Annotated in this window: 100 protein-coding genes, 6 pseudogenes and 2 riboswitches (2 of these 108 running past the window's edge); of the genes and pseudogenes, 49 read left to right on the top strand and 57 right to left on the bottom strand. The window is 72.5% G+C overall.

Annotated features, from left to right (window positions below; genetic code table 11):
• Positions 1 to 424: the end of a lipid-transfer protein gene (locus DRB89_RS30055; RefSeq protein WP_112451418.1), read on the top strand. Its footprint begins 764 nt before the window's first position; 424 of the gene's 1,188 nt are visible here — the last part of the coding sequence; its start codon lies beyond the left edge, outside the window; the stop codon is at positions 422 to 424.
• A gap of 83 nt (positions 425 to 507) precedes the next feature.
• Here DRB89_RS30055 and DRB89_RS30050 read toward each other — a convergent pair whose 3' ends face one another.
• The gene (locus DRB89_RS30050; RefSeq protein ID WP_112463489.1) at positions 508 to 1,608 is read right to left on the bottom strand and encodes an amidohydrolase family protein; all 1,101 of its coding nucleotides are present in this window, start codon (positions 1,606 to 1,608) and stop codon (positions 508 to 510) included.
• A 183-nt stretch (positions 1,609 to 1,791) separates the two neighbouring features.
• Between DRB89_RS30050 and DRB89_RS30045 the strand changes: the two genes are divergently transcribed.
• Positions 1,792 to 3,096 carry a cytochrome P450 gene (locus DRB89_RS30045; protein WP_239516391.1) on the top strand — a complete coding sequence of 435 codons (1,305 nt, stop codon included), beginning with the start codon at positions 1,792 to 1,794 and terminating at the stop codon, positions 3,094 to 3,096.
• 109 nt (positions 3,097 to 3,205) lie between these two features.
• On the opposite strand, the gene DRB89_RS30040 is transcribed toward DRB89_RS30045, so the two are convergent.
• Positions 3,206 to 3,565, bottom strand: coding sequence for a DNA-binding response regulator (locus DRB89_RS30040; protein ID WP_275432089.1), 360 nt, complete (start codon positions 3,563 to 3,565; stop codon positions 3,206 to 3,208).
• A 308-nt stretch (positions 3,566 to 3,873) separates the two neighbouring features.
• Here DRB89_RS30040 and DRB89_RS30035 point away from each other — a divergent pair, with 308 nt between their 5' ends.
• Genes DRB89_RS30035 through DRB89_RS30025 form a run of 3 tightly spaced genes read left to right on the top strand, consistent with a single transcriptional unit; the run spans position 3,874 to position 6,829 of the window.
• On the top strand, positions 3,874 to 4,746 hold the full coding sequence (locus DRB89_RS30035) for a MaoC/PaaZ C-terminal domain-containing protein (RefSeq protein ID WP_112451421.1): 873 nt from the start codon (positions 3,874 to 3,876) through the stop codon (positions 4,744 to 4,746).
• A gap of 37 nt (positions 4,747 to 4,783) precedes the next feature.
• Positions 4,784 to 5,860: a Zn-dependent alcohol dehydrogenase gene (locus tag DRB89_RS30030; RefSeq protein ID WP_112451422.1), complete on the top strand. Its 1,077-nt coding sequence runs from the start codon at positions 4,784 to 4,786 to the stop codon at positions 5,858 to 5,860.
• A gap of 24 nt (positions 5,861 to 5,884) precedes the next feature.
• The gene (locus tag DRB89_RS30025; protein WP_112451423.1) at positions 5,885 to 6,829 is read left to right on the top strand and encodes a 3-oxoacyl-ACP reductase; all 945 of its coding nucleotides are present in this window, start codon (positions 5,885 to 5,887) and stop codon (positions 6,827 to 6,829) included.
• A 207-nt stretch (positions 6,830 to 7,036) separates the two neighbouring features.
• Here DRB89_RS30025 and DRB89_RS30020 read toward each other — a convergent pair whose 3' ends face one another.
• From DRB89_RS30020 to DRB89_RS30005, 4 genes are all read right to left on the bottom strand, one after another.
• A complete protein-coding gene (locus tag DRB89_RS30020; RefSeq protein WP_112451514.1) occupies positions 7,037 to 8,557 on the bottom strand; it encodes a cobyric acid synthase in 1,521 nt (506 codons plus the stop codon).
• Positions 8,554 to 9,519, bottom strand: coding sequence for a cobalamin biosynthesis protein (locus tag DRB89_RS30015; RefSeq protein WP_112463488.1), 966 nt, complete (start codon positions 9,517 to 9,519; stop codon positions 8,554 to 8,556). Before DRB89_RS30015 ends, DRB89_RS30020 begins: the two co-directional genes overlap by 4 nt.
• Positions 9,520 to 9,577: 58 nt before the next feature.
• Positions 9,578 to 9,668, bottom strand: a riboswitch (cobalamin riboswitch).
• 232 nt (positions 9,669 to 9,900) lie between these two features.
• Positions 9,901 to 10,122, bottom strand: coding sequence for a hypothetical protein (locus tag DRB89_RS30010; RefSeq protein WP_112451512.1), 222 nt, complete (start codon positions 10,120 to 10,122; stop codon positions 9,901 to 9,903).
• A 28-nt stretch (positions 10,123 to 10,150) separates the two neighbouring features.
• Positions 10,151 to 11,422, bottom strand: coding sequence for an inorganic phosphate transporter (locus DRB89_RS30005; protein ID WP_112451511.1), 1,272 nt, complete (start codon positions 11,420 to 11,422; stop codon positions 10,151 to 10,153).
• Between the two features lie 388 nt (positions 11,423 to 11,810).
• Here DRB89_RS30005 and DRB89_RS30000 point away from each other — a divergent pair, with 388 nt between their 5' ends.
• Complete coding sequence (locus tag DRB89_RS30000; protein WP_112453926.1) at positions 11,811 to 12,953, top strand: alpha/beta fold hydrolase; 1,143 nt, start codon at positions 11,811 to 11,813, stop codon at positions 12,951 to 12,953.
• A gap of 285 nt (positions 12,954 to 13,238) precedes the next feature.
• On the top strand, positions 13,239 to 14,636 hold the full coding sequence (locus tag DRB89_RS29995; RefSeq protein ID WP_112453924.1) for a hypothetical protein: 1,398 nt from the start codon (positions 13,239 to 13,241) through the stop codon (positions 14,634 to 14,636).
• A 36-nt stretch (positions 14,637 to 14,672) separates the two neighbouring features.
• On the opposite strand, the gene DRB89_RS29990 is transcribed toward DRB89_RS29995, so the two are convergent.
• Positions 14,673 to 15,068, bottom strand: coding sequence for a VOC family protein (locus DRB89_RS29990; RefSeq protein ID WP_112453922.1), 396 nt, complete (start codon positions 15,066 to 15,068; stop codon positions 14,673 to 14,675).
• A 70-nt stretch (positions 15,069 to 15,138) separates the two neighbouring features.
• Positions 15,139 to 16,029 carry a neutral zinc metallopeptidase gene (locus DRB89_RS29985; RefSeq protein WP_112451510.1) on the bottom strand — a complete coding sequence of 297 codons (891 nt, stop codon included), beginning with the start codon at positions 16,027 to 16,029 and terminating at the stop codon, positions 15,139 to 15,141.
• A gap of 271 nt (positions 16,030 to 16,300) precedes the next feature.
• Between DRB89_RS29985 and DRB89_RS29980 the strand changes: the two genes are divergently transcribed.
• The 7 genes and pseudogenes from DRB89_RS29980 (at position 16,301) to DRB89_RS29950 (ending at position 23,883) form a co-directional block, all read left to right on the top strand.
• A complete protein-coding gene (locus DRB89_RS29980; protein ID WP_112451509.1) occupies positions 16,301 to 17,899 on the top strand; it encodes an ABC-F family ATP-binding cassette domain-containing protein in 1,599 nt (532 codons plus the stop codon).
• A gap of 384 nt (positions 17,900 to 18,283) precedes the next feature.
• Positions 18,284 to 18,505, top strand: a complete 222-nt coding sequence (locus tag DRB89_RS29975) for a helix-turn-helix domain-containing protein (RefSeq protein ID WP_204357858.1) — start codon at positions 18,284 to 18,286, stop codon at positions 18,503 to 18,505.
• A 171-nt stretch (positions 18,506 to 18,676) separates the two neighbouring features.
• A complete protein-coding gene (locus DRB89_RS29970; RefSeq protein ID WP_112463487.1) occupies positions 18,677 to 19,456 on the top strand; it encodes an enoyl-CoA hydratase/isomerase family protein in 780 nt (259 codons plus the stop codon).
• A gap of 120 nt (positions 19,457 to 19,576) precedes the next feature.
• Positions 19,577 to 20,011 carry an Asp23/Gls24 family envelope stress response protein gene (locus tag DRB89_RS29965; protein ID WP_112452826.1) on the top strand — a complete coding sequence of 145 codons (435 nt, stop codon included), beginning with the start codon at positions 19,577 to 19,579 and terminating at the stop codon, positions 20,009 to 20,011.
• 10 nt (positions 20,012 to 20,021) lie between these two features.
• Positions 20,022 to 20,207 (top strand): annotated as a pseudogene (locus DRB89_RS45050) (hypothetical protein); the annotation flags it as partial.
• A 44-nt stretch (positions 20,208 to 20,251) separates the two neighbouring features.
• Positions 20,252 to 21,040: a helix-turn-helix domain-containing protein gene (locus DRB89_RS29955; protein WP_112463486.1), complete on the top strand. Its 789-nt coding sequence runs from the start codon at positions 20,252 to 20,254 to the stop codon at positions 21,038 to 21,040.
• The gene (locus DRB89_RS29950) at positions 21,037 to 23,883 is read left to right on the top strand and encodes a SpoIIE family protein phosphatase (protein ID WP_112451338.1); all 2,847 of its coding nucleotides are present in this window, start codon (positions 21,037 to 21,039) and stop codon (positions 23,881 to 23,883) included. Before DRB89_RS29955 ends, DRB89_RS29950 begins: the two co-directional genes overlap by 4 nt.
• Positions 23,884 to 23,918: 35 nt before the next feature.
• Here the strand turns inward: DRB89_RS29950 and DRB89_RS29945 are convergent, their stop codons facing one another.
• The 4 genes and pseudogenes from DRB89_RS29945 to DRB89_RS29930 form a co-directional block, all read right to left on the bottom strand.
• Positions 23,919 to 24,500, bottom strand: a complete 582-nt coding sequence (locus tag DRB89_RS29945; RefSeq protein ID WP_112451337.1) for a GNAT family protein — start codon at positions 24,498 to 24,500, stop codon at positions 23,919 to 23,921.
• Positions 24,501 to 24,547: 47 nt separating this feature from the next.
• The gene (locus DRB89_RS29940; RefSeq protein WP_112451336.1) at positions 24,548 to 26,608 is read right to left on the bottom strand and encodes a SpoIIE family protein phosphatase; all 2,061 of its coding nucleotides are present in this window, start codon (positions 26,606 to 26,608) and stop codon (positions 24,548 to 24,550) included.
• Between the two features lie 130 nt (positions 26,609 to 26,738).
• Positions 26,739 to 28,886, bottom strand: a complete 2,148-nt coding sequence (gene recQ, locus DRB89_RS29935) for a DNA helicase RecQ (RefSeq protein ID WP_112451335.1) — start codon at positions 28,884 to 28,886, stop codon at positions 26,739 to 26,741.
• A gap of 89 nt (positions 28,887 to 28,975) precedes the next feature.
• Positions 28,976 to 30,328: pseudogene (locus tag DRB89_RS29930) on the bottom strand (MFS transporter); the annotation flags it as partial.
• Here DRB89_RS29930 and DRB89_RS29925 point away from each other — a divergent pair.
• A complete protein-coding gene (locus DRB89_RS29925) occupies positions 30,316 to 31,029 on the top strand; it encodes a 4'-phosphopantetheinyl transferase superfamily protein (RefSeq protein WP_239516390.1) in 714 nt (237 codons plus the stop codon). The pseudogene DRB89_RS29930 and the gene DRB89_RS29925 overlap by 13 nt on opposite strands.
• A gap of 43 nt (positions 31,030 to 31,072) precedes the next feature.
• Here the strand turns inward: DRB89_RS29925 and DRB89_RS29920 are convergent, their stop codons facing one another.
• Both DRB89_RS29920 and DRB89_RS29915 read right to left on the bottom strand, forming a co-directional pair.
• The gene (locus DRB89_RS29920) at positions 31,073 to 32,494 is read right to left on the bottom strand and encodes an NAD(P)/FAD-dependent oxidoreductase (protein ID WP_112451333.1); all 1,422 of its coding nucleotides are present in this window, start codon (positions 32,492 to 32,494) and stop codon (positions 31,073 to 31,075) included.
• Between the two features lie 109 nt (positions 32,495 to 32,603).
• A complete protein-coding gene (locus DRB89_RS29915) occupies positions 32,604 to 33,428 on the bottom strand; it encodes an inositol monophosphatase family protein (RefSeq protein WP_112451332.1) in 825 nt (274 codons plus the stop codon).
• Between the two features lie 293 nt (positions 33,429 to 33,721).
• Here DRB89_RS29915 and DRB89_RS29910 point away from each other — a divergent pair, with 293 nt between their 5' ends.
• From DRB89_RS29910 to DRB89_RS29885, 5 genes are all read left to right on the top strand, one after another.
• On the top strand, positions 33,722 to 34,051 hold the full coding sequence (locus DRB89_RS29910) for a hypothetical protein (RefSeq protein WP_239516389.1): 330 nt from the start codon (positions 33,722 to 33,724) through the stop codon (positions 34,049 to 34,051).
• Between the two features lie 104 nt (positions 34,052 to 34,155).
• Positions 34,156 to 35,517 (top strand): FAD-dependent oxidoreductase, encoded by a 1,362-nt coding sequence (locus tag DRB89_RS29905; RefSeq protein WP_112463485.1) that lies wholly within the window; start codon positions 34,156 to 34,158, stop codon positions 35,515 to 35,517.
• Between the two features lie 134 nt (positions 35,518 to 35,651).
• Entirely contained in the window at positions 35,652 to 36,353 is a 702-nt protein-coding gene (locus DRB89_RS29900; RefSeq protein WP_275432069.1) for an NAD(P)-binding domain-containing protein, read from the top strand.
• A 283-nt stretch (positions 36,354 to 36,636) separates the two neighbouring features.
• The gene (locus DRB89_RS29890) at positions 36,637 to 37,302 is read left to right on the top strand and encodes a molybdopterin-dependent oxidoreductase (RefSeq protein ID WP_112453272.1); all 666 of its coding nucleotides are present in this window, start codon (positions 36,637 to 36,639) and stop codon (positions 37,300 to 37,302) included.
• Positions 37,286 to 37,990, top strand: a complete 705-nt coding sequence (locus DRB89_RS29885) for a cytochrome b/b6 domain-containing protein (RefSeq protein WP_112447684.1) — start codon at positions 37,286 to 37,288, stop codon at positions 37,988 to 37,990. The genes DRB89_RS29890 and DRB89_RS29885 overlap by 17 nt, the downstream gene beginning before the upstream one ends.
• On the opposite strand, the gene DRB89_RS29880 is transcribed toward DRB89_RS29885, so the two are convergent.
• Entirely contained in the window at positions 37,953 to 38,426 is a 474-nt protein-coding gene (locus DRB89_RS29880) for a MarR family transcriptional regulator (RefSeq protein WP_112447685.1), read from the bottom strand. The two genes, DRB89_RS29885 and DRB89_RS29880, sit on opposite strands and share 38 nt — an antisense overlap.
• A gap of 128 nt (positions 38,427 to 38,554) precedes the next feature.
• Between DRB89_RS29880 and DRB89_RS29875 the strand changes: the two genes are divergently transcribed.
• Positions 38,555 to 38,965, top strand: a complete 411-nt coding sequence (locus DRB89_RS29875) for an organic hydroperoxide resistance protein (protein ID WP_112447686.1) — start codon at positions 38,555 to 38,557, stop codon at positions 38,963 to 38,965.
• A 42-nt stretch (positions 38,966 to 39,007) separates the two neighbouring features.
• Here the strand turns inward: DRB89_RS29875 and alc are convergent, their stop codons facing one another.
• A complete protein-coding gene (gene alc, locus DRB89_RS29870) occupies positions 39,008 to 40,147 on the bottom strand; it encodes an allantoicase (protein WP_112447687.1) in 1,140 nt (379 codons plus the stop codon).
• A gap of 274 nt (positions 40,148 to 40,421) precedes the next feature.
• Between alc and DRB89_RS43840 the strand changes: the two genes are divergently transcribed.
• Both DRB89_RS43840 and DRB89_RS29860 read left to right on the top strand, forming a co-directional pair.
• The gene (locus DRB89_RS43840) at positions 40,422 to 41,378 is read left to right on the top strand and encodes a hypothetical protein (RefSeq protein WP_204357666.1); all 957 of its coding nucleotides are present in this window, start codon (positions 40,422 to 40,424) and stop codon (positions 41,376 to 41,378) included.
• An 87-nt stretch (positions 41,379 to 41,465) separates the two neighbouring features.
• The gene (locus DRB89_RS29860) at positions 41,466 to 42,056 is read left to right on the top strand and encodes a hypothetical protein (protein WP_112447688.1); all 591 of its coding nucleotides are present in this window, start codon (positions 41,466 to 41,468) and stop codon (positions 42,054 to 42,056) included.
• A gap of 71 nt (positions 42,057 to 42,127) precedes the next feature.
• On the opposite strand, the gene DRB89_RS29855 is transcribed toward DRB89_RS29860, so the two are convergent.
• Positions 42,128 to 42,892 (bottom strand): dienelactone hydrolase family protein, encoded by a 765-nt coding sequence (locus DRB89_RS29855; RefSeq protein ID WP_112447689.1) that lies wholly within the window; start codon positions 42,890 to 42,892, stop codon positions 42,128 to 42,130.
• 113 nt (positions 42,893 to 43,005) lie between these two features.
• Here DRB89_RS29855 and DRB89_RS29850 point away from each other — a divergent pair, with 113 nt between their 5' ends.
• Positions 43,006 to 44,199 carry a cytochrome P450 gene (locus tag DRB89_RS29850; protein ID WP_112447690.1) on the top strand — a complete coding sequence of 398 codons (1,194 nt, stop codon included), beginning with the start codon at positions 43,006 to 43,008 and terminating at the stop codon, positions 44,197 to 44,199.
• A 38-nt stretch (positions 44,200 to 44,237) separates the two neighbouring features.
• Here the strand turns inward: DRB89_RS29850 and DRB89_RS29845 are convergent, their stop codons facing one another.
• Positions 44,238 to 44,615, bottom strand: coding sequence for a VOC family protein (locus DRB89_RS29845; protein WP_112447691.1), 378 nt, complete (start codon positions 44,613 to 44,615; stop codon positions 44,238 to 44,240).
• Between the two features lie 142 nt (positions 44,616 to 44,757).
• On the opposite strand from DRB89_RS29845, the gene DRB89_RS29840 reads away from it, so the two are divergent.
• The gene (locus DRB89_RS29840; RefSeq protein WP_112447692.1) at positions 44,758 to 45,312 is read left to right on the top strand and encodes a hypothetical protein; all 555 of its coding nucleotides are present in this window, start codon (positions 44,758 to 44,760) and stop codon (positions 45,310 to 45,312) included.
• A 16-nt stretch (positions 45,313 to 45,328) separates the two neighbouring features.
• Here DRB89_RS29840 and DRB89_RS29835 read toward each other — a convergent pair whose 3' ends face one another.
• Positions 45,329 to 45,913 carry a YdeI/OmpD-associated family protein gene (locus DRB89_RS29835; protein ID WP_112447693.1) on the bottom strand — a complete coding sequence of 195 codons (585 nt, stop codon included), beginning with the start codon at positions 45,911 to 45,913 and terminating at the stop codon, positions 45,329 to 45,331.
• 116 nt (positions 45,914 to 46,029) lie between these two features.
• Here DRB89_RS29835 and DRB89_RS29830 point away from each other — a divergent pair, with 116 nt between their 5' ends.
• Positions 46,030 to 46,386, top strand: a complete 357-nt coding sequence (locus DRB89_RS29830; RefSeq protein ID WP_112447694.1) for a hypothetical protein — start codon at positions 46,030 to 46,032, stop codon at positions 46,384 to 46,386.
• A gap of 104 nt (positions 46,387 to 46,490) precedes the next feature.
• Here DRB89_RS29830 and DRB89_RS29825 read toward each other — a convergent pair whose 3' ends face one another.
• Entirely contained in the window at positions 46,491 to 46,676 is a 186-nt protein-coding gene (locus tag DRB89_RS29825) for a DUF6381 family protein (RefSeq protein ID WP_162689005.1), read from the bottom strand.
• A 150-nt stretch (positions 46,677 to 46,826) separates the two neighbouring features.
• Positions 46,827 to 47,255 (bottom strand): annotated as a pseudogene (locus DRB89_RS46080) (HPP family protein); the annotation flags it as partial.
• A 6-nt stretch (positions 47,256 to 47,261) separates the two neighbouring features.
• Here DRB89_RS46080 and cynS point away from each other — a divergent pair.
• Positions 47,262 to 47,732, top strand: a complete 471-nt coding sequence (gene cynS / locus DRB89_RS29815; RefSeq protein WP_112451366.1) for a cyanase — start codon at positions 47,262 to 47,264, stop codon at positions 47,730 to 47,732.
• Between the two features lie 8 nt (positions 47,733 to 47,740).
• Here cynS and DRB89_RS29810 read toward each other — a convergent pair whose 3' ends face one another.
• Positions 47,741 to 48,151, bottom strand: coding sequence for a hypothetical protein (locus DRB89_RS29810; protein WP_112451367.1), 411 nt, complete (start codon positions 48,149 to 48,151; stop codon positions 47,741 to 47,743).
• A 183-nt stretch (positions 48,152 to 48,334) separates the two neighbouring features.
• On the opposite strand from DRB89_RS29810, the gene DRB89_RS29805 reads away from it, so the two are divergent.
• Complete coding sequence (locus DRB89_RS29805) at positions 48,335 to 48,769, top strand: adenylyltransferase/cytidyltransferase family protein (protein WP_112451368.1); 435 nt, start codon at positions 48,335 to 48,337, stop codon at positions 48,767 to 48,769.
• 52 nt (positions 48,770 to 48,821) lie between these two features.
• Positions 48,822 to 49,436: an RraA family protein gene (locus DRB89_RS29800; protein ID WP_239516388.1), complete on the top strand. Its 615-nt coding sequence runs from the start codon at positions 48,822 to 48,824 to the stop codon at positions 49,434 to 49,436.
• A gap of 112 nt (positions 49,437 to 49,548) precedes the next feature.
• Here the strand turns inward: DRB89_RS29800 and DRB89_RS29795 are convergent, their stop codons facing one another.
• The 10 genes from DRB89_RS29795 to DRB89_RS29750 all read right to left on the bottom strand — a co-directional run bounded on the left by DRB89_RS29795 (position 49,549) and on the right by DRB89_RS29750 (position 59,341).
• Positions 49,549 to 50,961, bottom strand: a complete 1,413-nt coding sequence (locus DRB89_RS29795) for an ammonium transporter (protein ID WP_162688783.1) — start codon at positions 50,959 to 50,961, stop codon at positions 49,549 to 49,551.
• Positions 50,962 to 50,969: 8 nt separating this feature from the next.
• Positions 50,970 to 52,361: an ammonium transporter gene (locus tag DRB89_RS29790; RefSeq protein ID WP_112451370.1), complete on the bottom strand. Its 1,392-nt coding sequence runs from the start codon at positions 52,359 to 52,361 to the stop codon at positions 50,970 to 50,972.
• A 75-nt stretch (positions 52,362 to 52,436) separates the two neighbouring features.
• Positions 52,437 to 53,402, bottom strand: coding sequence for an urease accessory protein UreD (locus tag DRB89_RS29785; protein WP_239516885.1), 966 nt, complete (start codon positions 53,400 to 53,402; stop codon positions 52,437 to 52,439).
• A 71-nt stretch (positions 53,403 to 53,473) separates the two neighbouring features.
• Positions 53,474 to 54,097, bottom strand: a complete 624-nt coding sequence (ureG, locus tag DRB89_RS29780) for an urease accessory protein UreG (protein WP_112451371.1) — start codon at positions 54,095 to 54,097, stop codon at positions 53,474 to 53,476.
• Between the two features lie 43 nt (positions 54,098 to 54,140).
• Positions 54,141 to 54,857, bottom strand: coding sequence for an urease accessory UreF family protein (locus DRB89_RS29775; protein WP_112451372.1), 717 nt, complete (start codon positions 54,855 to 54,857; stop codon positions 54,141 to 54,143).
• Positions 54,854 to 56,578 carry an urease subunit alpha gene (ureC, locus tag DRB89_RS29770; protein ID WP_112451373.1) on the bottom strand — a complete coding sequence of 575 codons (1,725 nt, stop codon included), beginning with the start codon at positions 56,576 to 56,578 and terminating at the stop codon, positions 54,854 to 54,856. Before ureC ends, DRB89_RS29775 begins: the two co-directional genes overlap by 4 nt.
• The gene (locus DRB89_RS29765; protein WP_112451374.1) at positions 56,579 to 57,082 is read right to left on the bottom strand and encodes an urease subunit beta; all 504 of its coding nucleotides are present in this window, start codon (positions 57,080 to 57,082) and stop codon (positions 56,579 to 56,581) included.
• Between the two features lie 23 nt (positions 57,083 to 57,105).
• Positions 57,106 to 57,972: a hypothetical protein gene (locus DRB89_RS29760; protein WP_112451375.1), complete on the bottom strand. Its 867-nt coding sequence runs from the start codon at positions 57,970 to 57,972 to the stop codon at positions 57,106 to 57,108.
• A gap of 3 nt (positions 57,973 to 57,975) precedes the next feature.
• A complete protein-coding gene (locus DRB89_RS29755; protein WP_112451376.1) occupies positions 57,976 to 58,281 on the bottom strand; it encodes an urease subunit gamma in 306 nt (101 codons plus the stop codon).
• A gap of 163 nt (positions 58,282 to 58,444) precedes the next feature.
• On the bottom strand, positions 58,445 to 59,341 hold the full coding sequence (locus tag DRB89_RS29750; RefSeq protein WP_275432088.1) for an urea transporter: 897 nt from the start codon (positions 59,339 to 59,341) through the stop codon (positions 58,445 to 58,447).
• Positions 59,342 to 59,754: 413 nt separating this feature from the next.
• On the opposite strand from DRB89_RS29750, the gene DRB89_RS29745 reads away from it, so the two are divergent.
• The 4 genes and pseudogenes from DRB89_RS29745 to DRB89_RS29735 all read left to right on the top strand — a co-directional run bounded on the left by DRB89_RS29745 (position 59,755) and on the right by DRB89_RS29735 (position 63,445).
• A complete protein-coding gene (locus DRB89_RS29745) occupies positions 59,755 to 60,717 on the top strand; it encodes a tellurite resistance/C4-dicarboxylate transporter family protein (RefSeq protein WP_112451378.1) in 963 nt (320 codons plus the stop codon).
• Between the two features lie 77 nt (positions 60,718 to 60,794).
• Positions 60,795 to 60,914: pseudogene (locus DRB89_RS45040) on the top strand (2-C-methyl-D-erythritol 2,4-cyclodiphosphate synthase); the annotation flags it as partial.
• Between the two features lie 129 nt (positions 60,915 to 61,043).
• Positions 61,044 to 62,708 (top strand): annotated as a pseudogene (locus tag DRB89_RS29740) (glycosyltransferase 87 family protein); the annotation flags it as partial.
• Positions 62,709 to 62,794: 86 nt separating this feature from the next.
• Positions 62,795 to 63,445 (top strand): hypothetical protein, encoded by a 651-nt coding sequence (locus tag DRB89_RS29735; protein WP_112450814.1) that lies wholly within the window; start codon positions 62,795 to 62,797, stop codon positions 63,443 to 63,445.
• 105 nt (positions 63,446 to 63,550) lie between these two features.
• On the opposite strand, the gene DRB89_RS29730 is transcribed toward DRB89_RS29735, so the two are convergent.
• Complete coding sequence (locus DRB89_RS29730) at positions 63,551 to 64,276, bottom strand: SLATT domain-containing protein (RefSeq protein ID WP_204357826.1); 726 nt, start codon at positions 64,274 to 64,276, stop codon at positions 63,551 to 63,553.
• 277 nt (positions 64,277 to 64,553) lie between these two features.
• Here DRB89_RS29730 and DRB89_RS29725 point away from each other — a divergent pair, with 277 nt between their 5' ends.
• The 7 genes from DRB89_RS29725 (at position 64,554) to DRB89_RS29695 (ending at position 70,910) form a co-directional block, all read left to right on the top strand.
• Positions 64,554 to 64,898 carry a YbaB/EbfC family nucleoid-associated protein gene (locus tag DRB89_RS29725; RefSeq protein ID WP_112450812.1) on the top strand — a complete coding sequence of 115 codons (345 nt, stop codon included), beginning with the start codon at positions 64,554 to 64,556 and terminating at the stop codon, positions 64,896 to 64,898.
• A gap of 89 nt (positions 64,899 to 64,987) precedes the next feature.
• Positions 64,988 to 65,587, top strand: a complete 600-nt coding sequence (recR, locus tag DRB89_RS29720) for a recombination mediator RecR (RefSeq protein ID WP_112450811.1) — start codon at positions 64,988 to 64,990, stop codon at positions 65,585 to 65,587.
• A complete protein-coding gene (locus DRB89_RS29715; protein ID WP_112450810.1) occupies positions 65,580 to 66,227 on the top strand; it encodes a DUF5063 domain-containing protein in 648 nt (215 codons plus the stop codon). The genes recR and DRB89_RS29715 overlap by 8 nt, the downstream gene beginning before the upstream one ends.
• 123 nt (positions 66,228 to 66,350) lie before the next feature.
• Positions 66,351 to 67,628, top strand: a complete 1,278-nt coding sequence (locus DRB89_RS29710) for an aspartate kinase (RefSeq protein WP_112450809.1) — start codon at positions 66,351 to 66,353, stop codon at positions 67,626 to 67,628.
• Positions 67,625 to 68,713 carry an aspartate-semialdehyde dehydrogenase gene (locus tag DRB89_RS29705; RefSeq protein WP_112450808.1) on the top strand — a complete coding sequence of 363 codons (1,089 nt, stop codon included), beginning with the start codon at positions 67,625 to 67,627 and terminating at the stop codon, positions 68,711 to 68,713. Before DRB89_RS29710 ends, DRB89_RS29705 begins: the two co-directional genes overlap by 4 nt.
• Positions 68,714 to 68,961: 248 nt before the next feature.
• Positions 68,962 to 69,600, top strand: a complete 639-nt coding sequence (locus tag DRB89_RS29700) for a SigE family RNA polymerase sigma factor (RefSeq protein WP_239516884.1) — start codon at positions 68,962 to 68,964, stop codon at positions 69,598 to 69,600.
• Positions 69,597 to 70,910, top strand: coding sequence for a hypothetical protein (locus DRB89_RS29695; RefSeq protein WP_112450807.1), 1,314 nt, complete (start codon positions 69,597 to 69,599; stop codon positions 70,908 to 70,910). Before DRB89_RS29700 ends, DRB89_RS29695 begins: the two co-directional genes overlap by 4 nt.
• A gap of 97 nt (positions 70,911 to 71,007) precedes the next feature.
• Here DRB89_RS29695 and DRB89_RS29690 read toward each other — a convergent pair whose 3' ends face one another.
• Both DRB89_RS29690 and DRB89_RS29685 read right to left on the bottom strand, forming a co-directional pair.
• Positions 71,008 to 71,826 (bottom strand): SURF1 family protein, encoded by an 819-nt coding sequence (locus DRB89_RS29690; protein ID WP_112450806.1) that lies wholly within the window; start codon positions 71,824 to 71,826, stop codon positions 71,008 to 71,010.
• Positions 71,827 to 71,908: 82 nt separating this feature from the next.
• A complete protein-coding gene (locus DRB89_RS29685) occupies positions 71,909 to 73,735 on the bottom strand; it encodes a prolyl oligopeptidase family serine peptidase (RefSeq protein ID WP_112450805.1) in 1,827 nt (608 codons plus the stop codon).
• Positions 73,736 to 73,884: 149 nt separating this feature from the next.
• Here DRB89_RS29685 and DRB89_RS29680 point away from each other — a divergent pair.
• The 4 genes and pseudogenes from DRB89_RS29680 to DRB89_RS29660 form a co-directional block, all read left to right on the top strand.
• Positions 73,885 to 74,445: pseudogene (locus tag DRB89_RS29680) on the top strand (transposase); the annotation flags it as partial.
• Positions 74,446 to 74,743: 298 nt separating this feature from the next.
• Entirely contained in the window at positions 74,744 to 75,772 is a 1,029-nt protein-coding gene (locus DRB89_RS29670) for a hypothetical protein (RefSeq protein ID WP_112463897.1), read from the top strand.
• 26 nt (positions 75,773 to 75,798) lie between these two features.
• A complete protein-coding gene (locus DRB89_RS29665; RefSeq protein WP_112451364.1) occupies positions 75,799 to 76,902 on the top strand; it encodes an LOG family protein in 1,104 nt (367 codons plus the stop codon).
• Positions 76,903 to 76,989: 87 nt separating this feature from the next.
• The gene (locus tag DRB89_RS29660; protein WP_112451363.1) at positions 76,990 to 77,889 is read left to right on the top strand and encodes a DMT family transporter; all 900 of its coding nucleotides are present in this window, start codon (positions 76,990 to 76,992) and stop codon (positions 77,887 to 77,889) included.
• A 54-nt stretch (positions 77,890 to 77,943) separates the two neighbouring features.
• On the opposite strand, the gene DRB89_RS29655 is transcribed toward DRB89_RS29660, so the two are convergent.
• The 9 genes from DRB89_RS29655 to rpsB all read right to left on the bottom strand — a co-directional run bounded on the left by DRB89_RS29655 (position 77,944) and on the right by rpsB (position 87,886).
• Positions 77,944 to 78,975, bottom strand: a complete 1,032-nt coding sequence (locus DRB89_RS29655; RefSeq protein ID WP_204357849.1) for an ABC transporter ATP-binding protein — start codon at positions 78,973 to 78,975, stop codon at positions 77,944 to 77,946.
• Entirely contained in the window at positions 78,975 to 80,591 is a 1,617-nt protein-coding gene (locus DRB89_RS29650; protein ID WP_112453869.1) for an iron ABC transporter permease, read from the bottom strand. The genes DRB89_RS29655 and DRB89_RS29650 overlap by 1 nt, the downstream gene beginning before the upstream one ends.
• A gap of 77 nt (positions 80,592 to 80,668) precedes the next feature.
• Entirely contained in the window at positions 80,669 to 81,769 is a 1,101-nt protein-coding gene (locus DRB89_RS29645; protein ID WP_112451362.1) for a thiamine ABC transporter substrate-binding protein, read from the bottom strand.
• A gap of 84 nt (positions 81,770 to 81,853) precedes the next feature.
• Positions 81,854 to 81,962, bottom strand: a riboswitch (TPP riboswitch).
• Positions 81,963 to 82,021: 59 nt separating this feature from the next.
• Entirely contained in the window at positions 82,022 to 83,134 is a 1,113-nt protein-coding gene (gene rlmN, locus DRB89_RS29640) for a 23S rRNA (adenine(2503)-C(2))-methyltransferase RlmN (RefSeq protein ID WP_112451361.1), read from the bottom strand.
• 156 nt (positions 83,135 to 83,290) lie between these two features.
• On the bottom strand, positions 83,291 to 84,370 hold the full coding sequence (locus DRB89_RS29635; protein WP_112451360.1) for a phosphatidate cytidylyltransferase: 1,080 nt from the start codon (positions 84,368 to 84,370) through the stop codon (positions 83,291 to 83,293).
• Entirely contained in the window at positions 84,370 to 84,927 is a 558-nt protein-coding gene (frr, locus tag DRB89_RS29630) for a ribosome recycling factor (RefSeq protein ID WP_112453867.1), read from the bottom strand. The genes DRB89_RS29635 and frr overlap by 1 nt, the downstream gene beginning before the upstream one ends.
• 100 nt (positions 84,928 to 85,027) lie before the next feature.
• Positions 85,028 to 85,807, bottom strand: coding sequence for a UMP kinase (pyrH, locus tag DRB89_RS29625; protein ID WP_112453865.1), 780 nt, complete (start codon positions 85,805 to 85,807; stop codon positions 85,028 to 85,030).
• A gap of 162 nt (positions 85,808 to 85,969) precedes the next feature.
• Positions 85,970 to 86,806: a translation elongation factor Ts gene (gene tsf, locus DRB89_RS29620; protein ID WP_112451359.1), complete on the bottom strand. Its 837-nt coding sequence runs from the start codon at positions 86,804 to 86,806 to the stop codon at positions 85,970 to 85,972.
• 135 nt (positions 86,807 to 86,941) lie between these two features.
• Entirely contained in the window at positions 86,942 to 87,886 is a 945-nt protein-coding gene (rpsB, locus tag DRB89_RS29615; protein ID WP_112453863.1) for a 30S ribosomal protein S2, read from the bottom strand.
• A 562-nt stretch (positions 87,887 to 88,448) separates the two neighbouring features.
• Between rpsB and DRB89_RS29610 the strand changes: the two genes are divergently transcribed.
• Positions 88,449 to 90,677, top strand: coding sequence for a germacradienol/geosmin synthase (locus tag DRB89_RS29610; RefSeq protein ID WP_112451340.1), 2,229 nt, complete (start codon positions 88,449 to 88,451; stop codon positions 90,675 to 90,677).
• A 35-nt stretch (positions 90,678 to 90,712) separates the two neighbouring features.
• Here the strand turns inward: DRB89_RS29610 and DRB89_RS29605 are convergent, their stop codons facing one another.
• The 6 genes from DRB89_RS29605 to DRB89_RS29580 all read right to left on the bottom strand — a co-directional run bounded on the left by DRB89_RS29605 (position 90,713) and on the right by DRB89_RS29580 (position 99,095).
• Positions 90,713 to 91,957, bottom strand: a complete 1,245-nt coding sequence (locus tag DRB89_RS29605) for a GNAT family N-acetyltransferase (RefSeq protein ID WP_112451341.1) — start codon at positions 91,955 to 91,957, stop codon at positions 90,713 to 90,715.
• 147 nt (positions 91,958 to 92,104) lie between these two features.
• Positions 92,105 to 93,268 carry an XdhC/CoxI family protein gene (locus DRB89_RS29600; RefSeq protein WP_112451342.1) on the bottom strand — a complete coding sequence of 388 codons (1,164 nt, stop codon included), beginning with the start codon at positions 93,266 to 93,268 and terminating at the stop codon, positions 92,105 to 92,107.
• A gap of 83 nt (positions 93,269 to 93,351) precedes the next feature.
• Positions 93,352 to 94,815: an NCS2 family permease gene (locus DRB89_RS29595; protein WP_112451343.1), complete on the bottom strand. Its 1,464-nt coding sequence runs from the start codon at positions 94,813 to 94,815 to the stop codon at positions 93,352 to 93,354.
• A gap of 364 nt (positions 94,816 to 95,179) precedes the next feature.
• Positions 95,180 to 97,585: a molybdopterin cofactor-binding domain-containing protein gene (locus DRB89_RS29590; protein ID WP_112451344.1), complete on the bottom strand. Its 2,406-nt coding sequence runs from the start codon at positions 97,583 to 97,585 to the stop codon at positions 95,180 to 95,182.
• A gap of 2 nt (positions 97,586 to 97,587) precedes the next feature.
• On the bottom strand, positions 97,588 to 98,196 hold the full coding sequence (locus DRB89_RS29585; RefSeq protein ID WP_112451345.1) for a (2Fe-2S)-binding protein: 609 nt from the start codon (positions 98,194 to 98,196) through the stop codon (positions 97,588 to 97,590).
• A gap of 2 nt (positions 98,197 to 98,198) precedes the next feature.
• Positions 98,199 to 99,095, bottom strand: coding sequence for a xanthine dehydrogenase family protein subunit M (locus DRB89_RS29580; RefSeq protein WP_112451346.1), 897 nt, complete (start codon positions 99,093 to 99,095; stop codon positions 98,199 to 98,201).
• Positions 99,096 to 99,349: 254 nt separating this feature from the next.
• Between DRB89_RS29580 and DRB89_RS29575 the strand changes: the two genes are divergently transcribed.
• Positions 99,350 to 101,029: a PucR family transcriptional regulator ligand-binding domain-containing protein gene (locus DRB89_RS29575; RefSeq protein WP_112451347.1), complete on the top strand. Its 1,680-nt coding sequence runs from the start codon at positions 99,350 to 99,352 to the stop codon at positions 101,027 to 101,029.
• Positions 101,030 to 101,228: 199 nt separating this feature from the next.
• Positions 101,229 to 102,011 carry a hypothetical protein gene (locus DRB89_RS29570; RefSeq protein ID WP_112463483.1) on the top strand — a complete coding sequence of 261 codons (783 nt, stop codon included), beginning with the start codon at positions 101,229 to 101,231 and terminating at the stop codon, positions 102,009 to 102,011.
• A gap of 303 nt (positions 102,012 to 102,314) precedes the next feature.
• On the opposite strand, the gene DRB89_RS29565 is transcribed toward DRB89_RS29570, so the two are convergent.
• The 7 genes from DRB89_RS29565 to DRB89_RS29535 all read right to left on the bottom strand — a co-directional run bounded on the left by DRB89_RS29565 (position 102,315) and on the right by DRB89_RS29535 (position 110,331).
• Positions 102,315 to 104,249 (bottom strand): beta-galactosidase, encoded by a 1,935-nt coding sequence (locus tag DRB89_RS29565; RefSeq protein WP_112451299.1) that lies wholly within the window; start codon positions 104,247 to 104,249, stop codon positions 102,315 to 102,317.
• Positions 104,246 to 105,283 carry an alcohol dehydrogenase catalytic domain-containing protein gene (locus tag DRB89_RS29560; RefSeq protein ID WP_112451298.1) on the bottom strand — a complete coding sequence of 346 codons (1,038 nt, stop codon included), beginning with the start codon at positions 105,281 to 105,283 and terminating at the stop codon, positions 104,246 to 104,248. The genes DRB89_RS29565 and DRB89_RS29560 overlap by 4 nt, the downstream gene beginning before the upstream one ends.
• Positions 105,280 to 106,266, bottom strand: a complete 987-nt coding sequence (locus DRB89_RS29555; protein ID WP_239516386.1) for an inositol monophosphatase family protein — start codon at positions 106,264 to 106,266, stop codon at positions 105,280 to 105,282. The genes DRB89_RS29560 and DRB89_RS29555 overlap by 4 nt, the downstream gene beginning before the upstream one ends.
• Complete coding sequence (locus DRB89_RS29550) at positions 106,263 to 107,531, bottom strand: aspartate aminotransferase family protein (RefSeq protein ID WP_112451297.1); 1,269 nt, start codon at positions 107,529 to 107,531, stop codon at positions 106,263 to 106,265. The genes DRB89_RS29555 and DRB89_RS29550 overlap by 4 nt, the downstream gene beginning before the upstream one ends.
• Before the next feature lie 236 nt (positions 107,532 to 107,767).
• Positions 107,768 to 108,412 carry a GPP34 family phosphoprotein gene (locus tag DRB89_RS29545; RefSeq protein WP_162688782.1) on the bottom strand — a complete coding sequence of 215 codons (645 nt, stop codon included), beginning with the start codon at positions 108,410 to 108,412 and terminating at the stop codon, positions 107,768 to 107,770.
• Positions 108,409 to 109,011: an HAD family phosphatase gene (locus tag DRB89_RS29540; RefSeq protein ID WP_112451295.1), complete on the bottom strand. Its 603-nt coding sequence runs from the start codon at positions 109,009 to 109,011 to the stop codon at positions 108,409 to 108,411. The genes DRB89_RS29545 and DRB89_RS29540 overlap by 4 nt, the downstream gene beginning before the upstream one ends.
• A gap of 63 nt (positions 109,012 to 109,074) precedes the next feature.
• Positions 109,075 to 110,331 carry an MFS transporter gene (locus DRB89_RS29535; protein WP_112451294.1) on the bottom strand — a complete coding sequence of 419 codons (1,257 nt, stop codon included), beginning with the start codon at positions 110,329 to 110,331 and terminating at the stop codon, positions 109,075 to 109,077.
• A gap of 168 nt (positions 110,332 to 110,499) precedes the next feature.
• On the opposite strand from DRB89_RS29535, the gene DRB89_RS29530 reads away from it, so the two are divergent.
• On the top strand, positions 110,500 to 111,267 hold the full coding sequence (locus tag DRB89_RS29530) for a DeoR/GlpR family DNA-binding transcription regulator (RefSeq protein ID WP_112451293.1): 768 nt from the start codon (positions 110,500 to 110,502) through the stop codon (positions 111,265 to 111,267).
• A gap of 427 nt (positions 111,268 to 111,694) precedes the next feature.
• Positions 111,695 to 112,712, top strand: the 5' portion of a protein-coding gene (locus DRB89_RS29525; protein WP_162688781.1) for a helix-turn-helix transcriptional regulator. It continues 239 nt past the right edge of the window; only the first 1,018 of its 1,257 coding nucleotides appear in the window; it begins with the start codon at positions 111,695 to 111,697; its stop codon lies off the right edge, out of view.

Below are 112,712 nucleotides of genomic sequence, written 5' to 3'. Positions count from 1 at the left end.
CTCCTTCGCGTCGGGCTCGTGCATCGACGTGGTCGGCAAGCCGATGACGGCGGCGGCGGGGCGGCAGGTCTTCGAGGCGTCCGGGCTCGGGATCGAGGACGTGGACGTGATCGAGCTGCACGACTGCTTCTCGATCAACGAGCTGCTGACGTACGAGGCGCTGGGGATGTGCGAGGCGGGTGGCTCGGGGCCGCTGGTGGAGTCGGGCGCGACGACGTACGGCGGGCGGTGGGTGGTGAACCCGTCGGGGGGCCTGATCTCGAAGGGCCACCCGCTGGGGGCGACGGGGCTCGCGCAGGCGGCGGAGCTGGTGTGGCAGCTGCGGGGCCTGGCGGGGGCCCGGCAGGTGTCCGGAGCCCGGGTCGGCCTGGCGCACAACATCGGCCTGGGCGGCGCGGCGGTGGTCACCCTCCTCCGCAAGTAGCCCGGCCGGCTGGTGAACTCCCGACCGGGCCCGGCCCGACCCGGCCCGGCCCGGTCCCGCGGGTGCGGGGCTGAAGGGTCGCCTCAAACTCCCCCAGCTACCGCTGGGAGGTGCCCCCTGGCGGGGCTGGGTTGTGCCGGGGCGGCTTCGGCCGAGGGGGCCGACAGGCCTGGCATCAGACGGAGCGCGTTGTCGCGGTTGATCGCGCGGTGGTGGGCCGGGGTGAGGGCCGGGTCCGCGGCCAGGGCCGGGAGGGCGATGTCCGTGACCATCGCCGACGGGCACGCCGGCCAGTCGCTGCCGAAGAGGAGCTGGGACGGCGGGACCGTCGCGAGGAGCGTGCCCGCCGGGGACATGGGCCCCGCCGTGTCGTAGTGGAAGCGCCGCATGTGGTCCCGGACCATCGCCGGATCGACCGGCGGGCTGAACGCCCCCGCGAAGGCCTCCACCCGCGTCGCGATGTGCGGCAGGAAGCCGCCCGCGTGCGGCAGGATCACCGACAGGTTCGGGAAGCGGTCGAGCGTCCGCTTGTGGATCATGTTCACGGCGGCCCGCGTCGTGTCCAGCAGGAAGTCGCACAGGAAGTTCGGGATGCCCGGGACGTTCGCGGCGCCGCCCGGACCGCCCGCGCCGCCCGGACCGCCCGCACCGCCCGGACCGCCCGGCGCGCCCCCCGGGAGGTTGTGCGGGTGGGTGTCCACCACCGCCGAGCGCTCGTCCAGTTCCGCGAAGAGCGGATCGTACGAGGGATCGCCCAGGTAGACCCCGCCGTAGTTCGCCGTCACGTTCACCCCGACCGCGCCGAGCTCGTCCAGGCCGTGGCGCAGCGCCCAGGACGCGACCTCGGGGTCGTCCAGGAAGAGCGGCACGTGGAACGCGAACCGGCCCGGGTGCGCGCTCACCACCTCGGTCGCCGCCCGCAGGGTCACGGTGGTGGCCTCCCGCAGCTGCGCGGAGGTCTCGTAGCGCGCCGGCAGCATCGGCTTGAGGACGGCGGTGGCGATCCCCGCCCGGTCCATCACGTCCAGCGCGGACGCGGCGTCCCAGCGCGCCCACGGCGGCAGCGCCTTCGGGTTCACCAGCCCCTGCCGTTCGGCCCACTCCAGCCACTGCGGGGCACAGAAGTGGTGGTGGACGTCGATCCTGGCGCGGCTGCCGTCGTCAGGCGGCGTGGTTTCCGGCATGGAGGCACCGTAGGGGAGCCTCGCGCGGGTCCCCGCGGGACGGGCCCGGGACCCGGCCGATCCGCTCAGGCGGGCGTACTTTCGGGCCCGAACGGGGTAATCGGAGGGTCATCGGAGTTACCGGGCCGGTGCCCCACGGGAGGAGCTCGCTGGAAGTTCGAGCCCCATGAGAGGTCTGAACACGTGACGACCGAACCCGCAGTGGCCGTGAGTGACGGCCTCCCCGTCGACGAAGCCGTCGCGGCCGTGTCCACGGGCACGCCGGAGTACCGTACGTGCCCCCATCCGGTCTACCGGTCGCTGCGCGAGCAGGCCCCCGTCTGCGAGCTGACGACCCGGCACGGCGTCCCGACGTACCTGATCACCCGGTACGACGACGCCCGGCTCGCCCTCTCCGATCCGCGCATCGGCAAGGACATGCACCAGGGCCTCGACATCTACCACGCGGTCTTCGGGAACACCTGCGACGCCCTCGACGACAACCTGCTCTTCGCCGACCCCCCTCGGCACACCCGGCTGCGGCACATCGCCCACGAGGCCTTCACCCCGCGCCACGTCAAACTGCTGCGCCCGCGCATCGAGGAGATCGCCGGCGAGCTGCTGGCGAAGTGCCCGACGGACACCCCCGTCGACCTGATGACTTCCTTCGCGCTGCCGCTGCCCGTCATGGTCATCTGCGAGCTGCTGGGCATCGTCGGCGACGAGCGCACGGACGTCCTGAAGTGGTTCGGCCAGGTGACGCGCTCCCGGTTCAGCAAGGACATGGCCGACGACCTGGCCGCCGCCGAGCACTGGCTGCGCGGCTATTTCGGCGGCCTCGTCACCCGCAAGCGCGCGGAGCCCTCGGACGACTTCCTCAGCGTGCTGATCGAGACGCAGCACGCCGAGGGCGCCCTGACCGACGACGAGCTCGTGTCGATGATGTGGGTCCTGCTCTTCGCCGGGCACAAGACCACCACCTACCAGATCGGCAACGCGGTCTTCGCCCTGCTCTCGCACCCCGACCAGCTGGCGCTCGTCAAGGAGGACCGGTCGCTGCTGCCGCAGGCGATCGAGGAGCTCGTCCGGTTCGAGGGCTCCGTGGAGACCTCCACGTTCCGCTACGCGCTGGAGGACCTGGAGATCGGGGGAGTGGCCATCCCCCGGGGCGCCCTCGTGCAGATCGCGATCACCTCGGCCAACCGCGACCCGGAGAAGTTCCCCTCGCCGGACACCCTGGACGTGACGCGGAAGGGGCTGCAGAGCACCCACCTCGGGTTCGGCCACGGGGCGCACTACTGCCTCGGCGCCCCGCTGGCCCGCATGGAGCTGGAGACCGCCCTGACGGCCCTGCTCGACCGCTTCCCCGACATGGTCCTGGCGACGCCGGCGACGGGCGAGGAGGAGTGGCTCAAGGGGCCGTTCCCGGCCTTCCGCGGGCTGGAGCGGCTCCCGGTCGCGCTGGACCCCTCGCGGACCGTCGACGACTGGACCAAGCCCAGCCCCTGAGCACCCCCCGCTCGCTCGCGCGCCCGCCCCGCCGATCCGTCCGGACCGGCGGGGCGGGCGTACGTGTGCGCTGAGGGGCCCCGAGGTGGCCTGAGGTGACCTGAAGGGCTCAGGGGGCGTCCAGCGCCGGGTCCGTCACCGACTCCCCGCGGGAGGCGCGGCGCACGGACTCCGCGAGGTCCTCGACCGGGCCGTCGCGCAGGACCAGGCCCGCCCCGCCCGCCGCGGCCACCGCCCGCGCCAGTCCGGGGTGCGCCGAGCCCGTCAGGACCAGGATCCGGCATTCCGGATCGTCCGCGAGGAGCTCGGGTACGCGCTCCACCGACTCGGTGAGCGCCACCGCCGGGCGGGCCATCGCCGAAGCGACCACCTCGATGTCCGGCTGGAGGCCCAGGAGGAGGGCCAGGGAGGGGTTCGGCGGGTCCAGGAGCACCCGCAGGGATCGGACAGGGCGCTGGGAAACGGGCATCTCGTCCACCCGCCAAGAGTAGGGGCGGGGTGTCCGGTCTCCGGGCAACACGCACCGCAAGAAGAAGAACTGACAGTTCGTCAGGAGTCTTCCCGGGAGTCTTCCCAACTGCTGGGGGGTGCGTTATACATTCCTTCACCGGCAACCTAGAACGCGTTCTAGACGAACGCGTCCCGGGCAGCCGGTCCCGCATACGACCTCGGTGCGGCCGACGGTGCGGACGGCCGCGCCGAGGTCTTCCAAAGGCCCCAGTTTTCAGAAGACGGTGTTCCGAAGACGGTGTTTCCAAGACAGGGAGCAGCACGCCCATGCCGATCGATGCCGCCAAGGCCCTCGCCGCAGAACCCCGCCAGGGGAACATCGCCTGGGACCACAAGGACATCCAGCTCTACCACCTCGGACTCGGCGCAGGGACCTCCCCGAACAACCCCGGGGCAGCCACCGACCCCGACGAGCTGCGCTACACCCTGGAGTCCAAGCTCCACGTGCTGCCCAGCTTCGCGACGGTCGCCGGCGCCGGCATGGCCATGATGGGCGGCCTCGCGGCCCCCGGCATCGAGGTCAACCTCGCCATGGTCCTGCACGGCGGACAGTCCATCGAGCTGCACCGGCCCATCCCCGTCAAGGGCGAGGCCACCTCCTCCGCGAAGGTCGCCGCCGTCTACGACAAGGGCAAGGCGGCCGTGGTCGTCCTGCGCACCGAGGTCGCGGACGCCGACGGGCCGCTGTGGACCTCCGACGCGCAGATCTTCGTACGCGGTGAAGGCGGCTTCGGCGGCGACCGCGGCCCCTCCGTGAAGACCGAGCAGCCCGAGCGGGCGCCCGACCGGACCGAGGAGCGGAAGATCCGCGAGGAGCAGGCGCTGCTGTACCGCCTCTCCGGTGACTGGAACCCGCTGCACGCCGACCCGGAGTTCGCCAAGCTGGCCGGCTTCGACCAGCCGATCCTGCACGGCCTGTGCTCGTACGGGATGACCCTGAAGACCGTGGTCGACACCCTCCTCGACGGGGACGTCTCCCGCGTCCGCGCCTACCGCACGCGCTTCGCCGGGATCGTCTTCCCCGGCGAGACCCTGCGCATCCGGATGTGGCAGGAGCCCGGCCGCGTCCTCGTCACGGTGACCGCCGCCGACCGCGACGACGCCCCGGTCCTCGCCGACACCGTCGTCGAACACGCCTAATCCGTCAGACAGCCAGGCAGACAGAAGGAGCCGCACCGTGCGCGCAGCACTCCAGAGCGAGATAGGCCAGGACAAGCTCGAGGTCGTCGAGGACATGGAGGCCGTGGGATTCGGCCCCGGCAAGGTCAAGATCCGCATCAAGGCCACCGGCCTGTGCCACTCCGACCTCTCCGCGATGAGCGGGGTCCTGCCGCAGCCCGCCCCCTTCATCCCGGGCCACGAGGGCTCCGGCGTCATCACCGACGTCGGCGACGGCGTCACCAGCCACAAGATCGGTGACCGGGTCCTGGTCTGCTGGCTGCCGCCGTGCGGCCACTGTCCCTCCTGCCGGCGCGGCCAGGGCCACCTGTGCCTGGAGGCCTTCGGCAACGTCGCCACCCCCAACTTCCAGCGCGGCGCCAACAGCATCTTCGGCTTCGCCGGAACCGGCACCTTCGCCGAGGAGATGGTCGTCCCGGCGGGCTGCGCCGTACCGATCCCCGACGACGTGCCCTTCGACATCGCCGCCCTGATCGGCTGCGGCGTGACCACCGGCCTGGGAGCCGCCATCAACACCGCCAAGGTGGAGGCCGGCTCCTCGGTCGCCGTCATCGGCTGCGGCGGCGTCGGCATCTCCGTCATCCAGGGCGCCAAGGTCCAGGGCGCGGCCCAGATCATCGCCGTGGACCCGGTCGCCTCCCGGCGCGAGGCCGCGCTGCGCTTCGGCGCCACCGAGGCGGTCTCCCCGGAGGCCTTCGCCGACGCCAAGAACCGGATCACCGCGGGCGAGGGCTTCGACTACGTCTTCGAGGTGGTCGGCAAGTCCCAGACCACGCAGACCGCGTACGAGATGACCCGCCGCGGCGGCTCCGTCGTCGTGGTCGGCGCCGGCGCGCTCGACGACAACTACTCGATCAACATGTTCTCCCTCTTCTTCGACGAGAAGAAGATCCTGCCGTCCATGTACGGCGGCGGGGACGTGCTCCGCTCCTACGAGCGCACGATCGGGCTGTGGCGGGCCGGCCGGGTGGACCTGGCGGGCCTGATCACGCACCGCGTGCAGCTCGCCGAGATCAACGACGCGCTCGACCAGATGCGCACGGGCGTCGCCCTGCGCACCTGCATCGAACTCTGACCCGTTTCGAGAGGAACCGTACGGATGTCACTGCCACTTGAGGGACTCTCCGCCATCGTCACCGGGGCCGGCCGGGGCCTGGGCCGGGCCGAGGCGATCGAGCTCGCCCGGCTCGGTGCGAGCGTGGTCGTCAACGACTTCGGCCAGGCCGGCCGCGACGGCTCCGGGGAGGCTTCGGCCGCCCCGGCGGAGGAGGTCGCCGCGGAGATCCGCGCGGCCGGCGGGCAGGCGGTGGCGCACCTCGGCGACGTGGCCGACTTCGAGCAGGCGCGCGAGCTGGTCGAGCTGGCGGTGAACAGCTTCGGCAAGCTCGACATCCTGGTCAACAACGCGGGCATCCTGCGCGACCGGATGGTCTTCTCGATGTCGGAGGCGGAGTGGGACTCGGTCATCCGGGTCCACCTCAAGGGCCACTTCAACACCACCCATTTCGCCTCCGTGCACTGGCGCGAGCGCTCCAAGGCGGCGGGCGGCCCGGTCTACGGCCGGATCGTCAACACCTCCTCGGAGGCCTTCCTCGGCGGTTCGGCGGGCCAGCCCAACTACGCGGCGGCCAAGGGCGGCATCGTGGGCCTGACCACCTCGACCGCCCTGGCGCTCGGCAAGTACGGGGTCACGGCCAACGCCATCTGCCCGCGGGCCCGTACCCGGATGACGGAGGACGTCTTCGCGGGCTTCCAGGTCCCGGAGGAGGGCAAGCTCGACGCGCTCGCCCCCGAGCACGTCGCCCCGCTGGTCGGCTACCTGGCCTCCCCGGCCTCGGCGAAGGCCAACGGGCAGCTGTTCGTCGTCCACGGCGGCATCGTGGTCGTGATGGAGCGCCCCAAGGTGGCGGCGAAGTTCGACACCGCCAAGGAGTCCTTCTCCTACGAGGAGCTCGACGGGCTCCTCACCGCGCACTACGAGTCCCGCCCCGCGGGCGAGACCTTCGCGGCCACCGAGGTGCTGGGCCTCAAGCACGACGGCTGACCGGCAGCGGGCGGCACGGTGGGGCGGCGGGTCCTGGGACCCGCCGCCCCACCCGTGTTCCCGGGCGGCCGTTCCCGGGCGGTCAGCCCAGCGGGGCCTGCTGGAGGGGGACGCGGGGCCCCCTGGGGCTCCGCCCCGAACCCCGCGCCTCGAGCGCCGGCGGGGCTGGACATCGGGTCGGGGACGGCCCCCGCGGGGACGGGGGCGTCACGGGGCGCCCGGAGGGAGGAAGGGGAGGCCCGAGGGGGCTCCGGTCTCGATCAGGCGGAGCAGGGCGTCCGTGTCCGCGTGCTCCTCGACCAGGTCGCCGAGCAGGTCCAGCTGCTCCTCCCGCAGGGTGGCGAAGGAGGTGTCCGGCGCGGGCACGAACCGGCGGCCGGCCGCGGCGGCGACCTCGCGCAGGAACGCCCGGCGGAAGCCGTCCGACTCCAGCGAGCCGTGCCAGTGCGTGCCCCACACCGAACCGACCCGGCACCCGTCCAGGAAGGGGGTCCCGCCCAGGACCTCGGCGACCCCGTGGTGGATCTCGTACCCCTCCACGGGCTCGCCCAGCGCCGAGCCGACCGGCCGCGCCAGGGTCTTCTCCCGCTCGAAGCGCACGCGTACGGGCAGCAGGCCGAGCCCCGGCACGGAGCCGGCCTTCGACTCGACCTCGTCCTCGATGTGCTCGCCGAGCACCTGGAACCCGCCGCAGATGCCCAGCACCGGCCGCCCCTCCGCGGCCCGCCGGGCCAGCGCGTCCGCCAGCCCGCGCTCGCGCAGCCAGGCGAGGGCCTTCACCGTGCCCCGGGTGCCCGGCACGACGACGAGGTCCGCGTCGACCAGTTCCTCGGCGCGGTCCACGAACCGCACGACCACTCCCGGCTCCGCCGCGAGCGCGTCGACGTCCGTGAAGTTCGACATCAGCGGCACCGCGCACACCGCGACCCGCAGCACGTCCTCGCCCACGGGCGGGGCGACCACGGATTCCCGTACCGCGCCCCGCAGAGAGACCCGCAGGCCGTCCTCCTCGTCGATGCCCAGCCCGTGCTGGAAGGGCAGCACCCCGTACGTCGCCCGCCCGGTCAGGCCCCGCAGCATCTCCATGCCCGGTTCCAGCAGGGTGACGTCGCCGCGGAACTTGTTGACCATGTACCCCGCGATCAGCGACTGGTCCTCGGGCGACAGCAGCGCGGTCGTGCCGAAGAACGACGCGAAGACCCCGCCGCGGTCGATGTCGCCGACCACGACCACAGGGAACCGCGCGGCCCGCGCGATGCCCATGTTCACGATGTCGGTCCGGCGCAGGTTGATCTCGGCCGGGCTGCCCGCCCCCTCGCAGATCACGGCGTCATACGTGCCCCGCAACTGCTCCAGGCAGTCCGTGACGATGCCGAGCAGCTGCTCCTGGCGCCCCCCGTGGTAGCCGCGGGCGCTCATCTCGCCCACCGGCTTGCCCAGCAGCACCACCTGGCTGCTGCGGTCGCTGCCGGGCTTGAGCAGTACCGGGTTCATCAGCGCGGTCGGCTCCACGCGGGCGGCCTGGGCCTGCATGGCCTGCGCGCGCCCGATCTCGGCGCCCTCCCTCGTCACGAAGGAGTTCAGCGACATGTTCTGCGCCTTGAAGGGGGCCACCTTCACCCCGCTGCGCGCCAGCCAGCGGCAGATGCCCGCCGTGACCACGCTCTTGCCCGCGTCGGACGTCGTACCGGCGACGAGGAGCCCCCCGCCGCGCTTCGCGCCGCTCATGCGCGCCCCTTTCCTGTACGGGAGATGCCGGCGGCCAGGGTCCGGGCGGCCACACAGGCCCCCAGCGCCACCCACGTCACCTGGCGCGACAGCCGCACCGCGCGTTCGATGTCCGCGACCTCCACGGGCCGCCCGGTCCCGCCGTTCAGCACGGCCCGGTGTTCTACCCGGCCCGCGTACGCCAGGGTCCCGCCCAGCCGTACGCCGAGCGCCCCGGCGAAGGAGGACTCCACGGGCCCGGCGTTCGGGCTCGGGTGCTTGGCCGCGTCCGCGCGCCAGGCCCGTACGGCTCCCCGCCGGTCGGGACCGGCCAGGACGGCGGCCAGCGCCGTCAGCCGGGCGCCCGGCCAGCCCGCGACGTCGTCGAGCCGGGCCGAGGCCCAGCCGTAGCGCAGGTGGCGGGGCGACTTGTGGCCGACCATCGCGTCCAGGGTGTTCACGGCGCGGAAGGCCAGCAGCCCGGGGACGCCGGCGACGGCGCCCCACACCAGGGCCCCGACCACCGCGTCGGAGGTGTTCTCGGCGACCGACTCGACGACCGCGCGGGCCATCTGCTGCTCGTCCAGGGCCTGCGGGTCGCGTCCGCACAGGTGGGGCAGCCGGGCCCGGGCCGCCTCGGTGTTCCCGGCGGCGAGCGCGCCGCCGATGGCGCGGGCCTCCCGGCCCAGCGAGGTGCCGCCCACGACGGCCCAGGTGGCGGCGGCGGTGAGGGCGACGCGGGCGGCGGCGGGCCGGGAGCGCACGGCGCGGGCGCCCAGCGCGCCGATCGCGGCCGCGCCCCCGGCGCACACCAGGGTGTGCAGGGCGCCCCGCGCGCGGTCGTCGCGCCACAGGGCGCGTTCGACCGCGGCGGCGGCTCGTCCGAAGGCGGCCACGGGATGCCCTCGGCGCGGATCCCCGAGGATCCGGTCGCCGATCAGGCCGGCCGTGGCGCCGTACGCGAAGACGCGGTCGGCACGCATGGTGGCAGGTATGTCCTCACTCAGGGTCCGCGCCCTGGTTCGACGTGTCCGGCGGCGAGAGTTCCTGGCTCCCGGTCGCGCTCGGCCCGAGGCCCGAGTGCTCCGGTGACAGTGGCGGGACCGCGCCGGATTCGCACCGGACTTCCTCTCCATGCCGCCGTGATGGCTCGGGCAGTCCACCACGCAGCGCGAATGCCCGTCAACTCGCCGTTGACCTGCGGCGGGGCGGCGGGGGAAGCGGCGCCGGGCACGTGAAAGCTCCCCCCGGGACGAACCCGGAGGGAGCCTTCACACGAACCTTGACGTGAACCTTCACACGAACCTGCACACGTACCTGACCACGAACCCGCACACCGGCCTTCGCAGGCCGTGCCCGGTGCCTCAGGCGACGATCAGGTAGATCCCGTAGGCCACGGCCGCCGCGCAGAGCGCGAAGCAGGCGTACGCACCGCTGCGGGCCAGGGTGGCGGCGCCTCCCTGCTCGGTGGCGGCCTCGTGCTTGGAGAGCCCCATCAGACCCAGGGTGAACAGGGTCACGAGGGCGACGGTGGCGGAGAGGCTGACTCCGAAGACGGAGCCGAGTGCTTCCCAGTCGATCTTCATACCGCTGAATCCTCTGTCGTTCTCGGGGTCAGAGCGCCGCGGCCGGGGCCGCGGGGGTCGTCGTCGCGGCCGGGATGGTGGCCTTGAGTTCCTCGTCCGTCACCGCGGCGGTGCTGCCGGCGGTGGCGGCGGCGGTCGGCGGGACGGTGACCGCCGCGATCGCGGTGGTGACGACGCCCGCCTCCTCGGCGCCGGCGGGCGACACCTCGTTGACGTTGGTGTGGTCGACGACCTGGCGGCGGGAGATGAACCAGATGGCGACGCAGGAGCCGACCAGGAAGACCGTGACGGCGGCGACGCCGATGTCCCCGGCCCGCATGACCAGCTCGGCACCGGCCGCGACCAGCGCGGCGGCCGGCAGGGTCAGGCCCCAGGCCATGAACATCCGGGAGGCGGTGGACCAGCGGACCACGCCGCCCTTGCGCCCCAGACCCGAGCCCATGACGGCGCCGGAGCAGGCGTGGGTGGTGGAGAGGGAGAAGCCGAGCGAGGAGGAGGCCAGGATGACGCTGGCGGCCGAGGTCTGGGCGGCGAAGCCCTGCTGCGGCTGCAGGTCGGTCAGGCCGCTGCCCATGGTGCGGATGATGCGCCAGCCGCCCAGGTAGGTGCCCATCGCGATGGCCAGGCCGGCGGAGACGATGACCCACACCGGCGGGTTGGAGCCGGGGGCGATGGCGCCGCCGGCGACGAGCGCCAGGGTGATGATGCCCATCGTCTTCTGCGCGTCGTTGGTGCCGTGCGCGAGCGAGACGAGACCGGCGGAAGCGATCTGCCCGGAGCGGTAGCCCTTGGCCGAGGTCTTCTCGCCCATGCCCTTGCCGACCTTGTACGTGACCTTCGTGGCCAGGTACGCGGCCATGCCGGCGACGAGCGGAGCGGCGATCGCGGGGATCAGCACCTTGGTGACGACGACGCTGCCGTTGACCGCTCCCATGCCGGCGGAGGCGACCGCTGCGCCGATCAGGCCGCCCATCAGGGCGTGGGAGGAACTGGAGGGCAGTCCGACCAGCCAGGTGACGAGGTTCCAGAGGATCGCGCCGACCAGTGCGGCGAAGATGACCTCCGGCTGGATGCCTTCCTCGTTGACGAGTCCCTTGGAGATCGTCTTGGCGACCTCCACGGACATGAACGCGCCGACGAGGTTGAGCACGGCGGACATGGCCACCGCGGTCTTGGGCTTGAGGGCGCCGGTCGAGATGGTGGTGGCCATCGCGTTGGCCGTGTCGTGAAAACCGTTCGTGAAATCGAACACGAGAGCGGTGATGATCACGATCCCGAGGAGAAGCGTTATGTGCTCCATTTACCCAGGCTTCTGTTTGACGTCAGTGGTTCGTGGACCGTAGGCAACCTGGATGAACGGAAGGTGAACTGGCAGGGGCGGCGCGGTGTATCACTCCGACACCGGATCGGGACCTTCGTCCCGGTATCGGAGTTGATATGTCGATTAACGCATGTCACGGCAGGGTGCCCGCACTCCCGCCGGTGGGACTTCCGGTACGCCGCCCCGTGCGGGCGGGGCTCCGGAAGAGACCCAGATCACGCCCCCGGGCCGTCCCGAGGGGCTCCGGCCCGGCCGCCTCCGGATCGTCGCGCGCGGATGCGCGGGGAGCGGCCGGCGCCGCGCGCGTCCTCGGCCGGAACGATCTCCTCCGGTGGCCCGCCGCCGCATCCGCCTCGACACTGGAGCGGTGCGCACCGCTACAGCGACGGCAGCGGCCGTCACCACGACCTTGCTCGGCGCCGGCGCGGCAGCCCTCACCGCCGCCGCCCTGGCGGGCCGCTGCGCCGCCGACGCGGCCCTGCGGACCGAGCCGGGCCGCCCGCTCCCCGGCAGCCCCCTGCTCAGCGTCCACTCCACCGCCGCCGGACGGGTCGAGCTGACCCGCTCCCTGACCTCCCTGCGCCCCGGCACCTACGGGCTCACCGGGCCCGGGGTGCACGCCGTGGTCGGGCCCGTCCTCCCGGACGCTCCGCACGGGCCCGACACCGTGGTGCGCCGGCTCGTCGCCGTCACCCACGGCAGCCTCGACCCCGGCACCCGCGTCACCCTCACCCCCCAGGTCCACCTGGGGAACCCCGGCTCCGCCCTCGGGCTGGACCACGCCGACGTGGACGTCCCCGGCGAGCTCGGGGCACTGCCCGCCTGGTTCGTCCCCGCGGCCCGGGACACCTGGGTGATCACCGTCCACGGGCTCGGCGCCACCCGGGAGCACCCGATGGTGGTCATGCCCTTCCTCCACCGCCACCGGCTGCCCGTCCTGGACCTCGCCTACCGCGGAGACCTCGGCGCCCCCGCCTCCCCGGACGGCCTCGGCCACCTCGGCGAGTCCGAATGGCGCGACCTCGACGCGGCCATCCGCTACGCCCTGCGCTACGGAGCCCGCCGCGTCGTCCTGCACGGCTGGTCCACCGGCGCCACCATGGCCCTGCACGCGGCCGAGCGCTCGGCGCTGGCCTCTCGGATCGCCGGGCTGGTCCTCGACTCGCCCGTGCTGGACTGGCACGCCACCCTGCGCGCGCTGGCCGCCGCGCGCCGCACCCCGGCCCCGCTGCTCCCCTTCGCCGTCAAGGCCGCGGAGGGGCGCGCGGGCCTGCGCGCCGACCGCCGGGCCCCGGGCGCGGATCCGGCCGCGCTGAAGATCCCCGTGCTGGTCTTCCACGGCCCCGACGACGCGCTCGCCCCCTGGGAGCCCTCCCGCCGGCTCGCCGCCGCCCGCCCCGACCTGGTGACCCTGCGGACCGTTCCCGGAGCCGCGCACGGGGCGATGTGGAACGCCGACCCGGCCGGATACGAGGAGGCCCTGCGCCGCTTCCTGACCCCTCTCATGTAGGGCGCCGTACGCGCACCGGGTGACGGACCGTCCGGCAACCGCCCGGCAACCGCCCGGCAACGTCCGTCAAACGACCGGAGCGGGTGGGTCGCAGGGGGCGTGATGGGTGGTTTGTTGCGGTCTGTCCACCCGGCCTCTTGTGGCAATGGCCGGTTCCGTTTGGGCTTTCGGCCGGTGACGGGCGAGACTGCTCACGTGACGTCCCGAAAGCCTGATGAGCAGTTGGCTCGCGACTCCAGACTCCGCCTCGTCTCACCGCGGTCCGTTGTCACGGCCCGCAAGGCGGTGACCGACCGGCGAACCCGGACCACCCCCAGGCCTCCGGCGGGTACCCCCGCCACGGCCGACCTCGCGAACAGGGCCCGCGCCTCGCTCGCCGACGCCGTACGGCTCGCCCGCTGGGCCGAGCTCAACCTCGGCGCCGGAGACGGCGGCAGGCCCGCCCCGACGGGCGCACTGCCCGCCGACGACGTCGAACGCGCCGCCGCACAGCTGCGCCTGACGCCGGGCCAGATCCGGGTCGGCTGGGACCGCGCCCGGCTCTCGGGGCTGGTCGAGGTGCACGGCGGCCATGCCCGCCCCGGCTGGCGCCTGCGCGCCTGGGACCGGGACGACACCGCCGTGCTGCGCGGCTGGGTCGCCCTCTTCGACGCCTGGTCGCTGGTCCACCCCGCCCCCGCCGACATCGCCCCCGCGGCCGTCGCCGAGGTCGTCGAGGCCATGCCCCAGCTGCTCTCCCTGCTCCAGCTCTCGGCCGGTCCCGTGACCGTCCCCGACCTGCTGGACCTGCTCGGGCAGCGTGTCGACGAACTGCGCGACGAGCGGTGCGAAGTCCCGTACGAGGCCACCGCGAACCCGGCGGCCGCCGGCGGGGCCGATCCGGGGCAGGCCGACCCCGCGCCGGCCGACTCCGTGCCTGCCGACTCCGTGCCTGCCGACCCCGCGCCGGCCGCGCCCCCCGTGCCGCTCGCCCGGCTGCTGCGCTGGGCGCTCGGCGGACTCGCCGCCGTCGACGCCGTCACCCTCGGCCCCGCCCGGGCCGCGCTCACCCCGCTCGGGAGCTGGGCCGTCTGGGTCAAGCTGGAGCAGATCTGCGTCGCCGCGCAGAGCCCGGCCGGGAACATCGAGCAGTCCGCCGCCGCCATGCTCCACGGCTGCGCCCGGCTCACCCCGGGCCCGGCCCGCGCCGAGTACCAGGCCTGGCTGGCCGCCCGGCCCGTCGGCCACGCCGTCTCCGAGCTGCTGCACGCGGCCCGCGGCGAGGACGCCCTGCTGCGCGGGCTCGCCTTCGAGGCGCTGCGCGTGGTGGGGGCCCCCGCCGAGCCCGACGTCCGCGCGGCCACCCGCGAGCCGACGCTGCGCCCCTACGCCCTGCTCTGGCTCGCCGTGCACGACGGCGTCGACCCCGACGAGGCGCAGGACGTGCTCACCGCCGAGGAGCAGACCTGGCTCTGGGTGGACACGGCGGCGGCCATCGCCGACCACGGCGAGGCCGACCTGCTCGCCCGCCACCTCGACTCGGCCGTGCGGACCACGGTCCCGCGGCTGCTGGACGAGGTCCGGGCGGTCGGCCATCCCCGCACCGTGCAGGTGCTGGTCGCGCTGGCGGCCGCGCACCCCGACCCGGCCCTGGCCAAAGCCGTCCGCCGGGCCGCCTTCCAGGTGCACACCGGCGGCGCGTAGCGCCCGGGGGAGACGTACGGGCGTGCGCGCCGCGGGTCAGACCTGCGGCGCGTACGTACCGAAGCTCCACACGTTGCCCCCGGCGTCACGGGCCATGTAGTCCCGCGAGCCGTAGTCCTGGTCGGCCGGCTCCATCAGGATCTCCACGCCGTGCTCGACGGCCCGCCGGTGGTGGGCGTCCACGTCGTCGACGACGACGTAGACCCCGGCCGGGCCCGCCGCCTCCATGGCCTTGTCGAAGGCGCCGCCGCGGCCCTTGCTGCCGAGCATGACCATGCCGTTCCCGTAGGACAGCTCCGCGTGCGTCACGGACCCGTCCTCCCCTTCGTACGCCGCGACCTGGGTGAAGCCGAAGGCCTCGGTCAGCTGCTGGATGGCGGCCTTGGCGTCGGTGTAGAGCAGTGTCGGACAGATGGACGGAACGCCTGCCATGGCGATCACTCCCTCGTGAGCCGTGCGTGGACGGAGATCCGCGTCACAGCATGGCAGGCGCCGGGGGAAGTCAGCGGAAGGTGTTGCACTGGGCCATGTCGCCCGTGCGGTAGCCCTGGTAGAACCACTGCTGGCGCTGCTCGGCGCTGCCGTGCGTCCAGGACTCCGGGGTCACCCGGCCCTGGAACTTCTCCTGGATCCGGTCGTCGCCCACCGCGGCGGCCGCGTCCAGGCCGTCCTTGATGTCCTGGTCGGTCAGGCTGGTGATCAGCGGCTTGCCGGTGGACTCGTCCGGGGTCTTCGTCGCGTTGTGCGCCCACACCCCGGCGTAGCAGTCGGCCTGCAGCTCGACGCGTACGGCGTTGCTGTTCGCGCCCTGCCGGCCGTCCTGGGCCTTCTGCAGGGTGCCCGTCAGGTTCTGGATGTGGTGCCCGTACTCGTGGGCCACCACGTACGCCTGGGCGAAGGGGCCGCCGCTCGCGCCGAACTTGGTGCGCAGCTCGTTGAAGAAGCCGAGGTCCAGATAGACCTGCCGGTCGCCGGGGCAGTAGAACGGGCCGACCGCGGAGGTGGCCGCGCCGCAGGCGGTGCCCACCTTCCCGGTGAAGAACACGGTCTGGGCCGGGCTGTACTGGGCGCCGCGGCGGGCGAACTCCTGCTTCCAGAAGTCCTGGGTGCTGTTGATCACCGCCACCAGCCGGCAGTCCTCGCGCGCGTTCGCGTCCTGCCCGGTCTTGCAGGTCTGCTGCACCTGGGCCGCGGAATTCGAGCTCGACGCGGGCTCCGGACTTCCGTCGGACAGGCCCAGCTGCTCGGGACCCACCCCGAAGAGCAGGCCCATGACGAGGGCGATGAAACCCACGATGCCGCCGCCGATCGTGGCCCGCCCGCCCGGGATGCGGCTGCCGCGCACATCCTTGACCTCGGAAGTGTCCAGATTGGCGTTGTCGTCGAACTGCATCCCGCACCGCCCTCCAATCGTGAGGCAAGGGGGCTCGTGTCCGCGTCCGCCCCTGCGGCGAGTATCAACCCGTTCATCCTGATACGCCCTTCGGCCGGGCGGCGCGGCCCCTGGGCCGAACGGGGGACACGGGGCGGGGCGGACGGCCCGGAAAGTAGTTGCGCAGCCCCGGTAGAATGACTCCCATGGCAAATCTCCTCGCGGATTAGCGGCGTCGAAGCATCGCGTCCTGCCCCCCTTCCGCCGTCCCGACCCGCCCTGGAGTATTTCCGTGATCACCGCCACCGGCATCGAGCTGCGCGCCGGCGCCCGCATCCTCATCGAGAACGCTTCCTTCCGCATCGCCAAGGGCGACCGGATCGGCCTCGTCGGCCGCAACGGAGCCGGCAAGACCACCCTCACCAAGTGCCTCGCGGGCGAGGGAACGCCGGCCGGCGGCAGCATCGCCCGCTCGGGCGAGGTCGGCTACCTCCCGCAGGACCCCCGCACCGGCGACCTCGACGTCCTGGCCAGCGACCGGATCCTCTCCGCGCGCGGCCTCGACGTCCTGCTCAAGAAGATGCGGATGAACGAGGAGCGCATCTCCTCCGGCGCCGGCGCCACCCGCGAGAAGGCGCTGCGCCAGTACGAGCGCCAGGAGACCGAGTTCCTCACCAAGGGCGGTTACGCCGCCGAGTCCGAGGCCGCGACCATCTCGGCCGCCCTCGGCCTGCCCGACCGGGTGCTCGGCCAGCCGCTGCACACCCTCTCCGGCGGTCAGCGCCGCCGCGTCGAGCTCGCCCGGATCCTCTTCTCGGACGCCGACACCCTGCTCCTCGACGAGCCGACCAACCACCTCGACGCCGACTCGATCGTGTGGCTGCGCGACTACCTGAAGAACTACCGCGGCGGCTTCATCGTGATCTCCCACGACGTCGACCTGGTCGAGACGGTCGTCAACAAGGTCTTCTACCTGGACGCCAACCGCGCCCAGATCGACGTCTACAACATGGGCTGGAAGCTCTACCAGCAGCAGCGCGAGGCCGACGAGAAGCGCCGCAAGCGCGAGCGCCAGAACGCGGAGAAGAAGGCCGCGGCGCTGAACTCGCAGGCCGACAAGATGCGCGCCAAGGCCACCAAGACGGTCGCCGCGCAGAACATGGCCAAGCGCGCCGACCGGCTGCTCGCCGGCCTGGACGCCGTCCGGGTCTCCGACAAGGTCGCCAAGCTGCGCTTCCCGGACCCGGCGCCCTGCGGCAAGACCCCGCTGACCGCCGAGGGCCTGTCGAAGTCCTACGGCTCGCTGGAGATCTTCACCGACGTCGACCTGGCCATCGACAAGGGCTCCCGCGTCGTCATCCTCGGCCTCAACGGCGCCGGCAAGACCACGCTGCTGCGCCTGCTCTCGGGCACCGAGAAGCCCGACACCGGCACGGTCGTCCCCGGCCACGGCCTCAAGCTCGGCTACTACGCCCAGGAGCACGAGACCCTGGACCCGGAGCGGAGCGTCCTGGAGAACATGCGCTCCTCGGCGCCGGACCTGGACCTGGTCGCCGTACGCAAGACGCTCGGCTCCTTCCTCTTCTCCGGCGACGACGTGGACAAGCCGGCCGGCGTCCTGTCCGGCGGCGAGAAGACCCGCCTCGCCCTGGCCACCCTGGTCGTCTCCTCGGCGAACGTGCTGCTGCTCGACGAGCCCACGAACAACCTCGACCCGGCGAGCCGCGAGGAGATCCTGGGCGCGCTGCGGACGTACAAGGGCGCCGTCATCCTCGTCACGCACGACGAGGGCGCCGTCGAGGCGCTGGAGCCGGAGCGGATCATCTTGCTCCCGGACGGCGTCGAGGACCTGTGGGGCCCGGACTACCGGGACCTCGTGTCGCTCGCCTGAGCCGCTCGGGACTCCGCTCGTCTCCCGCTTCCCCGTCCGCGCCGGGGTGATCCAGTTCCTTATGGATCATTCGGCTCAGGCGTGATCCATCATCTGAGTGAGACGGTCTCGTACCGCCCCGCGCTCGACAACGGCCCCGGCCGCACCCTCACGGATGCGAGACCGGGGTCTTTTGTTTTCCCGGTCCGGCCCCTGACCTGGTGATTCATCCGGAGGGCGCAGAAATGTGACGGAGGTCATGCAGCGGAAGAGAAGATTCCGTTCTGCTCGTGTGTCCACCGCGCGAGAAATGCCGTCGTACCGACCTTGCTGAATGGGTGGCCAGGAAGGCGGGGAGGGGTGATCATGAGAAGTCCAGAGCGCACTTCCCATGAGGAGGCACGGGTGGCCGAAACTCTGAAGAAGGGCAGCCGGGTAACCGGCGCCGCGCGCGACAAGCTCGCGGCAGACCTGAAGAAGCAGTACGACTCCGGTGCGAGTATCCGGGCGCTGGCCGAATCTACCGGCCGGTCCTACGGATTCGTCCATCGGATGCTCAGCGAGTCCGGAGTCACGCTGCGTGGTCGCGGTGGCGCGACGCGCGGCAAGAAGGCGGCTACGGCCTGACCATCGGTTCCGTTTGGTTCCAAGGGTTTTTCCGTATTCAGCTTCACGGTTCCAGCTCCACCGTCCTTCGGTGACCCCCGGTCGGCTCCATGGCCGGCCGGGTGGTTACTGTGCAGTCACTTAGGCCGAGATCACGGCCGACCGACCGCACAACCCACCGGAGGCATACAGATGGCTCTGCTCGACAAGGACGGCGTACGGCTCACCGTCGACGAGACGGTCGCCACGGTGACATTGACCAATCCGGCCAAGCGAAACGCTCAATCCCCCGCGCTCTGGCGGGCGTTGACGGAGGCCGGACGGTCGTTGCCGGGCACCGTCCGGGTCGTCGTGCTGCGCGGCGAAGGCAAGTCCTTCTCCGCAGGGCTCGACCGGCAGGCATTCACCCCCGAAGGCTTCGAGGGCGAGCCGTCCTTCCTTGACCTGGCGCGCGGTTCGCAGGAACTGCTCGACTCCACCATCGCCGAGTACCAGGAGGCATTCACCTGGTGGCGGCGCAACGACATCATCTCCGTGGCCGCGGTTCAGGGGCACGCGATCGGTGCCGGATTCCAGCTTGCCCTCGCGTGCGATCTGCGCGTCGTCGCGGACGACGTGCAGTTCGCCATGCGCGAGACCGGGCTGGGCCTGGTCCCCGACCTCGGGGGCACCCAGCCGCTGACCTCGCTGGTCGGCTATGCCCGCGCGCTCGAGATCTGCGCGACGGGCCGCTTCGTGCACGCCGAGGAGGCCGAGCGGGTGGGTCTCGCGAACCTGGTCGTCCCGGCCGGGGAACTCGACGCGGCGGTCCAGGACCTCACCACGGCGCTGCTGGCTCCGCCGCGGGACGCGGTGATCCAGGTCAAGGCGCTGCTCCGGGACGCGGGCTCGCGCACGTACGACGACCCGCGCGCGGCGGAGCGCGCGGCCCAGGCCCGCCGCCTCCGCGACCTGGCAGGCCTCTCGGACTAGGCGCATCCCCGCCGGGGCTCGGTCGGGTGGGTGACGGGGCCGCGTGGGGGCGGGAGCCGCGCGGTGGGGCGGTCGCCGCCTTACCGTGGTCGGGAGCCCACCCGCGCGAAGGGACCCGACATGACCGAATCCGCTTCCGGCGGCGCCGCCGCCAAGCCTCCCGGCGACCGGGGCCGGACGAGCATCGCCGACGGGGTGGTCGAGAAGATCGCCGGCCTGGCCGCCCGCGAGGTCGTCGGAGTCCACGCCATGGGCAGTGGCAGCGGCCTGTCCCGTACCTTCGGCGCCGTCCGCGACCGCGTCCCCGGCGGGTCCAAGTCCGCCGTCAGCCGGGGCGTGAAGGCGGAGGTCGGCGAGGTGCAGACCGCCCTCGATCTGGAGATCGTCGTGGACTACGGCGTGTCGATCCGCGACGTCGCCCGGGCCGTCCGTGAGAACGTCGTCTCGGCGGTGGAGCGGATGACCGGCCTGGAGGTCGTCGAGGTCAACATCGCGGTCAGCGACGTGAAGCTGCCCGACGAGGACGACGAGGAGCCGGAGTCCCGACTGCAGTAGAGGAGCCCGCATGAGCATGGCGGTCGTCGGCCTGGTGGCCGGCATGGCACTGGGGTTCGCCGGCTACTTCGGCGGATTCGGGGCCTTCCTGCTGGTGGCGGCGCTCGGCGCCATCGGCTTCGTCGTCGGGCGGTTCCTCGACGGAGACCTGGAACCCGGCGACTTCTTCCGCCCCCGGGATCGCGACCGCCCCCGCCCTCGCCCTTATACACACCTGACGCTTCGGACGACCCGTCGGTCGTGTATCGGAGCCGGGCCCTGGCCCGCCCCGGCGATCCGACGCCCGAGCCGGTCCTCGCGGCCCTGCGGGACGCGCACGCCCGGGGCATACCGGTGGCCGCCCTGTGCGCCGGCGCGTTCATCCTCGCCGAGGCCGGGCTGCTGGCGGGCCGCCGGGCGGTGACCCACTGGGCGCTGGCCCCGACGCTGGCCGGCCGGCATCCCTCCGTACGCGTCGAGGAGACCCCGCTCTACGTCGAGGACGACGGGGTGTGGACCTCCGCCGGGGTCGCCTCGGGCATCGACCTCTGCCTCCACCTGGTCCGCGAGGCCCACGGATCCGAGGCCGCCGCGGCCATCGCCCGCTCGATGGTGACGGGCCCCTTCCGCACCGGGGACCACGCCCAGTACCTGGACCGCCCGACCCCGGCCGCCGACCGGACCGCCGAGACGCTGGCCGCCGTACGGGAGCGGGCGCTGGGGCGGCTGCACGAGGCGCTGGACGTGTCCACCCTGGCCCGGTGGGCCGGGATGTCGCCGCGCTCCTTCGCCCGGCACTTCGCCGCAGCGACCGGCACCACCCCGCACAAATGGCTGCTGCGCCACCGTCTGGACGAAGCCCGCAAACTCCTGGAGCGCACCGACCATCCGGTCCCCGAGGTGGCCCGGCGCGCCGGATTCGCCAGCGAGGTCACCTTCCGCCAGCACTTCGCCGCGTACGTCGGCACGAGCCCCCGCGCCTACCGTGCGGCGGCTACCGCGGCGGAGCCTCCCCCAAACCCGTCGGACAGTGTTAGAAATGGCTCATGACCGGACGTTTTGGCCTGCCCAGGGGCTCTGAAGGGGCGCCCGACGACGGGTCCCCCGCCGGACCCGCTGAGGGGCGCGCGCGCCGGTTCACGCGCCGACTGGCACGCCCCTTCTCCCGGTCGTTCGCGAAACTCTCCCTCGGCGCGCGCAGCGTGGCCGGCCAGGTCTTCGCCCTCCAGGCCGTCATCGTCCTGGTGCTCATCACCGCCGCCACCACGGCGCTCTTCTTCCAGGCCCGCTACGACGGCCGGCGCGACGCCCGCAACCGCTCCCTCGCGGCCGCCGAGGCCTTCGCCCACGCCCCCGGCCTGCCGGCCTCCCTGAGGTCGGCCGATCCCACCGCCGAGCTCCAGCCCCTGGCCGAGGGCGCCCGCCGGGCCTCGGGCGTCGACTTCATCGCCGTCATGACCACGGACGGGGTCCGTTACACCGACTCCCGGCCCGAGCTGGTCGGGCAGCGCGCCACCGGCGACCTCTCCCGGGCGGTGGCCGGAGAGTCCTTCACCGAGACCTTCAAGGGCAAGCCGAGCGACGTGGTCCGCGCCGTGGTCCCCGTACGGGACTCCGCGGGCAGGGTCGTCGGCCTGGTCGCCACCGGCATCGAGGTCACCAACGTCGGCGACGTGGTGGAGGACCAGCTGCCCCTGCTCCTCGGCGCGGCGGCCGGCGCCCTGCTGCTGGGCACCGGCGGCGCCGCCCTGGTCAGCCGCCGGCTGCGGCGCCAGACGCGGGGGCTGGGCGAGGCCGAGATGACCCGGATGAACGAACACCACGAGGCGGTTCTGCACGCCGTCCGCGAGGGCGTCCTGATCATCGACACCGAGGGCCGGCTCATCCTCGCCAACGACGAGGCCCGGCGCCTGCTCGACCTGCCGCCCGACGCCGAGCAGCGGCACGTCCGCGACCTCGGCCTCGATCCGCGCACGGCGGCCCTGCTGGCCTCGGGGCGGATCGCCACCGACGAGGTGCACCGGGCGGGCGACCGGCTGCTCGCCGTCAACGTGCGGCCGACCACGCCGTACGGCGGCCGCCCCTCGGGCAGCGTCATGACCCTGCGCGACTCCACCGAGCTCGCCGCGCTCTCCGGCCGGGCCGCGGTGGCCCGCGACCGCCTCCAGCTGCTCTACGACGCCGGCGTGCGCATCGGGACCACCCTCGACGTGGTGCGCACCGCCGAGGAGCTGTCCGAGGTCGCCGTCCCGCGCTTCGCCGACTTCGTCACCGTCGAGCTGCTGGAGCCGGTGCCGCGCGGCGAGGAGCCGAGCGCGGGCGCGCACACCGAGATGCTCCGGGCCGCGATCTGCGGGGTGCGCGCCGACTCGCCGCTGCAGCCCGTCGGCGACGTCATCCGCTTCGTGGTGCCGACGGCGCCGATGTCGGCGGCCCTGGACGCCGGGCGGGCGGTCCTGGCGGCGGACCTGAACGCCGCCTTCGGCTGGCGGGCCCAGGACCAGGACGGCACCCGGGTCGCCCTGGACTACGGCCTCCACTCGCTGATCTCCGTACCGCTCCAGGCCCGTGGCGTGGTCCTGGGGATGGCCAACTTCTGGCGGGCGGACACCCCCGAGGCCTTCGACGAGGAGGACCTCTCCTTCGCGGAGGAGCTGGCCGCGCGGGCCGCCGTGTCCATCGACAACGCCCGCCGCTTCACGCGCGAGCACGCGGTGGCCGTGACCCTCCAGCGCAGCCTGCTGCCCCGGGTGTTGCCGGACCTGAGCGCCGTGGACGTGGCGTTCCGCTACCTGCCCGCGAAGGCGGGGGTGGGCGGGGACTGGTTCGACGTGATCCCGCTGGCCGGGGCCCGGGTGGCGCTGGTCGTCGGCGACGTGGTCGGGCACGGGGTGCACGCCGCCGCCACGATGGGCCGGCTGCGGACCGCCGTGCACAACTTCTCCACCCTCGACCTGCCGCCCGACGAGCTGCTGGGACACCTGGACGAGCTGATCGACCGGATCGACCAGGACGAGTCCGCCGCGGCGGGCGACGGCGACGGGGGCGACCCGTCGGGCTCCGGCGTCACCGGCGCCACCTGCCTCTACGCGGTCTACGACCCGGTGTCCGGCCACTGCTCCATGGCCAGCGCCGGCCACCCGGGCCCGGCGCTGGTCGGCCCCGACGGCCGGGTCGCGTACCCCGAGCTGCCGATCGGGCTGCCGCTGGGCGTCGGCGGGATGCCCTTCGAGGCCGTCGGGGTGGACCTGTCCGAGGGCAGCCGGCTCGTGCTGTTCACCGACGGCCTGCTGGAGGACCGCGACCGGGACTTCGACACCGGGCTCGGCATGCTGACCGAGACCCTGTCGCGGCCCGGCCGCAGCCCCGACCAGGCCTGTGCCGACGTACTGGCCGCACTGCTGTTCCCGGTGCCCAGCGACGACATCGCCCTGCTCATCGCCGACACCCGGCGGCTGCCGGCCGACCGGATCGCCGAGTGGGAGGTGCTCCCCGATCCCTCGGACGTCTCGCGGGTCCGCCGCGCGGGGGCCGCGCAGCTGGCCGAGTGGGGCCTGGAGGACATCTCCTTCACCGCGGAGCTGATCCTCAGCGAGCTGATCACCAACGCCATCCGCTACGGGACCGCGCCCGTCCGGGTCCGGCTGCTCCGCGACCGGACCCTGATCTGCGAGGTCGCCGACGGCAGCAGCACCTCCCCGCACCTGCGGTACGCGGCCACGACGGACGAGGGCGGCCGCGGCCTGTTCCTCGTCGCCCAGTACGCGGAGCGCTGGGGCACCCGCTACACCGAGCGCGGCAAGGTCATCTGGGCCGAACTCCCCCTGACGGCCACCGCGGAACCACTCCCCCCGCCCCTGGACCTGGACGCCCTGGAAGACCTGGCCTGGTAGCGGCGGAAGCGCCCCCTGCGCGCTGAACGGCCGGCTCAGAGGCGGGCCGACAGGCGGGTCTTTGCCTCGGGCCATTCTTCGGCCAGCAGGGAGAAGTACACGCTGTCGCGCCAGGTGCCGTCCGGCCTGCGGCGGTGGCGGCGCAGGACACCTTCGCGGCGGGCGCCGAGGCGGGCGATGGCGGCCTGCGAGCGGGTGTTGAGGTGGTCGGTCTTCAACTGCACCCGGCCCATGCCGAGGTCTTCGAAGGCGTGGGTGAGCAGGAGCAGCTTCGTCTCGGTGTTGACCGCGCTGCGCCAGTGCGCGCGGCCGTACCAGGTCCAGCCGATCTCGAGCCGCTCGTTCGCCGGGCTGATGTCGAGGTAGGTGGTCCAGCCGATGGCCCGGCCGGTTTCGAGGTGGATGACGGCGAAGGGCAGGTAGTCGCCCTGAAGGACGTCGTCGAGCCGTTCGCCGAGTTCCTCCTGGGTCTGCGGCGCGGGGCCGCCCTGCCAGCGCCAGACCTCTTCGTCGCGGCCGCCGGCCACGTACAGGTCGGGGAGATGGCTCCTGGTCAGGGGCTCGAGACGGACGTGGCGGCCGGTCAGGACGACCGGGCGGGGCAGCTTCGCGGACATGGGAGAACGATAGCCACCCATTGCGCTAGGCACAAAGATTTATTGCACTATGTCAAATCGAGGGTCCGGGCGAGCAGGACCGCCACGTCGTCCTGCGGGGCCTCCGGCAGCAGCCGGGCCAGGATGTCCTCGCACAGGGCCTCCAGCGGCTCGCCGGCGCCCCTGAGCGCGTCCGCCAGCCCGGCCATCCCCTCGTCCAGGTCCCGGTCGCGGGCCTCGATCAGGCCGTCCGTGTACAGCACCAGCAGGCTCCCCGGGGGCAGCAGCACCTCCTCGGTGCGGAACTCCCGGCCACCCGTGCCCAGCGGGGTCCCCGGCGGGCCCTCCAGGAAGGCCACGGTCCCGGACGCCGTGACGACGGCCGGCGGCGGGTGTCCGGCCCGGGCGATGACGCACGCGCCCGTCGCCGGGTCGTGGACGGCGTAGACGCAGGTGGCCATCTCGTCCTCGCCGAGGTCGGCCACCACCGCGTCGAGCGAGCGCAGCATCTCCTCCGGGGTCACCTGGTGCCGCGCCAGCGTCCGTACCGCCGTGCGCAGCTGGCCCATGACCGCGGCCGCGTGGATGCCGTGGCCCATCACGTCTCCGATCACCAGGCCGGTCCGGCCGTCCGGCAGCTCGATCACGTCGAACCAGTCGCCGCCGACGTCGTGGTCGCTGGCCGGCAGGTAGCGGCCGGTCAGCTCCAGGCCCTTGACCTGCGGCAGCGCGTTGTTGGTGAGGCTGCGCTGCAGGGTCAGGGCCGCCGCGCGCTGGGTGGTGTACATCCGGGCGTTGTCGATGTTGAGGGCCGCCCGGGCGACCACCTCGTCGATCAGCACGCAGTCCTCGTGGTCGAAGGGCTCGCGCCCCCGCACCCGGGTCACCACGACCACCCCGAGGACCCGGCCGCGGGCCACCAGGGGGACCATCCGGGCGCAGCCGAGGGTGGCCAGGTACGCGCGCAGCGCGGCCGCCCGCGGGTCCTTGATCAGGGCCGGGATGTCGGCCGTGTAGAGGTTCATGGGCTGGCCGTCGGTGATGACCTGCTCATAGGCGGTGTGCGCCGGGATCTGGAAGGTCTGCCCGGCGATCAGTTTGGCGGTGGGCGCGGCCGGGTCGGGGAAGAGGGCCGCTAGGCGGCGCAGCACGCCCCGGGTGGAGGCGGCGGCCTCGTCCGGGTCCAGTACGGCTTCCAGGAGCTGTACGTCGGCCGAGTCCGTGAGCTGCGGAACCAGCACCTCCGCGAGCTCCCGGGCGGTCTGCCCGAGGTCGAGCGTGGTGCCGATGCGGGTGCCTGCCTCGGAGAGCAGGGCGAACCGGCTGCGCGCCCGCTCCGCCTCCGCCTGGGCGCGCTGCCCGTCGGTGATGTCGATGAGGGAGGCGATCAGCCCGAGCCGGCGGCCGGATCCGTCGAGCAGCGGGGCGTACGAGCAGGACCAGGTCCGGTCGTGGTCGGGGTCGGCGGGGGTGCGACCGGTGCGGCGGACGTCGACGACGGCGGAGCCGCACTCCAGCACCTTGCGCATGAGCCGCTCCAGCGCGGCCGCGTTGACCCCGGGCACGACCTCGGTGAGCCGTTTGCCGACGTGCTCGGCGGCGGGCACCCCGTTCATCCGGGCGAGGGCGTCGTTCACGCGCAGGAAGCGCAGGTCGGGACCGAGCGTGCCGAGGCCGATGGGCGACTGGGTGAACAGGCTCTGCAGCGCGGCGAGCGAATCGCGCATCCGCAGGACCTCGGAGGTCTCCACCGCGATGAGCATGGCCCCGGTGCGCCCCTGCGGGTCGGGGGCGGGCAGGATCCACATCTCCATCGGGACGCGGTGGCCGTCGCGGTGGCGCACGGGCAGGGTGCCGACGACGGTCTCCCCGGCCTGGACCCGGCGGGTCAGCTGCGCGGCGAGCTCGTGGTTGGCGTCGGGGACGAGCACGGAGCTGCCGAACCGGCCGAGGATGTCCTCGGGGCGGTGGCCGAGCAGGTCCTGGGCGGCGAGCGACCACTCGACGATCCGCCCGTCGGCGTCCTCCCGCCACAGGGCGATCGGCAGCAGCTCGCTCAGGACGCCGGCGTACCCGACCGCAGCCGCCGGCTGGTCCGGTACCCCGCTCGTCTCTTGGTACGTGTCCAATGCGCCGACCTCACCCCGGGGGGCCCGATTCCTACCGATTCACCCTATCCGAGGCATCGTGCACCGGCGCTGCGTCGGGTCCGGTCGGGGTACGGGCCGTCCCCGGCGCACCGCGGCCGCGCCGGGCGGGCTACTCCCAGTCGTCCCAGGGCGGGTCCATCTCCTCGTCCCCCGGACCGAAGAGCGACTCCTCCCCCTGCGGAGCCCGGCTCACGCCCGCCGCGACCGGGACCGGCCGGTCGGCGGCCTGCGCGGGCACGGCGACGGGCACGGCGCTCGCGGGGGCGGGCGCGGTGGTCACGGGCGCGGGGCTCGCAGCGGCGGAGCTCGCAGGGGCGGGCCTCGCAGCAGTGGGCCTCGCAGCGGCGGCGGGCACGGCGCTCGGGGGCGCCTCGCCCGTCCCGGCCGCGGGCGCGGCGTCCGTCTCGCCCAGGGTCAGCAGGATGCCCTCGGCGTACTTGGCCAGCTTCGCCTCGCCGACACCACTGATCGTGCCCAGCTCGTCGACCGTGGCGGGCACCCGCGTCGCGATCTCCCGCAGCGTCGCGTCGTGGAAGACGACGTACGCCGGCACCCCCTGCTCCCGCGCGGTCTCGGCGCGCCACGCCCGCAGGGCCTCGAAGACCGGCACGGCGGCCGCCGGCAGGTCGACCGGGACCCGCGCGCCCTTCCCGGAGCGCGATCCGCCGGACTCCTTGCGGGACGAGCCCGCGGCCGGCACCGCCTCCTTGCGCATCGGGACGCTCCGCCGGCCCCCGAGGACCTCGCCGCTGGCCTCCGTCAGCACCAGCGTCCCGTAGTCGCCTTCCACCGCCAGCAGCCCGAGCGCCAGCAGCTGCCGAACCACCCCGCGCCATTCCGCGGTGCTCAGGTCCGACCCGATGCCGAACACCGAGAGCCCGTCGTGGTCGAACTGGATGACCTTGGCCGTCTTCTTGCCCTGGAGGATGTCGACGATCTGCCCGGCGCCGAACTTCTGCCGCCGCTCCTTGGCCAGCCGCCACACCGTGGACAGCAGCTTCTGCGAGGCGACCGTCCCGTCCCAGGACTCGGCCGGCGTCAGGCAGGTGTCGCAGTTGCCGCAGTCGGGCGCGCCCGTCTGCCCGAAGTACGCCAGCAGCCGCACCCGGCGGCAGCCGACCGTCTCGCACAGCGCGAGCATCGCCTCGAGGTGCCCGGCCAGGGAGCGGCGGTGCGCCTCGTCGCCCTCCGAGCCCTCGATCATCTTGCGCTGCTGCACCACGTCCTGGAGGCCGTACGCCAGCCACGCCGTGGCCGGCTCCCCGTCGCGCCCGGCCCTGCCGGTCTCCTGGTAGTAGCCCTCGACCGACTTCGGCAGGTCCAGGTGCGCCACGAAGCGCACGTCCGGCTTGTCGATGCCCATGCCGAACGCGATCGTGGCCACCACCACGACCCCGTCCTCCCGCAGGAAGCGCGCCTGGTTCGCCGCACGCGTGCGGGAGTCCATTCCGGCGTGGTACGCCACGGCGTCGATGCCCTGCTCCACCAGCGCGGCGGCCGTCTTCTCCACGGAAGCCCGCGAGAGGCAGTACACGACGCCGGCGTCGCCGGGGTGCTCGGCCCGGATCAGCTCCAGCAGCTGCTTGACCGGGTTGTTCTTCGCGACGATCCGGTACTGGATGTTCGGCCGGTCGAAGCCGGCCACGAAATGGCGGGCCTCCCCCAGGGCCAGGCGCGCCGCGATCTCCGCGTGCGTCGCCTCGGTGGCGGTCGCGGTCAGCGCGATGCGCGGCACCTTCGGCCAGCGCTCGTGCAGCATCGACAGGGCGAGGTAGTCGGGCCGGAAGTCGTGGCCCCACTGGGCGACGCAGTGCGCCTCGTCGATGGCGAAGAGCGAGACCGTGCCCCGGTCCAGCAGGCGCTGCGTACCCTCGGTGCGCAGCCGCTCGGGAGCCAGGTAGAGCAGGTCGAGCTCGCCCGCGATGAAGGCCTGCTCCACCGCGCGCCGCTCGTCGGCGCCTTGGGTCGAGTTGAGGAATCCGGCCCGGACCCCGAGCGCGTTGAGCGCGTCCACCTGGTCCTGCATCAGAGCGATCAGCGGTGAGATCACCACGCCGGTACCTGCTCTGACCAGCGCCGGGATCTGGTAGCAGAGCGATTTTCCGCCGCCGGTGGGCATCAGCACCAGGGCGTCGCCGCCGTCGACGACGTGCTCGATGATCTGCTGCTGCTCGCCGCGGAAGGAGTCGTACCCGAAGACGCGGTGGAGCACCTGGAGGGCGTCGGGGCTTTCGGCGGCTGCTTGCGAGGAGGTCATCCCAGAAGCCTAGCGACCCGCAAGGACACTCCCTCCCGGATCCGGGATCCGGGAGGCGGGATGCGGGATGCGGGATCCCGGATCCGGGGTCAGGCCGCGCGCCGGCTCCGCACCCCGGACACGGCCAGCAGGGCGAGGGCCGCCAGGGCGCTCACCGCGGGCGCGGTGAGCGCGACGTCCAGCGGCAGCACGGTCAGTCCCAGACCGCTCGCGGCGAACCCGCAGGCTCCCGTGGTGTAGAGCCAGCCGAATCCCTCGGAGCGCCGGTGTACGGGGATGGTCTTCTCGACCGCGTACGAACGGATCGCGTTCAGCGGGGCGGTGCACAGCCCGGCGGCGATCACGACGGCGGTCAGGGCGGGCCAGCCGTCCGCCCGTCCCGCGCCGACGGCCGCGAGCGCCACCACCCCGAGAAGGGCGCCCGCCCGCGCCGACGGTCCCCCGGGCAGCCGGTCCGCGAGCACGGCGTAGCCGATTCCGGCGAGGGCGCTGCTGCCCGCGAGCACCGCGATGATCGTGCCGGCCCCGAAGGAGCCGGAGCCCAGGGTCTGGGCCAGCGGAAGGGCGGCCGTTTCGATGGCGCCGAGCGTGTGGCCGAACGCGATGCCGACCGCGACCCAGGCGATGAATCCGAGGTTCCACAGCGGTTCGCGGCGCTTCGCGGGCGTGCCGTCCTCGGCGTGGGCGCCTTCGGGAGCGCCTTCGTGGGCGCCTTCCGGGGCGCCTTCGGGGGCGCGCTTGAGCGCCGGTCGGGCCGCCCCGCGCGCGAAGGCCAGTACGAGGGCGAGTACGGCGGCGCCCGCGGCCATCGCCGCCACGCCGCCCGGCCAGCCGAGGACCAGGAGCGCGGCCCCCGCGATCAGCGGGGCTCCGACGACGAGCAGCTCCATCACGGTGGCGTTGACCGCGAGGGCCCGCTCCACCAGTCGCTGCGGCACGGCCGCGTCGAGGAGCGCGCGGGTGAGCCCGGCCAGGCCGCCGAGGCCGGTGCCCGCGACCGCGCACAGGACGCACAGCACCGGCAACGGGGCGCCGAGGGCCGCGGCCACGGCCACGGACGCCAGCCCGAGGGCCGCCAGCACGGCGGAGGCCACCGGCAGCGCGCGGCCCGGCGTGCGGTCCGCGACCTTGCCGATGAGCGCCGAGGATCCGACATCGGCCAGGATCAGCGAGGCGACCATGACGCCGCCGTCCTTGGCGGCGCCCGTGCTCACGGCGGTGAGCCCCGCGAACGCGATGGCCGCCATCAGGGCGGGCGCGTTGACGAGCTGGACGATGAGGGTCCAGGTCCAGTAGGGCCTGTGGGTCAGCAGCTCCCGCACGGGGCGGGCGGCGGGCTGCTCCAGGGCCGGCGGTTCAACGATCATGGCCAGATAATGGAATGCGTTTTCCGAAATGGGGAAGCCCCGAAGACGTTTAGGCTCACCGGGTGGGTACATACGACGTGAACCGCCTCGGCAGCGACGCTCCTCGGATCCGGACGCCGTCCGCGGGTTCGGACGTGGCGGTGTGGGCTCTGGACACCACCCGCGACCTCGTCGGCGGGTACCCGGTCACCGGGGCGCCCGCGATGCTGGACGCCGGCGAGCGGGCGCGGGCCGGGAAGTTCCTGCGAACGGAGGACCGGCGCCGCTACGTGGCCTCGCACGTGGGGCTGCGGGTGCTGCTCGGCGGCCACCTCGGGCTGGACCCGGCGGAGGTGGTGCTGGTCCGCGAGACGTGCCCGTGCTGCGGCGGCCCGCACGGGCGGCCCGCCGTGGCCGGGGGCGCCCCGCACTTCTCCCTCTCGCACAGCGGCGACCTGGCCTACCTCGCCTTCGCCGGGGTGCCGGTCGGGGTCGACGTGGAGGAGGTGCCGAGCGCGGCCGCCGCGGCCGACGTACTGGCCACCCTGCACCCGGCGGAGACCGCGGAACTGACCGCGCTCCCGGAGGCGGACCGGCGCGCGGCGCTGGGCCGGGTGTGGACCCGCAAGGAGGCCTGCCTCAAGGCCACCGGGGCGGGCCTGGCACTGGGGCTGGCGGAGCCCTACGTCGGCTCCGCGGACACCCCGGCCGCGGTCCCCGGCTGGACCCTGGCCGACCTGCCCGCCCCGCCCGGATACACGGCGGCCCTCGCCGTCCGCGCCCCGGACTCCGCGTAGGACTCGACGGGCGTGGTGCGCGGGACGGGTGTGCCGCGCGGGATCAGGAGCTCTTCCTCCGCAGGTGGCGCCAGACGGCCTTGGCCGCGTTGTGGCCCGACATGCCGTGCACACCGGGGCCGGGCGGGGTGGCCGAGGAGCAGAGGAACACGGCCGGGTGCGCCGTCGTGTACGGGGACAGGGTGAGCCGGGGCCGCAGGAGGAGCTGGAGCCCGGACGCCGCGCCGCAGGCGATGTCGCCGCCGACGTAGTTGGGGTTGCGGGCGGCGAGCTGCGGCGGGCCGGCCGTGGCGCGGGCGAGGACGAGGTCACGGAAGCCCGGGGCGAAGCGCTCCAGCTGCCGCTCGACGGCGTCGGTCAGGTCGCCGTCCCAGCCCGCGGGGACGTGTCCGTACGCCCAGAACACGTGCTTGCCCTCGGGCGCCCGGCCGGGGTCGACCAGGCTGGGCTGGGCGGTGATGAGGAAGGGAGTGCGCGGGGCCCGCCCGCCGGAGGCCAGCTGCAGGGCGGCGTCGATGTCGCGGGTGCGCGGGCCGATCTGGACCGTCCCGGCCCGGCGCGGCTCCTCGGCCGTCCAGGGGACGGGCCCGTCCAGGGCGTAGTCGATCTTGAACACGGAGGCGCCGTAGCGGTAGCCGTCGTACACGCGGCCCAGGCGCGCGATGCGGGCCAGCGCGGTCGGCGAGGTGTCGAAGACGTACGCCCGGGCCGGCGGGAGGTCGTCGAGCCTCTTGACCTCGAACCCGGTGTGGATCGTGCCGCCGAGGTCGCGCAGGTACCCGGCGAGGGCGTCCGAGAGCGACTGCGAGCCGCCGCGCGGCATCGGCCAGCCGTTCGCGTGCGCGGCGAGCGCGAAGACCAGCCCGACGGCGCCGGTCCCGATCCCGCCGAGCGGGGAGATGACGTGCGCGACGAGCCCGGCGAACAGCGCGCGGGCCCGCTCGTCCTCGAAGCGGCGCAGCAGCCAGGTGGACGGCGGCAGGCCGACGAGCCCGAAGCGGGCCAGGGTGAGCGGGTCCCGGGGCAGCGCGGTGCTCGGCAGCGACATGAAGTCCCGGGCCAGGGAGTCCCACTTGCCCAGGAAGGGATCCACCAGCCGCCGGTAGGTGCCCGCGTCGCGCGGCCCGAAGGAGGCCGCCGTCTGCGCCACCGAGCGGGAGAGCACGGCCGCCGTGCCGTCGTCGAAGGGGTGCGCCATGGGCAGCGGGGCGTGCAGCCACTCCAGCCCGTACCGCTTCAGCGGCATGGTGGCGAAGACCGGCGAGCCGGCACCCAGCGGGTGCACCGCCGAGCAGGGGTCGTGCCGGAAGCCGGGGAGGGTCAGCTCCTCGGTCCGCGCCCCGCCGCCGACGGTGTCGGCGGCTTCGAAGACGGCCACCGAGAAGCCGCGCCGGGCCAGTTCGACGGCGGCCGTCAGCCCATTGGGCCCGGCCCCCACCACGACCGCATCGAGAATCGACGGCACTTGCGACTCCTTCGTCCGGCGGCGCCACCGCCCCCAGGGTATTGCGCCTGTCCAGGGGCGGGATCCGCGATCCGCGCCAACTCCGTTCGCCCTGGGCGCAGCCGGGTGCTCACTCGCCCCGCAGCAGCTCCCGGATCCGCACCGCCGTGGCCTCGTCCCGGCCGACCGCGAACGGCAGCGCGTTGTCCCGGTCCACCCGGAAGGGGACCCGGTCGACGGTGCTCTGCGCGCCGCCGGCCTCGGCGACGAGCAGCAGCCCGGCCGCGTGGTCCCAGGCCGACGGCCAGGTGAAGGCCAGGCCGTCCATCTCGCCCCGGGCCACCCGCAGGTACTCCAGCCCCGCCGAGCCGCACGGACGGGCCGCGATTCCGGGCACCTCGAGGCGCGCCAGGTTCCGCCGGTCCTCCTCGGAGGTGTACAGCGGGTGGGCGGTGGCGACCCGCAGGTCGGCGCCCGGCTCCGGCGAACCGCTGTGGATCCGCACCCCGTTGACGTAGGCGCCCTGGCCGCGCACCGCCGTGGACATCTCCTCCAGCGCCGGGGCGAAGGTCCAGGAGGCGAGTATCTCCCCGCGGTGCGCGAGCGCGACCAGCGTGCAGAACGCCGGGTCGCCGTGCACGAACTGCCGGGTCCCGTCGACCGGGTCCACGATCCACACCGGGGCGTCTTCGCGCAGCGCCCCGTACACCCCCGGGTCCGCGTGCACCGCTTCCTCGCCGACCACGGCGGACCCGGGCAGCAGCCTGGTCAGGGCGGCCGTGAGGTACTCCTCGGCCTTGCGGTCGGCATCGGTCACCAGGTCGTGCGGACCGCTCTTCTGGTCCACCTCGTGGTCGGCGAGCTGGCGGAATCTCGGCATGATCTCGATCGCCGCCGCCTTGCGGACGGCCTCGTCGACGGCGGACAGGTCACGGGCGAGGAATTCATCGATCATGCCTCCAGCAAAGCACGACCGGCTGACAATCCCCACCGACAAACCCGGCGGATCGCCGCCGCCGGGGTGGACTGCGGGTGAACGGGCCCGGGGCCTGCGGCCCGCTGCCCCGGCCCCACCGAGGACCGCGATCCGGCCCGTCGCCGACCGGAACCCGGTCCACCTCCTGGTGACCTCCCGCCGCCCGTGCTAGACCGGCCGGGCCCCCCTGGCCTCGCCCTTTCCCCTTCCCTTTCCCCACGCCCAGCCCTGAATCCAGCCCCAGACCCACGGAAAGCCGAGGCGGAAACGCGATGACCGACGACGCCGCGAACGAGCCGCACGTCCCCTCCGACGCGGAGCGCGCCGCCCGCGCCCGGGTGCGGGAGGAGGCCGCCGGACTGACCCACCACGAGGCCGCCGAGGCGCTGGAGGCAGCCGAACGGGCCGCCGAGGAGGTCAGGGGCGATCCGCAGGGCGGCGATGACGCCACCCGCGCCGCCACCGCGGAGTGGCTGCGGATCACGGAGCTGCTCTTCGACCACGGCGGACCGTATTCACCCGATACGGACGCGTTCCTCCAGGGTCAGCTCGCGGCACGCGGGGCCCGCTCCGCCCCCAAGCCCGGCTTGGGTAAGCCATAAGCCCGGGTTATAGGGGCATAAGTAGGGGGTGGGTTCTGGGTTAGGCTTGCCTCAGTTTAGTGTTCCCTTGATCGAGTCAATTCGTCGTTCGAAGGGAACCAGACATGCCTCGCCCCCTGCGGGTAGCAATCGTCGGTGCCGGCCCCGCCGGCATCTACGCCGCCGACGCCCTGCTGAAGTCCGAGGCGGCCACCGAGCCGGGTGTGTCCATCGACCTGTTCGAGCGGATGCCGGCGCCCTTCGGTCTGATCCGGTACGGCGTCGCGCCCGACCACCCGCGCATCAAGGGCATCATCACCGCCCTCCACCAGGTGCTCGACAAGCCGCAGGTCCGTCTCTTCGGCAACGTCGACTATCCGAACGACATCAGCCTCGACGAGCTGCACTCGTTCTACGACGCCGTGATCTTCTCCACGGGTGCCACCGCCGACCGTGAGCTCACCATCCCGGGCGTCGAGCTCGACGGCTCCCACGGCGCCGCGGACTTCGTCTCCTGGTACGACGGGCACCCCGACGTACCGCGCACCTGGCCCCTGGAGGCGGAGAAGGTCGCCGTCCTCGGCGTCGGCAACGTCGCCCTCGACGTGGCCCGCATCCTCGCCAAGACCGCCGACGAGCTGCTGCCGACGGAGATACCCGCGAACGTCCACGACGGCCTCAAGGCCAACAAGGCGCTCGAGGTCCACGTCTTCGGCCGCCGCGGCCCCGCGCAGGCCAAGTTCAGCCCGATGGAGCTGCGCGAGCTGGACCACTCGCCGAACATCGAGGTCATCGTCAACCCCGAGGACATCGACTACGACGAGGGCTCGATCACCACCCGCCGCTCCAACAAGCAGGCGGACATGGTCGCCAAGACCCTGGAGAACTGGGCGATCCGCGACATCGGCGACCGCCCGCACAAGCTCTTCCTGCACTTCTTCGAGTCCCCGTCCGAGATCCTCGGCGAGGACGGCAAGGTCGTCGGACTGCGCACCGAGCGCACCGAGCTCGACGGCACCGGCAACGTCAAGGGCACCGGCCAGTTCACCGACTGGGACGTGCAGTCCGTCTACCGCGCCGTCGGCTACCTCTCCGACGAACTGCCCAAGCTGCCGTGGGACGTCGCTTCCGGCACGGTCCCGGACGAGGGCGGCCGCGTCATCGAAGCGGGTGCGCACCTCGCGTCGACGTACGTCACCGGCTGGATCCGCCGCGGTCCGATCGGTCTGATCGGCCACACCAAGGGCGACGCCAACGAGACGGTCTCGAACCTGCTCGCCGACCACGCCGAAGGCCGTCTGCGGACCCCCGCCACCCCGGAGCCGGAGGCCGTCGAGGCCTTCCTCTCGGGCCGGGAGATCCGCTTCACGACGTGGGAGGGCTGGTACAAGCTGGACGCCGCCGAGAAGGCGCTGGGCGAGCCGCAGGGCCGCGAGCGCGTGAAGCTCGTCGAGCGCGAGGAAATGCTCAAGGCGAGCGGGGCGTAAACCCCGAGGTCCGGGTGGTTCCGCCGGGTGCGGACACCACCCGGACGCCCGTGCGTACGGGTCCCCCGAACGGAGGGCGGGCGGGATCCGCCGGGCCGCGGCGGAATGCCCGGCGCCCGGGGGAGGTTCGGACCATCGCGACACCCGAACCCCCAGGACGCACGGGAGAGCTCATGAAGATCGGCATCATCGGCGCGGGCAACATCGGCGGCAACCTCACCCGCCGGCTCGCCGCCCTCGGGCACGACGTGGCCGTCGCCAACTCGCGCGGCCCGCAGACCCTGACCGGCCTCGCCGAGGAGACGGGCGCCACCCCGGTCACCGTCGCGCAGGCGGCGCGCGGCGCCGAGGTCGTGGTCGTGACCGTCCCCCTGAAGAACGTGCCCGACCTGCCCGCCGGCCTCTTCGACGGGGCGGCCCCCGGCTTCGCCGTCATCGACACCGGGAACTACTACCCGCGGCAGCGCGACGGCCGGATCGCCGGCATCGAGGACGAGGGCCTCACCGAGAGCCGCTGGACCGAGAGCCACCTCGGGCATCCCGTGGTCAAGGCCTTCAACGGCACCTACGCCCAGGACATCCTGGAGCGCCCGCTCGAAGCGGGCCACCCCGACCGGCAGGCCCTGCCCGTCGCCGGTGACGACGAGGCGGCGAAGAAGACCGTACGGGCCCTCATCGACGAGCTCGGCTTCGACACCGTCGACGCCGGCGGCCTCGACGACTCCTGGCGCCAGCAGCCCGGCACCCCCGTCTACGGCCTGCGGGAGGGCGTCGCGGCCGTCGCCAAAGCGCTCGCCGAGGCCTCGCCGGTCCGCCCGGACGATTTCCGCGGCTGATCCGCGGCTGATCCGCGGTGCCGGCGCCCGTCGTCGGCGCACGGCGAGGTGTGACGGAAGTCTGACGGACCCCCGCGACCCCTGGCCGCGGGGGTCCGGCCGGTGGTCGAATCGCCCTGTGACCACAGAACAGGAAGCGGACCCCGGCGGCTCCTTCGATCCCGGCGGTTCCGTCGACCCCTCCGTGGACCCCTTCGTCGACCCCTCCGTGGACCCCTTCGTCGACCCCTCCGTGGACCCCGACGGACGGGGCGCTCCCGTCGGCCGTCGGCTGGTCCTCGGCATGGTCGGGCTCGGAGCCCTCGGCCTGGCCGCGGCGCCCCGGCTCCAGTCCGCGTTCGACGCGGTACTGGGCCGGGCCGCCGCCTCGGACCCCACCGGCCTGACCGGACTGCTGCCCGGCGCCGGCGGGTTCCGCTACTACTCCGTCGCCTCCTCGGTCCCCGAACGGGGCCCGGGGGACTACCGGCTGACCGTCGACGGCCTGGTCGAGCGGCCGGGCTCGTACACCCTCGACGCGCTCCGGGCCCTGCCCCAGACCCGTGTCGTGCGCGACGTGCAGTGCGTGACCGGCTGGCGGGTGCCCGGCACGCCCTTCGAGGGGGTCCCGCTCACCCTGCTCCTGGACGCCGCCGGGGTCCGCCCCGAGGCCCGTGCGATCCGCTTCACCTGCTTCGACGGCACCTACACCGAGAGCCTCACGCTGCCGCAGGCCCGCCGGGACGACGTGATGGTCGCCCTGCGGATGCGGGACGCGCCCCTCGGCCACGCGCACGGCGGCCCGGTCCGCCTCTACGTGGCACCGATGTACTTCTACAAGTCGGCGAAGTGGCTGTCGGGCATCACCCTCACCCAGGACGTCCGCCCCGGCTACTGGGAGGAACTCGGCTACGACGTCGACGCCTGGGTCGGCAGATCGAACGGACGCGACGATGCCCCCACGGTCTGAACACCCCGGCCGCGTCGCGAACCGGCCCGGCCGGCCCGGCCGGGTCGGCCGGTTCACTCCCGCCGAGCGCTGGATCCACCGCTGCACCGCCGCCCTGGCGGGGCTGTGCCTGGCGACCGCGGGCTGCCTCTACCTGCCGCCCCTGGCCGAACTCGTGGGCCGCCGCCACCTCGTGGTCACCCTGCACGAATGGTCCGGACTGCTGATCCCGGCCCCGGCCCTGCTGGGGCTCGCCTCCCGGGCCTTCCGCGCCGATCTGCGTCGGCTGAACCGCTTCGGCCCGCACGACCGGACCTGGCTGCGCTCCGCGCTGCGCCGGGACGCACGCCAGGAGGCCCGCCCGGCGGGCAAGTTCAACGCCGGGCAGAAGCTCTACGCGAGCTGGAGCGCCGGTGCCGCCCTGGTCATGCTCGGCACGGGCCTGCTGATGTGGTTCACCGGGCTGGCCCCGCTGCCCTGGCGGACCGGTGCGACCTTCGTCCACGACTGGCTGGCCCTCGCACTGGCCGCGGCCGTCGCCGGGCACGTCATGAAGGCGCTGGCCGACCCGGAAGCCCGGCGCGGCATGCGCACGGGCTCGGTGGCCGCCGACTGGGCGCGCCGCGAGCACCCGCTGTGGCGGCCGCCGCCCGCGGCGGGGGAGGCCCCCGCTACTCCTGCGGAACCGCCGCGTCCAGGGCGGCGGTGAGCCGCCGCAGGCGCTCCTGCAGGTCCTTGATCTCGCCGAGCTCGAAGCCGGTCGCGACGGCGATGCGCCGGGGCACCTCGACGGCTCGGGCCCGCAGGGCGACCCCCTCGCCGGTGAGTCGCGCGTGCACGGACCGCTCGTCCTCGGCGCTGCGCTCGCGGGAGATCAGTCCGGCCGCCTCCAGCCGCTTGAGCAGCGGGGACAGTGTTCCCGAGTCGAGCCGCAGGTGCCGGCCGAGCTCCTTGACCGGCATCTCCCCGTGCTCCCACAGGACGAGCATCACCAGGTACTGCGGATAGGTCAGCCCGAGGTCCTTCAGGACCACGCGGTAGAGGCCTCCGAAGGCGCGGTTCGCCGCGCCGAGCGCGAAGCAGATCTGGCCGTCGAGGCGCAGGAAGTCCTGGTCGGGGTGGGTGGCGGGGAGCTGCTCGGTCATGGGAGCCAGTGTACTCGGGGGTGTCGTGGCGGCAACTGAATTGTGCACAACTTAATTGTGTGCAATATTGATGGGGCAGGGCCGACGACCGACGGCCCCGCCTCCGCCCTGTGAGAGGAACACCCGAGATGGACGCGATCTACACCGCTGTCGCCACCGCCAACGGCCGCGAAGGCCGCGCCGTCAGCTCCGACGGCCAGATCGACCTCGCGCTGGCCATGCCCCCGGCCCTCGGCGGGAACGGCCTGGGCACCAACCCCGAGCAGCTCTTCGCCGCCGGGTACTCCGCCTGCTTCGCCAGCGCCCTCGGCCTGGTCGGCCGGCAGGCCAAGGTCGACACCAGCGAGGTCTCGGTCACCGCGGAGGTCTCCATCGGCAAGGACGGCGCGGGCTTCGGGCTGGCCGTCGTCCTGCGCGTGGAGCTCCCCGACTCCCTGGCCGGCGAGACCGGCAGCCTGCTGGTCAAGCAGGCCCACGAGGTCTGCCCCTACTCCCGGGCCACCCGCGGCAACATCCCCGTCGAGCTCGTCGTCGAGTAGTAAGGCCCCTTCCCGGTGCCGCCGGAGCGACCGCGCCCACCCTCACCCCGCCGTGCCCGACGCACGAGCGGCGCGGGCGGTGAGCGCGGCCGCTCCGGCGTTCGTCAGGTTCCCGTGCAGGCGCAGCCTGGCGATCCCGCCGTCCGGGTGGACGTCGAGCCGGGTGTGGGTGGCGAGCACCGGCGCCGCGAGCGGCAGCCGGTGCGGGCTGTCGGGCTGCAGCCGGGTGGGCGGGACGACCTGCGTCCAGCCGCCGTCCGCGCCGTCCTTGCCGTCCTCGCCGTCCCTGACGGACAGTGACACCCAACCGGCCGCGTTCCCCTTCAGGTTGGCCGTGTCCACCTCCACCGCGCGGATCTCGCACTGCCCGGCCAGCCGGTACGCGATCCAGTCGTTGCCCTTGTCGCGGCGCCGGCGCGTCTCCCAGCCGTCGTCCTGCTTCTGGGACAGCCCCGGCATGACGGTGTTCCCGGGCGAGGAGTAGAAGCCGTCCGAGGCGTGCTCCACGACGCCGCCGTTGACGACGCAGGCCACGTCCACCGTGCCGAGCAGGGCCAGCCACACGGGATCGGGCAGCACTTCGCCGTGGACCCGCAGGCGCGCGATGCCGCCGTCGGGATGCTGGTTGATCCGCAGGTGCGTCCAGCGGCGCCCGGAGCCGACGGCGATGCCGTTGGCGGCGTGGCCGCGCACCGCCGTGCGCGGCACGATCTCCTCCCAGGCGTCCGCCCGTTCGAGGAGCTCGGCGACCGAGGGCGTCCCTTCGAAAGCTGCGGCCCACACGCTCACCTGCTGCGGAAAGTTCCCGCGGAAGTGCGCGGTGTCGACGACGATCCCGCGGATGATGCCCGGTGCGCCGAGGCGGATCAGTGCCCAGTCGTGGTCGGAGTCCGCCGGGAACGGCTCGTCCGCGCCCGCCCCGCGTCGGCGTCGGGTCTCCCAACCGTCCATGACCTTGCCCTTGTTCCCGTAGTCGTGGACGTCGAAGACGGCCGGCGCGCGGAGCAGGAGGTTCTCGCGCTCCGCGAAGAACTCGTCGTTGGCGGCGACGACTCCCGCGCCGAGCCGGCGGTCGGCGAGATCGGTGAGGTGGGAGAAGGGGAAGACGGCTCCCCGGTAGTCGGCGTACGGGTCGCCCGAGACGTAGGGGGCGGCATGGGTTCCGGTGGTCGTGGGGCGCATGTGCGAAGACCTTCTTCCTTGGTTCGTAAGGGAGTTGGGGTGCTTGGTGCTGTGCCTCGACTCTCGCCCCTCCTAACTGCCCAGGTCCATCGAATGTTTTCGAACCTTCCTTTCAGTAGCACTGAAAGGTGCAGGTCGGGCGACCCGCCCGGAGCGTCCCCCCGGCGCCACCTCGGGCCCCGGATCGACCTTCGCGGAGATCTCCACCCCCGCGGACTGCGGTACCGGACTCATCTCCGGCGGCGGGATCAACCAGGCCATCGGCACCGGCACGGTGTCGAACGGCAAGCACGTCAACGGCACCGCGCCGCGCCCCGACGGCAGTACGGAGTACACCGGTTCGACCGGTGTCGTCGGCACCGACGTGACTCACTGGCTCGGCCTCTGCGGCAGCGGGGGCGCGGTGGACGCCGCGTTCTCCACCACCCCGTACGCCATCTGCTTCACGAGCAGCCTGATCAACCACACCCAGGTGGTGATGAACAAGGTCTCCGGCCCCGGCCCGGCCTCCACGGTCGGCCTCGTCACCGCCACCTGCCCGGCCGGCACCCGCCTCCTCGGGGGCGGCGCCCGCACCACGCCCGCGGAGGTCGGCAGCCCCAAGCCGATCGCCTCCTTCCCCACCTTCCGCACCTTCACCAACGCCGGCCACGACTACGGGCAGAAGGCGGCCGCGGACGGGGAGACCAACCCGGACTCCTGGACCGCGGTCGGCTGGAACGGCGGCACCGGCAACGGCGGCCCCCTGCTGCGCGGCGGCGACGGCGGCGGACCGACCGGCGGGAACGGCGGCCAAGGCGGCGGACCCGAGGGCTCCGGCGCCGACGGCGCCGGCGGTACCCAGACGGCGCCCGGCCCCGGGATCCGCACCTCCCCGCTCGGCGGGCCGGGAGGCAACGCGAGCGCATCGACGAGAACACCAGCCTGCCCAACCCGGGCAGCGGCGGCACCGGGGGCAACGGCGCCCACGGCGGCAACGGTGGCGGAGGCGGTGGCTGGTTCGGCGGTGGCGGCGGCTCCGGCGGCGGCAACCCCGGCAACCTCTACGGCGCGGGCGGTGGCGGCGGCAGCGGCCACGCGGCCCCGGCCGAGGCCGGAGTCTCCGCGGCCTCCCTGCCGGCCAGCGTCCAGCGCGGCGAAGGCAAGGCCGTCCTCTCCTTCCGGCACGGGACGTCGACCGCGCTCACCGCGGACACCACCACACCGCTGTTCGGTCACGCCGTCGCCCTGACCGCGACCGTGGACTCCGCCGACCCCCTCGCCGGCACCCCGGCGGGCAGCGTCACCTTCACAGACGGGAACCCCCCCGCTCGCGACCGTGCCGCTCGACGCAGGACGGGCCCGTCTCACCACGAGCGCCCTGCGCCCCGGGGCCCATCGGATCAGCGCCTCGTACACCCCGGACGCCGGACGCGAGGCCAGTGCCACGGGCCAACCGACCGGTGTCACCGTCGGGTTCAGCGCGCCCTGCATCACGACGGCGGCCCGGGGGCCGCTGACCGTGGCCGCCGGACAGTCGCTCTGCATCGCGGCCGGCGGCAGCCGGACCGGCCCGGTCACCGTCCGGCCGGGCGGCGCCCTGTCCGTGTCCGGCGGGCGCCTCACCGGCCCGGTGTCCTCGGACGGGGCCCTCGCCCTTTCCCTCTGCGGATCGACGCTGACCGGCCCGCTCACCGTCCGCGGCACCACCGGCTCCGTGCTGATCGGCTCGGATCCCGCCGAGGGCCCGGGGTCGCCGGACTGCGCGGGCGACACCCTCACCGGTCCGGTCTCCCTGGAAGCCAACACCGGAGGCATCGGCTTCTCGGCGAACCGGGTCAGCGGCCCGCTGCGCTGCGAGGCCGACGACCCGGCGCCGCGCGTCAGCGGCACCACCGTGACCGGACCCCGGTCCGGCCAGTGCCGGTGACGGCCGAAGCCCCGTAGCGCGGGGCGGCGGGGCGGGGAGGCGTCCGAGACGCCTCCCCGCCCCCTCCCGCGTCAGAACGTACGGTCCAGCAGGGCGAACAGCTCCGCCCAGTGCCGCTCGTCGCCGGCCGCGTCGTAGGTGGACGTGTCGGCCAGGGTGAAGCCGTGCGGAGCACCCTCGTACACCTCGGCGCGGTGGCGGACCCCGGCCTCGGTGAGGGCCTTCTCCAGCAGGTCGATCTGCTCGGCCGGCAGCGAGGGGTCCTGGTCCGCGTGGCCGAAGTACAGCTCGGCCGTCACCGCGGACGCGAGCAGGTGCGGGCTGTCCGCCGCGCCGGTGGCCAGGAGGCCGCCGTGGAAGCCGGCCGCCGCCGCCACCCGCCGCGGATACGTGCCCGCCGTGAGCAGGGCCAGCCGAGCCCCCAGGCAGTACCCCGTGATCCCCACCGGCCCGGCGGCCGCGCCCGGGAAGTCCGCGAGCCAGTCCAGGTACGCCCCGGCGTCGCGCATGGCGAGCTCGGGCGTCAGCGAGTCGAGCGCCGGGCCGACCCGCTCGAAGAGCTCCGGCTGCCGGCGGAAGTCGACGAACTCGGGGAGTTCGAAGACCGGCGTCCGCCCGTGGCGGTAGAAGAGGTTGGGCAGCAGTACGACGTAGCCGGCCGCGGCGATCCGGTCCGCCATCGACTTGATGTGCGGACGCACCCCCAGGGCGTTCATGTACAGCAGTATCCCCGGATACGTGCCGTCGCCTTCGGGCCGGGCCAAGTAGGCATCGGCGGTGCCGTCCTGAGTGGCGATCTCCACGGATGTCCGGACTACCTCGCGCGCGGTGGTCATGGCCGTCCCCCTTCTCGTATGGCGGAGCCGCAGACTACCGTGATCGCCGGGTCGTCCCAGAGTGTCCTGAAACCGCCCTCACCCGGTCCCGACCGCCGTTCTACTGTGGTCCGATGCCAGTAGTGGACATCAGTGCCAGCGCCGAGGACTTCAACGCCGACCCGTATCCCTACTACGCGAGACTGCGCGAAGCCGGACCCGTCCACCAGGTCATCGTCACGGCCGACGAGTACGAGCCGAGCTGGCTCGTCGTCGGCCACGACGAGGCGCGCCAGGCGCTCAACCACCCCGCCCTGTCGAAGGACTGGCGCAGTTCGGGGCACTTCCCGGACGCCCTCGTCACCGCCGTGAACGCCAACATGCTGGAATCCGACCCGCCGCACCACACGCGGCTGCGCCGACTGGTCGCACGGGAGTTCACCGCCCGACGCATGGAGGGCATGCGCACCCGCGTCCAGCAGATCACCGACGGGCTGCTCGACGGGATGGCCGCCCGGCCCGAGCGCACCGCCGACCTGATCGACGCGTTCGCGTTCCCCCTGCCGATGACCGTGATCTGCGAACTGCTCGGCGTCCCGGACCTGGACCGCGAACGCTTCCGCCACTGGTCCAACGCGGTCGTCTCACCCGCCCCCGGCACCCCGGACAACACCGCGCACCGACAGCTCGGCGGCTACCTCACGGAGCTCATCGAGGCCAAGGCCAAGGACCCCGGCGAGGACCTGCTGAGCGCGCTGATCCGGACCCGCGACGAGGACGGCGACTCGCTCTCCTCCGACGAAGTGGTCGGAATGGCCTTCCTGCTGCTGGTGGCGGGCCACGAGACCACCGTCAACCTGATAGCCAACGGCGTACGGGCCCTGCTCGCCCACCCGGAGCAACTGGCGGCGCTGCGCGGCGACTTCGACGGGCTGCTCGACGGGGCGGTCGAGGAGATGCTCCGCTACGACGGCCCCGTGCAGCACTCCACCTACCGCTACGCCCGCGAGGCCCTGGACCTGGGCGACACCACCATCCCCGCCGGGGCGACCGTCCTGGTCTCCCTGGCCGGCGCCGACCGCGACCCCGCGCGCTTCGCGGAGCCCGACACCTTCGACATCAGGCGCACCCCGCAGGGCCACCTGGCCTTCGGTCACGGCCTGCACTTCTGCATCGGAGCCCCGCTGGCCCGCATGGAGGGCCGCACGGCGATCCGCTCCCTGCTCGAACGCTTCCCCGCCCTGTCCGAAGCCCCGACGGCGGGCCCGCCGCCCTGGCTGCGGGGAAGCCTGATGCGCGGCGTGAGCCGCCTCCCGCTGCGCTGGTAGCCGGGCCCGCCCGTCCGCCCCGTCCGCCCGTACGAGTATCAGAGCGCCTTGATGCGGGCCTTGAGCAGGCAGAACTCATTGCCCTCGGGGTCGGCCAGGACATGCCACTGCTCGTCCCCGGACTGGCCGATGTCGGCCCGCCGGGCGCCGAGCTTCAGGAGGCGTTCGAGCTCGGCGTCCTGGTCGCGGTCGGTGGGGTTGACGTCGATGTGCAGCCGGGACTTGCCCGGCTCCGGCTCGTCCCGGACGCTGAAGAAGATCGTGGGCTGCGGACCGCCGAAACCTTCCTCCGTCCCGATCTCCACGCAGCCCTCCTCGCGGCCGACCACGACGAAGCCCAGGACCTCGCACCAGAACTGCGCCAGCAGTTCGGGGTCGCGGCAACCGAACACGAGCTCACCGATGCGACATGCCATGAAGAAACCTGCTCTCAGTCGGCGGACCGCCGGGGCCGCGCGCGCGGCTCACGAGCTCCCGGCAGCGAAAACAACTCCGCGACCGTATCGGACGGGGCAGGCAGGAGAAAGATCTTTTCCGAGACGGCCCAGCCTCGATCCCATGGACACCACCTCGGACCGCGTCCCCGCGGGCGGAGACCCGGCCTGCCATCTCCACCTGCTGTGCCCCGTCTGCGGGGCGGTCGCCTCGGAGCGGCTCGCGCCCTGCTGTATCCGGTACGCCGGGCCGGTCCGCCATCCACGGCTCGGGGTGCTGCGGGCGGACGCGGAGGGCCGGCTGGTCGGCGGGATCGACATCGATCCCGCGGTCCGGTCGGCCGCCGCCGACGGGGACGGGCACTGCGAGGTGACGATCGCCCCCGGCGCGTCCGGGGCCGAGCCGGGCGACCTCGACGGCGCGGCGGCGCACGTCCGCCGGGTCCTCGATGTCCTAGAGGCCCTCAAGGACTTCGCCCTCGCGCACGCGCCCGCGGACTGGCGCCGCTCCTGCGAAGCGGCGGGGGAACCCCTCCTGCGGGAGCGGCTGTTCCTCGGCGGGCTCGACGTGCTTTCGCCGGAGGCCATCGACGTCGCCTTCGCCTGCGGGGGCCTCGGCACGCTGCTCGTCCGAGTGGACGGCTCCGGCCGCGGCCGGGAGGTTCGGCCGGTGCCGTGAGCGCGCGGTGTCCGCCTCAGTCGGCGGCGCCCCGCGCGAGGAGGCGTACGGCCCTGGCCAGGCGGGTCCGGCGGACCTCCGGGGTGAGGGCCTGGAGCAGGGGGAGGACGACGAGGTAGCGCCCGGTCCGGTCGAGGGCCTCGAAGGCCTCGCGGGCCGCCGGCTCCGCCGCCAGCGCCTCGGTGACGTCGGGCGGCACCTCCGCCGTCCGCTGCGAGGCGTAGGCGACCGCCCAGCGGCCGTCCTCCTGCGCCTTGCGCACCTCGGCGAGGCCCGGCTCCCGCATGCGGCCCATGGCCGTCAGCTCCGCGACCTTGTCCACATTGACCTGCGACCACAGGCTCCGGGGCCTGCGCGGCACGTACTTCTGCAGGTAGTACCGCTCGTCCAGGGACCGGCGCTGCCCGGAGATCCAGCCGTAGCAGAGCCCGATGTCGACCAGTTCGTCCGAGGAGACCGACGCGATCCCCGACGCCTTCTTCGCCAGCCTGACCCACACGCCCTCGTGCAGGGTGTGGTGCCCGGCCAGCCAGTCCTCGAAGGCCGCGGCATCCGCGAAGGGGATCACCTGTACGCCGTCCAGCTCGTCCAGCTCGTCCATGCGGCCAGACTAAGCGGCCTCGGGGACCGGGAGGGCCCCGCGGGTACGGGATAATGATCGACGGTGCGGGCCCGGTTCGCGCCGCAGGACCGGAACGACCCGAGATGGAGCCACCGATGGACGTACGCCACTTCGAGCGGATCACCGCCTTCATCGAGGCGCGGCTCACCCCGCTCTTCGCCGAGGAGACGGGCAGCGACAGCGGCTTCGCCATGGACGACACCTCCCGCGCCCTGCGCGCGCTGCGCAACGCGGCGCTGGAGGCCTCCGTCGCCAAGGGGCTCATCGGGCAGCGGGCGACCGCGGAGCCGGCGGTCCGCCGGGTCATCGACCAGGCGGTCGAGCACCACTGGGACGTGCTGCGCGGCATCGCCCGCCAGTGGGAGGACCACGCCGACTTCGCGCGCGAGTTCAAGCGCCACGCCTGGGAGCTGGACGAGGCTCCCGCCGCGGCCGCCGCCGCAGCCTCGTAACGCCCCTTCGGTCTACGCCGTGTTCGTGGGCGCGCCCGGGAAGCCGTCCGCAGGCAGTCGGCGGCGGGTCCGGCGGGGGCCCGGCGCAGGCCGGGCCGGGCGGCCTACCGCAGGTCCATGCCCGGGTCGTCGATGACGCGCTCCTGCTCGCTCTGCTCCTGCAGGCGGCGGGCCTTGTCCCGCAGCCGCCGGCTCTCCTCCGGGTCGGCCGACCGCGCGGCGGCCTCGTTCAGTTCCTGGGCCTTGTCGCGCAGCTGCCGGGACCGGCCGTGGGATTCGCCTGCACTCATGATCACTCCTGGGCGCCGTGGGGGGAGGGCGAGCGCAATCCAGCGAACCAGCCGGACGCCGTGCGCGCATCTCGAGCCGTCACCCACGGTGAGCGGCCTCGCAGCCGGACTTCGCCGCCGCACTCGCCGCCAGTACGCGGGATACCTCGGCGCCTTGCGCCGCACGCGGGAGGCGGCCCACCCGGTGAGGACGATCAGGACGGTCGAACCGAACAGCAGGGGGACGAACCGCTCCGCCACCGGGGTCCGCAGTACGACGACGACGGCCGTGGCGCAGGCGGGCGAATGCGGGGTCCGCGCGAGCATGACCAGCGCCAGCGTGACCCGGCGGCCACGGCGGCGGGCCCATGCGCTGCTCCCGGCGACGGCCGGCACCCCGTAGCCCACGGCGGCTCCCAGCATGTGGCCGATGACGACCCCGCGGGGCTGCGCCAGCGGCAGCGTGGGGGCGCTGTGCACCAGGGCGGCGCCGGCGGCCAGGGGCGGTATGAGGATCGGCTCGTGGAGCAGGGCAGGGGCAGGGGCGACGTGTATAACGCCCGCCTCCCGCCCTCCACGCGAACGCTCAAAGGCAACCACCCCCTCATGGTGCACGCCCAGTTCGACCCCGCCGCCCGCCAGGCCCTGGCCATCGCCGCCGTCGAGGCCAAGACCCGCAAGGACCTCACCTGGCGCCAGATCGCCGAGCCGACCGGCCTCTCGGTCGCCTTCGTCACCGCGGCCCTGCTGGGCCAGCACCCCCTGCCCACCGGCGCCGCCGAGGCCGCGGCCGGGATCCTCGGCCTGGACGCCGACGCCGCGCTGCTGCTGCAGACCATCCCGACCCGCGGTTCCCTCCCCGGCTCCGTCCCGACGGACCCGACGATCTACCGGTTCCACGAGATGCTCCAGGTGTACGGGACCACGCTGAAGGCCCTGGTCCACGAGGAGTTCGGCGACGGCATCATCAGCGCGATCAACTTCAAGCTGGACGTGCGGAAGGTCGCCGACCCCGACGGCGGCGAGCGCGCGGTCATCACCCTGGACGGCAAGTACCTCCCGACCAAGCCGTTCTGAGCGAGAGGTCAGTCCTCGGCGAGGACGAAGTGCGTCCCCAGGCCGTCGGCGTCGACGTGGACGACGTGCCGGCCCGCCCGGACGGTCTGGGTGCCGGCGGCGGTCCAGGATCCGTCGGGTCCGGCGGCGCCGGGCAGCGGCGTCCACACCTCCAGGAAGGTGCTGCCGTCGGGGTTGGTGCCGCTCTCGACCATGCGGGTGCCCTCGGCGCGCAGGGTCCCGACGTCGTGGCCGGGTTCGCCGACGTCGTGGTGGAAGGTGACCTGCTCGCCGTCGTAGGCGGTGGTCCCGGCGAAGCCGCGGCTGTCCGCGTAGAAGGCGCCGGACTGGATCCACACGACGTGCCCGGTCTCCAGGAGCGGGCCGCCGTCACGGCTGATGCCGGCGCGCAGCCAGGCGCCGGGGGTGGGAGCGTCCATGTGCCCCAGGGTGTCAGAGAGCGGAGGCGGACCGGGGGTCCACGCGCACCGGAGTCCGGATTCCGGATAGCGGACGCCCCCGCCGGTTCACCGCAGGGCCAGCTGTGCGTCGCCCTGTCGCAGTGCCTTACGATCGCGGTGCCCCGTGTGCTCGGGGAGGTCATTGCGGTCTGGGGGAGTCTCGTGTCTCGCGTTGTCGGCTATGCGTCCGGCGTGTTCGACCTCTTCCACATCGGGCACGTGAACCTCCTGCGGCATGCCCGCGGCCAGTGCGACCACCTCGTGGCCGGCGTGCTGACCGACGAGGCCGCGGGCCACAAGGGGCACGCCCCGGTGGTGCCGCTCCACGAGCGCCTCGAGATCGTGAGCTCGGTCAAGTTCGTCGACGAGGCCGTCGTCGACACCACGCTCGAGAAGATGGAGGCCTGGCGGCAGGTCGGCTTCCACCGCCTGTTCAAGGGCGAGGACTGGAAGGGGACCCTCCGCGGCGCCCAATGGGAGCGCGACTTCGCGGAGGTGGGGGTCGAGGTCGTGTACCTCCCCTACACCATGCACGTCTCCAGCACGACGCTGCGGAAGCTGCTGCAGGTGCTCGTCGACACCGGCGACCGCCGCTGACCCGCAGAGCACGGACCGCAGGGCCGGCACGGTTCGAAGAGAAGGATCCGATGTGAACAGCGCGTTCGAGGACGTCCCGCCCACCACCCTCGCCGACCTGCTGGGCCGCGAGCAGGTCATGGACATCGGCATCCGCCCGCTGTGGGACTCTCCGCGCGTGGCGGGACCCGCGTACACCGTGCGCTGCGAGCCCGGCGACAACCTGATGCTGCACGCCGCGATCTACCGCGCGCAGCCCGGCTCGGTCGTCGTCGTGGAGTCGGGCGACGTGGACCACGCCCTGGCCGGCGGCAACGTGTGCGCCGTAGCCCAGCGCCGGGGCATCGCCGCCTTCGTGGTCGACGGGGTCATCCGCGACCTCGGCGAGGTGCGCGAGGCGGGCTTCCCCGTCTTCGCCCGGGGCGTCGTCCCGATCCCGGGGACGAAGAAGAAGATCGGCTCGCTCGGCGAACCGGTCCGGGTCGGCGGCGTGACCGTGCACCCCGGCGACATCGTGGTGGCGGACGAGGAGGGCATCGTGGTCACCCCCGCCGCCCGCCGTGAGGAGATCCTGCTCGCCGCACGGGCCAAGCTGGCCGAGGAGTCCGCGGAATCCCTGGACGCCTGGGAGGAGCGGCACCGCTCCCGGATCGAGAAGGCGCTGGCCGCCCTGGGCTTCACGGGCTGACCCGGTCCGTCGACGCAGGCGGAGTCCCGGACGGGCGGGCCCGCCGCGCTCCTTCGGCGGGGAGTCGGGCCCTCGCCGCCCGGCTCCGGCAGACCGGCCACGCCGACCGTGCTCACCCCCGGCCGCCGTCGTCCTCCCGACCGCCGCCGATCTGCCCGCCGCCGCCCTCCGGGCCGGTCGGGGCGGTCAGCAGCACCTCGCGCAGCCGGGCCACGAGCGCGGAGGCGCTTTCCGCCTCCTCGTCCGTGCCCGGGGCGCGCCCGTGGTCGGCGGTAAGCTCCTTGAGGTTGTCGTAGAGGACCTCGGAGTACGCCTGTTCCTCCTCCACCATCCCGCCGGGCTCGCGCAGCCCGATGGTGGCCTCGATGACCTTGCCGATCAGCGCGGTCATCACGAACGAGTACAGGCCCAGCACCACCGTGGCGGTGAGCTGCTTGCCCAGCAGGTCCCAGGAGCCCCCGTAGAAGAGGCCCTTGTGCCCGGTCAGGGTCCCGGTCGCGCACAGGCCGGCCATGACCATGCCGACGATGCCGCCCCAGCCGTGGATGCCCACGACGTCCAGGGTGTCGTCCACACCCAACCGGTACTTCCAGCTGATCGCGAACGCGCAGGTCAGACCGGCGAGGAAGCCGATGATGCTGGCCCACACCGGGCTCACGCCGCCCGCGAGCGGGGTCATGGCGACCAGGCCGGTGACGGCGCCCATGCACATGTCGAGCAGGCCGACCCGCCGGGTGCGCCACCAGCTGGTGACCGCCCAGCCGGCCATCGCGGCGCCCGCCGCGAGCTGGCTGTTGAGGAAGGCCATCGCGGCGCCGCCCGGGGTGCCGAGCGAGGACCCGGTGTTGAAGCCGAACCAGCCGAACCACATCAGGGACAGCCCGATGACCACCAGTGGCAGGTTGTGCGGCCGGATGTCCTGGCGCTCGAAGTCCGCGCGCTTGCCCGCGACGGTGGCGAGGGCGAGCCCGGCGGCTCCCGAGCCGATCTCCACGACCGTGCCGCCGGAGAAGTCGACGGCGCCGAGCTGCGCGGCGACCCAGCCGGCCGGATCGAAGACCCAGTGCGCCATGGGGATGTAGACCAGCAGGGTCCACGCGATGACGAAGGCGATCCAGCCGCCCATCTTGGCGCGGCCCGCGATGGAGCCGGCGATCAGGGCGACGGTGACGATCGCGAAGGACAGGTGGAAGACCACGAAGGTGACCGTGGGCACGGATCCGGTCAGGGACCCGGAGCCGATCCCGCGCAGGAAGGCCCGGTCGAGGGTGCCGATGACGCCGAGCCCGCCGGCGTCGGGGCCGAACGCCAGGGAGTAGCCGATCGCGAACCAGAGCACGGTGACGATCACGATGCAGAAGAAGATCATCTTGAGCATGGCGACGATCTGGCCGGTGCGGACCATGCCGCCGTAGAAGAAGGCCACGCCGGGGGCCATCAGCAGCACCAGCGCCGAGGCCATCATCAGCCAGGCGGCGTTGCCGGAGTCGGCTACGGCCGCCGCCGCGGCCGTAGCGGTGATCATGTGGGCGTTCACTTGTCACGCTCTCGTCGGTCCAGCACGGATACGATCTCGGCGAGCAGGGCGGCGTCCCGGCGCTCCGCGGCGTCCTTGGCCGCGCCCGCTCCCACGCCCGCGCCCACCGGCGCGGACTCACGGGCCGCGTCGCCGGAGCCGCCCATCCGGTCGCGGATCTGATCGAGGGTCTCGTTGTCGTACGCGACCTCCTCCTCGCGGCCGGGTACGTTCTCGTACTCCTCGGAGGTGCGGAAGCCGACGGTCATGTCGATCACCTTGGCGATGAGGCAGGTCATGACGAAGGAGAAGGTGCCCACCGCCAGGACGGCGACGGCCTGGCGCCACAGCAGGTCGAGGCCGCCCCCGTAGAAGAGGCCCTTCTTGCCGCTCATCGCGGCCGTGGCGAAGAAGCCGATGGAGAGCACGCCGACGATGCCGCCCCAGCCGTGCACGCCGACCACGTCGAGGGTGTCGTCCACGCCGATCTTGAACTTCATGTTGACGGCGAAGCAGCAGACGACGCCCGCGACGAAGCCGATGATCAGCGCGCCGATCGGGGAGACCTCGCCGCAGGCCGGGGTGATGGCCACCATGCCCGCGACCGCCGCCGAGGCGACGCCCAGCATCTCCACGTGGCCCAGCCGCCACTTCTCGATGATCGGCCAGCCGATCATCGCGCCCGCGGCCGCCAACTGCGTGTTGAAGAAGGTGGTCGGCGCGCTGCCCTCGACCTGGAGCGCGGAGCCCGCGTTGAAGCCGAACCAGCCGAACCACAGCAGCGCCAGGCCGATGACGACCAGCGGCAGGTTGTGCGGGCGGATCGTCTCGCGCTCGAAGTCCTTGCGCTTGCGCAGCACGATCGCCACCGCGAGCCCCGAGGCGCCGGAGCTGAGCTCGACCGGCAGGCCGCCGGCGTAGTCGAGCGCGCCCAGGGACTTCTGGATCCAGCCGTCGGAGGCGAACACCCAGTGCGCGGTGGGCACGTAGACCAGCAGGGTCCACGCGACGACGAAGACCAGCCAGCCCTTCATGGTGGCCCGGCCCGCGATCGAGCCGCTGATCAGCGCCACCGTGATGATCGCGAAGGACATCTGGAAGCAGGCGAAGATCATGGTCGGGATGGAACCGTGCAGGGAGTCCATCCCGATGCCCCGGAAGAACGCGTGGTCGAGGTTGCCGATCAGGCCGGCCCCGGAGTCCTTGCCGAAGGCGAGGGAGTAGCCGACCGCGACCCACAGGATCGTCACCAGCGACAGGCAGGCGAAGCTCATCTTGAGCATCACCAGCACGTGCTTGGTCTTGACCATGCCTCCGTAGAAGAAGGCGAGGCCCGGGGTCATGAGCAGCACCATCGCGGTGCTCGCCATCATCCAGGCGGTATTACCCGTGTCGTAGCCACTGGGCATGGTGGTGGGGATCTCTCTGGTCGTGGACGGGCAGGAGGGGCGTGGGTGCGCAGGGGCGTGGGTACGCAGGTGCGTTCAGGTCTTGCGGAGGGCCGGCGCCGGTACGCCGATCAGCCTGCGCCGGACCGCGTCCCAGACGGCCGTGAGCGCCCGGGTCACGGGCTCGGTGTGGTCGCCGAGCACCCGCACCCAGGCCCCGCAGTCCTGCGGGAGCACGCTGACCCCGTACGGGAGCCCGCTGTCGGCCAGGGTCCGGTGCAGCAGGTCGGCCAGCTCGCGGGCGGGCGCGAGCGGGCTGACCGCGAAGAAGCAGGCCGTCACGGAGTGGCCGGCCAGCACGGCGGGTCCGTCGACCGCGCTGCTGCCGAGGCCGCCGCGCTCGCCGTCCGTATCCCTGCCCCCGCTACCGTTCCCGGGCTCCAGCCGTACGGTGTCCAGCGCGACCAGCCCGCCGTCCGGACGCCGCAGTTCGAAGTCGGAGGCGAAGACCCGGTAGGCGTTGTGCTCGCCGCGCGCGAGCCGGCCGGACAGCACCGTCTCGCTCACCAGCACGGTGGCGGTGGGGTCGGCCGTGACGACCGTGCGCTGGTAGAAGCGCGAATCGACGTAGGGGATGACGGGGTCGGGGAGGTACTCGACGTACGCGTGCGGCCCGGCGGTCAGGAAGACCTGCGCGGCGGCGTAGTCGTGCTCCATCCGGTAGACCTTGGCGGCCGCCTGGGTCGTGACGTGCGCCGAGGTGCCGGGGCCGAAGTCGAGCTCGGTGCGCAGCCGGTCGGCCTGGATGATCCCGCCGCCCGTGGACATCAGGAAGGTGATCGGCAGATCGGGGCGGTGCGGGTCGAAGTAGAGCGGGCGCATGATCTGCAGCGGGGACTTCTGGTAGTGCCGCACCAGCTCGGTGCGGCCGCCGACCAGCTCGAAGCCCAGTTCGAGCAGGCCGACCTTGCCCGGCCGCCCCACCCCCAGGGTGTCGGGCGCCGAAGCGTGCCGGAGCACCTCGGGCGGGACGCGCGGCGGCTCGTAGTGCGCGGGGTCCAGCCGGACGCGCGGCGTCGGCGCGGGGGCGGCGGGTGCCGGGGCCGCGGGCACGGGGGCGGTCGCCACGAGGCTCACGCCGGCACCCGGCGGAAGGACTCGATGAAGGTGGCGACCTCCTCCAGGCCCTGCCCGGTCAGGCAGTTGGTCAGGGCCACGGGGCGTCCGTCGCGCACGCGGTGCGCGTCGGACTCCATGACGACGAGGTCGCAGCGCACGTACTGGGCGATGTCGATCTTGTTGATGACGAGCAGGTCGGACTCGGTGATGCCGGGGCCGCGCTTGCGGGGCATCTTCTCGCCTTCGGCGGTGTCCAGGACGAAGAGGAAGAGGTCGACCAGGACCGGGCTGAAGGTCAGGGTGAGGTTGTCGCCGCCCGATTCGTAGAGCAGGGTGTCGACGTCCGGGAACTGTTCGAGCATCTCGGCGCCGGCGGCGAGGTTCATCGTGGGGTCGTCGCGCACGGCGGTGTGCGGGCACGCGCCGGTCTCCACGCCCACGACCCGCTCGGGGTCGAGGACCCCGGCCAGCGCGCGGCGCACGTGGTGGGCGTCCTCCTGCGTGTAGATGTCGTTCGTGATCACGGCCGGCCGGTGGCCGCGCCCGATGAGCACCGGCACCAGGGCCTCGATCAGCGCCGTCTTGCCGGAGCCGACGGGGCCGCCGATGCCGACCCGCAGGACGTTGTCCTCGTTCATCAACAGTCACACACCTTCTGGAGAGCCGGTGGGGTGGAAGGGGTCAGGTGGCGAACAGCCGTGCCTCGGCGCGCTCGTGACGGCCCGACATCACGTCCGCCATCGGAACGCACCCGCCCAGATCGGCGAGTTCGCGTCGCAGGGCCGCCCCCGCCACCTCCTCGATGACGGGCGCGATGCCCCGCAGGATGACCTGCGCCTTGCGGTGGTCCGTGAGCCGCAGCCGCAGCGCCGCCCCGGTGAAACTGGCCGAATAGGCGAACAGGTCGCTGACCAGGGCCTGTTCGGCCGGGACGCCGGCGGCCGCGTACGCGACCCCGGCGGCCACCGCCTGTGAGCCGGGGGCCCGCTTGGCGGCGACGAGCGAGGCGTACCGCTCCAGCGGCTCGCCGCCGACGCACTCGCGGGCGATGTCCAGCAGCTGGCGGCCGGTACGGGTCGCGGCGCGGCGCAGCCCCTCGTTCAGCTTGGTCGCGTGCAGCCGCTGGTCGGTCTCGGCGAGCGCGTCCCAGTCGCCGGCCAGCGCGGCCCGGTGGGCCAGCGCCAGCGCGGTGGCGTCGGAGGGTCCCACCGAGTGCCGCAGCAGGTCGGCCAGCAGCTCCGGTACGCCCTCGGGGGTCACGGCCTTGGCCTGGGCGTAGCCCTCCAGGCCGTGGGAGAGGGTGTAGAAGCCGCTGGGGAAGGCCGAGTCGGTCAGCTGGAGGCTGACCAGGAGGGCCTGGACCGGCGAGGCGCCCGGCGGGGTCGAGGTGGTGCTCATGCCAGGTAGAACAGGTGGTTCAGGGGCAGTTCGCGGGCCGGCTCGATGGTCGCGGGCACCCCGTCCAGGGTGACCTTGTACGTTTCCGGGTCGACGGCGATCACGGGCAGGGCGTCGTTGCGGACCATGTGCTGCTTGCCGACCGTACGGCAGTGCCTCACCGGCAGGACCTTGCTGTCCAGGCCCAGCTTCTGCGGCACGCCGAGGTCGATCGCGGCCTGCGACATGAAGGAGACGCGGGTGGCCTGCCTGGCCTTGCCGTACGCGCCGAACATCGGCCGGTAGTACACCGGTTGGGGGGTCGGCAGCGAGGCGTTGGGGTCGCCCATGAGCGCCCAGTTGATCAGTCCGCCCTTGATGACCATCTTCGGCTTGGCGGCGAAGGAGCCGATCGGCCAGAGCACGATGTCGGCGAGCTTGCCGGTCTCCAGGGAGCCGATGTGCTCGGCGGTGCCGGTGGCGATCGCCGGGTTGATCGTGATCTTGGCGAGGTAGCGCAGGACGCGGAAGTTGTCGTTGCGCTCGGTGTCGCCGTCGAGCTTGCCGCGCTGGTCCTTGCAGTGGTGAGCGGTCTGGAAGGCGCGGGTCCAGGATTCTCCGATGCGGCCCATGGCCTGGGAGTCGGAGGAGAAGATCGAGATGACGCCTTCGTCGTGCAGGACGGTCTCGGCGGCGATCGTCTCGGCGCGGACGCGGGAGTCGGCGAAGGAGACGTCTTCGGGGATGTCGTGGGAGAGGTGGTGGCAGACCATCACCATGTCGAGGAGTTCGTCGACGGAGTTGACGGTGTACGGCAGCGTCGGGTTCGTCGAGGACGGCAGCACGTTGGGCTCGCCGGCGACGCGCATGATGTCGGGGGCGTGGCCGCCGCCCGCGCCTTCGGTGTGGAAGGTGTGGATGGTGCGCCCGTCGATGGCGGAGCGGGTGTCCTCGAAGAAGCCGGACTCGTTGAGGGTGTCGGTGTGGACGGCGACCTGCACGTCGTAGGTGTCGGCCACGTCCAGGGCCCTGCTCAGCGCGGCCGGGGTGGTGCCCCAGTCCTCGTGGACCTTCAGGCCGCAGACGCCCGCCTCGACCTGTTCGATCAGTGCTTCCGGCAGCGAGCCGTTGCCCTTGCCCAGCAGGCCCACGTTGACCGGCAGGTCCTCGACCGCCTGGTACATCCGGCCGATGTTCCACGGGCCCGGCGTGCAGGTGGTGCCGTTGGTGCCGTCGGAGGGGCCGGTGCCGCCGCCGATCATGGTGGTGATGCCGTTGGACAGGCCGTGTTCGGCCTGCTGCGGGGCGATGAAGTGGATGTGGGAGTCGATGCCGCCGGCCGTGGCGATCAGGTGCTCGCCCGAGATCACCTCGGTGCCCGGCCCGATGACCAGCTTGGGGTGGACCCCGGACTGCGTGTGCGGGTTGCCGGCCTTGCCGAGGCCCGCGATGAGGCCGTCCTTGATACCGAGGTCGCCCTTGACCACGCCGAGGATCGCGTCCATGACCACGACGTTGGTGATGACCAGGTCCAGGGCACCCTGCAGGTTGGTGGCCTGCGGATCCTGCCCCATGCCGTCGCGGATGCCCTTGCCGCCGCCGTAGACGGCCTCGTCGCCGTAGTGGCCCTCGTTGTGGTCCTTCTCGACCTCGACGACCAGGTTGGTGTCCGCCAGGTGGAAGCGGTCCCCGACGGTGGGTCCGAACAGGTCGGTGTACTGCTTGCGGCTCAGGACAGCCATCTACTTGTCGCCCTTCTTGTGGGACTTGCTCTTCTTGCCGCTGCCGCTGCCGCTGCCGCTGCCCGTCTTGGATCCGTCGCCGTCTCCGGCGCCGGCCGCGCGGGGTGCGGGCTCGGCGTGGACGTCCTCGATGCGGGCGCCCTTGAAGCCGAGCTCGACCGCCCGGCGCAGCGCGCGGATGCGGGTGTCGGTGGAGCCGAGGCCGCCGTCGGTGAGCGAGCTGAAGCCGATGATGCGGCCGTGGCCGCTGTACGCGGTGAGTTCGACCTCGCGGGTGTCGCCCGGCTCGAAGCGCACGCCGGTGCCGGAGGGAAGGTCGAGGTGCATGCCGTAGGCCGCGTTGCGGTCGAAGTCGAGGGCGCGGTTGACCTCGAAGAAGTGGTAGTGCGAGCCCACCTGGACCGCTCGGTCACCGGTGTTGGAGACGGTGACCTTGGCCTTGCGGCGGCCGGAGTTGATCTCTACGGTGCCTTCGCCGTAGAGGTATTTTGCGCCACCGGACATGGCGGTACTTCCCTTCCTCGGGATCAGTGGTGGGGGCGGCCGTGCGTGCGGCCGTGGTCGTGCCCGTGGTCGTCGCCGTGCCCTTGGCCGTGGCTGTGCCCTTGGCCGTGGCTGTGCCCTTGGCCTTGGCCGTGGCTGTGGTCGCCGCCCGGGCCGTGCGCGTGCGCGTACCCGTGGCCGTGCTCGGCGTCCAGGCCCTCGGTGATGCCGTCCCGCCCGTGGGACAGCCGGTGCAGGGCCTCCTGCACCCGGGTCCGTACGACCTGGTCGACGGCGGCCCGCGACAGCAGCGGGCCGGTGTCCAGGACCCCGGCCGGAACCCGGTCCGGCCCGGCGAACGCCGCCCGCACCAGGCAGACCCGGGACGCCCCCAGGCGGCGGCAGCGATCGGCCCCGTCCGCGAGGTCCGGGTCGCCGCCGTCGAAGGCGACCTCGACCCAGCGGTGGTGCCCGTACTGCCGCACGAGCCGGGCCACCCGGAAGAGGTCCGCGTCCTCGAACGGTCCGGCCGCGGGCGCGGTGACCAGGACGGCGGAGCCCTCGGGCGCCTCGCGCACCGCCTTGAGGGCGGCGGTGCGCAGCCACGCGGTCAGGTGGTCCGCGGTGGCGAAGGGCGGTGCCAGGACGAGCCGTCCGGGCTCCTGGTCGCGGCCGAGCCAGCGCAGGGCGCGGGCGCAGTCGGCGATCAGCCCGGGGTCGCGCCCCAGCGTCATCGGCACCACGCAGACGGGACCGGACGAGGCCGCGAGCGCCTCGCCCACGGCTTCGGCCAGCGGCCGGCCGGTCTGCACGGCGCCGGCCGCCGCGCCGCCCTCGTGGCCCCCGGCCAGGACGACGGAGCGCTCCGATTCCCTGGCCCGGCCCGGCCGTTCGGGTGCGACTGCGGCCATGACTCAGGCGCCGACGGGGTCGTGGCAGGAGACGAGCTTGGTGCCGTCCACGAAGGCGGCCTCGACCTGGAGCAGCGGCAGCATCTCCCGTACGCCGGACATGACGTCGGAGGCGGAGACGAGCTGCTTGCCGAGCTCCATGCACTCGGCGACGGTCTTGCCGTCGCGGGCGCCCTCCAGGATGCCCTCGCTGATCAGGGCGCAGGCCTCGCTGTAGTTGAGCTTGACGCCCCGCTCGCGCCGCTTGCGGGCCAGGTCGGCCACGACGTAGATCCAGAGCTTGTCCATCTCACGGGGAGCGAGATTCATCGGTCACTCACTTTCGGCTCTCGAGGTGGTTCGGGTGCGTGCGTACCGGGGGCGTGCGACCCGGGGCGGCCGCTACCCGGGTGGGTGTGACCCGGGTCCGCACGGGTCCGCGCGGATCTGCCCGTGCGCGGGTCCGGCCGCGCACGGGCGGGATGCGTACGCCTCAGGTGCGCCGCAGCCGGGGGATCGCCGGGACCGCGGCGACGAAGACGAGCGTGGTCAGGACGAACGGCCAGGTGAAGGTGTGCCCGCCGAACGGGGCGAAGAACGCGGTCATGGCCGCCGTCAGGCCCGTCGCGGCCGCGGCGCCCAGCACGGCGAAGCCGAAGCTCCAGGCGGAGCGGACGAGGAACACCCCGCACAGGGCCATGGCGACGAGCACGCTGCTGTAGCCCATGAGCCCCTGCGACACCCCGTCGGAGGGCGAACCCATCGCCCAGGCCACGAAGATGGCGGTTGCGCTGCCGACACAGGCCATGGCGCCGGCCCAGCGGTCGGCCACGAAGATGCCTGCCAGGAAGATCAGCCCGACGTACCACTGCGGCATGAAGAAGATCTGGCCGACATTGGAGAGGAAGGCGTGCCAGAGCTGGTCCCAGCTCAGGGCGGTGGTCCCGGTGGCGGAATCGGGGAGCGCCGCCAAGTCGGGTCCGCTGTGCCAGACCCGGGAGAAGCCGGGCGCGGCGATCGTCATGACGCTCGCGATGATGCAGAACGGCGCGGTGAACGTGGGGATGTTCCACGTGCCGAGGATCGTGGCGAGCGCCGAGGTGACGACCACGACGGTGATGCTGCCGCCGATCGCGAGCAGCAGGGTGGACAGGTGGTCCCACCCGAGGAACACGGCGAACCCGAGCGAGACCAGGGTGCCGTTGAAACCGCGCAGCCCGGCCGAGACGATCTCGCGGTCGATGCCGAAGGCGTAGGCGGTGCCGGTTCCGACGACGGCGCCCAGGAGGCCGTAGAGCGCGTACTGCCAGCCGGCGGCGGCGAGGGCGGCGAGGAAGAGGATGCCCGTGATCGCATTGGGCATGAAATCGACCTGCGCGACACCCCGCAGTACTTCCTGAACGAAACTCGCCGGCTGGGCCGGAGCGGGTTTCGGCTGCTCGGTGACAACGGCTTGCATTTCTTATCTCCCATACGCGAAAAGCGAACCGTTCAGGAATGAACCGTAGCGGCCGACCCGGAAATCGGACGCGGGGTCCCGGGAGTGTCGTGAAACCCGTCGGAGTCCTCCACATGGCTCCGTGTATTCCACGCCAATTGCTTTGAAAGGACGGCCATATTTCCCGTTCTTCCGGCCGGGTGGGTGGGTGATCGGAATATCGCGATGAATGCCCGCGCGGCGCGCGGCGCGGCAATCGGCACCCGGCACCGGGCAATCGGCACCCGGCACCCGGACGGGTCGTCGTCGCGGCCCGGTGGCGCGCCGCCCCGGCCCGGCCCGGCCCCGTGGTGTCCGCTGGGAGCATGCGAGTTTCCGCGGGCGCCCGCTGGTGGGCCGAGCTGTCGCCGGCCGCCGGGGCCGCCGTCATGGCGTCGGGGATCATCTCGGTCGGCCTGCACCTGATCGGCCGCGGCACCCTGTCGCTCGCGGCCCTCGCCGTCTGCGCGGTGCTGTGGTGCCTGCTCGCGGCCGATTTCGCGGCCCGGCTGCTGGGCGACCGGCGGCGCTTCCGGTCCGAGGCCGACACCCCTGCGGCGCTCACCGCCGTCGCCGCCACGACCGTCCTCGGTGCCCGGCTCTCCCTGCTGGGATGGCACGAGGTCGCGGCGGCCCTGCTGGTGCTGGCCGCCGCGCTCTGGCCCGGGCTGCTGTTCGCCGTACTGAAGCACTGGGGGCGGCGGATGCCCGGCGCGGCCTTCCTCGTCTGCGTGGCCACCCAGGGGCTCGCCGTCCTGGCCGGCAGCCTGGCCGCGACCACCGGGCAGGACTGGCTGGACCGGGCCGCGCTGGCCGCCTTCTGCCTGGGACTGCTGCTCTACGCCGAGGCCCTCGTCCGCTTCGACTTCCGTCAGGTCGTCTCCGGCGCGGGCGACCACTGGGTGGCCGGCGGGGCGCTGGCCATCACGGCCCTCGCCGCGGCCGGACTCACGGCGTCACCCGTGTGGACGGGTTGGGCGCACGCGGGGCTGCGTACCGTCACCCTGGCCGCCCTCGGCCTCTCCCTGGCCTGGTACGTCGTCCTCATGGCCGCCGAGGCGCTCGCGCCGCGCCCGCGCTACGACACCCGGCGCTGGTCGAGCGTCTTCCCGCTCGGGATGACGGCCACCGCCTGCCTCTCCGCCGCCGACCCGACCGGCGTGGGGTGGCTGCGCCCCCTCGGCGAGGTGCTGCTCTGGATCGCGGTCGGGGCCTGGCTGCTGACCTTCGCGGCCTTCCTGCTGTCCCGGCCGGGCCGGGCCGCCGGAGCGCCGGACGGCTCGCGGTGAGCGGACGCCGTCCACGGAACTGAGCGGGCGGGTCCCGGCCTTCGGGGCGATCCCTACGCGGGCCGCCCGCTCCCGTCCCCAAGATCGGCAAGCGGCGCGAAGAAGCACAGAAGACGCTCACCGCCGCGGCGGGCGCCCCCGTCTCGCTCTCCGGCACCACCACCGACGGACTGGGCCGCACCGGCCGCGCCGCAGGCCCCGTACGCACCACCCGTCCTCGCCCCCGCCGCACCGCCGGCGGGCTGCGCCTGGCACTCGGCGAGCTGCTGCGCCTGAACGCCGGCGGCCTCGCCGTCGCCGCCGCCTTCCTCGCCCTCTCCCTCTACGTGTTCCAGGGCCTGTGGGCGGACCTGGACGGCAGCTACCTCGCGGACGCCCTCCAGGACCAGAACCAGTGGGAGTGGTTCGTCGGCGTCACCACCGACAACGTCACCCACCTGCGCAATCCGCTCTTCACCTTCGCCCAGGGCATGCCGGACGGCGTGAACCTCATGGCCAACGCCACCATGCTCGGCCTGAACGTCCCGCTGATCCCCGTCACCCTGCTCTTCGGCGCGACCGTCACCTTCGCCCTGGTCCTCACCCTCGGCATGGCCGCCAGCGCCTGGACCTGGTACTGGCTGATCCGCCGCCGCCTCGTGCGCAGCCGCTGGGCCGCCGCCGCGGGCGGGGCGCTCGCCGCCTTCGCGCCGCCGATGGTCTCGCACGCCAACGGCCACCCGAACTTCGTCGTCCTGTTCATGATCCCGCTGATCGTCGACCGGGCCCTGCGCCTGTGCGAACCGCACCGCAGGGGTCGCGGCGCGACCCGGGACGGGGTCCTGCTCGGGCTGTTCGCGACGTACCAGATCTTCATCGGCGAGGAGCCGCTGCTCATCGCCGCGCTCGGCATGCTGGTGTTCTGCCTGGCCTACCTCCTCGTGGACCGCCGCCGCGCCCTCGCCGCCGCGCGCCCGCTGGGCGCGGGCCTGGTCGTCGCCCTCGCCGTCTGCCTGCCGCTGGTGGTCGTCCCGCTGTTCTGGCAGTTCTTCGGCCCGCAGAGCTACCACGCGATCCTGCACGGGGACAACGCCGGGAACAGCCCGCGCGCCCTGATCGAGTACGCCGGGCGCTCGCTCTTCGGCGACCCCGAGACGGCCGCCCGCCTCTCGCTGAACACCACCGAGCAGAACGCCTTCTACGGCTGGCCCCTGCTGGCCTTCGGCGTCGCCGTCTGCGTGTGGCTGTGGCGCAGCAGGACCGTACGGGCCCTCGCGATCACCGGGTTCGTGACGCTGCTGCTGTCGCTCGGACCGTGGGTGCCCGTACCGCACACGGAGATCGTGCTGCCGGGCCCCTGGCGGCTGATGATCAAGCTGCCGCTCTTCGAGTCGGTCATCGAGGGGCGCGTGGCCATGGTCTGCGCCCCGATCCTCGGCATCCTGCTCGCCCTCGCGCTCGACCGGATCGTGCGCCTGCGGACCCGCGAGCTGCGCACCCTGGGCCTGCTCGGGGCGGCGGCCGCGCTGATCCCGATCCTGCCGCTGCCGCTGACCGTCCGGGAGCGCGCGCCGGTTCCCGCCTTCATCACCTCCGGGTCGTGGAAGGACTACGTCAAGGACGGCGAGGCACTCGTTCCGGTGCCGCTGCCGGACCCGGGCCAGGCGGACGCGCTGCACTGGCAGGTGGAGGCGGACTTCGGCTTCCGGCTGGCCGGCGGCTACTTCAACGGCCCGTGGGGACCCGACCGGATCGGCATCTACGGGGCCACCCCGAGGCACCTCTCGAACCTCCTGCGCGACGTCCGATACGGCGCGCAGCCGCCCGAGGTCACTCCGGCCTGGCAGGCCCAGGCCCGCCAGGACCTGGAGTACTGGAAGGCGGGCGCGGTCGTCCTGCCCGTCCAGGAGCGGGACACGCAGCTGCGGGACCTGCTCAGCGGACTGCTGGGCCGGGCGCCGGAGAAGGTGCTCGACGCGTGGGTCTGGCGGGTGGGTCCGGGGGCGCCGTAGCCTGCGAGGTTCTGCTCACCCCTTCGCGGAGCGTGTCCGGCGCACTACGCTGGCCGGAACGGCGGCAACGACTGATCGGAGGCCGCGTGGCCTGTGACCTGTGGCTGGTCCCCCTTGTCGACGTGCTGTGCCACAGCCCCGACAATCCCTTCGCGGAAGAGATCGCCTCGTACGACAAGGCGCTGGGCGAGGCCGGACTGCCGTCCGTGCCGGTGTTCGCGTACATGCCGGGCCTGTCCGGGGACGTCGCCCCGGTGGCCGGTTTCGACTACGACGCCCTGCACTTCCTGCGCCGGGCGTACCTGCTCCAGCTCTGCGGGCTGCCGGTGACGCCGGTGGACGAGCTGGGCGGGGACTACGAGCAGCTGCTGGAGATGTTCGAGTCGACGGCCCAGCAGTCGCACCTGGTGTGGCACTACGACCACGCGGGCGCCTATGTCCCGGTGGACTTCGCGGTGCCGCTGGCGAATGAGGAGCTGCTGGCCGGTGGCGGCCCGCTGGGGTCGGCCCAGGGGCTGCTGCGGGAGCTGGCGGTGGTGGCTCCCGCGATCGGGATAGACCCGGGGAACCCGCCCGTGGCGCCCGCCCCGCCGGGGCGGCCGACGTCGCTGGAGGAGCCGGCGGGGCCGATCCCGTACGACGACAGCCCCTTCGCCCGGGAGCGGCACGTGTGGCTGGGCCTGCACGCGGCGGCCACGCGGAGCCTCGGGCAGGGCTCGATGATCATCTTCAGCTGACGGGGCCCGTCCGCCGGGGCGGAGCCGTCCCCGCCCCGCCCCGGCGGGACCGCATTCAGCCGGATCCAGCCGCATCCAGCCGCATTCAGCTGGATCCAGCCGGATTCAGCGCGGCTGCTCCGGCGGTCTTTGGCGGGGCATGTTCGGGCGGGTGCCGGGGGGGAGCGGGAAGCGGGTTGGCGGGACGTAGGCGTCCGAGCGCGCCCCGTTCGCCCCCAGGGACTGCATCACCAGCGGCGCGGGGCCCGAGCTGAACTCGACCATCCACTCCGCGGTCTCGGACCGCACGAGTTCGGTGACGTCCTCCGAGAACCGGCGCAGCACGGTGAGACATCGTTCCGCCGCCTCGCTCGCCGTGCCCTCCGTGGGGCCCAGGACCTCCCGCACGTTCTCCGAGGCCCAGTCGAACTGGAGGGTCTGCAGACGCCGCTGCACGGCCTGCGCCGTCGCCACGTCCCGCATCCAGCCCGAGGTCAGGCCGAAGAACCGGTCGCAGGCCAGGCAGGCCGCCGCCAGGAGGAGCGAGAGGTAGCCGTACGAGGCCGCGCCGGGCGCCGAGCCGGTCAGTTCCAGCAGCGGCATCGAGGCGCCCGCGACCGCTCCCACGGCCGCCGCGGCCCGCAGGATCCGGGCGCCCCGGCGCTTCCACGCCCGGTCGGACAGGTACCACTCGGCGGTGCGCAGCGCGTCGGCCTCGACCCGCCGGTAGAGCTCGTCGAGCCGCTCGGCGGGCTCGCCCCAGTCCCCGAGAGGGAACGGCCGCCCGGTGAGGTCGCCGTCCTCTGCGGGATCCCGGGGTGGCCCCTCGGGCTGCATCTCCGGCTGACTCACCCGGCACTCCCTCTGCCTGCGCTGACGTGTGGTGGTGCGCGTGTGCGCAATGGTGCGCATGCTCTTCCTACCTTCGAATGGTGCGCGATGGGCGACGATTCCCCGGTTTTCCGCCCGCAAGGAGGGCCCCAGCAGGTACGCGTACGCCTCGTCTCTCACTCGAAAGAGTTGGTCCTCACGGCGTAGGGCGCCGCGCCCGGGGAGCACGTAGGCTCGGATTTGACCGAGCGGTCCGATGCCCGGGCCGATGCGACGAAGCTACGAAAGTGAGTGACCTGTGATTCCCGGTGGCGGTCAGCCCAACATGCAGCAGCTGCTCCAGCAGGCCCAGAAGATGCAGCAGGACCTCGCCGTGGCCCAGGAAGAGCTGGCGCAGGCCGAGGTCGAGGGCCAGGCCGGCGGCGGCCTCGTCAAGGCGACCGTCACCGGTTCCGGCGAACTGCGCGCGCTGGTGATCGACCCCAAGGCCGTGGACCCCGAGGACACGGAGACGCTCGCTGACCTGGTGGTCGCGGCGGTCCAGGCGGCCAACGAGAATGCGCAGGCGCTCCAGCAGCAGAAGCTGGGGCCGCTGGCCCAGGGGCTGGGCGGCGGCAGCGGCATCCCCGGCCTCCCCTTCTAGCCCCCGGCACCGCACCACCCGCACCACCCGTCCTACCCGCACCACCACCCGCACCACCCCGTTCCACCGAAGCGAAAGCAGGCAGTCCGTTGTACGAAGGCGTGGTCCAGGACCTGATCGACGAACTGGGCAGGCTGCCCGGCGTCGGGCCCAAGAGCGCGCAGCGGATCGCCTTCCACATCCTGCAGGCGGAGCCCACCGACGTCCGCCGCCTCGCGCACACGCTGCTCGAGGTCAAGGACAAGGTCCGGTTCTGCGCGGTGTGCGGGAACGTGGCGCAGGAGGAGCGGTGCAACATCTGCCGCGACCCGCGCCGCGACCTGTCGGTCATCTGTGTGGTCGAGGAGTCGAAGGACGTCGTCGCGATCGAGCGGACGCGCGAGTTCCGGGGCCGGTACCACGTCCTCGGCGGCGCGATCAGCCCGATCGAGGGCGTCGGCCCGGACGACCTGCGCATCAGGGAGCTGCTGGCGCGGCTCGCCGACGGTGCGGTCACCGAGCTGATCATCGCGACCGACCCCAACCTGGAGGGCGAGGCGACCGCCACCTACCTCGCCCGCATGCTCAAGCCCATGGGCCTGAAGGTCACCCGCCTGGCCAGCGGGCTCCCCGTCGGGGGAGATCTGGAGTACGCGGACGAGGTCACGCTCGGGCGGGCCTTTGAAGGAAGGCGACTTCTCGATGTCTGACGCAACGCTGCACGCCCTGGGGCAGGATCCGGACGACTTCGCCGTCCAGATCTCGGACCAGATCGAGTCCTTCATCGTCGCGGTCACCGAGGTGGCCAAGGGCGAGGACCCGGACAGCGCGGTGCCCTTCCTCCTCCTGGAGGTCTCCCAGCTCCTGCTGGCGGGCGGTCGGCTGGGCGCGTACCAGGACGTCCTGCCCGACGAGCGCTACGAGCCCGACCTGGGCCCCGAGCCGGACGTGGACGATCTGCGCGAGCGGTTCGCGCTGATGCTGGAGCCGGTCGACGTCTACTCCGAGGTCTTCGACCCCTACGAGCCGCGCAAGGCCCCGGTCGCGCACCGGATCTCCGACGACCTGGCCGATGTGGTGGCGGACCTGCGGCACGGGCTCATCCACTACCAGGCGGGCCGGATCACCGAAGCCCTGTGGTGGTGGCAGTTCTCGTACTTCACCAACTGGGGCCCGACTTCCTCGGCGACCCTGCGCGCCCTGCAGTCGCTCGTGGCGCACGTCCGGCTGGACCAGCCGCTGGAGGCCCTGGACGGGCTGGACACGGACGAGGACCTGACCGAGGAGGACCTCGCCGAACAGGCGGGCAAGGTCATGGCCGAGGAACTCGGCGGACTGGGCCGCAAGTAAAAGACGCTCGGCGGGGGAACGTATTCTTTGATCTTTTCGTCTCATGATGTGGTACGAGGCGGTCGGATCGCGGCCGCTCGTTAGACTGCACCAGCAATGAGACGGATTGAGCGAGGAGCGCACGTGGGCCTTGTCGTGCAGAAGTACGGAGGCTCCTCCGTAGCCGATGCCGAAGGCATCAAGCGTGTTGCCAAGCGGATCGTGGATGCCAAGAAGAACGGCCACCAAGTGGTCGTCGTGGTTTCCGCGATGGGCGACACGACGGACGAGTTGATCGACCTCGCGGAACAGGTGTCCCCGATGCCTGCCGGCCGCGAATTCGACATGCTGCTGACCGCCGGAGAGCGGATCTCCATGGCCCTGCTGGCCATGGCGATCAAAAACCTGGGCCACGAGGCCCAGTCGTTCACCGGCAGCCAGGCGGGCGTCATCACCGACTCGGTCCACAACAAAGCGCGCATCATCGATGTCACGCCGGGCCGTATCCGCACCGCGCTGGACGAGGGCAACATCGCCATCGTCGCCGGCTTCCAGGGCGTGTCCGCGGACTCCAAGGACATCACCACCCTCGGCCGGGGCGGCTCGGACACGACCGCCGTCGCGCTCGCCGCGGCGCTGGACGCCGAGGTCTGCGAGATCTACACCGATGTCGACGGCGTCTTCACCGCGGACCCCCGCGTCGTGAAGAAGGCCAAGAAGATCGACTGGATCTCCTCCGAGGACATGCTGGAGCTCGCGGCCTCCGGCTCCAAGGTGCTGCTGCACCGCTGCGTCGAGTACGCGCGCCGCTACAACATTCCGATCCACGTCCGCTCGTCCTTCTCGGGACTGCCGGGCACGTGGGTCAGCAACGAGAATCCGCAGGGAGACGAGCCGGTGGAGCACGCCATCATCTCCGGAGTCGCTCACGACGTCTCCGAAGCCAAGATCACGGTCGTCGGCGTTCCGGACAAGCCGGGCGAGGCCGCGGCGATCTTCCGCGCCATCGCGGACGCCGAGATCAACATCGACATGATCGTGCAGAACGTGTCCGCCGCCTCCACGGGCCTGACGGACATCTCCTTCACCCTCCCCAAGGCCGAGGGCCACAAGGCCATCGACGCCCTGGAGAAGGCGAAGGGCACCATCGGCTTCGAGTCCCTGCGCTACGACGACCAGATCGGCAAGATCTCCCTGGTCGGCGCGGGCATGAAGACGAACCCGGGCGTCACCGCCTCGTTCTTCCAGGCGCTGTCCGACGCGGGCGTCAACATCGAGCTGATCTCCACCTCCGAGATCCGCATCTCGGTCGTGACCCGCCAGGACGACGTCAACGAGGCCGTCCGCGCCGTGCACACGGCCTTCGGCCTCGACTCCGACAGCGGCGACGAAGCCGTCGTCTACGGAGGCACCGGACGATGACGGCCACCCGGTCGACCCCGGCACCGGCACTCGCCGTCGTCGGGGCGACCGGAGCGGTCGGCTCCGTCCTGCTCCAGATCCTGTCCCAGCGCGCGGACGTCTGGGGCGACATACGCCTGATCGCCTCCTCGCGCTCGGCCGGCCGCCGGCTGACCGTGCGCGCCGAGGAGACCGAGGTGCTGGCCCTCACCGAGGACGCCTTCGACGGCCTCGGAGCGGGCGACGTCGCGATCTTCCTGACTCCGGCCGAGGTCTCGGCCCGGTGGGCTCCCGTCGTCACCGCGCGCGGCGCGGTCGTGGTGGACCGGTCCGCGGCGTTCCGCGAGGACCCCGAGGTGCCGCTCGTGGTGCCCGAGGTGAACGCGTCCGCGGCGCGGATCCGCCCGCGCGGGATCGTCGCCGGCCCGGACTGCGTGACCGCCGCGATGATCGCGGCGCTGGGCGCGCTGCACACCGAGTACGGGCTGGCCGAGCTGGCCGTCTCCTCGTACCAGGCCGCGAGCGGGGCCGGCCGGTCCGGCTCCGAGGCGCTGCGCCGCCAGCTGTCCCTGGTCGCCGGCACCGCCCTGGGGGAGCACCCCGGGGACGTGCGCCGGTCCGTGGGTGAGGACACCGGCCCCTTCGCGGCCCCGCTCGCGCTCAATGTCGTGCCGTGGTCCGGCGAACTGCGCGAGGACGGCTGGTCCTCGCACGAACTGGCCGTACGGGCGCAGACGCGCCGGATCCTGGACCTCGCGGAGCTGCCGGTCTCGGTGACCTGCGTCCAGGTGCCCGTGCTGACCGGGCACTCGCTGACCGTACGGGCCCGCTTCGCGGTCGCCGTCGACCCGGTGCGCGCCCGGGAGGTCCTGGACGCCGCCCCCGGTGTGGTCCTCGTGGACGACCCGGCGGCGGGCGAGTTCCCGACCCCGTCGGACGCCGCGGGGACGGATCCGGCCTGGGTGGGACGGGTGCGGGGCTCGCTCGACGACCCGGCTTCCCTGGAGTTCTTCGTGTCCGCGGACAACCTGCGCCAGGGTGCTGCGCTGAACGCCACACGGACCGCGGAGCTCATCGCGGGTGAGTTTGGGTATTTCGCTTTGTAGGATCATCAGTGATCCCTTGACCAAGGTGATGGCCCGACGGCCGCCGTGATGCGCGGCGCCGGCGGGGAGCGGCTACGCATGAGGGCAATGGGAACCACGCCGATGAGTCTGCCTCGCGCGTACAACCCTGACGGGGGGACGCGTGTCCAACTGGCGTGGCAGAAGCATTGCTGGACTTCCCCGTCATTTCGGTGCGCACCGGGACCATCCCGTCGCGCCTGCGCTCCCGCACGCCCGGCGGCTTCCCGGTGATCGTTCCCGTTCCGCCGGCCACGGCGACGCCCGCAGCCCCGGCCGTTCCGGCCGGCGCGGCGACCCTGGGCGGCCGCGTGCCCGGGCCCCGCGATAGCGCGGAGGCCGCGGCGAGCACCGGGCCGGCCGAAGTGGTGGCGGGGACCACCGTCGACCACCTCACCGAGACGTACCAGGCCCACTACCGCTCGCTCCTCGGTCTCGCCGCGCTCCTCCTCGACGACACCGCCTCCTGCGAGGACGTGGTGCAGGAGGCCTTCATCCGGGTCCACTCGGCCCGCAGCCGGGTCCGCGACCGGGACAAGACCCTGGCCTACCTGCGCCAGACCGTGGTCAACCTCTCGCGCTCGGCCCTGCGCCGGCGCATCCTCGGCCTCAAGCTGCTGTCGAAGCCGATGCCGGACATGGCCAGCGCCGAGGAAGGCGCCTACGACCTGCTGGAACGGGACGATCTCATCAAGTCGATGCGCGGTCTGCAGCGCCGCCAGCGCGAGGTGCTGGTGCTGCGCTACTTCGCGGACATGACGGAAGTACAGGTCGCCGAGACGCTCGGCATATCGCTCGGTTCGGTCAAGGCGTACGGATCGCGGGGGATTGCCGCGCTGCGTGTGGCGATGGAGGCGGCGCAGTCATGAACGAGGACCGCAAGGTGAGCGAGGAACGGGCACTGCGGAGCCTGAGGGACGGAGCCTCGGGCGAGGGCGGCCTGCACGGGCTGACGCGCGGATCCGCGGGCGAGGGCCAGGCGGCGCTGCGCGAGCTGATGCGCGGAGCGGGAGCGGGAGCCGGCGGCGCGCGGGCCGTCGGTATCGGTATCGGGTCCGCCGGTACGGAGTCCGCCGGTACGGAGCCTGCCGGTACGGAGCCTGCCGCCGCCGGGTCCGGCGGCGCTGGGCCCGCGGCCTGTGGGCCCGGCGACGAGGAGCAGGCCCTGCGGGACCTGCTGCGCGGCGCCGTCGTGGGACTCGAGCCCGCCGGCGACGCGCTGGAGCGGTTGCGGCACGCCGTCCCCCGGCGCAAGACCCGCAAGCGGCAGGCGCTCGTCGCCGCCGCGGCGGCCGCGCTGCTGGTGGGGACCGCGATCCCGGCGGCCCTGCGGATGACCGTGGGCCAGGGCGACTCCCCCGACCGCTCGGCCATGGCCGGCCACGGCGAGCAGGGCGGGAACAAGAAGGACGGGTCCGACCCGCACCAGAACGGCGCCGGGGTCGACCCGAAGCCCACCAGGCCCGGCTCCGGCACGGGGCAGGGCGCGGGCGGTGCCACCGGCACGCCGACCCCGCCCACCACCGGCCTGCCCCCGATCGGGCCGAACCCCCACCAGTCGGGTTCCACCGCGCCCCTGCCCGGCGGCGCCGGCGTCCTGCTGCCCCCGCCCGCGGCTCCGGGCGTGCCCGGCTGCAGTGCGGACCAGCTCGGGGTGTCGGGCAGCGCGCGGACCCCGGAGGCCGACGGCAAGGTCTACGGCAGCTTCAAGGTCACCAACGTCTCGGGCCGGGGCTGTACCGTCCTCGGCCCGGACACCGTGACCGCGGCCCCGGCGAGCGGTCCCGCGCCCGGCCAGGGCGGCACCGGTGTGGCCGTCCTCGGCCACACCGCGGGCGACCCGGCGACCGGGCTGCCCGATCCTTCGGCCGAGGCCCCGCTGATGCTGCTCGCGCCGAACGCCGCGTACGAGGTGCGCTTCGCGTGGGTGCCGTCGCAGCAGAGCTGTACGGGTGCCTCCGCGGGCTCCAAGCCCCCGCAGGGCGGCTCCGGCGACCCCGCGGCCGCGGACTCCCTGGCGGTCCCGCCGGGGCCGGACGCGTCGGGCGTGGCGGTGTCCCACACGCCGAGCACCCCGCTGCCCGGTGCCCCGACGACGCAGACGACCATCCCGGACGCGTGCGGCGGGACGGTCTACCGGACGGGCGTCCTCCCGCTGGCGGCGCAGCCGACGCCGTAGGGGCCTGGCCGAGCACGGCACATGGCCGGGCCCGGCCGGGCCCGGAATGGGCGGGCCCGGCCGAGCGCGGCCGTGGTCGGGCCGGGCCGCCGACGGCTCAGGCCGAGCCGGTGCCCGTCGGGGCCGCGGCCGGTGCGGGTGCCTGCTCCGGGCCCGGGCCGGCCTCGGGGACCAGCCCCGCCTCCTCGTCGCGCAGGGTCTCCACCTCGCGCCGGTAGAGCCGGAACCACATGAAGAGCACGAACGCGGCGAAGACGAACCACTCGCCGGTGTAGCCGAGGTTCTGGAAGGCCTTGAGGTCGAGCCCGGTGTTGACCGGGGCCCGCGCCGGGACGGGGATCATCCCGTCGGCCGGGGTCTGCACGGTCAGCCAGGCGTCGTACAGCCCGTACGGCACGATGTTGACCAGCGAGGCCGCCCCGATGACGCCGAGCTGCCCGGCCGGCAGGCCGCCCGAGGAGTAGACGCCCTTGGTGCTGGAGTTCTCCGAGGCCTGCAGCGCGCCCGTGACCTCGACCCGCCCGGTCGGGGCGGCCGGAGCCCGGCCCGCGTCCGCGCCGCCCGGCAGCCAGCCCCGGACCACGGGAACGGCCTTGCCGGTGTCGGTCTTGAGCAGGGTCAGGACGTAGAAGCCGCTCTTCCCGTCGAGCCGCCGCTCGGGAACGAGCAGCTGGTCGGCGTACTCCCCGGAGACGGAGGCGAGCCGCCCGGAGGTCTTCTTGTCCACCGGGAGCAGCGAGTCCAGCGGCGCGGTCGCCTGTTCGGCGGGGCGCGCCTCGGTCGCCTCCTTGTGGCTGTCGACGCGGTCCTCGAACCGGCCGAGCTGCCAGGTCCCCATGAACAGGCAGAAGGGAACGCCGAGCGCGACGAAGACGTTGATCCCCCACCAGCGCGGGGTCAGGAGAAACCGGTGCACCCCACCACCGTACGGGGGGTGCACCGGTTCCCGGCCGCCGGGTCGGCCGGGTCGGCCGGGACGGCTCCGCGGCCGGTGCGGCCTACGAGCGCGGCGGCAGGTGCTTCAGCGCGAAGTCCAGCTCCATCCGGACCTGCTTGATCCGCTCTTCCACGACGAGCGAGCCGTGCCCGGCGTCGTACCGGTACACCTCGTGCTCCGCCCCGCGCGCCGCGAGGCGGTCGACGTAGTTCTCGATCTGCTTGATGGGGCAGCGCGGGTCGTTGAGACCCGCCGCGATGTGGACGGGCGCCTTCACCGCGTCGACGTAGGTCAGCGGCGAGGAGGCCTCGAAGCGCTCCGGGACCTCCTCCGGCGTCCCGCCGAAGAGGGTGCGGTCCAGGGACTTCAGCGCCTCCATCTCGTCGTGGTACGCCGTCACGTAGTCGGCGACCGGCACGGCGGCCAGGCCCACCGCCCAGGCGTCCGGCTGCGTGCCGAGGCCCAGCAGGGCCAGGTAGCCGCCCCAGGAGCCGCCGGACAGCACGAGGCGCGCCGGGTCGGCGAGGCCGCGGGCCACGGCCCACTCGCGCACGGCGTCGATGTCCTCCAGCTCGATCAGGCCGATCCGGTGCTTGAGGGCGTCGGTCCACTCGCGGCCGTAGCCGGTCGAGCCGCGGTAGTTGACGCGCACGACGGCGAAGCCGTGGTCGAGCCAGGCCGCCGGGGTGGCCGCGAAGGCGTCGCTGTCGTGCCAGGTCGGTCCGCCGTGGATCTCGAAGATCGTCGGGAAGGGGCCGTCGCCGTGCCCCGTCGGGCGCTGCGCCAGTGCGTGGATCCGCCCGCCGGGGCCCTCGACCCACACGTCCTCGACGGGCACGGAGCCCGGCGGCCGGAAGCCGGGAGGGTCGAGGACGACCCCGCCCGCCGTGGACCGCACGGCCGAGGGCTCGGCCGCCGAGGACCACTGGTACTCCACCGACCCGTCGGGCCGGGCCGTTGCGCCCGACACCGTCCCGGGCGGCGTGTCCAGGCGCAGCAGCTCGCGCGCGGCCAGGTCGTAGCGGAAGAGCTCGCTGCGCGCCTCGTGGCTGTGCTCGATCAGCAGCGCGGAGCCGTCCGGGTACCACTCGGCGCCGACGTCGCCCGGCAGGTCGATGTCCAGCTCCTCCTGGGTGCCCGCGACCACGTCCCACACCAGTGGCTCCCAGCGGCCGCGCCGCTGGTGGCCGATCAGCAGCCGGGCGTCGCCGGCGACGGGGGCGAAGCCGAGGACGGTCAGGCCGAGCTCCAGGGTCCCGCCCTCGGAGTCGTCCAGCTCGGCGACGGTCTTCCCGTCGAGCGTGATCACGCGCAGCGAGGAGTGCATCGCGTCGCCGTGCTCGGTGTGCTCGACGGCGAGCCAGGTCCCGTCGCGGGACAGGTCGCCGACCCCGGCCGACTCGCGGTGCCGGTAGACGACGGACGGCGCGGAGCCGTCGGCCGGTACGACGTGGATGGTGCTCCCGTCCTCGTCGGTGGAGCGCCCGACGACGGTCGTCCCGTCGCGCCCGATGGCGAGCCCCGCGGGGTACGAGGGCTCCAGCCCGGGGGTGGCCGGCTCGTCGGGGCCGCCCGCGAAGGGCTGGCGGACCCAGGTGCCGAACTCGTCCCCGTCGGTGTCGGAGAACCACCAGATCCACGCGCCGTCGGGGGACAGGGCCCCGTCGGTGGTCCCGTTGGGCCGGTCGGTGGCCTGCCGCTGCGTGCCGGTGGCGCGGTCCCAGGCGTAGAGCTCGTAGGTGCCGGTCGCGTTGGAGACGAAGAGCGAGCGGTCGGGCGCGTCCTCGGCCCAGTCGGGCAGCCCCACCCGCGGGGCCCGGAAGCGCTTCTCCCAGTCGGGCATGGCGGCGAGCGCGTCGGCGGCCGTGGCGTCGGTGGTGTCAGTCATGCCTCCATCATCCTTCTTCCGGGGAATCCCGGACTTTGGGCCGGGAGGGAATGGATCGTTGGCCCGGAGGCGCGGAGCGCCGGAGTGCTCTGTGTTGTCAGTGGCCTTCGCTATGTTGGTCCACCTTGACCGAAAGGGGGGTGGGCCGGGTGATCCGTGCGTACAAGTTCCTCCTGCGGCCCACCTTTCGGCAGGAGATCGCGCTCGGCGAGATGCTGCGTGATCACTGCGGCGTCTACAACGGCGCGTTGCAGGAACGCCGCGACGCCTACCGGCACGCCTCGAAGACGAGCATCAAGTACGGGATGCAGTCCGCGCAGCTCAAGGACATCCCGGCCTTCGACCCGGAGCGGCACGGGCGGTGGTCGTTCTCCAGCCGGCAGGCCACCTTGCGCCGTCTCGACAAGGCGTTCGCCGCGTTCTTCCGCCGGGTCAAGTCCGGCGATACTCCGGGATACCCGCGCTTCCGTGGGGTGAACTGGTTCGACACCGTCGACTTCCCGAAGGACGGCGACGGTTGCCGGTGGGACTCCCTCCCGGGCCATGCGGCCCGCGTCCGTTTCCAGGGCGTCGGGCACGTCAGGGTCCACCGGCACCGGTCGGTGGTCGGCAAGGTCAAGACCGTGTCGGTCAAGCGCGAGGGCAAGCGCTGGTACGTGGTGCTGACCGCCGTGCAGCCCCGGCCCGAGCCGCTGCCCGCGACGGGCTCCACTGGAAGCCGCGCGCGTCCAGGGCCGCGCGGAGCTCCGCGAACTCCTCCGCCGGATAGAAGGTCTCGCCGCGGTGCGAGCCGCAGCCGGTGTACGGCTCCAGCCGCGCGGCCCTGCGCGGCTCCACCACGTCGTCGATGTACAGCTTGAGGGGGCCCCCGCGCAGCCGGTCCCCAGCGTACGCGCGGGCCGCCGCCTCGAAGTCGTCGCGGTCCTCCCCGCTGGTGCTGCGCGGGTGGCACAGCTCGGCTCCGCTCCGCTTGCGCACCCCTCCCTCACCGCCCGCCCGCTCGTCCAGCTGCGCCGGCTGCTGGTCGCCGCGGCCTCGGCCGGCAGCGGCTTCCTGCTGCTGTACGTGCTCGCGGACGCCACGGCCCGGTCTGCCGGATCGTTCCCCCAGCTGCTGTGGGCCCTCGTGCCGCTCGCCGTCACCGTCCAGTTCGCCGTCGCCGTGGCCCGCAGCGACCCGGCGACGCGGCCCCGGGAAGGCCTCGACGCCGCCGGGCTGGGACCACTGCGGCTCACCCTGATCGCGACGATCTCCACCGCCGTCGCCTGCGCCCTCGGCAGCGCCGTGGCCCTGGCCGTCTTCCTCCATCTGCGCGGAGACGTCGCCGGGCTGCCCTTCGACGGCGCCGGGGTGCGGCTCCTGCACGCCGACCGGCCGCTGCCCGTCGCCGCCGCCCTCACCCTGCTGGCCCTGCTGCCGCTGGCGGCCCCGGCCGCCACACCCCTGGCCCTGCGCCCCCACCCCCGGCCGGCCCCGCAGACCGTGCTGCCCTGGGGCATCGCCCTCACCGCCTGCGGGCTCGCCGCCCTGGCCTACGCCGCACCCGGCGGCGCCGCCCTGCCCGCCGGCTGGGCGCTGACCGCCGTCGGGCTCGCCCTCGCCGGTCCGGGTCTGGCCTACGCCTGCGGGACGCTCGTCCAGGCCGTCCGCCCGGGCGCGCTGCGGCTGCTGGCCGGCCGGACCCTGCAAGAGGAGGCTCCCCGGCTCGGCGCACCCCTCGGCGTCCTGTGCGCCGTCGCCGCGGGCGCCCTCAGCGCCTCGGCCCTGCGCGGACACGGAGGCCTGCACGTCCCGCTCGGCCCGCTGACCGCGCCCGCCGCGGCCCTGGTCGTGCTGTGCGCGGGAGCGACCCTTCTCACATCCGCGGTCGAGGTCCGCCAGGCCCGGGCCGCCACCCGCGAGACACTGGCCGGCCTCGGCGCCCCGAGCGGGGTCCTGCGTACGGCCGCGACCGTACGGGCCACGGCGCTCGTCACCGCGTGCCTGGCGATCAGCTGGGGTGTGTCACAGCTGACGTCGCTGGCATTGACCCGCTGAGGCGGGCAGCCCTTAGGGTGAGCCGAATGGTCAACGGATACATCAAGACCGAGATCGAGACGCTCACCGAATTCGACCAGGTGGCGGCCCGCGGCTCGCTCAGCGGCTACCGCATCCAGTCGGTCAACCTGCTGGAGCGGACCTTCGCGCTGCTGTCCGCCGACACCTCGGCCGCCGTGTTCCTGGGCTGCGCGATGGAGCCCGACGCCTCGGTCAAGGTGCGCGCGGACGGCGCCCTGGTCTTCCCGCCCGTCCCCGACCTGCCCTTCAACCCGTACCGGGGGCTGCTGTACACGGCCGAGGAGTTGTTCGCGGGACTGCCCGCCGGCTACGAGGCCACCCCGGACGCCGAGTCCTACGCCTGGTTCCAGGAGACCAAGGCCGACGGCGACGTCTTCTCCTCGATGCTGCGCTCCATCCACGACGACGCCATCTCCGACGCCCTCGACGAACGCCTCGCCGGCGCCCGCGTGGTCGGTGTGATGGGCGGCCACGCCATGGCCCGCGGCGGCGGCGAGTACCAGGGCGCGGCGGAGCTCGGCCGGACCCTGACCCGCTCCGGGCTCACCGTCGCCACCGGCGGCGGCCCGGGCGCGATGGAGGCGGCCAACCTCGGCGCGTACCTCGCCCCGGCCCCCGACGACGCCTTGCCCGAGGCCCTGAAGATCCTGGCCACGGTGCCTTCCTTCACCCCCTCCGTCTCCGGCTGGGCGAAGGCGGCCTTCGCCGTGCGCGAACGCTGGCCGGCCGCGCCCGGCGGCGATTCGGTGGGCATCCCGACCTGGTTCTACGGGCACGAGCCGCCGAACGCCTTCGCCGGGCACATCGCGAAGTACTTCGCGAACGCCACCCGGGAGGACGGGCTCCTCGCCCGGTCCAACGCGGGCGTGGTCTTCCTGCCGGGCGCCGCGGGGACCGTCCAGGAGGTCTTCGACAGCGTGACGCCGAACTACTACGGTTCCCGGGGCGCGCCGACCCCGATGATCCTCGTCGACCGCGCCCACTGGACCCAGCACCTCCCGGTCTGGCCGCTGCTCCAGGCGCTGGCCCGCGGCCGGGCGATGGAGTCCCGGATCGCGCTGGTCGACTCCGTGGACGAGGTCCCGGACGCCCTCGCTTCGATGAGCTGACCCCCGCAGGCAACTTCCCGCCCCTTTCACACGTCTGGAAGAGGTACGCACAACGCAGAACCTGCCAGACGTGAACGGAGCCCCCGGGTGCTCATAGGCCTTCTGACCGCCATCGCGGCATCCATCTGCTACGGCACGGGATCCGTCCTGCAAGCCGTGGGATCCCGGCGGGCGGCCCGCTCGTCGCCGGCCGCCGACGGAGTCACGCAGCATGGCGGCCCCAACCTCTCCTCCACCGCGAAGGCGGCGATGACCTGGGAGTTCATCGTCGGCACGATCCTGGACTTCGTGGGCTTCGGCCTCGGCGCCCTGGCCGCGCGCCTCCTGCCGCTCTTCCTCTCACAGACCGTGATCAGTGCCAACCTGGTGGTCACGGCCGTGCTCAGCGTGAAGATGCTGGGCATCCGCCTGACGCGCAAGGAGTGGACCTCGATCGGGGTCGTCTGCACGGCCCTGGTCCTGCTGGCGACCGCCGCGGGCCACGAGGGCGGCCACCACGCGCCGTCGGCCACGCACTGGTGGCTGCTGGCGGTGACCCTGCTGATCATCGTGGGCGGCACCGTGGCCGTACGCCTCCTCGGCGGCCGGGCCGCGATCCTGGCGGGCCTGCTCTCGGGCCTGGCCTTCGGCGCCCTGGGCGTCGGGGTCCGCATCCTGAACGGCGTCGAGCCGTTCTCCTTCCCGGCCCTGCTGGCCGACCCGGCCCTCTACGCCATCGTCCTGGCGGGGGTCGGCGGCATGTACCTGCACACGGTGGCGCTGCAGATCGGCTCGGTGAACGGAGCCACCGCCGCGCTGGTGGTCGGCGAAACCGTGCTCCCCGGCGCGATCGGCGTCCTGTGGCTCGGCGACGCCTCCCGCCCCGGCATGGCCTGGCTGGCGGTCCTCGGCTTCGTGCTGGCGGTCACCGGCGCGGTGGCGGTCGCCTGGTTCGGCAACCACGAGGGCGCCGAGGAGGAGGCGGAACTCACCCCCGCCGGCATCTGAGCCCAGGGGGCCGGGGCCGCAGCACCCGAGCCCGGGGGGCGGGGCGCAGCGGCCCTACTCCGCCGGGAGGACGACCACCTCGGCGGGGGCGAAGCCCACCGCGACCCGGTCCCCGACCGCCGGCGCCCCGGCCAGCCCGCACTCCGCCTCGAGCAGCGGGCCCGCCTCGGGCCGCAGCAGCAGCGCGACGTGCGTGCCCCGAAAGGTCCGGGTGACGACCTCGCAGCCCAGCCCCTCGGGAGACAGCACGACCCCGGCCGGCCGGACCAGTACCTTCCGGTCCCCCTCCGGCGACCCGGCCGCCACCGGGACCTTGCCCCAGGGAGTCGCGGCCACCCCGCCCGACACCACGGCCGCGATCACGTTCTCGAAGCCCAGGAACCGCGCCACGAACTCCGAAGCCGGCCGCTCCCACACCTCCAGCGGAGTCCCCGCCTGCGCGATCCGCCCGTCCCGCATCACGACCACCCGGTCGGCCAGCGCGAACGCCTCACCCTGGTCGTGCGTGACGGCCAGCACGGTGGTCCCCAGACGCGCGAACAGCCCCCGCAGCTCCACGACGAGCCGCTCGCGCAGCCCCCGGTCCAGCTGCCCGAGCGGTTCGTCCAGCATCAGCACCCGCGGTGACGGCGCCAGCGCCCGGGCCAGCGCGACCCGCTGCTGCTCGCCGCCGGAGAGCGAGGCCACCGCCCGGCGCTGCGCCCCGGGAAGCCCGACCAGTTCCAACAGCTCGGCGACCCGGGCCTCGTACGCCTTCTTCGGCGTGTGCCCGGAGCCCCGCATCCGCAGGCCGAAGGCGACGTTCCCGCCCACGTCCCGGTGCGGGAACAGCTGGTGGTCCTGGAACATCAGGCCCACCCCCCGCCGGTGCACGGGCACCCCGGCCTGGTCGGCGCCGCCCAGCACCACCCGCCCGCCCGAGACGGACTGGAGGCCGGCCACGACCCGCAGCAGGGTCGACTTGCCGCTCCCGCTCGGCCCCAGCACGCACACGGTCTCGTGCTCGGCGACCGCGAGGTCCACGGCGTCCACGACCGCGCGCTCACCGAAGCGGACCGACACCCCTTCCAGCTGAAGCAGGGTCATCAGAACTCTCCGGAGGTCTTGTCGGGTCGCAGCCGCTCCAGCAGGAGCAGCGACACCGCGCACGTCAGCATCAGGATCGTGCTCAGGGCCATCGCCTGCCCGTAGTTCATCTCCCCCGCCCGGCCCAGCAGCCGCGCCACCGCGACCGGAAGCGTCGGATGGTCCGGCCGCGCGATGAAGACGGTCGCCCCGAACTCCCCGAGGGACACGGCGAAGGCGAAGCCGGCCGCGATGAGCAGGGCCCGGCGCACCATCGGCAGGTCCACCTCCCGCCAGACCCGCAGCGGCGATGCGCCGAGCACGGCGGCGGCCTCGCGCAGCCGGCCGTCCACCGCGCGCAGCACCGGCAGCATGGTCCGTACGACGAAGGGCACGCCCACCAGCGCCTGCGCCAGGGGCACCAGGATCCACGAGGTCCGCAGGTCGAGCGGAGGCTCGTCGAGGGTGATGAGGAAGCCGAAGCCGACCGTCACGGCCGACACCCCGAGCGGCAGCATCAGCAGCGCGTCGAAGCCCCGTACGAACCGGCCGCCGCGCCTGGTCAGGGCCGCGGCCGCCAGCCCGCCGATCAGCAGCGCGATGGCGGTGGCGGCGAGCGCGTACTGGAGGGAGTTCCAGATCGCCTCGAGCGGCGGCACCAGGAAGGTGCCGCCGCCGGCGCCGACTTCCTGGAGCGCCCGGTAGAAGCCGAACCCGTAGCCGCCGGGGGCGTCGAGGGACCGTTCCACGAGCACGCCGAGCGGGAGCACGATCAGCAGCGCCACCGTCAGCAGCACCCCGCCGAGCAGGGCGCGCTGCGCCCAGCCGCGCGGCCGGTGCGTGGTCCGCCCCGGGTCGACGAGCCGCAGCGCGGTCTCCCGCTTGCGCACGGTCCAGGCGTGCACGGCGAGGATCGCGCCGACTGCGGCGAACTGCACCATCGTCAGCACGGCCGCCGTCGGCAGGTCCAGGAGCTGCGCGGTCTGCCGGTAGACCTCCACCTCCAGGGTGGAGTACGAGGGCCCTCCCAGGATCTGCACGACGCCGAAGGAGGTGAAGGTGAACAGGAACACCATCAGCGAGGCGGCCGCCACGGCCGGGCCGAGCGCGGGCAGCGTCACCCGGCGCCAGGCGGCGAACCGCCCGGCACCGAGCACCCGGGCCGCTTCCTCCTGGCGCGGGTCCAGCTGCGCCCACAAGCCGCCGACCGTGCGGATGACGACGGCGTAGTTGAAGAAGACGTGCGCCAGCAAGATCGCCCACACGGTCGTGTCGAGGCGGATCCCCCACACCTCGTCCAGCAGGCCGTTGCGCCCCACGAGCGCGAGGAACGCGGTGCCGACCACGACGGTCGGCAGCACGAACGGCACCGTGACGAGCGCCCGCAGCAGTTGTTTGCCGGGGAACTCGAAGCGCGCGAAGACGTACGCGCCGGGGAGTGCGATCAGGAGCGTGAGCGCCGTCGAGGCGAGCGCCTGCCAGGTGGTGAACCAGAGCACCTCGCCGATGTCGGGCCGGGCCAGCACCTCGCCGATCCGGCCGAACTGCCAGCCGGTGTCGGTCTTGAGCCCGCGCCCGACGATCGCGGCGACGGGGTACGCGAAGAACAGGCCGAAGAAGAGGAGCGGGACGGCCATCAGGCCGAGCCTGACGGCGGTCGCCCGCCCGCTCTCCTTCTCCGTCTCCTTCTCCTGCGCCGCGTGTGCCACGCGTCCTACTTCACGACGAGCGTCGTCCACGCCTTGACCCACTGGTCGCGGTTCTTCGCGATGGCGTCGGGGGCGACCGTCTCCGGCTTCTCGATCACGACACCGTGCTTGGTGAACAGCTCGGGCAGCGTCGCGTCCTTGGTCACGGGGTTCACGAACATCTGCAGCGGCATGTCCTCCTGGAACTTCTTGGAGATCAGGAAGTCCAGGAGCGCCTTGCCGCCCTCCTCGTTCTTCGCGCCCTTGAGCAGGCCCGCGAACTCGGTCTGGCGGAAGCACGTGCCGGTGGCGACGCCCGTCGGGGCCTCGGCCGGCTGCGGCTCGCCGTAGAGCACCTCGACCGGCGGGCTGGAGGCGTAGGAGACGACCAGCGGGCGGTCGCCCTTGGCCTTCTTGCCGCCCGCCGAGCCGGAGAAGCGCTCGTTGTAGGCCTGCTCCCAACCGTCGACGACCTCGACGCCGTTGGCCTTCAGCTTGCTCCAGTAGTCCTTCCAGCCCTCGTCGCCGTACTTGCCGACGGAGGCGAGGAGGAAGCCGAGACCGGGCGAGGAGGTCGCCGCGTTCTCGGTGACCAGCAGGTTCTTGTACTCCGGCTTGATCAGGTCGTCCAGCGTCTGCGGCGGGGCGATCTTCTTGTCCGCGAAGTAGGCCTTGTCGTAGTTGACGCAGATGTCACCGGAGTCGATCGGGGTGACCCGGTGCTCCTTGTCGAGCACGAACTCGGGCTTCACCCCGGCCAGCCCCTTGGCCTCGTACGGCGTGAAGATGCCGTTGTCGAGGGCGCGCGAGAGCAGCGTGTTGTCGACGCCGAAGAACACGTCGCCGCGCGGGGAGCCCTTGGTCAGGATCTCCTGGTTCAGCGCGGCGCCCGCGTCGCCCGACTTCAGGACCTTGACGGTGTAGCCGCTCTGCTGCTCGAACTCCTTCAGGACCGTGTCGGTCGCTGTGAAGGAGTCGTGCGAGACGAGGGTGACCGTCTTGGACTTCGGGGCGTCGCTCGCGCCCGCGGACTTGTCCTTGGCGTCGCCGCCGCCGCAGGCGCTGAGCGTGGTGACGCCGAGCGCGGCCGCGAGCGCGACGCCCGCCATCTTCTTGGTGGTGCTCATTGGTGCATTCCTCCTGGGATGTCCAGGAGAAGACGCGGCCCTGCCCGGCGCTCTGTGGAGCGGACGCCGGGCAGGGCGCAACAGCTTGAGTGGTGACCGAACTTCCTACCCCGAATGACCGGGGCGAGGTTCAGAGGGTCTGCGGTGACGGATACCGCACTCTCAGCGCTGTGGCGCTCCCCTGTCGGAAATATGAAATTGGTTCGGCCACAGGGTACCCCGTGGCCGAATGCAAACCTCAACTGGCGAAAACTAGCGCTCCGAGGCGGCGAGCTGGCCGCACGCGCCGTCGATCTCCTGGCCACGGGTGTCGCGCACGGTCACCGGCACGCCGTGGCGGGCGATGGCCTCCACGAAGGCCTTCTCGTCCTCGGGCCGCGAGGCGGTCCACTTCGAGCCGGGCGTCGGGTTCAGCGGGATCAGGTTGACGTGCACGCGCTTGCCCTTGAGCAGCCTGCCGAGCAGGTCGCCACGCCAAGCCTGGTCGTTGATGTCGCGGATCAGGGCGTACTCGATGGAGATCCGGCGGCCGGACTTCTCCGCGTACTCCCAGGCCGCGCCCAGCACCTCGCGGACGTTCCAGCGGGTGTTCACGGGGACCAGCGTGTCGCGCAGCTCGTCGTCCGGCGCGTGCAGCGAGACGGCGAGGCGGCACTTGAAGCCCTCGTCGGCGAAGCGCAGCATGGCCGGGACCAGGCCGACGGTGGAGACGGTGATCCCGCGCTGGGACAGGCCCAGGCCGTCGGGCTCCGGGTCGGTGAGGCGGCGGATGGCGCCGACGACGCGGTTGTAGTTGGCGAGCGGCTCGCCCATGCCCATGAAGACGATGTTCGACAGCCGCGCCGGACCGCCGGGGACCTCGCCGTCGCGCAGGGCGCGCATGCCGTCGACGATCTGGTGGACGATCTCGGCGGTGGACAGGTTGCGGTCGAGGCCCGCCTGGCCGGTGGCGCAGAACGGGCAGTTCATGCCGCAGCCGGCCTGCGAGGAGATGCACATGGTGACCCGGTCGGGGTAGCGCATCAGCACGGACTCGACGAGCGTGCCGTCGTGCAGCTTCCACAGGGTCTTGCGGGTGGTGTCGTCGTCACAGGAGATGTGCCGCAGGACGTTCATCAGGTCCGGCAGCAGCTCCTGCTGGAGCTTCTCGCGGGACGCGGCGGGGATGTCGGTCCACTCCGCCGGGTCGTGCGCGTACCGGGCGAAGTAGTGCTGGGAGAGCTGCTTGGCCCGGAACGGCTTCTCGCCGATCGCGGCGACGGCCTCCCGGCGCTCCTCGGGGGTGAGGTCGGCGAGGTGCCGGGGCGGCTTCTTCACTCCACGAGGGGCGACGAAAGTGAGCTCTCCCGGGACAGGGCGGGCCATGGCAGGTACTCCTTGTAAGACGAAAGGCGCGCCGCAGAAGCAGCGCGCCCATCAAGAGTAACCGCCCGGGCCGGACCGGGGCCTTTCGTCGTACGTCGCCCACCCGGGCGGGACACGCCGATGAGAAGCCCCGACCGGGCGCTCCGCCGGGCCGTGTCAGCCGGTGCCGACGAAAGCGGCGAGCAGCAGCCAGACCACCGGGGCCGTCGGGAGCAGCGAGTCCAGCCGGTCCATGATGCCGCCGTGACCCGGCAGCAGCGTGCCCATGTCCTTGATCCCGAGGTCCCTCTTGATCATGGATTCGCCGAGGTCGCCCAGGGTGGCGCTGACCGCGACGGCGAGGCCCAGCACCAGGCCCTGCCACCAGACGCCCCCGTCGATCAGGAACTCCATGCACAGCGCGCCGGCGGCCATCGCGAAGGCCACGGCCCCGAAGAGCCCCTCGCGGGTCTTGCCGGGGCTGATGCGCGGGGCGAGCTTGGTCTTGCCGAAGCGCCAGCCCACCGCGTAGGCCCCCGTGTCGCTGACGACGGTCAGCACCAGGAAGGTGACCACGCGCTGCGGCCCGTCGTCCGCGGTGAGCAGCATCGCGACGAACGTGGCCAGGAAGGGCACGTAGAACGCCGCGAAGACCCCGGCGGTGACGTCCTTGAGGTAGTCCTCGGGCGGCTCGGTCATCCGCCAGACCAGGACCGCCAGGGCCGTCAGGGCCATGGCCACCCAGGCGCCCTCGGCTCCTCGGACGTACCCCGCGATGACCATCGCGGCGCCGCCGATCGCGAGCGGGACCAGCGGGGCCTTGATGCCCTTCTTCTCCTGGAGCCGGGAGGTGAGCTCCCACAGGCCGACGACGACCGCGACGACGACCACGCCGACGAAGACGGCCTTGACGATGAACAGCGAAGCGAAGATCACCGCGCCGAGGCCGACACCGACCCCTATGGCGGCACGCAGATCCCGCCCCGCACGCTTCTTGTGAGGCGGTGGGGAGGAGTCCTGCGGTGCCTGCGAAGGCGGGGTCGGCGGGGGGCTGGGCATGGGCTCCTGCGGCGGCGTCTCGGCGCGGAAGAGGGGGCCGCCGTCAGCGGCGGCCCCCCGATCGCGTGCTTCCCGGTCGTCGAAGTCACGGCCGGCGGCATCGGGCACGATGGGCATGGGCCGAGTGTGCGGGCCCGCCTGCGCATCGTATGCGGGACCCGCCGGAACCGGCTCCGGCTGCCAGGAAGAGTCGTTCATCAGACTTCGAGGAGCTCGGCTTCCTTGTGCTTGAGCAGCTCGTCCACCTGCGCGACGTACTTCGCGGTGGTGTCGTCGAGCTCCTTCTCGGCGCGGCGCACCTCGTCCTCGCCGGCTTCCTTGTCCTTCACTAGCTTGTCGAGGGCGTCCTTCGCCTTGCGGCGGATGGCGCGGATCGACACCTTGGAGTCCTCGGCCTTGGTGCGCGCGACCTTGATGTACTCCTTGCGGCGGTCCTGCGTCAGCTCGGGGAAGGTCACCCGGATGATGCTGCCGTCGTTGCTCGGGTTGACACCGAGGTCCGAGTCGCGGATGGCCGTCTCGATGTTGCGCAGGGCGCTCTTGTCGAACGGGGTCACGATCGCCATGCGCGGCTCGGGCACCGAGAACGAGGCGAGCTGGTTGATGGGCGTGATGGCGCCGTAGTACTCCGCCACGATCTTGTTGAACATCGCCGGGTGCGCACGACCGGTGCGAATCGCGGCGAAGTCTTCCTTGGCGACGACGACGGCCTTTTCCATCTTCTCCTCGGCCTCGAGGAGGATCTCTTCGGTCACCACGTGCTCCTGCATGTCAGAAATGGATGGTTCAGGCGGGCGGGGCCGGTCCGACCCGAAGGGGTGCGGACCGGCAGCGGTGTGCTCGGGCCCGGAGTGCTCAGGCCCGGGTGCCCTGGTCGCTCACGAGCGTGCCGATCTTCTCACCCTTGACGGCGCGGGCGATGTTGCCCTCGGCCAGCAGCTCGAAGACCAGGATCGGCAGCTTGTTGTCGCGGCACAGCGTGATGGCGGTGGCATCGGCGATCTTGAGGTCGCGGGTGAGCACCTCGCTGTATTCCAGCGCGTCGAACTTCACCGCGTCCGGGTTCTTCTTGGGGTCGGAGTCGTAGACCCCGTCGACGCCGTTCTTGCCCATGAGCAGGGCTTCCGCGTCGATCTCCAGGGCGCGCTGGGCGGCCGTGGTGTCGGTGGAGAAGTAGGGCATGCCCATGCCGGCGCCGAAGATGACGACGCGGCCCTTCTCCAGGTGGCGCACGGCGCGCAGCGGGATGTACGGCTCGGCGACCTGGCCCATGGTGATGGCGGTCTGGACGCGGGAGTCGATGCCTTCCTTCTCCAGGAAGTCCTGGAGGGCGAGGCAGTTCATGACGGTGCCGAGCATGCCCATGTAGTCGGACCGGGCCCGGTCCATGCCGCGCTGCTGGAGTTCGGCGCCGCGGAAGAAGTTGCCGCCACCGATCACGATGGCGATCTCCGCGCCGTCGCGGACCACCGCGGCGATCTCGCGCGCGATGGCGTGGACTACGTCGGGGTCGACGCCCAGTCCTCCGCCACCGGAGAAGGCCTCGCCCGACAGCTTCAGCATGAAGCGGCGGCCCTTCTTGTCCTGGTCGCTCTTGTCGTCGGAAGCGGTGTGGCTGTCCACGCCCTGATTCATGGAGATCTCCTCGTGCACATACGAAGAAGGCCATTGCCGGTGGGTCCTTGCGGTTCCCTCTACGGCAATGGCCTCCTCGTCAGATCTGCGGTCGTCCTGCGCGAACGCGGACGACTGCTTCAGACCCTACCGGGGTCCGGTGTCCGTCGCGTACGGACGGACTCAGATGCCGACCTTGATGCGCGAGAAGCGCACCAGGGTGACACCGGCCTCGTCCAGAACCTTCTGGACGGACTTCTTGTTGTCCAGGGCGTAGTCCTGGCCGAGCAGCGTGTTGTCGCGGAAGAAGCCGTTGACACGACCCTCGACGATCTTCGGCAGCGCGGCTTCGGGCTTGCCCTCGGCGCGGGTGACCTCTTCGGCCACGCGGCGCTCGGACTCGACCACGTCGGCCGGGACGTCGTCCTTGGAGAGCCACTTCGGCGCGAACGCGGCGATGTGCTGCGCGACGCCGCGGGCGACCTCGGCGTTCTCCTTGTCCAGCTCGACCAGGACGCCGATCTGGAACGGCAGGTCGGGCATGGTGCGGTGCATGTACGCCGAGACGTAACCGCCGGTGAACTGCGCGAAGCGGTCCAGGACGATCTTCTCGCCGAGGTTGGCGTTGGCCTCGTCCACGAACGCCTGGACGGTCTTGCCGGGCTCGATCTCGGACGCGAGCAGCGCCTCGATGTCGGCCGGGGAGGTCGCGGCGATGTGGGCGGCCAGCTGGTTGGTGACGGCCTGGAACTTCTCGCCCTTGGCGACGAAGTCCGTCTCGCACTTCAGCTCGACGATGACACCGGAGGTGTTGTCGTCGGCGATGATCGAGGCGACGGCACCGTTCTCGGCAGAACGGCCTTCGCGCTTCGCGACGCCCTTCTGACCCTTGATGCGGAGGGCCTCGATGGCCTTGTCGACGTCACCGTCGGACTCGACCAGCGCGTTCTTGCAGTCCATCATGCCGACGCCGGTGAGCTCGCGGAGCTTCTTGACGTCAGCGGCGGTGTAGTTCGCCATGAGTCTGTGATTCTCTCTCGAAGTCGTAGATCTACGGGTGAACGGCGGAGGAGGCGCGCTTGTGGCGCGGCTCCCCCGCCGTCATCGTCCGTGCTGCGAGTGCCCGGCGTGTGAACGCCGGGCGCTCTCAGTGGGTCAGGCCTGCTCGGCGTCGGCGGCCGGAGCCTCGACGACGGCCTCGGCGACAACCTCAACCTCGGCCTCGGCGGCCGGAGCAGCCTCGACCTCAGCCTCGACGGCGGGGGTCTCGACAGCGGCCTCGGCCGGAGCGGCCTCGACAGCCTCGTCCGCGGAGTCCTTCTTCTCACCCTCGAGCAGGTCGCGCTCCCACTCGGCGAGCGGCTCGGCGGCGGCCTTCTCGCCCGGCTTCGAGTCGCCAGTCGCGGCACCGGAACGGGCGATGAGGCCCTCGGCGACGGCGTCGGCGATCACGCGGGTGAGCAGGGTGACGGAGCGGATCGCGTCGTCGTTGCCCGGGATCTTGTAGTCGACCTCGTCGGGGTCGCAGTTGGTGTCGAGGATCGCGACGACCGGGATGTGGAGCTTGCGCGCCTCACCGACGGCGATGTGCTCCTTCTTGGTGTCGACGATCCAGACGGCGCTGGGGACCTTCGACATCTCGCGGATACCACCGAGGGTCTTCTCCAGCTTGATCTTCTCGCGAGAGAGGACCAGGAGCTCCTTCTTGGTGAGACCCGACGCGGCGACGTCGTCGAAGTCGATCGCCTCAAGCTCCTTCAGACGCTGAAGGCGCTTGTAGACGGTGGAGAAGTTGGTGAGCATGCCACCCAGCCAGCGCTGGTTGACGTACGGCATACCAACGCGCGTCGCCTGCTCGGCGATGGCCTCCTGGGCCTGCTTCTTGGTACCGATGAACATGATGGAGCCGCCGTGCGCGACGGTCTCCTTCACGAACTCGTAGGCGCGGTCGATGTACGACAGCGACTGGAGCAGGTCGATGATGTAGATGCCGTTGCGCTCCGTGAAGATGAAGCGCTTCATCTTCGGGTTCCAGCGGCGGGTCTGGTGACCGAAGTGGACGCCGCTTTCCAGCAGCTCCCGCATCGTTACGACGGCCATGGCCATCTCCTTGTTTCTCGGTTTGGTTCCTGACGCCCCTGTTTGCGCCCTGCCCCCGCAGAGGGGACCGAGAGACGCTGACACCCTGCCTGAGCGGCCGGTGCTGGGGCGTGCGAAGTCGACCCGGTGACCCGGATCGCCACAAGAAGTGTACGGGACCCGGCGGTGTGCCGGATGACGCGGTTTTCCACAGGGTTCCGGTTGTCCACAGGCCGCGCGGGCGGCCGCCCCCGAGCGGGACCCTGGGCGCCATGACGGCACTCATGCTCACCCTGCTGCTGGCTCTGACCCTCACCACCGCACCGGCTCCGCCGGGGCCCGCGGACCCCCCACGGCCTCCGGGGGCCCCGGCGGAGCCGGTGCGGTGGTGAGGGTATCCCGCTCCCCTTACCCGCAGGCCGCGTCCCCCGTCCGGGAACCGCGCCCATGTCACCTGATGAAGTGAACTCCCCCTTATCCCACCGCCACCACGGGTAGGGCCCTGCTGATCTCGTGCGGAAGGCAGCTTCCAAGGTCTTCCGCTCCCTTCATCGAGACAGCCGGACGAAAGGCCCACCCCGCCGTGACGCAGCCGTTCCAACTGCCGGATTTCTATGTGCCTTATCCGGCGCGACTGAACCCCCACCTCGAGGACGCGAGGATCCACACCAAGAAGTGGGCCCGCGACTTCGGGATGCTGGAGGGTTCCGGCGTCTGGGAGGAGAGTGACCTCGACTCGCACGACTACGCCCTGCTGTGCTCCTACACCCATCCCGACTGCGACAGCGAGGCGCTGTCCCTGGTCACCGACTGGTACGTGTGGGTGTTCTTCTTCGACGACCACTTCCTGGAGATGTACAAGCGCTCCCAGGACCGCGCCGGCGCCAAGGACTACCTCGACCGGCTCGCCGCCTTCATGCCCATGGACCTGGGCCCCTCCTCCGACGGGTTTCCCGAGGCGACCAACCCCGTCGAGGCCGGCCTCGCCGACCTGTGGGCCCGTACCGTCCCGGCCATGTCGATGGACTGGCGGGAACGGTTCTCCGAGTCCACCAGGAACCTGCTCAACGAGTCGATGTGGGAGCTCGCCAACATCAACATCGGGCGGGTCGCCAACCCCCTCGAATACATCGAGATGCGCCGCAAGGTCGGCGGCGCCCCCTGGTCCGCCGGGCTCGTCGAGTACGTGTCCGCCGAGGTCCCGGCGCGCATCGCGCACTCGCGGGCGCTCGGCGTGCTGCGCGACGCCTTCTCCGACGCCGTGCACATCAGGAACGACATCTTCTCCTACCAGCGCGAGGTCGCCGACGAGGGCGAACTCTCCAACGCGATCCTGGTGTTGGAGACCTTCCTCGGCTGCACCACCCAGGAGGCCGCCGAGGCCTCCAACGACCTCCTCACCTCCCGGCTGCAGCAGTTCGAGCAGACCGCGCTGGCCGAACTCCCCCAGCTCTTCGCCGACCACGCCATGGACCCGGCCGAGATCGCCGCCGTCCTCGCCTACGCCAAGGGCCTCCAGGACTGGCAGTCCGGCGGCCACGAGTGGCACATGGTCTCCAGCCGCTACATGAACAAGGAGGCCCGGGCCACCGCGCCGGTCACCCTGCCCTTCCTCCCCTCCGGGCTGGGCACCACCGCCCTCGACCTCCGCTCGATCCTGGCCCCGCGCGCCCTGGAGCTGCGCCGCCGCTCCTTCACCCACGTGCCCTTCGAGCACACCGGCCCGTCCGTCGTCCCGGACGTCTACATGCCGTTCCCGCTCACCCTCAGCCCGCACCACGCCCGCGCGCGCGAGGAATCCGTGGCCTGGGCCAAGGGGATGGGCCTGATCGATCCGCAGCCCGGCGACCCCGGCTCCGCGATCTGGAACGAGGAGAAGCTGCGCGGCTACGATTTCGCGCTCTGCTCCGCGGGCATCGACCCCGACGGGACCCCCGAGGCCCTGACCCTCAACGCCTGCTGGCTGACCTGGGGAACGTACGGGGACGACTACTACCCGGTGGTCTTCGCGCAGTCCAAGAACCTGCCGGCGGCCAAGGCCACCACGGCCCGCCTCGTCGCCATGATCCCGGTGGACCACGCGGAGCAGCCGGTGGGGCTGACCGCGATGGAACGTTCCCTCGGCGACCTGTGGGTGCGCACCAGCCGGGACATGGGCCCGCGGGTCCGGACCGAGTTCCGGGCCACGCTCGTGAGCATGCTGCGGAGCTGGCTGTGGGAGATGGAGAACCAGATCCAAAACCGCATCCCCGACCCCGTGGACTACGCGGAGATGCGCCGCCACACCTTCGGCTCGCACCTCACGATGTACCTGTGCCGGCTGGGCCAGGCGGGGCGGGGCATTCCCGACGACATCTACGCCTCGGGCACCATCCGCTCCCTGGAGAACGCGGCAGCCGACTCCGCGTGCCTGATGAACGACATCTTCTCGTACCAGAAGGAGGTGGAGGTCGAGGGCGAGGTGCACAACTACGTGCTCGTCACCCGCAACTTCTTCGACATCGGCTACGAGGAGGCGCTGCACATCTGCCACTCGCTGATGACCCAGCGCACCGAGGAGTTCGAGCACATCGTCGCCAACCAGCTGCCGCTGCTCTACGAGGACTGGAAGCTGGACGCCGGGGCCCGGGCCGGACTCGACGCGTACGTGGGTGAGTTGAAGGACTGGCTCGCCGGAATCCTCAACTGGCACGAGAAGACAGTGCGTTACCGCGAGGAGGACCTGCACCGGCTGGGCGACGCGATCTCCACCGGCGTCCTGAGCTCCTCCTTCGGCATGTCGGCGGCCCGCATCTCACTGCCGGCGGGCTGAGCCCGCAGCCGCGCACGGCGGGGGCGGGCCGGGCGCTAGAACTCGTCCGCCGTGTGCGGCAGCAGCGCGGTCCGCAGGCCCGCGTCCAGGGCGGCGGCCGCGCCGGGGGTGTGCTCCGCCACCAGGCCGGCCGCGACCAGTTCGACGGCCCGGGTCCCACCGAGGTAGCAGGCCGCGAGCTCCCGCACGTCCAGCGTCAGATCGGGCGCCTGGCCGTCGGCGGGCTCGTACGCGGCCCCGTCCGGCCCCGCCTTCAGCCGGAACCGCCCCGCGTTCGCGGGCAGCCGTACGTCGGTCAGCTCCAGTACGAGTTCCACGGGCGCGGCCCACGACCGGCCGGTCAGCGCCGCCGCCACGTCGACCAGGCGCAGCCAGAGCGCCGGGAAGGCCTCGGTGACCCTGACCTGGTCCCGGTCGGCGGCGAAGTGCAGCAGCGGGTCGTCGACCGGGCGGCCCCACGCGTTGACCTTGCCGGTGAGGTCGAGGGAGGTCACGCACTCCCACAGCGCGGCGGCGACCGCCGGGGTGTCCGCCTCCAGCTCGTAGACCTGGACCAGGCCCGGGGTGCGCGCGGAGCCGGCCGTCGGCTCGGAGGACTCCGGCTTCGTGCGGTAGAGGACGTAGCCCGCGACCGGTCCGCCCGGCTCGCCGAGGACGATGATCCGGGGCGGGCCGAGCTCGTCGTCCTCCTCGTCCTCCTCGGTCAGCCACTCCTCGGTCCAGCGCCAGGCGGTGCGGGTCGGCCGGCCGGCCCGGCGGGCGCGGGCCGCCTCGTGGTACGGGCCGATGACGGCGACCGCGTCGGCGGGGTCCACCAGGCGCAGCGGGCGCCGGTCCGGGCCGATGCGCAGGGCCAGCGGCCGGGTGGAGTCGATCTCGATGGTGGTGCCGTGGGTGGCGCTGCCGTAGCCGAAGCGCCCGTAGATGGCGGCCTCGGAGGCCCACAGGGCGGCGATCGGGCTGCCGGCCGCTCCGGCGCGCCGCAGCACCTCGCCCATCAGGGCCGTCAGGACGCCCCGGCGGCGGTGGGTGGGGGCGACGGAGACGAAGGTGAGCCCGGGACAGGGCAGGTCCGCCCCGGGCACCGAGAGCCGGAAGTCGTGCGCGGCCATGAAGCCGACGAGCGCGTCCCCGTCGTAGGCGCCGATCCGCAGGCAGTGCCGGAGCACGTCGTGGTGCCGCTCGCGCCCCTCCTTGTCGGGGCGGTCGTGGAAGACCAGGTAGGCGAGCTCCAGAGCGCGGTCGATGTCGGCCTCGGGTACCTCGCGGATGTCCACCATGATCCGGAGACTAATCGGTCATCGCGGACCGGTCACCTCATAAAGGCCGGATTCGGCGGTCGCGGCACCGGACGACGGAAGGGCGCGGTCCCCGGAAGAATCCGAGGGGCCGCGCCCTTCCTCACCGTGTCACAGCTCGCCGCTCCTTCAAGCGACGGACCCGATCCGGCTGATCACCGTGGTGGAGGTGTCCGGGTGGATCGGTATGTGGGCGCCGGTCAGGGCCGCGCCCGTGCCGCCGCGCCGGTTGGCCACGATCTCGGCGGCGATGGACAGCGCGGTCTCCTCCGGGGAGCGGGCGCCGAGGTCCAGGCCGATCGGGGAGCGCAGCCGGGCCAGTTCGAGCTCGGTCACGCCGACTTCGCGGAGCCGCTTGTTGCGGTCCTCGTGGGTGCGGCGGGAGCCCATGGCGCCGACGTAGGCGACGGGGAGTTTGAGGGCCAGTTCGAGGAGCGGCACGTCGAACTTGGCGTCGTGCGTGAGCACGCACAGAACGGTCCGGCCGTCGACGGCGCCGGCGGAGGACTGCTCCTCCAGGTAGCGGTGCGGCCAGCCGACCACGATCTCGTCCGCTTCGGGGAAACGGTTCTTCGTGGCGAACACGGGCCGCGCGTCGCACAGGGTGACCCGGTAGCCGAGGAACTTGCCGATCCGCACCAGGGCGGAGGCGAAGTCGATGGCCCCGAAGACGATCATCCGCGGCGGCGGGACGCTGGACTCGACCAGCACCTTGAGCGGCTCACCGCACAGGCGGCCGTCGGCGCCGATCTCCAGCACCCCGGTCCGGCCGGCGTCGAGCATGGCGCGGGCCTCGTCGGCGATGGCCCGGTCCAGTTCGGGGTGTCCGCCGAAACCGCCCTCGTGGGCGCCTTCGGTACGGACGAGCACGGCGCGGCCCAGCAGCTCGGCCGGGCCCTCGGCGATCCTCGCGACCGCCGCCGCCTCCCCCCGGGCGGCGGCGGCGAGCGAGGCCGCGAGCACCTCCCGGGCGGGAGAGCCCACGGGGACCGGGGTGATCAGGATGTCGATGATCCCGCCGCAGGTGAGACCGACCGCGAAGGCATCGTCATCGCTGTAGCCGAAGCGCTCCAGGACGGTCTCGCCGTCCTCCAGCGCCTGCTGGCACAGCTCGTAGACCGCACCCTCCACGCATCCACCGGAAACCGAGCCGATGGCCGTGCCGTCACTGTCGACGGCGAGGGCCGCTCCGGGCTGCCTGGGAGCGCTGCCGCCCACCGCCACGACTGTGGCGACGGCGAAATCACGTCCCTGCTCGACCCACCGGTTCAGTTCGTCGGCGATGTCCAGCATTGCGGCCTCCTCGGAGGGGTTCGTTTTCCAGTATCGGATACGTGGAGGGTGCGGTCACGCGTTGCGGATCAGGTCCGGCCGGATCAGCCGACCCCGAGCCAGCCCTCGATCGGGTGCAGGGCGTAGAAGACCACGAAGATCGCGGTCAGGCCCCACATGAAGCCGCCGATCTCACGGGCCTTGCCCTGAGCGACCTTGATGGCGACGAAGGAGATGACGCCCGCGGCGACACCGGCGGTGATCGAGTAGGTGAACGGCATGATCACGACGGTCAGGAAGACCGGGATCGCGGTCGCGCTGTCGGCCCAGTCCACGTGGCGGGCGTTCTGCATCATCATCGCGCCGATGACGACCAGGGCCGCGGAGGCGACCTCACCCGGGACGATCTGCGTGATCGGGGTGAAGAAGAGACAGGCGGCGAAGAACAGGCCGGTCACGACGGAGGCGAGGCCCGTGCGGGCACCCTCGCCGACGCCCGTGGCGGACTCGACGAACACGGTCTGGCCGGAGCCGCCCGCGATGCCGCCGATGGCGCCACCGGCGCCGTCGATGAACAGCGCCTTGGACAGGCCCGGCATGCGGCCCTTGTCGTCGGCGAGCTTGGCCTCGGTGCCGACGCCGATGATGGTGGCCATCGCGTCGAAGAAGCCGGCGAGCACCAGGGTGAAGACGATCATGCCGACCGTCATGTAGCCGACGTCGCCCCAGCCGCCGAAGGAGACGTCGCCGAAGAGCGAGAAGTCCGGGGCCGAGATCGCGGAGCCGGTGAGCTCCGGCGGGCCGCTCTTCCAGGCCTTCGGGTCGATGTCCGCCACGGCGTTGACTATGGCGGCCAGAACGGTTCCGCCGACGATGCCGATCAGGATCGCGCCGGGGACCTTGCGGGCCTGCAGCATGAAGATGGCGAGCAGGGTGACGCAGAAGATCAGGACGGGCCAGCCGGCGAGTTCACCGACGGAACCGAGCTGGACGGGGGGACCGAACTCCGGACCCCGACCGACGAACCCGGCCTTGACCAGGCCGATGAGGGCGACGAACATGCCGATGCCCATGGTGATGGCGTGCTTGAGCGCGAGGGGGATCGCGTTCATGATCATCTCTCGGAGGCCGGTGACGACCAGGAGACAGATCACGACGCCGTAGACCACGCACATGCCCATGGCCTGCGGCCAGGTCATCTGCGGGGCCACCTGCGAGGCCAGCACGCCGGAGACGGACAGGCCGGCCGCGAGTGCGAGCGGCACCTTGCCGACGAAGCCCATGAGGAGCGTCGTGACGGCGGCGGCGAACGCGGTGGCGGTGATGATCGCCGAGGCGGCCATCGAGGTGCCGGCGACGTCCTTGCCGGAGAGCAGCAGGGGGTTCAGCAGGAGGATGTAGGCCATGGCCATGAAGGTCGTGATACCGCCACGAACTTCGTTGCCGACCTTGGATCCACGCTGCGTGATGTGGAAGTACCGGTCGAGCCAAGACCTTCCGGCGGGGTTCGGAGTGCCGTCGCCGGCCTCTTCCGCACTGGTCTTTGGCTCCACAGAGGACTGGGTCATGGTGCCTAACTCCCAAGGTTCAAAGGGGCACCCGCATGAAGATTGGAGACACGGGATTTGGGAAATGCCGTTGGCTGCACGACCCGGGGTGACGGCCCGAGGCGACGCGAATGTTCACTGCGTGTACTGCGGGTACTGCGCGGGTTCTGCGGTACTGCCTGCTTGGTGGCACCGGGGGTAGGTGGTGCGACCGTGGGTGGTGCGTGGGGGTTCTGCCGGTGAAACTGACCGCGAGCGGTGCGGTGCTGATGACTCCGGACTTCTGTGCTCCGGGCGGTGCGGCTGGAAGTGTGACGTTCCCGTGTCGCACCGCCCGGAAATCTGGGGGGGTCCGGGGGCCTCGCGGCCCCCGGACCACGCCGTCCTAGAGGGTGCCGGTGAGCAGTTCCGGACGGATCGGCGTCTTGTTGATCTCCAGACCGGTCGCCGCCCGGATCGCCGCGATGACGGCCGGGGTGGACGAGAGGGTCGGGGCCTCGCCCATGCCGCGCAGGCCGTACGGGGCCTTCGGGTCGGCGAGCTCCAGGACGTCGACCGGGATGGTCGGGGTGTCGAGGATGGTGGGGATCAGGTAGTCCGTGAAGGAGGGGTTGCGCACCTTCGCGGTCTTCGGGTCCACGATGATCTCTTCCATGATCGCGACGCCCAGGCCCTGGGTGGTACCACCCTGGATCTGGCCGACCACGGAGAGCATGTTCAGCGCCTTGCCCACGTCCTGGGCGGTGGCGAGCTCGACGACCTTGACGAGGCCGAGCTCGGTGTCCACCTCGACGACCGCGCGGTGCGCGGCGAAGGTGTACTGGACGTGACCGTTGCCCTGGCCGGTGACCAGGTCGAAGGGCTCGGTCGCGGCGTGGCGGAACTCGAGCTCGATGTCGATCGCGTCCTCGCCCTCCAGGATGTCGGCGAGGTCCGCGAGGACCTCTCCGCCGTCCGTGACGACCTTTCCGCCTTCGAGGAGCAGCTCGGCGGTCGCCCACGCGGGGTGGTACGAGCCGTTCTTGCGCCGGCCGATCTCCAGGACCGCCTCGCGGACGGCCTCACAGGTGTTCTTCACGGCGCCACCGGTCATGTACGTCTGCCGCGAGGCGGACGTGGAACCGGCGGAGCCGACCTGCGTGTCGGCCGGGTGGATGGTCACCTGCGTGACACCCAGCTCCGTACGGGCGATCTGCGCGTGGACGGTGATGCCGCCCTGGCCGACCTCCGCCATGGCCGTGTGGACCATCGCCACGGCCTCGCCGTTGATGACCTCGAGGGTCACGCGGGCGGTGGAGTAGTCGTCGAAGCCCTCGGAGAAGCCGACGTTCTTGATGCCGACCGCGTAGCCGACGCCGCGGACGACGCCTTCGCCGTGGGTGGTGTTGGAGAGGCCGCCCGGCAGCGCGCGGACGTCCGCGCTCTCGCCGGCGGACTCCCACTGGCGCTCCGGCGGCATCGGACGGGCCTTGACCCGGCGCAGCAGCTCGGCGACGGGCGCCGGGGCGTCCACGACCTGGCCGGTGGGCATGATCGTGCCCTGCTCCATGGCGTTGAGCTGGCGGAACTCGACCGGGTCCATGCCCAGCTTCGCCGCGAGCTTGTCCATCTGGGCCTCGTAGGCGAAGCAGGCCTGGACGGCGCCGAAGCCGCGCATCGCGCCACAGGGCGGGTTGTTCGTGTAGAGCGCGATCGCCTCGATGTCCACGTCCTCCAGGACGTAGGGACCGACCGAGAGCGAGGAGGCGTTGCCCACGACCGCCGGGGAAGCGGACGCGTACGCGCCGCCGTCCAGGACGATCTTGCACTTCATGTGCGTGAGCTTGCCGTCCTTGGTGGCGCCGTGCTCGTAGTACAGCTTCGCCGGGTGACGGTGCACGTGGCCGAAGAAGGACTCGAAACGGTTGTAGACGATCTTGACCGGCTTGTTCGTGGCCAGGGCCAGGAGGCAGGCGTGGATCTGCATCGAAATGTCCTCGCGGCCACCGAAGGCACCGCCGACGCCCGAGAGCGTCATGCGGACCTTCTCCGGCGGCAGGCCCAGGACCGGGGCGATCTGCTGGAGGTCCGAGTGCAGCCACTGGGTGGCCACGTACAGCTCGACACCGCCGTCCTCGGACGGCACGGCCAGACCGGACTCCGGGCCGAGGAAGGCCTGGTCCTGCATGCCGAAGGTGTACTCGCCCTCGACGATGACGTCGGCGCGCTTCCGGGCCTCTTCCACGTTGCCGCGGATGATCGGCTGGCGGTGCACGATGTTCGGGTGCGGGACGTGACCGATGTGGTGGTCGTCCCGGCCCTCGTGGATCAGCGGCGCGCCGGGGGCGAGGGCGGAGGCCTCGTCCGTGACGAGCGGCAGCTCACGGTAGTCGATCTTGATCTTGGCGGCCGCGCGGCGGGCGGTCTCCGGGTGGTCGGCGGCCACGAGGGCGACCGGCTCACCGTGGTGACGGACCCGGCCGTTGGCGAGAACCGGGGTGTCCTGGATCTCCAGGCCGTAGTTCTTCATCTCGGCCGGCAGGTCGTCGTACGTCAGCACCGAGTAGACGCCCGGCATCGCCAGGGCCTCGGAGATGTCGATCGAGACGATCTCGGCGTGGGCCACGGTGGAGCGCAGGGTCTGGCCCCACAGCATGTCCTCGTGCCACATGTCCGAGGAGTACGCGAACTCACCGGTCACCTTGAGGGTGCCGTCCGGGCGCAGCGTGGACTCGCCGATGCCGCCCTTGTTGTGCTTCTGCGTGACGTTGGTCGGCGTACCCGCCGGGACCGTGCGCGTGTTCTGGGCCATGGTCAGACCGCCTCAGACTGACGGGCGGCCGCGAGGCGGACCGCGTCGAGGATCTTCTCGTAGCCCGTGCAGCGGCAGAGGTTGCCGGACAGGGACTCACGGATGTCCTGGTCGGACGGGGAGGGGTTCTCCTCCAGCAGCGCGTCTGCCTGGACGAGCAGACCCGGGGTGCAGAAACCGCACTGGACCGCGCCGGCGTCGATGAACGCCTGCTGGATCGTGGAGAGCTCCACGCCCTCGCCGGTCTGCGAGTCGCCCGGCTTGGCCTGCCACTGCTTGGCCGCGTCCAGGGTGACGCCGCCCTTGGAGCCGCAGCCGCCGCCGGTGCCGCAGGCACCGCCGTGGCCGTGCTCGTCGCGCTGCTTGGCGAACTCCGCCAGGCCCTCGACGGTCACGACGTCGCGGCCCTCGACCTGACCGGCCGCGACCAGACAGGAACAGACCGGCACGCCGTCGAGACGGACGGTGCAGGAACCGCACTCGCCCTGCTCACAGGCGTTCTTCGAACCGGGCAGGCCCAGGCGCTCGCGCAGGACGTAGAGGAGGGACTCGCCCTCCCAGACGTCGTCGGCTTCCTGCGGACGGCCGTTGACAGTGAAATTGACGCGCATGATTACGCAGCCCCTTCAAGCGAGCGGCCGTTGTTCGAACCGCGGTACTGCTCCCACGTCCAGACGAGCTGGCGGCGAGCCATGATGCCGACCGCGTGGCGGCGGTACTTCGCCGTGCCGCGGACGTCGTCGATCGGGTTGGCCGCGCCGGAGGCGAGGTCACCGAACTGCTTGGCGATCGACGGGGTGATGACCTTGCCGGACTCCCAGAAGCCGCCCTCTTCGAGCGCGGCGCCCAGGAACTCCTCGGCGGCCTTCGCCCGGATCGGGGTCGGCGCGGCCGAACCGATGCCGGTCCGGACCGTGCGGGTCTCGGGGTGCAGCGCCAGGCCGAACGCGCAGACGGCGATGACCATCGCGTTGCGGGAGCCGACCTTGGAGTACTGCTGGGGGCCGTCCGCCTTCTTGACGTGGACGGTCTTGATGAGCTCGTCGGCGGCCAGCGCGTTGCGCTTGACGCCGGTGTAGAACTCGTCGATCGGGATCAGGCGGGATCCGCGTACGGACTCCACCTCGACCTCGGCGCCCGCCGCGAGCAGCGCGGGGTGGGAGTCGCCGGCCGGCGAGGCGCAACCGAGGTTGCCGCCGACACCGCCGCGGTTGCGGATCTGCGGGGACGCGACCGTGTGCGAGGCGAGCGCGAGTCCCGGAAGCTCCGTGCGGAGGTTCTCCATGATCTGCGTGTACGGGACGGAGGCGCCCAGACGAACCACGTCCTCGCCGACCTCCCACTCCCGCAGGAGACCGATGCGGTTCAGGTCCAGGAGGTACTCCGGCCGACGGTGGTCGAAGTTGATCTCGACCATCACATCGGTGCCACCCGCGATCGGCACAGCTGTGGGGAACTCGGCCTTAGCGGCGAGCGCCTCCTCCCAGCTGGCGGGGCGAAGGAAGTCCATGTGCGGCTCTCTTCTTCTTAATCGGGTCGTTCACTTCAAGCCAGGAGGCCGTTGGGCCCTCGACTGGTCGTTCACGTGCTGTTAACGCGGTGTGGACTCAGTACAGCGGCCATCCGTCCCCCGGGTGCAGTCACCGAAACCATGAAGGAGTTGGCTGGGGACCTCCCTCGTCTTGTAGATTCGTATGAAAGGCAGGATGCGACGACCTGCCCGATTTCCAACGGCAACATTCGAGACAGATCGGCGGCGACATCATGCGGCTGCGCGCACTGCTGGAAACCGAGGCGCTGGGGCTGCGGCTGCTCGGCGGCGAGGAAGAACTCGACCGGACGGTCCGCGGGGTCATGACGACCGACCTGCGTGATCCCAGCCGATACCTCTCCGGAGGGGAGCTGGTCCTCACTGGCCTGGCCTGGAGACGAAATTCAGCCGACTCCGAGCCGTTCGTACGAATCCTCGCGAGCGCCGGCGTGGCCGGGCTCGCGGCCGGCGAGGCCGAGCTGGGTGACATTCCCGACGACCTCGTCTCGGCGTGTCTACGCAACCGTCTGCCGTTGTTCGCCGTAAACGAAGACGTTGCATTCGCCACGATCACCGAGTATGTGGTCCGGCAGGTGTCCGGCGAGCGCGCCGGCGATCTCGCGGCCGTGGTGGACCGCCACCGCCGCCTCATGACGTCCGGTCCGGCCGGCGGCGGCCCCGACGTGGTGCTCGATCTGCTCACCACCGACCTCGATCTCCGGGCCTGGGTGCTCTCACCCACGGGCCGGCAGATCGCCGGGGCCGGGGAGCCGCTGGCGCCGGGCGTCTGCGCGGCACTGGCGAGCGAACACCTCGCGGCGGTCCGGACGGGCCGCCGGGGCCCGCACCGGATCTCCATCCAGGGTATTACCTACTCCCTCTTCCCGATCAGGGGAGCCGGGCGGGGCGCGACCGGTCCGGCCGGGCGGGACGTCCGCGAGAGCGTGCTCTCCGACTGGCTGCTCGCCGTCGAGGCCGACGCGGGCGACTGGCCCGCCGAGCGGCTCGACCTGCTCCAGGGCGTCACCCAGCTGATCGCGGTCGAGCGGGACCGCCGCGACGCGGCCCGCACCGTACGCCGCCGCCTCGCCCAGGAGGTCCTGGAGCTGGTCCAGACGGGCGCCCCGCCCGCCGAGATCGCCGCCCGCCTGCGGGTGGCCGCGCCGGTGCTCCTGCCGGGCCTGGGGGCCGCCCCGCACTGGCAGGTCGTGGTGGCCCGGGTGGACTGGGACGGCGGGGACATCGCCGGCGGACCCGTGGCCCAGTCCCTGCTGGAAGAGATCCTCGTCGACCCGTCCGTCTCCGGGCCCGAGCCCTCGGACCGGATCGCCGTCGCGCACGCCGGGGACGAGGCGATCGCCCTCGTGCCGCTGCCCGCCCCGACCGGGGAGCCCGGGGAGGAGAAGGGCCCCGACACCGCCCTGCACGCGGAGACGCTGCTCTCGGCCGTACGGGAGCCCCTGGCGGCCGGACTGGCCGACGACGGCCGGCTCACGCTGGGCGTCAGCGCGGCCGTGCACTCCGCCGAGGGGCTGCGCGGAGCCCTGGAGGAGGCCCGGCACGCCCGCCGGGTCGCGGCGGCCCGCCCGGGCCGGGTCTGCGCGGCCGGCCACCACGAGCTGGCCTCGCACGTCCTGCTGCTGCCGTTCGTCCCGGACGACGTGCGGCGCGCCTTCACCGCCCGGCTGCTCGACCCGCTGCGCGACTACGACCGCCGCCACCGCGCGGAGCTCATCCCCACGCTCGAGGCCTTCCTCGACTGCGACGGCTCGTGGACCCGCTGCGCGACGCGGCTGCACCTACACGTCAACACGCTGAGGTACCGGGTCGGGCGAATCGAGCAGTTGACGGCGCGGGACCTTTCCCGGCTGGAGGACAAGCTCGACTTCTTCCTCGCACTGCGGATGAGCTGAGGAGATTCCGGTTCTGACCGGCCCTCGGGGCCGGTCGGGCCGGTCGCGGCCGCGGCCTCGGCGGAGCGGGGTCGACTGATGATCCGTCCGGACTTTGTGAAAGAGTTCACCCGACCCCTTGGCCGAACCCGCCGATCCGTGCTCTCATTTCGCCCCAGGGCTCAACGACGTGCTGCTTGGTTGCTTTGGGGAGGGCAATGTGGCGGATACCGCCATGTCCGGTGCCGGAACTACCGGGGGAGACGACCCCCTCCAGCGGGCGATATGGCGGCTGCGCTCGCGCGGCTGTTGGACCGACGCGGCGGCCCTGCTGACGCCGCACTTGCACGATGCCGGAGCCGCCGTCCAGCGGACCGCGCTGCTGGTCGAGCGCTGCCTGTTCACCGGGCAGGGCTGGGCCGAGGCCGAGGACGCGCTGCGCGTGGCCGAGGCCGTGTCCCAGGACGACGACGACCGGGGCGCGGCGGCCTGCGAGCGGGGGCACCTGGCGTACGCGGCGACCGTACTGGGCGTGCGGGACCGGGCCGACGAGGCCCGCTCCGCGCTGGGCCGGGCGGCGGCGCTGCTGTCGCCGGGGTCCCGGACCCGGCCGCTGCTGGACTTCCGGCGCGGGCTGGTCGCCGAGCACCTCGCGGACGCCCCGCAGTCGGCGCTGCCCGCCTACCGGCGGGCCCATGCGGGGGCGCTGGCCCACGGCGACACCCTGCTGCTGTCCTTCACCTGGCGGCACCTGGCCGCGCTGTCCCTCCGGGACGGGGAGGTCGCCGAGGCCCGCAAGGGCTTCGCGGAATCCCTCCGGATCCGGGAGGACCTGGGCTTCCTGGTGGGCACGGCCCCGGCGCTCGCCGCCCTGGCCGAAGCCGAGCCCGAGCCGGAGGCCGCCCGCCTCCGTGCGGAGGCCCGCCGCCTGTTCCACCTGCTGGGCGGCATCCCCACCTGGCTGGCGGACCAGCTCCACCCGACCCCCGCGGTCCCGTCCTGACCCACACCCCGCCCCGGGACCGGGCAGGGCAGGGCAGGGCAGGGCCGGCAACCCAGCCCCGCCGGCGTTTGAGGCGCGGGGGTCCGGGGGCCGGCCCCCGGCGACGGCGGTGCACCCTGCCGGTCTTCGGGCCGCGGGCGGGTGCGGGTGGTCGGCTCAGCAGGGGGTAAGAGGTGTAGAGGGGACAGCCGGGCGACCGTGCCGCGCGCGGCGTCGGTCTCCGCACCACCGGCAGGACTGCCGCCGGCCGTGCCGGGCGGCGGGGGGCGCGCTGTCAGGTACGCACCCCCGCCGCCCGGGTTCTCAGGAGGCCGTGACGCGCTTCGCGTCGGCCGGTTCGCCGCCCCAGGTGAGGGCGGCGGGGGTGCCGGACGGCTCCTCGGGGGTGGCGAGCCATCCCGTGAGTGCGCCGTCGCGGGTGACGAGGACCGCGGCGGAGCCGGCGGGCAGGTCCAGCGTCCAGCCGGTGCCGGTGCCGGTGCCGGTGCCGGTGACCTGGTCGTCGGCACCGGTGGGGTTGAAGGCTCCGATGACGCGGACGCCGTCGGGGCCGGACCGGCTCAGGAGGCGGGCTCTCCCGTGCGCCGTGGTCCAGCTCCGGACGGCCGGAGCCTGGAGCCCGGCGGCGAACGAGGCGAGGAACGCGGCGGCCGCGCCGTCGGCGGACCGGTCGGCCCGGAGCCTCAACTCGCCGGGGAGGTCGCCGTCGGCGTGCCCGGCCCGCAGCACGGCGACGGGGACGGGCGTGCCGTCGGCGGCGGGCGCCGGCTTCTCGTCGAGCCAGCCGAGCCCGAACAGCAGCCCGGAGCCGGCCAGTTGAAGGTCAACGGCTTCGGCCAGTTCCGCGAGGACCGTACGGCCGGTGCGCTGCCAGGCACCGGCCTCGGGCAGGGCCCGGTCGACGAGGACCACCGCGTCGCGGTCCAGGACGCTGCCGGTCAGCAGGGCGCCGAAGCGTTCGAGGAACGCGGCCAGCAGGCGCAGGCCCTCGGCGTTGGCCTGGTGGGAACCGGACTCGGCGAGCGGCGCACCCGGGGTGTACGGCGGTGCGTGCAGGCCGGGATCCACCCCTTCGGCGCGCAGGCCGTCGGGGTCCATGTCGACCAGGGGACCCCAGTTCTCCGTGGCGCAGGCGGTGTAGACGCTGACGGTGGTGGAGCCCAGCAGGAGGGCCAGCAGGGCGTTGAAGACGGGGGTCGCCGGCCGGGCGTAGGACTCGTCGGTCCAGGTGAACCCCCAGTTCGCCTCGGCCACGTCGGTGCCGCCGAGGAGGATCCCGGCCAGGTGGGACCCGAATGCGGTGGTCTCCCGCGCCGGATTGCCGATCCATTCGGTGTGGCCGACGAAGTACCCGGAGCCCTGGATGGCGCGCTGGCGTGCGGCCCAGGCGTCGAGCGCGGCGCGCGGTGCGGTGACCTCGGTGAGGGGGACGTTGGCCAGCCGGGCCGGGCCTTCGGGGAAGAGGGCGGAGATCCGGTCCCACAGGCCGACGATGGCGTGGCCGGACCACCGGGACCACAGCTGACGCGTGGCGCTGGTCCACCGGGAGACGTCCTGGGCGGCGAGGGCGGCCTCGTCGGGCAGGCCGCGTCCGGTGAGCCAGTGGGCGAAGGCCCGGCGGGCGGGGGGCGAGGCGTCCTGGGCGTCCACGGGGAGGTGGGCGTCCCCGCAGGTGCCTTCGTTGCCGAGCTGGAGGGCGACGACGGGACCGTCGGGGGCGGTGGCCCCGGCGACGACCTCGTCGGCGACGGCCTTCAGCCAGGTCTCGGTCTCGGCCTGGACGGCCGGGTCGAGAAGGCTGGGCAGCGGCTTGCCCTGGGAGGTGAGGACGGTGCCGTCCAGCCCCTGGTACGGGGTGTGCTCGGGGCCGCAGAGGCGGTCGGGCAGCCCGCCGAGCTGGACCTCGGCGTGGATGAAGGGCCCGGGCTTGAGGAGGACGCCCAGCCCGGCGGCGGCGGCCAGCTCCAGCAGTCCGACGACATCGCGCTGCGGGTCGGTCTTCCCGGTGAAGTCGAAGGAGCGGTCTCCCTCTCCCCCGCCGAGCGGCCCGACGGTCTCGTGGAAGCGCCACGGGAGGTAGCAGGAGACGACGTCCACGCCCAGGGCGCGCAGTTCGCTCAGGTTGGCGGCCCAGTTGGCGGGGTCGGCCCGGTAGTACGGGTACTCGCCGATGACGACGGGCCGGGTGGTGCCGGGGACGAGCGCCTCGGCGAATGAGGTGCGCCGCGTAGGACTCATGCGTCCGCCCCGGGGTGCGGAGGTACGAGGACGACCTTCAGGGCGGTGTACTCGGTGCCGGGGACGGCGGCGAGGGCCTTGAACGCCTCTTCGTGGTCGGCGAGCGCGAAGCGGTGGGTGACCACGCGCTCCAGCGGCAGCTGCCGGGCCAGCTCGACGGCCTTGGGGAAGATCATGCTGTTGTAGTCGCCGGCGCCGATGATCTGCAGGCCGCGCTGGAGCAGGGCGAGCGGCCGGACGGTGGCGGAGGCGTTGCTGTTGAAGCCCATGACGACGACGCGGCCGCGGACGGCGGCGTAGCCGATGCTCTGCTCCAGGAGGTTGCCGACGGAGTCGACGACGAGGTCGCCGCGCTCGGCGAGGGCGGGGTCGTCCGGGGTGTGGACGGTGACGCGGCCGCCGAACTCGGGGGCGTCGAAGATCTCCTGGCCGAGCCGGCCGCGTACCGGGTCGGGCTCGACGAGGAGGACCGTGGCGCCGTACAGCTGGGCGGCCATGGCGGTGACCACGCCCATGGGGCCGCCACCGACGATGACGGCGGTCTCGCCCGCCGCCAGGCGGCCGGCCTCGATGTTGTTGAGCGCGCAGGCGAGCGGTTCGACGACGACGGCGCGGTCGAAGTCCATGTCCTCGGGGACGGCGTGGCAGAAGAGCTCAGGAAGGCGGATGAACTCGGCGAAGGAGCCGTCGTAGTCCAGTCCGACCTCGGTCCCGGCCTTGCGGCCGCAGAAGTTCCAGTGGCCTTCGAGGCAGTTGGCACAGTTGCCGCAGTACAGGGTGGGGTTGACGATGACCCGGTCGCCGACGGCGAAGCGGGTGACGCCCGGGCCGGTGGAGTCGACGAAGCCGACGGCCTCGTGGCCCATGACGACACCGGTCTCGGCCGGGAACTTGCCGACGAGGACGCTGCGGTCGGTGCCGCAGATGCCGCTCTGGGTGACGCGGATGACGATGTCGTCCGCGGCCAGCGGCTCCGGCTTGGGGTGGTCGACGAGGGTGAGCGTTCGCTCCGCGGTCAGCGTCAGGGCCTTCATGATTCCTCCCTCGCGGGCGCGGCGGCGCGGCCCAGGTCCCAGCGGATGGTGTCGAGCAGCTGCTTGTGGAGTTCGGGCGTGGCGGCGGCGATGCAGGACTTCTGGTTCATCGGGCCGAGGTCCACCAGCGAGGTGCTGCCGAGGTCGTCGCCGTAGGCGTCCGTGATGACGACGCCGGCCTGCCGGGCGAGGTAGACGACGGCGGCGATGTCGTAGGGGAAGAGGTGCAGGATCGAGCCGCGGCCGACCCGCAGGAACGCTTCTTCGGTGTCCGGGTGGTCGCGCAGCACGCGGTTGCCGATGTCGACGTAGGCGTCGAGCTGGCCGGTGATGATGCGGGAGATGGAGAAGGTGCTGCTGTTGAAGACGAAGATGCCGCCGGTGTTGGCCGATTGGTCCACGAGGTGGCCGTACGCCGCGGTCATCAGGTCCATCGGGTGGCCGTTGAACTCGATCGACCAGAACATGTGGGTCGGGTCGGTGTTCCGGCTCAACCGCGGGACCGGGGTGGTGAATCCGCCGCTGACCAGGCCGGAGGCCTCGTCACCGTACAGCCAGGCGCCGCTCTTGATCTCGACCAGGCAGGCGGCGTCGACGTCGGCGAGGGTGGGCTTGCCGTCGCCGTAGGGGGCGGCCGCGATGGACACCATGCCCATCTCGAGGCCGGCCGAGGTGGGGCGGGTGCCGTCGATCGGGTCGACGACGAGGAGGATCTGCGGATCGGCGGCGAGCTCGACGTAGGAGCCGTCCTCGGTGTAGAGGGCCGCGGGGACGTGGGCGTGCTCGCGCAGGTAGTCCAGTACGGCCTTCTCGGCCACCTCGTCGACGTCGAACTGGGCGTCGCCGCCGGGCGAGTCGCCGTGGACGCTGCGCTCGCGGCCGGTGGCCTCGTAGGCGAGGAGCTCGGCGCGGACGTGCTGTCCGAGGGAGGTGAGCAGCCGCTTCATCGGGGTGTCGTCGGCCATCGGGTCATCGTCGGTCATCGGGCCAGCTCCGCGAGGAAGAGGTTCTCCAGCTTGTCGCAGATCTCCTCGGCCTGGTCCATGGTGAGGATCAGCGGCGGGCGGATCTTGAGGACGTTGCCGTAGCCGTACCGCGAGGTGCGCAGGATCAGGCCGTGGTCCATGGCCTTGGTGGCCAGGTGGTTGGTGAGCTTCACGGCGGGCTTGCCGTCGGGTTCGGCCATCTCGAAGCCGATCATCAGTCCGACGCCGCGGACGTCCACGATCTCCGGGTAGCGGCGCTTCATGTCGTTGAGGCGTTCCATGATGTAGCCGCCGGTACGGGTGACGTTCGCCAGGAACTCGGGCTTCCGCACGATGTCGAGGGTGGCGTTGGCCGCCGCGGCGGCCAGCAGGTTGGCGCCGTAGGTGAACGAGTGGTGGGCCGCGGGGAGGCCGGCGAGCCGCTCGTTGGTGATGATGGCGGCGACCTGCGCACCCGATCCGCCGAGGCCCTTGGCCGTGGTGATGGCGTCGGGTTCGACGTCGAAGTACTGGGCCGCGAACATGTGGCCGGTGCGGCCGATGCCCGTCTGGATCTCGTCGAATATGAGGGCGATGTTCTGCTCGTCGCAGAAGGCGCGCAGTTTCTGCATGTAGCCGTCCGGCGGGACGATGTTGCCGCCGTTTCCGGATATCGGCTCGATGAGTACGGCGGCTACCCGGCCGGAGCTGGCGTATTCGACGAAGTCCTCGAGCCGGTCCACGCACATCATCCCGCAGGAGCCCTCCTTCTGCCCGTAGAAGCAGCGGAAGCAGTACGGGTCGGGTACCTGGAGGCTGCCGGGGAAGAGGTTGGGGAACGGCTCGCGGCGGAACGCGTTGCCCGACATCGACGTCATCATCATCGTCTGTCCCACGTGACTGCGGAACAGCGTGATGACGTCGGACTTGCCGGTGGCCAGCTGGGCCATCTTGATGGCGCCCTCGTTGGCGGCCGAGCCGCCCGAGACCTTGGGGTGCACCTTCGTCAGGTTGTCCGGAGAGACCTCCACCAGACGCTGGACCAGGCCGTTGACCGGGTCGCTCTGATAGGAGGAGGTGATGTGGATCACCTTGTCGATCTGGTCCTTCATCGCGGCGACGACGTCCGGGTGGGAGTATCCCAGGCTCAGGTTGAACGTCGCCGACGCGCAGTCGAGGTAGCTCTTCCCGTCCTCGTCGTAGAGGTAGACACCCTCGCCCCGCGCCATTTTGTAGTCGCTGACGGGGTAATAGATGTGCTCGGTAACATCCTTGGTTTCCATCGGTCCCTCTCACAGGGGTCGTTCGAGAACGTCAAGGCACGGGCGGCGGACATACGACTCACGCCCAAATGAAAAGAAGGGGGATACGGCTTGCTGCCGGCGGGGGGCGGCCCGGATGCTTCACCCAATTCAGACGGGGATCTCACGGTGGCGCCTTCCCATTCATAAGATCACATTCCAACTCGCCCTGACAAGCGGCCTTTTGGAGATGCAGATCTCTTTCCGATGTGGACTGTCTAGCCGTGAAATGCGAGGGCGCCGGTGGAGCCGCTCAGCGAACGGGAGACCGCCGTCGCGGCGCGGGCGGCGGGCAGCCCCGCCGGTCCCAGCGCGGCCACGGCCCGCAGCGTGTGCCGGGTCGCCTCGCGCCGGGACAGGTCTGGCCAGCACAGGTCGTGCAGTCCGGACGCCGCGATCAGCGCACCCGCGGCCACCGCGTGCCGTACGGACCGGTCGGGGTCCCCCACCGAACGCCGCACCCGTCTCAGCGCCTCCGGGGGCCGCAGGCCGGCAGGTGGACCCGCGCCGCCCGGGAGGAGCACTGGACGGGAGGAGGAGGCGGCGGAGGCGGAGCAGGAGGAGGAGGAGGAGGAGGAGGAGGCGAGCGCCGCGGGACCCAGGCGTTCCACCCAGTCGGACGGCTCCCGGTCTCGGGCGGAAGCCTCGACGCGCGCCAGGAACGCGTCCAGCACCGGGTCACCGCGGCGGCCCCGCCCGGTCGGTCTGACCCGGTCGCCGGACAGGTCCAGCCGGCCGGCCAGCACGCCCTGGAGGAGCATCGCGCCGGCGAGCCCCCGGCCGGTCTCGGTCTCGCGGCGCGGCGGCGGGAAGCTGCCGTGCGCGGCGGCACACAGGGCGTACAGCTGCGCCGGCGTCGTCATGTCAACGTCGTCTCCAGTACGTCCCACAAGGCTTCTGGCGAGGTGAACACGTGCCCCTGGAGGCCCAGTCGGCATGCGGCGTCCACGTTCTCGGCCCGGTCGTCGACGAACAGGACCTCCTCGGGCGGCAGTCCGAGCTCGCGCACGCACCACTCGTAGGCGGCGGGCTCGGGCTTGGCGCTGCCGATCCGGCAGGACAGTCCGCGGACCGCGAACCGCTCCAGCCACGGGTGGGTGGCCTCGTACAGGACGGCCAGGTCCTCGGGAATGTTGGAGAGGAGGCCGAGCACGACCCCCCTGTCGGCGAGGAGGCCGAGCAGGTCCACCGTCCGCTGGTCGATCTCGCTCCAGCTGGCGAGGTCGGCGGCGGTCAGCTCATCGGTCAGCCGCAGGTCGCGGGGGATGCCCAGTTCCGCGCAGACCGCTTGCCAGTAGTCGGGCCCCGTGACCTCGCCGCGGTCGTAGGGGGGCCGCTGTGACCAGTACGCCGCCCAGAAGCGGTCGGGGTCGCCGCCGGCCGTGCGTTCCAGGGCGGCCATGGACTCGGGCGACTGGACACGTGCGATGACACCGAACATGTCGAAGAGGACGGCTTTCATCCTTCGGTTCCTCACGTTCTACGGGTTCAGGGCGTTCGGAGTGCAGAGGGTGGCGATCAGCGTTCAGAGGGTGGTGACGGAGTCCGTGCGCCCGGGGTCCGCGTGCCCGGAGTCCTTGCGTCCGGGGTCGCTCGGACCGGACACGCCACCGAGGTCGGGGGCGTTGCGGCGCAGCCACAGGCTCAGCACGCCGCAGATGACGGCGAGCAGGAACAGCAGCAGCGGCACCGTCTTCACCTCCATCGTGTCGATGACGGCACCCAGCAGGGGCGGGAACGCCACCCCGCCGATCATCGAGGCGGCGATCACATAGGCACCGGCGGCGGCCACGCCGGGCACGGCGCGGTTCAGCCAGGGCAGGCAGGTCGGGAAGATCGGCGCGATCATCAGGCCGACGCCGAAGTACGCGTACGGGGCGAAAGCCGGGACCGTCGCCAGGAGGAGGAAGCCGGCCATGCCGGCGCAGCAGACCATGAGGATCGACGGCGCGGGCCAGCGCAGGCTGATCGGCGCGGCGATGAACCGGCCGATGGTCAGGGCGGCCCAGTAGGCGGAGGTCGCGGTCGCGGCGGTGGCGGCGCCGTATCCGACGGCTTCGAGGTGGGTGGGTTCCCAGCCGCCGACACCGGTCTCGATGGCGACGTGCAGGACGTAGATCCCGATGAACACCCCGATGATCGGGAGTACCCGGGCGCCGCCTGCCGATGCGCCTTCCACGGGGGCGGGGGCGGGCTCCCTGGCGGCGACCCCGCCGAGGGTGAAGAGGATCAGCAGGCTGATCACGCCGGTGCCCACGAAGATCTCCGGGTAGCTGTCCGCCCCGAGCCAGCCGATCAGGGCGGGACCGGCGATCGCGCCGATGCCGAAGTGCCCGTTCAGCAGGTTGAGCATGGCGGTGCTGCGGCGGCCGAACCCGACGGCGAAGAGCTGGTTGAGGCCGTAGTCGATGCCGCCGAAGCCCAGTCCGATGACGAACGTGCCGGCCAGGGCGAGGGCCCAGCTCGGGGAGAAGGCGAAGACCACCGCGCCGACGGCCATGAGCAGGTACGAGCTGCCGAGCAGCACCCGGTTGTTCAGGCGGCCCCGCAGGAGGTGGTAGATCAGCACTCCGAGGAGGGCTCCGACGAAGTGCGCGCTGAGGCTCAGACCGGCCACGGCCGGACTGATGCCGAACTCGTCCCGCAGGGCCGGGATCGCCGGACCGTAGAGCGCCTGGAGGGCGCCGATCACCATGAACGCCAGGCACGAGGCGACGATCGCGACGGTGGTGAGGAGGGGCTTCCCCCCTTCTGGCAGATCGGCCTCGCTGGTGGCGGTCATCGCTCTCCTTCATCGGTCATGGCCTAATGAACACGATCGACGTTCACATCGGCAGGAAGTTCACGTTGCTGCGATCACGCTACACACCGAGAATGTTCATTTCAACAGTATCGATGTGCGAAACGCTCAGCAGGGCTCCAGCGCCCCATCTGTGCTAAAAGCAGACACATGAACGTGATGGAGAGGCACAAGTTCGTCGTGGGACTGCTCATGCGGCAGAACCGCGCGACGGTGGCCGAGCTGGCCCAGACCACCGGGGCGTCCGAGATGACCATCCGCCGGGATCTGGAGGTGTTGGAGTCCCGGGGAGCACTGCGCCGGGTGCGCGGCGGCGCCGTGAACAGCCTGCCCGGCGGCGTCGAGCCCCCCTACGCGATCCGGGCCATGTCCGGAGCGCGGGCCAAGGAGCGGCTCGGGCGCGCCGTGGTCGAACTGCTCACCGACGGCGAGACCGTCGCACTGGATACGGGCACGACGGCTGTCGCCATCGCAAAGGCCATGTCCGACCGCCAGTTCACCGTCACACCGCTTTCCCTGCACGCGGCCTTCACCTTGTCCTCGAATCCCGGCATCCAACTGGTGATGCCCGGCGGCCAGGTGCGCCCCGAAGAGCTGTCCTTTTACGGCCACGCACCCGTGCAGACCTTCAAGGACCTGTGCTTCGACACGTTCATCCTGGGCTGCTGCGGGGTCGACCCCGTCCAGGGCGCCACCGCCTACAACCTCGACGACGTACAGGTGAAGCGGGCGGCGGTCGCCTCGGCACAGCGCGTGATCCTCGTCGCGACCGCCGACAAGATCGGCCGTGCGGCGCTGGGCCGCATCTGCTCCATGGAGGAGATCGCCCTCGTCGTCACGGACGCTCCCGCGGACTCCCCCGCGGTCGAAGTGCTCCGTGACCAGGGCGTCGAGGTGGTCCACCCGGCGGACGACTGAGTCTGGGAGCCGGTCCGGCGGCTCCGGAGGGCGGGGCCGGCCGGCCGTCTGGGATGCATGGGAACGAGAACCTTCCGGTTACTGCGCGTCTTTGGATCGGCGCGCGCCCCTTCAGCATCGAGGGCGCGGCGGCCCCCGCCAATGGGGGACGACCGTCGTGTTACCGACTGTCGGAAAGACGACAGCAAGAACTTGCTGCAAGTTTCAAGCACGGGGTACGCGTTCCGGCCATCCCCGAAGGGGCATACCGTCCAGTCGGCAGGTTCGAGCCACCCGCCGAATTCCGCTGTGGCCCAGGGATGTCGCGCCGCCCTCCGGCCCGCTCCCGCACCCGGCAAGCATGGCCGATACACGTTCCCCGGTCGGCGGGCCCGGGCGGAGTCTCCTAGCATCGCGATCGCGACGGATGCGAACGAGAGGGCACCCCATGAAACGAGCCGCACTGAAACGCCCGCAGGACCGTGACCGCCCCCGGGAGCTCACCCCCGAAGAGATGGACCTCTACCGGGAGTTCGCGGAGCAGGGCCCCCTCCAGTCGAGCCAGGTGCTCACCCGGGCGGAACCCGAGACCGCGGCCCACGCCCTCGACACCCTCGACACCCTCGTCTCCACCGGCCTCGTCCAGCAGATCGGCCCCGACTGCTTCGCGGCCACCAACCCGACCGACGTGTCCGCGCAGTTGCTCAAGGAGTGGGAGGAGCGCGTACAGGGAGCCCAGCTCGACCTGCTGCGCATGCGGGGGCAGCTCGCGGAACTGGCCATCGTGCACGCTTCGCGCCACCGCACCCTGGAGGGGCCGCCGTTGGAGCTCATCGATTCGTCGGACGAACTCCGGTACATCATCGAGAGCCACTCCGCCGCTTGCACGAAGGAGCTGCTCCGCGCACAGCCGGGCGGCCCCCTGCCCGCGGCCGGGCGGCACCGCGACCGCGACCGCGACCTCCTCTCCCGCGGTGTGCTCGTGCGCGCGCTCTACCAGCACTCGGCCCGCTTCGACCCGCCGACCGTGCGGTACGAAGCCGAGCTGGCCGCTCTCGGCGCCGAAGCCAGGACGGTTTCCGGCGGCCTGGCCGGGTGCCTGGTCTTCGACCGGGCCCTGCTCGTCCTCCCCCTCCGGGAAACGGCGGGCGGGGCCGGCGGGGCACTGCTCGTCCGCAGCCCTGACCTGGTCGCCTTCGTCGCCGAGATGTTCGACGTCCTGTGGGCGACGGGCGAGCACATCGGCAAACCCCGCGAGAAGGCCTTCATCCAGGACGTCGCCGACCAGGCGAAACGCTCCATACTCCAGCACCTGATGCAGGGTGACGACGACCGCGTCACGGCCCGCGCCCTCGGCATCTCGGTGCGCACCTGCCAGCGCCATGTATCAGCGATCATGCGCCAGTTGGGCGCGACGAGCCGCTTCCAGCTCGGCTACCTGGCCCAGTTGCACGGGCTGCTCGCAC

The organism is Streptomyces sp. ICC4, from assembly GCF_003287915.1.
Taxonomy (GTDB): Bacteria; Actinomycetota; Actinomycetes; order Streptomycetales; family Streptomycetaceae; genus Streptomyces; species Streptomyces tritrimontium.
This window is presented reverse-complemented; position numbering and strand designations above follow the sequence as displayed.

Excerpts from the sequence above, each read along its gene's own strand:
- DRB89_RS30050 (WP_112463489.1), bottom strand. The coding sequence starts at position 1,608 with ATGCCGGAAACCACGCCGCCTGACGACGGCAGCCGCGCCAGGATCGAC.
- DRB89_RS30040 (WP_275432089.1), bottom strand. The coding sequence starts at position 3,565 with ATGCCCGTTTCCCAGCGCCCTGTCCGATCCCTGCGGGTGCTCCTGGAC.
- DRB89_RS30035 (WP_112451421.1), top strand. The coding sequence starts at position 3,874 with ATGCCGATCGATGCCGCCAAGGCCCTCGCCGCAGAACCCCGCCAGGGG.
- DRB89_RS30025 (WP_112451423.1), top strand. The coding sequence starts at position 5,885 with ATGTCACTGCCACTTGAGGGACTCTCCGCCATCGTCACCGGGGCCGGC.
- DRB89_RS30020 (WP_112451514.1), bottom strand. The coding sequence starts at position 8,557 with ATGAGCGGCGCGAAGCGCGGCGGGGGGCTCCTCGTCGCCGGTACGACG.
- DRB89_RS30015 (WP_112463488.1), bottom strand. The coding sequence starts at position 9,519 with ATGCGTGCCGACCGCGTCTTCGCGTACGGCGCCACGGCCGGCCTGATC.
- DRB89_RS30010 (WP_112451512.1), bottom strand. The coding sequence starts at position 10,122 with ATGAAGATCGACTGGGAAGCACTCGGCTCCGTCTTCGGAGTCAGCCTC.
- DRB89_RS30005 (WP_112451511.1), bottom strand. The coding sequence starts at position 11,422 with ATGGAGCACATAACGCTTCTCCTCGGGATCGTGATCATCACCGCTCTC.
- DRB89_RS29990 (WP_112453922.1), bottom strand. The coding sequence starts at position 15,068 with ATGGCAGGCGTTCCGTCCATCTGTCCGACACTGCTCTACACCGACGCC.
- DRB89_RS29985 (WP_112451510.1), bottom strand. The coding sequence starts at position 16,029 with ATGCAGTTCGACGACAACGCCAATCTGGACACTTCCGAGGTCAAGGAT.
- DRB89_RS29970 (WP_112463487.1), top strand. The coding sequence starts at position 18,677 with ATGGCTCTGCTCGACAAGGACGGCGTACGGCTCACCGTCGACGAGACG.
- DRB89_RS29965 (WP_112452826.1), top strand. The coding sequence starts at position 19,577 with ATGACCGAATCCGCTTCCGGCGGCGCCGCCGCCAAGCCTCCCGGCGAC.
- DRB89_RS29950 (WP_112451338.1), top strand. The coding sequence starts at position 21,037 with ATGACCGGACGTTTTGGCCTGCCCAGGGGCTCTGAAGGGGCGCCCGAC.
- DRB89_RS29945 (WP_112451337.1), bottom strand. The coding sequence starts at position 24,500 with ATGTCCGCGAAGCTGCCCCGCCCGGTCGTCCTGACCGGCCGCCACGTC.
- recQ (WP_112451335.1), bottom strand. The coding sequence starts at position 28,886 with ATGACCTCCTCGCAAGCAGCCGCCGAAAGCCCCGACGCCCTCCAGGTG.
- DRB89_RS29915 (WP_112451332.1), bottom strand. The coding sequence starts at position 33,428 with ATGATCGATGAATTCCTCGCCCGTGACCTGTCCGCCGTCGACGAGGCC.
- DRB89_RS29910 (WP_239516389.1), top strand. The coding sequence starts at position 33,722 with ATGACCGACGACGCCGCGAACGAGCCGCACGTCCCCTCCGACGCGGAG.
- DRB89_RS29905 (WP_112463485.1), top strand. The coding sequence starts at position 34,156 with ATGCCTCGCCCCCTGCGGGTAGCAATCGTCGGTGCCGGCCCCGCCGGC.
- DRB89_RS29890 (WP_112453272.1), top strand. The coding sequence starts at position 36,637 with ATGGTCGGGCTCGGAGCCCTCGGCCTGGCCGCGGCGCCCCGGCTCCAG.
- DRB89_RS29885 (WP_112447684.1), top strand. The coding sequence starts at position 37,286 with ATGCCCCCACGGTCTGAACACCCCGGCCGCGTCGCGAACCGGCCCGGC.
- DRB89_RS29880 (WP_112447685.1), bottom strand. The coding sequence starts at position 38,426 with ATGACCGAGCAGCTCCCCGCCACCCACCCCGACCAGGACTTCCTGCGC.
- DRB89_RS29875 (WP_112447686.1), top strand. The coding sequence starts at position 38,555 with ATGGACGCGATCTACACCGCTGTCGCCACCGCCAACGGCCGCGAAGGC.
- alc (WP_112447687.1), bottom strand. The coding sequence starts at position 40,147 with ATGCGCCCCACGACCACCGGAACCCATGCCGCCCCCTACGTCTCGGGC.
- DRB89_RS29855 (WP_112447689.1), bottom strand. The coding sequence starts at position 42,892 with ATGACCACCGCGCGCGAGGTAGTCCGGACATCCGTGGAGATCGCCACT.
- DRB89_RS29850 (WP_112447690.1), top strand. The coding sequence starts at position 43,006 with ATGCCAGTAGTGGACATCAGTGCCAGCGCCGAGGACTTCAACGCCGAC.
- DRB89_RS29845 (WP_112447691.1), bottom strand. The coding sequence starts at position 44,615 with ATGGCATGTCGCATCGGTGAGCTCGTGTTCGGTTGCCGCGACCCCGAA.
- DRB89_RS29840 (WP_112447692.1), top strand. The coding sequence starts at position 44,758 with ATGGACACCACCTCGGACCGCGTCCCCGCGGGCGGAGACCCGGCCTGC.
- DRB89_RS29835 (WP_112447693.1), bottom strand. The coding sequence starts at position 45,913 with ATGGACGAGCTGGACGAGCTGGACGGCGTACAGGTGATCCCCTTCGCG.
- DRB89_RS29830 (WP_112447694.1), top strand. The coding sequence starts at position 46,030 with ATGGACGTACGCCACTTCGAGCGGATCACCGCCTTCATCGAGGCGCGG.
- DRB89_RS29825 (WP_162689005.1), bottom strand. The coding sequence starts at position 46,676 with ATGAGTGCAGGCGAATCCCACGGCCGGTCCCGGCAGCTGCGCGACAAG.
- cynS (WP_112451366.1), top strand. The coding sequence starts at position 47,262 with ATGGTGCACGCCCAGTTCGACCCCGCCGCCCGCCAGGCCCTGGCCATC.
- DRB89_RS29810 (WP_112451367.1), bottom strand. The coding sequence starts at position 48,151 with ATGGACGCTCCCACCCCCGGCGCCTGGCTGCGCGCCGGCATCAGCCGT.
- DRB89_RS29795 (WP_162688783.1), bottom strand. The coding sequence starts at position 50,961 with ATGATCACCGCTACGGCCGCGGCGGCGGCCGTAGCCGACTCCGGCAAC.
- DRB89_RS29790 (WP_112451370.1), bottom strand. The coding sequence starts at position 52,361 with ATGCCCAGTGGCTACGACACGGGTAATACCGCCTGGATGATGGCGAGC.
- ureG (WP_112451371.1), bottom strand. The coding sequence starts at position 54,097 with ATGAACGAGGACAACGTCCTGCGGGTCGGCATCGGCGGCCCCGTCGGC.
- DRB89_RS29775 (WP_112451372.1), bottom strand. The coding sequence starts at position 54,857 with ATGAGCACCACCTCGACCCCGCCGGGCGCCTCGCCGGTCCAGGCCCTC.
- ureC (WP_112451373.1), bottom strand. The coding sequence starts at position 56,578 with ATGGCTGTCCTGAGCCGCAAGCAGTACACCGACCTGTTCGGACCCACC.
- DRB89_RS29765 (WP_112451374.1), bottom strand. The coding sequence starts at position 57,082 with ATGTCCGGTGGCGCAAAATACCTCTACGGCGAAGGCACCGTAGAGATC.
- DRB89_RS29760 (WP_112451375.1), bottom strand. The coding sequence starts at position 57,972 with ATGGCCGCAGTCGCACCCGAACGGCCGGGCCGGGCCAGGGAATCGGAG.
- DRB89_RS29755 (WP_112451376.1), bottom strand. The coding sequence starts at position 58,281 with ATGAATCTCGCTCCCCGTGAGATGGACAAGCTCTGGATCTACGTCGTG.
- DRB89_RS29745 (WP_112451378.1), top strand. The coding sequence starts at position 59,755 with ATGCGAGTTTCCGCGGGCGCCCGCTGGTGGGCCGAGCTGTCGCCGGCC.
- DRB89_RS29715 (WP_112450810.1), top strand. The coding sequence starts at position 65,580 with ATGTCTGACGCAACGCTGCACGCCCTGGGGCAGGATCCGGACGACTTC.
- DRB89_RS29705 (WP_112450808.1), top strand. The coding sequence starts at position 67,625 with ATGACGGCCACCCGGTCGACCCCGGCACCGGCACTCGCCGTCGTCGGG.
- DRB89_RS29695 (WP_112450807.1), top strand. The coding sequence starts at position 69,597 with ATGAACGAGGACCGCAAGGTGAGCGAGGAACGGGCACTGCGGAGCCTG.
- DRB89_RS29685 (WP_112450805.1), bottom strand. The coding sequence starts at position 73,735 with ATGACTGACACCACCGACGCCACGGCCGCCGACGCGCTCGCCGCCATG.
- DRB89_RS29665 (WP_112451364.1), top strand. The coding sequence starts at position 75,799 with ATGGTCAACGGATACATCAAGACCGAGATCGAGACGCTCACCGAATTC.
- DRB89_RS29655 (WP_204357849.1), bottom strand. The coding sequence starts at position 78,975 with ATGACCCTGCTTCAGCTGGAAGGGGTGTCGGTCCGCTTCGGTGAGCGC.
- DRB89_RS29650 (WP_112453869.1), bottom strand. The coding sequence starts at position 80,591 with ATGGCCGTCCCGCTCCTCTTCTTCGGCCTGTTCTTCGCGTACCCCGTC.
- DRB89_RS29645 (WP_112451362.1), bottom strand. The coding sequence starts at position 81,769 with ATGAGCACCACCAAGAAGATGGCGGGCGTCGCGCTCGCGGCCGCGCTC.
- rlmN (WP_112451361.1), bottom strand. The coding sequence starts at position 83,134 with ATGGCCCGCCCTGTCCCGGGAGAGCTCACTTTCGTCGCCCCTCGTGGA.
- DRB89_RS29635 (WP_112451360.1), bottom strand. The coding sequence starts at position 84,370 with ATGAACGACTCTTCCTGGCAGCCGGAGCCGGTTCCGGCGGGTCCCGCA.
- pyrH (WP_112453865.1), bottom strand. The coding sequence starts at position 85,807 with ATGAATCAGGGCGTGGACAGCCACACCGCTTCCGACGACAAGAGCGAC.
- tsf (WP_112451359.1), bottom strand. The coding sequence starts at position 86,806 with ATGGCGAACTACACCGCCGCTGACGTCAAGAAGCTCCGCGAGCTCACC.
- rpsB (WP_112453863.1), bottom strand. The coding sequence starts at position 87,886 with ATGGCCGTCGTAACGATGCGGGAGCTGCTGGAAAGCGGCGTCCACTTC.
- DRB89_RS29605 (WP_112451341.1), bottom strand. The coding sequence starts at position 91,957 with ATGGTGGACATCCGCGAGGTACCCGAGGCCGACATCGACCGCGCTCTG.
- DRB89_RS29600 (WP_112451342.1), bottom strand. The coding sequence starts at position 93,268 with ATGCTGGACATCGCCGACGAACTGAACCGGTGGGTCGAGCAGGGACGT.
- DRB89_RS29595 (WP_112451343.1), bottom strand. The coding sequence starts at position 94,815 with ATGACCCAGTCCTCTGTGGAGCCAAAGACCAGTGCGGAAGAGGCCGGC.
- DRB89_RS29590 (WP_112451344.1), bottom strand. The coding sequence starts at position 97,585 with ATGGCCCAGAACACGCGCACGGTCCCGGCGGGTACGCCGACCAACGTC.
- DRB89_RS29585 (WP_112451345.1), bottom strand. The coding sequence starts at position 98,196 with ATGCGCGTCAATTTCACTGTCAACGGCCGTCCGCAGGAAGCCGACGAC.
- DRB89_RS29580 (WP_112451346.1), bottom strand. The coding sequence starts at position 99,095 with ATGGACTTCCTTCGCCCCGCCAGCTGGGAGGAGGCGCTCGCCGCTAAG.
- DRB89_RS29575 (WP_112451347.1), top strand. The coding sequence starts at position 99,350 with ATGCGGCTGCGCGCACTGCTGGAAACCGAGGCGCTGGGGCTGCGGCTG.
- DRB89_RS29565 (WP_112451299.1), bottom strand. The coding sequence starts at position 104,249 with ATGAGTCCTACGCGGCGCACCTCATTCGCCGAGGCGCTCGTCCCCGGC.
- DRB89_RS29560 (WP_112451298.1), bottom strand. The coding sequence starts at position 105,283 with ATGAAGGCCCTGACGCTGACCGCGGAGCGAACGCTCACCCTCGTCGAC.
- DRB89_RS29555 (WP_239516386.1), bottom strand. The coding sequence starts at position 106,266 with ATGACCGACGATGACCCGATGGCCGACGACACCCCGATGAAGCGGCTG.
- DRB89_RS29550 (WP_112451297.1), bottom strand. The coding sequence starts at position 107,531 with ATGGAAACCAAGGATGTTACCGAGCACATCTATTACCCCGTCAGCGAC.
- DRB89_RS29545 (WP_162688782.1), bottom strand. The coding sequence starts at position 108,412 with ATGACGACGCCGGCGCAGCTGTACGCCCTGTGTGCCGCCGCGCACGGC.
- DRB89_RS29540 (WP_112451295.1), bottom strand. The coding sequence starts at position 109,011 with ATGAAAGCCGTCCTCTTCGACATGTTCGGTGTCATCGCACGTGTCCAG.
- DRB89_RS29535 (WP_112451294.1), bottom strand. The coding sequence starts at position 110,331 with ATGACCGCCACCAGCGAGGCCGATCTGCCAGAAGGGGGGAAGCCCCTC.
- DRB89_RS29530 (WP_112451293.1), top strand. The coding sequence starts at position 110,500 with ATGAACGTGATGGAGAGGCACAAGTTCGTCGTGGGACTGCTCATGCGG.